Source organism: Streptomyces sp. NPDC051677, from assembly GCF_044453465.1.
In the GTDB taxonomy this organism is placed as follows: Bacteria; Actinomycetota; Actinomycetes; order Streptomycetales; family Streptomycetaceae; genus Streptomyces.
The window spans coordinates 111,245-221,553 of the sequence record NZ_JBITCT010000012.1 but is presented as its reverse complement, the minus strand read 5'-3'; the positions used below and the strand labels follow the sequence as shown (position 1 = coordinate 221,553).

At 71.3% G+C, this 110,309-nt stretch carries 106 protein-coding genes and 3 pseudogenes (2 of these 109 running past the window's edge); 56 read left to right on the top strand and 53 right to left on the bottom strand.

The window, feature by feature from the left end; genetic code table 11:
- The 4 genes from ACIBAF_RS17040 to ACIBAF_RS17025 all read right to left on the bottom strand — a co-directional run.
- Positions 1–1,834, bottom strand: the 5' portion of a protein-coding gene (locus ACIBAF_RS17040; protein ID WP_399464008.1) for a molybdopterin oxidoreductase family protein. 626 nt of this gene lie to the left of the window's left edge; only the first 1,834 of its 2,460 coding nucleotides appear in the window; its start codon is at positions 1,832–1,834; the stop codon falls past the left edge of the window.
- 13 nt (positions 1,835–1,847) lie between these two features.
- Entirely contained in the window at positions 1,848–2,174 is a 327-nt protein-coding gene (locus ACIBAF_RS17035) for a plasmid stabilization protein (RefSeq protein ID WP_399464007.1), read from the bottom strand.
- A gap of 48 nt (positions 2,175–2,222) precedes the next feature.
- Positions 2,223–2,414, bottom strand: coding sequence for a hypothetical protein (locus ACIBAF_RS17030; RefSeq protein WP_399464006.1), 192 nt, complete (start codon positions 2,412–2,414; stop codon positions 2,223–2,225).
- 91 nt (positions 2,415–2,505) lie between these two features.
- Positions 2,506–3,033 carry a hypothetical protein gene (locus tag ACIBAF_RS17025; protein WP_399464005.1) on the bottom strand — a complete coding sequence of 176 codons (528 nt, stop codon included), beginning with the start codon at positions 3,031–3,033 and terminating at the stop codon, positions 2,506–2,508.
- A gap of 51 nt (positions 3,034–3,084) precedes the next feature.
- Between ACIBAF_RS17025 and ACIBAF_RS17020 the strand changes: the two genes are divergently transcribed.
- Complete coding sequence (locus ACIBAF_RS17020) at positions 3,085–3,813, top strand: hypothetical protein (protein WP_399464004.1); 729 nt, start codon at positions 3,085–3,087, stop codon at positions 3,811–3,813.
- Here the strand turns inward: ACIBAF_RS17020 and lexA are convergent.
- From lexA to ACIBAF_RS17000, 4 genes are all read right to left on the bottom strand, one after another.
- The gene (gene lexA, locus ACIBAF_RS17015; protein ID WP_399464003.1) at positions 3,747–4,433 is read right to left on the bottom strand and encodes a transcriptional repressor LexA; all 687 of its coding nucleotides are present in this window, start codon (positions 4,431–4,433) and stop codon (positions 3,747–3,749) included. The genes ACIBAF_RS17020 and lexA overlap by 67 nt on opposite strands.
- A gap of 316 nt (positions 4,434–4,749) precedes the next feature.
- A complete protein-coding gene (locus tag ACIBAF_RS17010) occupies positions 4,750–5,739 on the bottom strand; it encodes a hypothetical protein (protein WP_399464002.1) in 990 nt (329 codons plus the stop codon).
- A gap of 526 nt (positions 5,740–6,265) precedes the next feature.
- Complete coding sequence (locus ACIBAF_RS17005; RefSeq protein ID WP_399464001.1) at positions 6,266–6,688, bottom strand: hypothetical protein; 423 nt, start codon at positions 6,686–6,688, stop codon at positions 6,266–6,268.
- Between the two features lie 50 nt (positions 6,689–6,738).
- The gene (locus tag ACIBAF_RS17000) at positions 6,739–7,332 is read right to left on the bottom strand and encodes a TIGR03086 family metal-binding protein (protein ID WP_399464000.1); all 594 of its coding nucleotides are present in this window, start codon (positions 7,330–7,332) and stop codon (positions 6,739–6,741) included.
- Positions 7,333–7,470: 138 nt separating this feature from the next.
- On the opposite strand from ACIBAF_RS17000, the gene ACIBAF_RS16995 reads away from it, so the two are divergent.
- Positions 7,471–8,934: a PLP-dependent aminotransferase family protein gene (locus ACIBAF_RS16995; protein ID WP_399464039.1), complete on the top strand. Its 1,464-nt coding sequence runs from the start codon at positions 7,471–7,473 to the stop codon at positions 8,932–8,934.
- A 108-nt stretch (positions 8,935–9,042) separates the two neighbouring features.
- On the opposite strand, the gene ACIBAF_RS16990 is transcribed toward ACIBAF_RS16995, so the two are convergent.
- Complete coding sequence (locus tag ACIBAF_RS16990) at positions 9,043–9,597, bottom strand: hypothetical protein (RefSeq protein WP_399463999.1); 555 nt, start codon at positions 9,595–9,597, stop codon at positions 9,043–9,045.
- A 618-nt stretch (positions 9,598–10,215) separates the two neighbouring features.
- Between ACIBAF_RS16990 and ACIBAF_RS16985 the strand changes: the two genes are divergently transcribed.
- Entirely contained in the window at positions 10,216–10,830 is a 615-nt protein-coding gene (locus ACIBAF_RS16985) for a DUF1326 domain-containing protein (RefSeq protein WP_399463998.1), read from the top strand.
- Between the two features lie 26 nt (positions 10,831–10,856).
- Positions 10,857–11,582, top strand: coding sequence for a DUF2182 domain-containing protein (locus tag ACIBAF_RS16980; protein WP_399463997.1), 726 nt, complete (start codon positions 10,857–10,859; stop codon positions 11,580–11,582).
- 329 nt (positions 11,583–11,911) lie between these two features.
- Here ACIBAF_RS16980 and ACIBAF_RS16975 read toward each other — a convergent pair whose 3' ends face one another.
- From ACIBAF_RS16975 to ACIBAF_RS16965, 3 genes are all read right to left on the bottom strand, one after another.
- Positions 11,912–13,117, bottom strand: coding sequence for a permease (locus ACIBAF_RS16975; protein WP_399463996.1), 1,206 nt, complete (start codon positions 13,115–13,117; stop codon positions 11,912–11,914).
- Between the two features lie 120 nt (positions 13,118–13,237).
- Positions 13,238–14,164: a hypothetical protein gene (locus ACIBAF_RS16970; RefSeq protein WP_399463995.1), complete on the bottom strand. Its 927-nt coding sequence runs from the start codon at positions 14,162–14,164 to the stop codon at positions 13,238–13,240.
- 105 nt (positions 14,165–14,269) lie between these two features.
- Positions 14,270–14,710: a hypothetical protein gene (locus tag ACIBAF_RS16965; protein ID WP_399463994.1), complete on the bottom strand. Its 441-nt coding sequence runs from the start codon at positions 14,708–14,710 to the stop codon at positions 14,270–14,272.
- 308 nt (positions 14,711–15,018) lie between these two features.
- On the opposite strand from ACIBAF_RS16965, the gene ACIBAF_RS16960 reads away from it, so the two are divergent.
- Both ACIBAF_RS16960 and ACIBAF_RS16955 read left to right on the top strand, forming a co-directional pair.
- Positions 15,019–15,285 (top strand): heavy-metal-associated domain-containing protein, encoded by a 267-nt coding sequence (locus ACIBAF_RS16960; protein WP_399463993.1) that lies wholly within the window; start codon positions 15,019–15,021, stop codon positions 15,283–15,285.
- Positions 15,286–15,414: 129 nt separating this feature from the next.
- The gene (locus ACIBAF_RS16955) at positions 15,415–17,718 is read left to right on the top strand and encodes a heavy metal translocating P-type ATPase (protein ID WP_399463992.1); all 2,304 of its coding nucleotides are present in this window, start codon (positions 15,415–15,417) and stop codon (positions 17,716–17,718) included.
- A gap of 69 nt (positions 17,719–17,787) precedes the next feature.
- On the opposite strand, the gene ACIBAF_RS16950 is transcribed toward ACIBAF_RS16955, so the two are convergent.
- From ACIBAF_RS16950 to ACIBAF_RS16940, 3 genes are read right to left on the bottom strand one after another with little or no spacing between them, the layout of a single operon-like run.
- Positions 17,788–17,913 carry a hypothetical protein gene (locus ACIBAF_RS16950; protein ID WP_399463991.1) on the bottom strand — a complete coding sequence of 42 codons (126 nt, stop codon included), beginning with the start codon at positions 17,911–17,913 and terminating at the stop codon, positions 17,788–17,790.
- Positions 17,914–17,946: 33 nt separating this feature from the next.
- Entirely contained in the window at positions 17,947–18,483 is a 537-nt protein-coding gene (locus tag ACIBAF_RS16945; RefSeq protein WP_399463990.1) for an SRPBCC family protein, read from the bottom strand.
- A complete protein-coding gene (locus tag ACIBAF_RS16940) occupies positions 18,467–18,829 on the bottom strand; it encodes an ArsR/SmtB family transcription factor (RefSeq protein WP_399463989.1) in 363 nt (120 codons plus the stop codon). Before ACIBAF_RS16940 ends, ACIBAF_RS16945 begins: the two co-directional genes overlap by 17 nt.
- Positions 18,830–18,873: 44 nt before the next feature.
- Here ACIBAF_RS16940 and ACIBAF_RS16935 point away from each other — a divergent pair, with 44 nt between their 5' ends.
- On the top strand, positions 18,874–19,056 hold the full coding sequence (locus ACIBAF_RS16935; protein ID WP_399463988.1) for a hypothetical protein: 183 nt from the start codon (positions 18,874–18,876) through the stop codon (positions 19,054–19,056).
- Positions 19,057–19,481: 425 nt separating this feature from the next.
- Complete coding sequence (locus ACIBAF_RS16930; RefSeq protein WP_399463987.1) at positions 19,482–19,832, top strand: VOC family protein; 351 nt, start codon at positions 19,482–19,484, stop codon at positions 19,830–19,832.
- A 112-nt stretch (positions 19,833–19,944) separates the two neighbouring features.
- Here ACIBAF_RS16930 and ACIBAF_RS16925 read toward each other — a convergent pair whose 3' ends face one another.
- Positions 19,945–20,511 (bottom strand): TetR family transcriptional regulator, encoded by a 567-nt coding sequence (locus ACIBAF_RS16925; RefSeq protein ID WP_399463986.1) that lies wholly within the window; start codon positions 20,509–20,511, stop codon positions 19,945–19,947.
- Positions 20,512–20,606: 95 nt separating this feature from the next.
- Between ACIBAF_RS16925 and ACIBAF_RS16920 the strand changes: the two genes are divergently transcribed.
- The gene (locus tag ACIBAF_RS16920; RefSeq protein WP_399463985.1) at positions 20,607–21,854 is read left to right on the top strand and encodes an MFS transporter; all 1,248 of its coding nucleotides are present in this window, start codon (positions 20,607–20,609) and stop codon (positions 21,852–21,854) included.
- A 211-nt stretch (positions 21,855–22,065) separates the two neighbouring features.
- Here ACIBAF_RS16920 and ACIBAF_RS16915 read toward each other — a convergent pair whose 3' ends face one another.
- The 7 genes from ACIBAF_RS16915 to ACIBAF_RS16885 all read right to left on the bottom strand — a co-directional run bounded on the left by ACIBAF_RS16915 (position 22,066) and on the right by ACIBAF_RS16885 (position 28,670).
- Positions 22,066–22,875, bottom strand: a complete 810-nt coding sequence (locus ACIBAF_RS16915; protein WP_399463984.1) for a carboxymuconolactone decarboxylase family protein — start codon at positions 22,873–22,875, stop codon at positions 22,066–22,068.
- Positions 22,868–24,343, bottom strand: a complete 1,476-nt coding sequence (locus tag ACIBAF_RS16910; RefSeq protein WP_399463983.1) for an aldehyde dehydrogenase family protein — start codon at positions 24,341–24,343, stop codon at positions 22,868–22,870. Before ACIBAF_RS16910 ends, ACIBAF_RS16915 begins: the two co-directional genes overlap by 8 nt.
- A gap of 369 nt (positions 24,344–24,712) precedes the next feature.
- Entirely contained in the window at positions 24,713–25,492 is a 780-nt protein-coding gene (locus ACIBAF_RS16905) for an SDR family oxidoreductase (protein ID WP_399463982.1), read from the bottom strand.
- Positions 25,489–26,274, bottom strand: a complete 786-nt coding sequence (locus ACIBAF_RS16900) for an SDR family oxidoreductase (protein WP_399463981.1) — start codon at positions 26,272–26,274, stop codon at positions 25,489–25,491. Before ACIBAF_RS16900 ends, ACIBAF_RS16905 begins: the two co-directional genes overlap by 4 nt.
- 88 nt (positions 26,275–26,362) lie before the next feature.
- On the bottom strand, positions 26,363–26,620 hold the full coding sequence (locus ACIBAF_RS16895) for a ferredoxin (protein ID WP_399463980.1): 258 nt from the start codon (positions 26,618–26,620) through the stop codon (positions 26,363–26,365).
- Positions 26,617–27,813 carry a cytochrome P450 gene (locus tag ACIBAF_RS16890; RefSeq protein WP_399463979.1) on the bottom strand — a complete coding sequence of 399 codons (1,197 nt, stop codon included), beginning with the start codon at positions 27,811–27,813 and terminating at the stop codon, positions 26,617–26,619. Before ACIBAF_RS16890 ends, ACIBAF_RS16895 begins: the two co-directional genes overlap by 4 nt.
- A 20-nt stretch (positions 27,814–27,833) precedes the next feature.
- The gene (locus tag ACIBAF_RS16885; protein ID WP_399463978.1) at positions 27,834–28,670 is read right to left on the bottom strand and encodes a mycofactocin-coupled SDR family oxidoreductase; all 837 of its coding nucleotides are present in this window, start codon (positions 28,668–28,670) and stop codon (positions 27,834–27,836) included.
- A 312-nt stretch (positions 28,671–28,982) separates the two neighbouring features.
- Between ACIBAF_RS16885 and ACIBAF_RS16880 the strand changes: the two genes are divergently transcribed.
- Complete coding sequence (locus tag ACIBAF_RS16880; RefSeq protein WP_399463977.1) at positions 28,983–29,576, top strand: TetR/AcrR family transcriptional regulator; 594 nt, start codon at positions 28,983–28,985, stop codon at positions 29,574–29,576.
- Positions 29,577–29,920: 344 nt separating this feature from the next.
- On the opposite strand, the gene ACIBAF_RS16875 is transcribed toward ACIBAF_RS16880, so the two are convergent.
- A complete protein-coding gene (locus ACIBAF_RS16875) occupies positions 29,921–30,802 on the bottom strand; it encodes a LysR substrate-binding domain-containing protein (protein ID WP_399463976.1) in 882 nt (293 codons plus the stop codon).
- A 71-nt stretch (positions 30,803–30,873) separates the two neighbouring features.
- Here ACIBAF_RS16875 and ACIBAF_RS16870 point away from each other — a divergent pair, with 71 nt between their 5' ends.
- From ACIBAF_RS16870 to ACIBAF_RS16855, 4 genes are all read left to right on the top strand, one after another.
- Positions 30,874–32,079: a thiolase family protein gene (locus ACIBAF_RS16870; RefSeq protein ID WP_399463975.1), complete on the top strand. Its 1,206-nt coding sequence runs from the start codon at positions 30,874–30,876 to the stop codon at positions 32,077–32,079.
- Positions 32,076–32,771, top strand: a complete 696-nt coding sequence (locus ACIBAF_RS16865) for a 3-oxoacid CoA-transferase subunit A (protein WP_399463974.1) — start codon at positions 32,076–32,078, stop codon at positions 32,769–32,771. The genes ACIBAF_RS16870 and ACIBAF_RS16865 overlap by 4 nt, the downstream gene beginning before the upstream one ends.
- Complete coding sequence (locus tag ACIBAF_RS16860; RefSeq protein ID WP_399463973.1) at positions 32,768–33,421, top strand: 3-oxoacid CoA-transferase subunit B; 654 nt, start codon at positions 32,768–32,770, stop codon at positions 33,419–33,421. The genes ACIBAF_RS16865 and ACIBAF_RS16860 overlap by 4 nt, the downstream gene beginning before the upstream one ends.
- A 354-nt stretch (positions 33,422–33,775) precedes the next feature.
- A complete protein-coding gene (locus ACIBAF_RS16855) occupies positions 33,776–34,219 on the top strand; it encodes a hypothetical protein (RefSeq protein ID WP_399463972.1) in 444 nt (147 codons plus the stop codon).
- Between the two features lie 180 nt (positions 34,220–34,399).
- Here ACIBAF_RS16855 and ACIBAF_RS16850 read toward each other — a convergent pair whose 3' ends face one another.
- Complete coding sequence (locus ACIBAF_RS16850) at positions 34,400–35,137, bottom strand: SDR family oxidoreductase (RefSeq protein ID WP_399463971.1); 738 nt, start codon at positions 35,135–35,137, stop codon at positions 34,400–34,402.
- Between the two features lie 345 nt (positions 35,138–35,482).
- Complete coding sequence (locus ACIBAF_RS16845; protein ID WP_399463970.1) at positions 35,483–36,253, bottom strand: SDR family oxidoreductase; 771 nt, start codon at positions 36,251–36,253, stop codon at positions 35,483–35,485.
- A 101-nt stretch (positions 36,254–36,354) separates the two neighbouring features.
- Between ACIBAF_RS16845 and ACIBAF_RS16840 the strand changes: the two genes are divergently transcribed.
- Together ACIBAF_RS16840 and ACIBAF_RS16835 are read left to right on the top strand one after the other, a co-directional pair.
- On the top strand, positions 36,355–37,185 hold the full coding sequence (locus tag ACIBAF_RS16840; RefSeq protein WP_399463969.1) for a helix-turn-helix domain-containing protein: 831 nt from the start codon (positions 36,355–36,357) through the stop codon (positions 37,183–37,185).
- A gap of 180 nt (positions 37,186–37,365) precedes the next feature.
- Positions 37,366–37,689: a hypothetical protein gene (locus ACIBAF_RS16835; protein ID WP_399463968.1), complete on the top strand. Its 324-nt coding sequence runs from the start codon at positions 37,366–37,368 to the stop codon at positions 37,687–37,689.
- A gap of 306 nt (positions 37,690–37,995) precedes the next feature.
- Here ACIBAF_RS16835 and ACIBAF_RS16830 read toward each other — a convergent pair whose 3' ends face one another.
- Both ACIBAF_RS16830 and ACIBAF_RS16825 read right to left on the bottom strand, forming a co-directional pair.
- Complete coding sequence (locus tag ACIBAF_RS16830) at positions 37,996–38,349, bottom strand: antibiotic biosynthesis monooxygenase family protein (RefSeq protein WP_399463967.1); 354 nt, start codon at positions 38,347–38,349, stop codon at positions 37,996–37,998.
- Between the two features lie 93 nt (positions 38,350–38,442).
- Positions 38,443–38,835: a RidA family protein gene (locus ACIBAF_RS16825; protein WP_399463966.1), complete on the bottom strand. Its 393-nt coding sequence runs from the start codon at positions 38,833–38,835 to the stop codon at positions 38,443–38,445.
- 72 nt (positions 38,836–38,907) lie between these two features.
- Between ACIBAF_RS16825 and ACIBAF_RS16820 the strand changes: the two genes are divergently transcribed.
- Positions 38,908–39,816 (top strand): LysR family transcriptional regulator, encoded by a 909-nt coding sequence (locus tag ACIBAF_RS16820; protein WP_399463965.1) that lies wholly within the window; start codon positions 38,908–38,910, stop codon positions 39,814–39,816.
- A gap of 231 nt (positions 39,817–40,047) precedes the next feature.
- Here the strand turns inward: ACIBAF_RS16820 and ACIBAF_RS16815 are convergent, their stop codons facing one another.
- Positions 40,048–40,488, bottom strand: a complete 441-nt coding sequence (locus ACIBAF_RS16815) for a MarR family winged helix-turn-helix transcriptional regulator (protein WP_399463964.1) — start codon at positions 40,486–40,488, stop codon at positions 40,048–40,050.
- A 70-nt stretch (positions 40,489–40,558) separates the two neighbouring features.
- Here ACIBAF_RS16815 and ACIBAF_RS16810 point away from each other — a divergent pair, with 70 nt between their 5' ends.
- From ACIBAF_RS16810 to ACIBAF_RS16790, 5 genes and pseudogenes are all read left to right on the top strand, one after another.
- Entirely contained in the window at positions 40,559–40,933 is a 375-nt protein-coding gene (locus ACIBAF_RS16810) for a cupin domain-containing protein (RefSeq protein ID WP_399463963.1), read from the top strand.
- A gap of 298 nt (positions 40,934–41,231) precedes the next feature.
- Positions 41,232–41,789: a Chromate resistance protein ChrB gene (locus tag ACIBAF_RS16805; RefSeq protein WP_399464038.1), complete on the top strand. Its 558-nt coding sequence runs from the start codon at positions 41,232–41,234 to the stop codon at positions 41,787–41,789.
- A 26-nt stretch (positions 41,790–41,815) separates the two neighbouring features.
- Positions 41,816–42,976, top strand: a complete 1,161-nt coding sequence (locus ACIBAF_RS16800; RefSeq protein WP_399464037.1) for an MFS transporter — start codon at positions 41,816–41,818, stop codon at positions 42,974–42,976.
- A gap of 872 nt (positions 42,977–43,848) precedes the next feature.
- Complete coding sequence (locus ACIBAF_RS16795; RefSeq protein ID WP_399463962.1) at positions 43,849–45,675, top strand: DUF4157 domain-containing protein; 1,827 nt, start codon at positions 43,849–43,851, stop codon at positions 45,673–45,675.
- A gap of 83 nt (positions 45,676–45,758) precedes the next feature.
- A pseudogene (locus ACIBAF_RS16790) lies at positions 45,759–46,130 on the top strand (3-beta hydroxysteroid dehydrogenase); the annotation flags it as partial.
- A gap of 54 nt (positions 46,131–46,184) precedes the next feature.
- On the opposite strand, the gene ACIBAF_RS16785 reads toward ACIBAF_RS16790, so the two are convergent.
- A complete protein-coding gene (locus tag ACIBAF_RS16785; protein WP_399463961.1) occupies positions 46,185–47,702 on the bottom strand; it encodes a carboxylesterase/lipase family protein in 1,518 nt (505 codons plus the stop codon).
- Positions 47,703–48,396: 694 nt separating this feature from the next.
- On the opposite strand from ACIBAF_RS16785, the gene ACIBAF_RS16780 reads away from it, so the two are divergent.
- Positions 48,397–49,743: a sensor histidine kinase gene (locus ACIBAF_RS16780; protein WP_399463960.1), complete on the top strand. Its 1,347-nt coding sequence runs from the start codon at positions 48,397–48,399 to the stop codon at positions 49,741–49,743.
- A complete protein-coding gene (locus ACIBAF_RS16775; protein ID WP_399463959.1) occupies positions 49,740–50,396 on the top strand; it encodes a response regulator in 657 nt (218 codons plus the stop codon). The genes ACIBAF_RS16780 and ACIBAF_RS16775 overlap by 4 nt, the downstream gene beginning before the upstream one ends.
- A gap of 223 nt (positions 50,397–50,619) precedes the next feature.
- Here the strand turns inward: ACIBAF_RS16775 and ACIBAF_RS16770 are convergent, their stop codons facing one another.
- A complete protein-coding gene (locus ACIBAF_RS16770; protein ID WP_399464036.1) occupies positions 50,620–51,543 on the bottom strand; it encodes an alpha/beta hydrolase in 924 nt (307 codons plus the stop codon).
- A 213-nt stretch (positions 51,544–51,756) separates the two neighbouring features.
- On the opposite strand from ACIBAF_RS16770, the gene ACIBAF_RS16765 reads away from it, so the two are divergent.
- Together ACIBAF_RS16765 and ACIBAF_RS16760 are read left to right on the top strand one after the other, a co-directional pair.
- A complete protein-coding gene (locus ACIBAF_RS16765; protein WP_399463958.1) occupies positions 51,757–52,575 on the top strand; it encodes an SDR family oxidoreductase in 819 nt (272 codons plus the stop codon).
- 128 nt (positions 52,576–52,703) lie between these two features.
- On the top strand, positions 52,704–53,570 hold the full coding sequence (locus ACIBAF_RS16760) for a GyrI-like domain-containing protein (protein ID WP_399463957.1): 867 nt from the start codon (positions 52,704–52,706) through the stop codon (positions 53,568–53,570).
- 213 nt (positions 53,571–53,783) lie between these two features.
- Here the strand turns inward: ACIBAF_RS16760 and ACIBAF_RS16755 are convergent, their stop codons facing one another.
- From ACIBAF_RS16755 to ACIBAF_RS16745, 3 genes are all read right to left on the bottom strand, one after another.
- A complete protein-coding gene (locus ACIBAF_RS16755; protein ID WP_399463956.1) occupies positions 53,784–54,875 on the bottom strand; it encodes an FAD-dependent oxidoreductase in 1,092 nt (363 codons plus the stop codon).
- Between the two features lie 255 nt (positions 54,876–55,130).
- Positions 55,131–56,567, bottom strand: coding sequence for a purine-cytosine permease family protein (locus tag ACIBAF_RS16750; protein WP_399463955.1), 1,437 nt, complete (start codon positions 56,565–56,567; stop codon positions 55,131–55,133).
- A 25-nt stretch (positions 56,568–56,592) separates the two neighbouring features.
- Positions 56,593–57,528 carry a flavin reductase gene (locus tag ACIBAF_RS16745; protein ID WP_399463954.1) on the bottom strand — a complete coding sequence of 312 codons (936 nt, stop codon included), beginning with the start codon at positions 57,526–57,528 and terminating at the stop codon, positions 56,593–56,595.
- Between the two features lie 180 nt (positions 57,529–57,708).
- Between ACIBAF_RS16745 and ACIBAF_RS16740 the strand changes: the two genes are divergently transcribed.
- From ACIBAF_RS16740 to ACIBAF_RS16705, 8 genes are all read left to right on the top strand, one after another.
- The gene (locus tag ACIBAF_RS16740) at positions 57,709–58,863 is read left to right on the top strand and encodes an LLM class flavin-dependent oxidoreductase (RefSeq protein ID WP_399463953.1); all 1,155 of its coding nucleotides are present in this window, start codon (positions 57,709–57,711) and stop codon (positions 58,861–58,863) included.
- Positions 58,860–59,474, top strand: a complete 615-nt coding sequence (locus ACIBAF_RS16735; RefSeq protein ID WP_399463952.1) for an amino acid synthesis family protein — start codon at positions 58,860–58,862, stop codon at positions 59,472–59,474. The genes ACIBAF_RS16740 and ACIBAF_RS16735 overlap by 4 nt, the downstream gene beginning before the upstream one ends.
- Positions 59,471–60,022: an amino acid synthesis family protein gene (locus ACIBAF_RS16730; RefSeq protein ID WP_399463951.1), complete on the top strand. Its 552-nt coding sequence runs from the start codon at positions 59,471–59,473 to the stop codon at positions 60,020–60,022. Before ACIBAF_RS16735 ends, ACIBAF_RS16730 begins: the two co-directional genes overlap by 4 nt.
- Complete coding sequence (locus ACIBAF_RS16725; RefSeq protein WP_399463950.1) at positions 60,019–60,813, top strand: alpha/beta fold hydrolase; 795 nt, start codon at positions 60,019–60,021, stop codon at positions 60,811–60,813. Before ACIBAF_RS16730 ends, ACIBAF_RS16725 begins: the two co-directional genes overlap by 4 nt.
- Positions 60,814–60,895: 82 nt before the next feature.
- Complete coding sequence (locus tag ACIBAF_RS16720) at positions 60,896–62,383, top strand: aldehyde dehydrogenase (protein ID WP_399463949.1); 1,488 nt, start codon at positions 60,896–60,898, stop codon at positions 62,381–62,383.
- A gap of 79 nt (positions 62,384–62,462) precedes the next feature.
- The gene (locus tag ACIBAF_RS16715) at positions 62,463–63,158 is read left to right on the top strand and encodes a GntR family transcriptional regulator (protein WP_399463948.1); all 696 of its coding nucleotides are present in this window, start codon (positions 62,463–62,465) and stop codon (positions 63,156–63,158) included.
- A 69-nt stretch (positions 63,159–63,227) separates the two neighbouring features.
- Complete coding sequence (locus tag ACIBAF_RS16710) at positions 63,228–63,704, top strand: DUF6174 domain-containing protein (RefSeq protein WP_399463947.1); 477 nt, start codon at positions 63,228–63,230, stop codon at positions 63,702–63,704.
- A gap of 118 nt (positions 63,705–63,822) precedes the next feature.
- Complete coding sequence (locus ACIBAF_RS16705; RefSeq protein WP_399463946.1) at positions 63,823–64,398, top strand: dihydrofolate reductase family protein; 576 nt, start codon at positions 63,823–63,825, stop codon at positions 64,396–64,398.
- Here ACIBAF_RS16705 and ACIBAF_RS16700 read toward each other — a convergent pair.
- Positions 64,398–65,483: pseudogene (locus tag ACIBAF_RS16700) on the bottom strand (chitinase); the annotation flags it as partial. The gene ACIBAF_RS16705 and the pseudogene ACIBAF_RS16700 sit on opposite strands and share 1 nt — an antisense overlap.
- Before the next feature lie 124 nt (positions 65,484–65,607).
- The gene (locus ACIBAF_RS16695) at positions 65,608–66,321 is read right to left on the bottom strand and encodes a TioE family transcriptional regulator (RefSeq protein WP_399463945.1); all 714 of its coding nucleotides are present in this window, start codon (positions 66,319–66,321) and stop codon (positions 65,608–65,610) included.
- Between the two features lie 58 nt (positions 66,322–66,379).
- On the opposite strand from ACIBAF_RS16695, the gene ACIBAF_RS16690 reads away from it, so the two are divergent.
- The 5 genes from ACIBAF_RS16690 to ACIBAF_RS16670 all read left to right on the top strand — a co-directional run bounded on the left by ACIBAF_RS16690 (position 66,380) and on the right by ACIBAF_RS16670 (position 71,020).
- Positions 66,380–67,597, top strand: coding sequence for an erythromycin esterase family protein (locus ACIBAF_RS16690; RefSeq protein WP_399463944.1), 1,218 nt, complete (start codon positions 66,380–66,382; stop codon positions 67,595–67,597).
- A gap of 180 nt (positions 67,598–67,777) precedes the next feature.
- Positions 67,778–69,763, top strand: coding sequence for a SpoIIE family protein phosphatase (locus ACIBAF_RS16685; protein WP_399463943.1), 1,986 nt, complete (start codon positions 67,778–67,780; stop codon positions 69,761–69,763).
- A gap of 58 nt (positions 69,764–69,821) precedes the next feature.
- Positions 69,822–70,178, top strand: a complete 357-nt coding sequence (locus ACIBAF_RS16680) for a PRC-barrel domain-containing protein (RefSeq protein WP_399463942.1) — start codon at positions 69,822–69,824, stop codon at positions 70,176–70,178.
- 25 nt (positions 70,179–70,203) lie between these two features.
- Complete coding sequence (locus ACIBAF_RS16675) at positions 70,204–70,377, top strand: hypothetical protein (RefSeq protein ID WP_399463941.1); 174 nt, start codon at positions 70,204–70,206, stop codon at positions 70,375–70,377.
- Between the two features lie 112 nt (positions 70,378–70,489).
- Positions 70,490–71,020, top strand: a complete 531-nt coding sequence (locus ACIBAF_RS16670) for a hypothetical protein (RefSeq protein ID WP_399463940.1) — start codon at positions 70,490–70,492, stop codon at positions 71,018–71,020.
- 45 nt (positions 71,021–71,065) lie between these two features.
- Here the strand turns inward: ACIBAF_RS16670 and ACIBAF_RS16665 are convergent, their stop codons facing one another.
- The 3 genes and pseudogenes from ACIBAF_RS16665 to ACIBAF_RS16655 form a co-directional block, all read right to left on the bottom strand.
- Complete coding sequence (locus ACIBAF_RS16665) at positions 71,066–72,127, bottom strand: threonine aldolase family protein (protein ID WP_399463939.1); 1,062 nt, start codon at positions 72,125–72,127, stop codon at positions 71,066–71,068.
- Between the two features lie 41 nt (positions 72,128–72,168).
- The gene (locus ACIBAF_RS16660; protein WP_399464035.1) at positions 72,169–72,858 is read right to left on the bottom strand and encodes a M24 family metallopeptidase; all 690 of its coding nucleotides are present in this window, start codon (positions 72,856–72,858) and stop codon (positions 72,169–72,171) included.
- Positions 72,859–72,885: 27 nt separating this feature from the next.
- Positions 72,886–73,143: pseudogene (locus ACIBAF_RS16655) on the bottom strand (hypothetical protein); the annotation flags it as partial.
- Positions 73,144–73,297: 154 nt separating this feature from the next.
- Between ACIBAF_RS16655 and pepN the strand changes: the two are divergent.
- Positions 73,298–75,739 (top strand): aminopeptidase N, encoded by a 2,442-nt coding sequence (gene pepN / locus ACIBAF_RS16650; RefSeq protein WP_399463938.1) that lies wholly within the window; start codon positions 73,298–73,300, stop codon positions 75,737–75,739.
- 50 nt (positions 75,740–75,789) lie between these two features.
- On the opposite strand, the gene ACIBAF_RS16645 is transcribed toward pepN, so the two are convergent.
- The 7 genes from ACIBAF_RS16645 to ACIBAF_RS16615 all read right to left on the bottom strand — a co-directional run bounded on the left by ACIBAF_RS16645 (position 75,790) and on the right by ACIBAF_RS16615 (position 84,608).
- On the bottom strand, positions 75,790–76,992 hold the full coding sequence (locus ACIBAF_RS16645; RefSeq protein WP_399463937.1) for an SGNH/GDSL hydrolase family protein: 1,203 nt from the start codon (positions 76,990–76,992) through the stop codon (positions 75,790–75,792).
- On the bottom strand, positions 76,989–79,355 hold the full coding sequence (locus ACIBAF_RS16640; protein ID WP_399463936.1) for a glycosyl hydrolase family 95 catalytic domain-containing protein: 2,367 nt from the start codon (positions 79,353–79,355) through the stop codon (positions 76,989–76,991). The genes ACIBAF_RS16645 and ACIBAF_RS16640 overlap by 4 nt, the downstream gene beginning before the upstream one ends.
- A gap of 58 nt (positions 79,356–79,413) precedes the next feature.
- Positions 79,414–81,231 (bottom strand): alpha-galactosidase D, encoded by a 1,818-nt coding sequence (locus ACIBAF_RS16635; RefSeq protein WP_399463935.1) that lies wholly within the window; start codon positions 81,229–81,231, stop codon positions 79,414–79,416.
- Between the two features lie 48 nt (positions 81,232–81,279).
- Complete coding sequence (locus tag ACIBAF_RS16630; protein WP_399463934.1) at positions 81,280–82,470, bottom strand: ROK family protein; 1,191 nt, start codon at positions 82,468–82,470, stop codon at positions 81,280–81,282.
- A gap of 144 nt (positions 82,471–82,614) precedes the next feature.
- The gene (locus ACIBAF_RS16625) at positions 82,615–82,956 is read right to left on the bottom strand and encodes a hypothetical protein (protein ID WP_399463933.1); all 342 of its coding nucleotides are present in this window, start codon (positions 82,954–82,956) and stop codon (positions 82,615–82,617) included.
- A 189-nt stretch (positions 82,957–83,145) separates the two neighbouring features.
- Complete coding sequence (locus ACIBAF_RS16620) at positions 83,146–84,417, bottom strand: aminotransferase class V-fold PLP-dependent enzyme (RefSeq protein WP_399463932.1); 1,272 nt, start codon at positions 84,415–84,417, stop codon at positions 83,146–83,148.
- A 14-nt stretch (positions 84,418–84,431) separates the two neighbouring features.
- Positions 84,432–84,608, bottom strand: a complete 177-nt coding sequence (locus ACIBAF_RS16615; protein WP_173877633.1) for a hypothetical protein — start codon at positions 84,606–84,608, stop codon at positions 84,432–84,434.
- Between the two features lie 291 nt (positions 84,609–84,899).
- Here ACIBAF_RS16615 and ACIBAF_RS16610 point away from each other — a divergent pair, with 291 nt between their 5' ends.
- Positions 84,900–87,026: an FUSC family protein gene (locus tag ACIBAF_RS16610; RefSeq protein ID WP_399463931.1), complete on the top strand. Its 2,127-nt coding sequence runs from the start codon at positions 84,900–84,902 to the stop codon at positions 87,024–87,026.
- A 24-nt stretch (positions 87,027–87,050) separates the two neighbouring features.
- Here the strand turns inward: ACIBAF_RS16610 and gap are convergent, their stop codons facing one another.
- Positions 87,051–88,046, bottom strand: coding sequence for a type I glyceraldehyde-3-phosphate dehydrogenase (gap, locus tag ACIBAF_RS16605; protein WP_399463930.1), 996 nt, complete (start codon positions 88,044–88,046; stop codon positions 87,051–87,053).
- Positions 88,047–88,168: 122 nt separating this feature from the next.
- On the bottom strand, positions 88,169–89,125 hold the full coding sequence (locus ACIBAF_RS16600; RefSeq protein WP_399463929.1) for a GlxA family transcriptional regulator: 957 nt from the start codon (positions 89,123–89,125) through the stop codon (positions 88,169–88,171).
- 18 nt (positions 89,126–89,143) lie between these two features.
- Here ACIBAF_RS16600 and ACIBAF_RS16595 point away from each other — a divergent pair, with 18 nt between their 5' ends.
- The 8 genes from ACIBAF_RS16595 to ACIBAF_RS16560 all read left to right on the top strand — a co-directional run bounded on the left by ACIBAF_RS16595 (position 89,144) and on the right by ACIBAF_RS16560 (position 97,815).
- Positions 89,144–89,266, top strand: coding sequence for a hypothetical protein (locus tag ACIBAF_RS16595; RefSeq protein ID WP_399463928.1), 123 nt, complete (start codon positions 89,144–89,146; stop codon positions 89,264–89,266).
- An 82-nt stretch (positions 89,267–89,348) separates the two neighbouring features.
- The gene (locus ACIBAF_RS16590; RefSeq protein ID WP_399463927.1) at positions 89,349–90,524 is read left to right on the top strand and encodes a S1 family peptidase; all 1,176 of its coding nucleotides are present in this window, start codon (positions 89,349–89,351) and stop codon (positions 90,522–90,524) included.
- A 281-nt stretch (positions 90,525–90,805) separates the two neighbouring features.
- Positions 90,806–91,720: an SGNH/GDSL hydrolase family protein gene (locus ACIBAF_RS16585; RefSeq protein WP_399463926.1), complete on the top strand. Its 915-nt coding sequence runs from the start codon at positions 90,806–90,808 to the stop codon at positions 91,718–91,720.
- A 121-nt stretch (positions 91,721–91,841) separates the two neighbouring features.
- A complete protein-coding gene (locus tag ACIBAF_RS16580; protein ID WP_399463925.1) occupies positions 91,842–93,962 on the top strand; it encodes a DUF4157 domain-containing protein in 2,121 nt (706 codons plus the stop codon).
- 117 nt (positions 93,963–94,079) lie between these two features.
- Positions 94,080–94,376: a DUF1778 domain-containing protein gene (locus ACIBAF_RS16575; RefSeq protein WP_399463924.1), complete on the top strand. Its 297-nt coding sequence runs from the start codon at positions 94,080–94,082 to the stop codon at positions 94,374–94,376.
- Positions 94,373–94,753: a fic family toxin-antitoxin system, toxin component gene (locus ACIBAF_RS16570; RefSeq protein WP_399463923.1), complete on the top strand. Its 381-nt coding sequence runs from the start codon at positions 94,373–94,375 to the stop codon at positions 94,751–94,753. The genes ACIBAF_RS16575 and ACIBAF_RS16570 overlap by 4 nt, the downstream gene beginning before the upstream one ends.
- Positions 94,754–94,827: 74 nt before the next feature.
- Complete coding sequence (locus ACIBAF_RS16565) at positions 94,828–96,018, top strand: MFS transporter (RefSeq protein WP_399463922.1); 1,191 nt, start codon at positions 94,828–94,830, stop codon at positions 96,016–96,018.
- A gap of 405 nt (positions 96,019–96,423) precedes the next feature.
- Positions 96,424–97,815 carry a HEAT repeat domain-containing protein gene (locus ACIBAF_RS16560; RefSeq protein WP_399463921.1) on the top strand — a complete coding sequence of 464 codons (1,392 nt, stop codon included), beginning with the start codon at positions 96,424–96,426 and terminating at the stop codon, positions 97,813–97,815.
- Positions 97,816–97,896: 81 nt separating this feature from the next.
- On the opposite strand, the gene ACIBAF_RS16555 is transcribed toward ACIBAF_RS16560, so the two are convergent.
- Entirely contained in the window at positions 97,897–98,313 is a 417-nt protein-coding gene (locus ACIBAF_RS16555; RefSeq protein ID WP_399463920.1) for a hypothetical protein, read from the bottom strand.
- 313 nt (positions 98,314–98,626) lie between these two features.
- Here ACIBAF_RS16555 and ACIBAF_RS16550 point away from each other — a divergent pair, with 313 nt between their 5' ends.
- Positions 98,627–99,013 carry a peptidoglycan-binding protein gene (locus ACIBAF_RS16550; RefSeq protein ID WP_399463919.1) on the top strand — a complete coding sequence of 129 codons (387 nt, stop codon included), beginning with the start codon at positions 98,627–98,629 and terminating at the stop codon, positions 99,011–99,013.
- A 20-nt stretch (positions 99,014–99,033) separates the two neighbouring features.
- Here ACIBAF_RS16550 and ACIBAF_RS16545 read toward each other — a convergent pair whose 3' ends face one another.
- The gene (locus ACIBAF_RS16545; protein WP_399463918.1) at positions 99,034–100,155 is read right to left on the bottom strand and encodes a helix-turn-helix domain-containing protein; all 1,122 of its coding nucleotides are present in this window, start codon (positions 100,153–100,155) and stop codon (positions 99,034–99,036) included.
- Positions 100,156–100,502: 347 nt separating this feature from the next.
- Here ACIBAF_RS16545 and ACIBAF_RS16540 point away from each other — a divergent pair, with 347 nt between their 5' ends.
- The 6 genes from ACIBAF_RS16540 (at position 100,503) to ACIBAF_RS16515 (ending at position 106,486) form a co-directional block, all read left to right on the top strand.
- A complete protein-coding gene (locus tag ACIBAF_RS16540; RefSeq protein ID WP_399463917.1) occupies positions 100,503–101,852 on the top strand; it encodes a GH25 family lysozyme in 1,350 nt (449 codons plus the stop codon).
- A 92-nt stretch (positions 101,853–101,944) separates the two neighbouring features.
- On the top strand, positions 101,945–102,901 hold the full coding sequence (locus tag ACIBAF_RS16535; RefSeq protein ID WP_399463916.1) for a hypothetical protein: 957 nt from the start codon (positions 101,945–101,947) through the stop codon (positions 102,899–102,901).
- 124 nt (positions 102,902–103,025) lie between these two features.
- Entirely contained in the window at positions 103,026–104,504 is a 1,479-nt protein-coding gene (locus ACIBAF_RS16530) for a glutamate--cysteine ligase (protein WP_399463915.1), read from the top strand.
- A gap of 72 nt (positions 104,505–104,576) precedes the next feature.
- Entirely contained in the window at positions 104,577–105,074 is a 498-nt protein-coding gene (locus tag ACIBAF_RS16525) for a peptidylprolyl isomerase (RefSeq protein ID WP_399463914.1), read from the top strand.
- A gap of 126 nt (positions 105,075–105,200) precedes the next feature.
- A complete protein-coding gene (locus ACIBAF_RS16520; protein WP_399463913.1) occupies positions 105,201–105,863 on the top strand; it encodes a maleylpyruvate isomerase N-terminal domain-containing protein in 663 nt (220 codons plus the stop codon).
- Positions 105,864–105,937: 74 nt separating this feature from the next.
- The gene (locus tag ACIBAF_RS16515) at positions 105,938–106,486 is read left to right on the top strand and encodes a YciI family protein (RefSeq protein ID WP_399463912.1); all 549 of its coding nucleotides are present in this window, start codon (positions 105,938–105,940) and stop codon (positions 106,484–106,486) included.
- Positions 106,487–106,535: 49 nt separating this feature from the next.
- On the opposite strand, the gene ligA is transcribed toward ACIBAF_RS16515, so the two are convergent.
- From ligA to ACIBAF_RS16500, 3 genes are all read right to left on the bottom strand, one after another.
- Positions 106,536–108,647 carry an NAD-dependent DNA ligase LigA gene (gene ligA, locus ACIBAF_RS16510; protein WP_399463911.1) on the bottom strand — a complete coding sequence of 704 codons (2,112 nt, stop codon included), beginning with the start codon at positions 108,645–108,647 and terminating at the stop codon, positions 106,536–106,538.
- Between the two features lie 79 nt (positions 108,648–108,726).
- Entirely contained in the window at positions 108,727–109,185 is a 459-nt protein-coding gene (locus ACIBAF_RS16505; RefSeq protein WP_399463910.1) for a hypothetical protein, read from the bottom strand.
- Positions 109,185–110,309, bottom strand: the 3' portion of a protein-coding gene (locus tag ACIBAF_RS16500; RefSeq protein ID WP_399463909.1) for a molybdopterin-dependent oxidoreductase. The gene runs 105 nt beyond the window's last position; the window shows 1,125 of its 1,230 coding nt (coding positions 106–1,230); its start codon lies beyond the right edge, outside the window — the gene reads right to left on this strand; the stop codon is at positions 109,185–109,187. Before ACIBAF_RS16500 ends, ACIBAF_RS16505 begins: the two co-directional genes overlap by 1 nt.

Genomic DNA, 110,309 nt, shown 5'->3' with positions numbered 1-110,309 from the left:
GGTCTTTGCCGTAGGTCTCGCAGTCGTCGGGCGCGGCCCACCGGATGCCCTCGGTGTAGAGGCGTTCGATGCCGTCCGGGGCGTCCTGTGCGCAGGGCCACTGGATGCCGCCGGCGTCGCGTAGCCGCTCGTACGTCATGCCGGTGTAGTCACAGGCCCTCCCACGGCTGCATTCTTTCCACGCTTCGAAGGCCGACTCGGCGTCGTGCCAGCCGACGAGCGGGTGGCCGTCCTTGTCGCAGAGGTCCATCCGGCTGGCGTAGTCGAGGAGGATGTCCAGGTCCGGTCGAGCCTGGCCCGGCGGGTCGACGGCCTTCTCGCAGAGGTGGACGGTGCGGTCGGCGTTGGTGAGGGTGCCGGTCTTTTCCGCCCAGGTCGCCGCAGGCAGGACGACGTCCGCGAGCTGGGCCGTCTCGGTCAGATAGAGGTCCTGGACGACCGTGAAGAGCCGTTCCTGGCCGAGGATGTCCCGGATGCGGTGGAGGTCGGGGAGGGAGACCAGCGGGTTGGTGCCGGTGATCCACAGCATGCGGATCGAGCCCTGTTCGGCGTAGCGGAAGATCTGCAGGGCGGGCGTGGGCGGGGCGTAGTGCGGGATGCGGGAGGGGTCGACGTTCCAGATCCTCGCGAGGTCCTTGACATGGGCGTCGTTCTCCCAGTTGCGGAAGCCCGGCAGGTCGCCGTTCGCCCCGCACTCGCGGGTGTTCTCGGCGCTGGGCTGGCCGTTCATCTGCAGCACCCCGCAGCCGGGCCGGCCGAGCATGCCGCGGATCAGCTGGAGGTTGTTGACCTGGCAAGCGGCCGCGGTCGCCTGATGGGACTGGTAGACGCCCTGCAGGACCGTGGACAGCAGCCGCTCGGCACCGCCGATGATCTCCGCGGCCTCGACGATTTTCCCGGCCGGTATGTCACAGATGTCGGCGGCCCAGGCGGGTGTGCAGTCGGAGAGGCGCTCGGTGAGTTCGTGGAAGCCCACGGTGTGCGCTTCCACGAAGTCGCGGTCGATCCGGCCGGTGCGGATGATCTCGTGCAGCAGGGCGTCGAGCAGGGCCACGTTGGTACCCGCGCGGGGTGCGAGGTGGACGGCCGCACGACGGGCGACCGGGGTGAGGCGCGGGTCGACGCACACGAGACGGGGCGGATCGGGGCCCTCCAGGCGGTCCAGGACGCGCATCCACAGGACGGGCTGGGTCTCGGCCATGTTGTGCCCGAACAGGGCGACGACGTCGGCGTGGTCGATGTCCGAGTAGGAGGCGGGCTGGCCGTCGCAACCGAAGGTCTCCTTCAGCGCCTCGGCCGCGGTGGCGGTGCACAGGCGGGTGTTGCCGTCGAGGTGGTTGGTGCCGATGCCAGCGCGGGCGATCACCGTCAGGGTGTAGTAGTCCTCCAGGAACAGCTGGCCGCTGGTGTAGAAGCCGATGGAGCCGGGGCCGCTCTCGTCCAACAGTTCCCGGGTCCGGGCGGCGATCCGGTCCATGGCGGTGTCCCAGCCGCAGGGCACCAGGCGCCCGCCGTCACGGACCAGGGGAGTGGTCAGCCGGTCCTCGGCCTGGTTGGCCTGCCAGCCGAACAGGTCCTTCGGTCCGAGCCGGCCGCGGTTGACCCTGTCGCCGGGCCGCCCGCGGACCCCGACGATCCGGCCGTGGGCGACGGCGACGTCCATCGCATCACCGTTGGAGTGCAGCAGCGACGCGGCGGGGACCCATCGCTCCACGGCGTCTGCCGTGGCGCCGGGTTCGAGGTACGAGTCGACGCGCAGCGGCCAGGTTTCACCGCGACCGTAGGGGGTGCGGTCGCCCCAGGGCTGTGCGATCCGGTCCACCTCGGGCCGCATCCGCCTCACCTCCTCAACGGCCGAGGGCGTTCTGCAACTGCTTCTTGGTCATCGAGGAGCGGCCGTCGATGTTGCGCTTCTTCGCCTCCTCGTACAGCTGGTCCTTGGTCGGTCCCTGCGCACCGCTGTGCGAGCGCTGCCCGCCCCGCTGGGACGCGGACTTGGGGTCACGGGTCGAGGTCTTGCTCGCGGTCTTCGACTCGCCCGACCTCGCCCGCTCCTTGTTGACCGTCCGCGCGGCGATCTCCTCGGCCCGCCCGGCGGACTCGCCCCGGTCCTGGGCGCTCTTCTTGATGTGCTCGTACTGACGTTCCCGCTTGGAACTCGATCCGGCAGGCATGGCGGCTCCTCCTCGTGTCCTCTCAGATGGTCAGGTGGTCCCGGCGGTTCAGGGGTGGTCGGGCTGCTGGTCCGGCGACACACCGCCGCCTTCTCCACCGCCCTTCTTTCCCTTGTCCGTGCCATGGGCGCGGCCCTCGCCCGTCTCCTCGACCTGACGCGCCTTGAGCTCGCCACTGTCCTGCGGTGTGGCTCCGCCCTTACGGCTGCGCCGCTGCTGGGGCTGCTGAGGGTTGGACATGTTCGATCCTGTCCCTCTCTATTTTCGGGTTGAGGTCAACGTTCGAGTTCCCTGGAGCTGTCGTCCCACCCGTCGGTCTTCCCGCTCGGCGTCAGCCGGTGAGCAGGACGTCCCGGACCGCCCTGACGCGCAGCTCCTCCAGCGTGTTCATCTGCCGCTCGGCCCGTGCGATCAGTCCGTCGAGCTCGTGCTCGTCGAGGCGGCCGTCCGCCTCGGCCAGGGCGCGCAGGGTGCGCCAGCCGAGTTCCTTGCCCTTCACTCCCAGCCGGAGGAACTCAAGTTCGATCACCAGCGTCAGAGGTGAACGCCCGTAGAGGCGCCCATTGCTCTTGAGACGGCCCACTCGCTCGGCCGCACCGGATGCCGCGACCTTGTAACGCCGCCTCGGCACGCCCAGGCTCTGCATGATGCGCAGCAGGCTTGCCCGGTCCTCGGCGATCTCGCTCGCGAGGCGGCGCAGCAGCTCCGCGAACGGTTGGTCGCGATGCGATCGGGCCGCGAACCGGGAGCGTCCCGCTCCGGCCGTGGCACCTGCCAGATGGTCATTGAGGTAGATCCCGAGCAGGTCCGTGCGGACCCCACGGGTCTGCGGGCGGGTGCCCGGCATCGGTGTCGTCATGGCTCGTGGCCTCGCTTCGTATCGGCGACGTTGCACGAGTACCCGTCCAGCATGGTCCTGCTGTACATCCTGGCGTTCCTGCTGGGTATCGGCGAGGCGGCCTACGACAACGCCGCCCAGTCCCTCGTCCTGAGCATCGTCGCCGACGAGAGACTGGAAAGGGCCGACAGCACCCTGATCACGGCCGTCCGCCCCGGCCAGGACCTGGCCGGCCCGGCCCACGGCGACGTCCTCTTCATCCTGTTTCCCGTTGGCGGCGCGATTTCCGTCTGCCCGACACGTCGGCTGCTGGGGACGAACGGCCACGGAGAAGCCCACATGCGCCCCGATCAGACCCTGGTCGCCCGCCAACGTGAGGGCACACGCATCACTGCGCGCACCAGCGGACCCTTCAGCCAGGAAGCCGGTGCCGTGCAAGTCCTTGGCCGGCCGGGACGTCGCGGTGATCGCACATTAGCTGCCGCCGGTCTTGGCGCCTTGCCAGGTGGAAGCGAACGGGTACTCGTCGCACTGCTTGCCGGCCGGCCGCGGCGGGCACGAGGTGTTCCGGTTCTCGGTGAGCTTGGTCTTGTTGGTCAGCCGGGTGAGATAGCGCGTGGTGCCGTGCTTGCTCGGCAGGTTGTCGGTGGTCTGCGCGTCCTGGATGTGCGGGGCGAGTTCGGGGCACTCGCCGCTTCTGGCGTAGACCAGTTCCGGGATGCGGGCCGGGCTGTTCAGAGAAGGCGCAGGACGCCGACGACCTTGCCGAGAATCTGCACGTCGTCTCCGGGAATCGGCTGATAGGCGGGGTTGCGGGGCATCAGCCACACCTGACCGTCCTGCCGGCGCAGCACCTTGACGGTGGCCTCGTCGTCCAGGAGCGCGGCGACGATGTCGCCGTGGTCTGCACTGTCCATCTTGCGCACGGTGACGATGTCGCCGTCACAGATCGCCGCGTCGATCATGGAGTCGCCGACCACGGTCAGGGCGAACAGGTCGCCGTCGCCTACGACTTGACGGGGCATCGAGTAGACGTCCTCGACCATCTCGTCGGCGAGCAGTGGCGAGCCGGCGGCGATCCGTCCGACGAGCGGTACGTCGACCGGTGCCGCGCTCCTGTCTCCCAGGTCGGGTGCCCACGACGACCTCACCCGGTAGGCGCGGGGAGTGTGCGGGTCACGGTAGAGGATGCCCTTGCGCTCAAGGGCCAAAAGCTGATGGGCGACCGAGGACGTACTGGCGAGGTGCACGGCCTGGCCGATCTCCCGCATCGACGGCGGGTAGCCCTGTCGGTCGACCGTCTGCGTGATGTAGCTGACGATCGCGGCCTGGCGGCTCGTCAGCTCCCCCTCGGCGGCCCGACGGCCCGGGGGGCGGCCCCGGCGGACGGGCGCGGCGTCCTCCATCCCAAACACCTCCATACAAGATCGTTCGGAATGACCCTAACCCGCCCCCCTCCATAAATGGAACACTCTGTCGAATGCCCGCGGGTGCTCCCGCATGAGCCTGTCGTCATGTGCGGTAGCGCCTCCCCCGGGCGTGTGCGCACGTCCGGCGGCTACCCGGACGCCCCGGGCAGCCCAAACCGAAATCCGATGAAGAAGGCAGCGAGTGCGCCCAGTTGTTCACCGACAAGATGAGCGGTCGTCGGCTGACGATGTGTGCATCCTGAACACCCGGCAAGTGGGAGCAGGAAGGGGCCGGCCCGCAGCGCTGGCCGCCCCTTCTCCTGTGTGGTCACCCGGTCAGAGGCTGCCACCGGTCTTCCTGGGCGGGGTCGATACCGCTGAGCCATACCAGTGCTCCACCGATCAGCCCGGGCTTGTCCCGGGTGGCCAGGGCCGGGGCTTCGAGCATGTCCGCAGCCTCCTCCAGATAGGTGACCAGTGTGTCGAGCTCTTCGCCGGGGTCCTCGTTGTAGCGGGACCAGCGGCCCAGGTAGCCGGTTGCGGCGTCCAGGTACAGCCCCGAGGTGCTGTCAGCCGGGCTCAAGACGGCAACGGGAATCCGCGTTGCCTTCCACAGGGTGATCCGCTCGTCTTCGGGGCGGTCGGTGTTGAGGGTGTCCTGGCGGATCTGGGAGTCCGTCTTCAGCCGGTAGGCGGCGGCTACGGCGTCCAGGGGCATGAGTGCCATATTGCCCGGAAGGCATCCCCAGCCGTTGCACCCGTCGTCGCCCGCGGTCAGCAGCCACAGGACGCGCAGCTCGATGGGTATCCGGATGCCCAGGTCCTCTTCCAGGGCGGCGAGGGCGGCGGGGCCGGCACCCGCTCGGAGCGCAGCGTAGGAATCGGGGGCGTTGTTCTGCAGCCAGCCGGTGATGCGCCTCCAGGCATCGGCGATCTCCCGTACGGTGACCGCAGCGGTGACAGGATCGGCATACCGGTCCGAGTCCGCGTCCGGGTCGGCGTCCGGGTCCGCGTCCGGGTCTCGGCCCTGCTCCCGCTCCTGGTCTGCGACTTCGGCAGACGGCTCGGCGGGGGAAGCCGGTTTTACGAATCGGATCTGGATCCGGTCCGGCTCACGGATGTATCCGACGAACAGGTCAGGGCAGTCCTCGAAAAGATCGCCGTCGACCGTCACGGTGAGGACGCCGTGCAGACCCGAGGGCACGCCCATGTCCGGATCCTCGGCCAACTGACCGGCCACGACCTTCAGCGCATAGGGGACACCGGCCCCGAACTGTGCCGCAGTGTCGCGTAGAAACGGTTCGACCTCGACATTCACAGTCTGCTGCTCCTCGCTGATCGGACAAGAGGCGTACGGGCCCTCATACAGTAGGACTCCCGCCCTCGCCGCCGGATGCAAGTCGAGGGCCCAGTGCACGAGGAGGGCGACGACGTCACGGCGTGCAGGGCCTCATGCCGTACGGGCGCGGCGGCGGGTGTCAGCCTCGCGCGTGCAGGCGGTGAACCGTGCGAGGTTCTCCGGCGCGTGCACCACGTCGCGGTGTCCGTCGTCCGGCCCTCCATCAGCTCCGGCATTGCGGCCTGCGGACCGGCGACGCCAGTCCATGACGGGCGGCGTGCTGGCCGGGCAGCCGCCCGTGGTCGCGGATGTATGCGTCGATGCTTTCCTCCAAAGCCGTCTCGATCTGCATCACCGGGTGTAGGCCCGGCGTCACCTCCCGGGGCAGGGTTCTCGTCTGTTCCGGCCTTCATCGGCGCCCCGGGCCGGGGCCGCAGGTGGGTCTCACTCGTGGGCCGGTCCGATGCTGTCTCATGGTCCTGGCTCCTGAGCTGAGAAGCCGTCGTCAGCCGCTCTGCCGTGGCGCTCCTCGCGCGACGCGGAGGCGGTCGTCCGACAGCAGCCATGCCTCCGCGTCCTGCCTGATCCGCGCCGCGTCGAAGCTCTCGTACTCGCGGATCACCGACCTGATCGTGCCTCGCTCGCGGTACTCGTCCATGATCGCGACATGCTCCGGCAGGCGTACGAACTCCGCCAGGGCCCGCCGCCCGGTCCACACCGAAACCGATCCGCAGCGCCGGTCCAAGGGCGCGACCCACAGCCACATGCCGACCGCTCCGTCGAGATGGGGCCAGCGGCGCCGCAGAGTGAAGCCGCGACGCACGATGCCGGGCAGATCGCGGTACGCGTCGCTGGTGAAGTCGGTGACGCTGACGATCAGCGGGCCGCTGCGGCGATCACGCATGCCGCTGTCGACGGCGTCCGCCACGGCGCGGTCACCAAGGGGATCCCCGGCCGGGCCCGGGCACCAGCGGCTCCTCAGCATGACCCCGCCGTCCAGGACGGGTCGCGGCCGAGCAGGGCGAGCAACCGGTCGCCCGGCGGGGCGTCGTCGGGGACTACGGTCCGCCGGCGGAACGCGGCACCCGCCCCGCGGCCCTCGTCCGGGACCAGAGCGGCGACGCGCAGCGCGGCGGCGGTGAGCTCGGCCGGGGGCTCCCACAGGGCGCCGATCGTCACCGCGACGTCCCAGGCGTGTGTCACGTAGTCGAGCATGTGGAAGCCGATCGCTGTCCGCCCGGGGACGGCGAAGCCCGCGCCCACCTCCGGCAGCGCGAACCGCCGCTCCAGTACCTCGTCGTCCGCGAACGCCGCTGTGACCTCGTCCACCGAGGCCTCGTACGCTTCGGCCGGGTCGTCGCCGAGGTCGCCGTCGCGCCATACGGCCCACGGCTCGCCCACGCCGCGGGCGGAGGCGGCGAACCCTTCGTTCTGGCTGACCAGATGGCGGAGCAGTCCGTACAGGGTCCAGTCCGCGCACGGCGTCGCCAGCCTCAAGTGGTCGGGCTTCACCTGGGAGACCACCTCCCCGGTCAGCGACAGCGCCAGGCGGTCCAGTCGTCGTATGTCCATGGCCAGAGCGTAAATTCGCACAGCGGTTCAGCTCCAGAGCCAATAAGCTGCCAAGTGATTGAGCCAATTACCAGGCTGACAGCGGGAGTTGAAAAGCCCGACAAAAGTCGAGCCGAGAACGGAAAACCGAGATTGGACGTGCACGTCAGGCTCGACGGGCAGCGCGACCTGTCCGGCCAGATCTACCGCCAGTTGCGCACCGCGATCCACGACGGGCTGCTACGGCCCGGCGATCCGCTGCCCCCGACCCGTGAGTTGAGCCGCCGACTCGCGGTGGCCCGCAACACCGTCGGCGTCGCCTACGAACGGCTCGTCGCCGAGGGCTATGCGGACAGCAGAGTCGGCTCCGGGACCTATGTGCGTACGACGGGCCTGCCCACGCGCGAGGCCGCGACCGCCACCGAGACCGCGGGCTCGGGCCTGCGCCCGCGCGCCATGTGGGCCGGCCTGTCCCCCTGGGCGGCCCCGGAGACCACGGGACCGACCACAGCGGCCCACGACTTCCGGGTCGGCCTGCCGGACGCCCGGCTCTTCCCGTACGACGCCTGGCGTCCCCTGATCGCCCGGGAACTGCGGCTCTCTGCGGCCGGGGGGGTCGGATACGGCGATCCGGCCGGGCACGCCGGGCTGCGGGCCGCACTCGCCCGGCACATCGGCCTCTCCCGCGGCGTGCGGACCGGTCCGGATGACCTGCTGGTGACCACCGGCACGCAGCAGGCGCTGGACCTCATCGGGCGGGTGCTGCTCGAACCGGGCGACCGGGTGGCCGTCGAAGAGCCCGGCTACCCACCGGCCCGGCTGCCGTTTCTGGCGCACGGCGCCGAGGTCACGGGCGTACCGGTGGACGCCGAGGGCCTGCTGGTGGACGCGATCCCGCCGGACACCCGCGCCGTGTACGTCACCCCAGCCCACCAGTTCCCGCTCGGCATGCCGATGTCCCTGCGGCGCAGAACAGCGCTGCTGCGGTGGGCGCGGGGGCACGGCGCGGCGGTGATCGAGGACGACTACGACAGTGAATTCCGGTTCGGCGGGCGGCCGGTCGAGACCCTGCAGAGTCTGGACCGAGACGGACATGTCATCTACGTGGGGTCGTTCTCCAAGGTGATGCTGCCCTCCCTGCGCGTCGGATTCCTGGTGGCGCCCGCTCCCCTGCGCACAGCACTGCGCACCGCCAAGTACACCGCCGACTGGCACACGGCGGTCCCCACACAGGCGGCACTCGCCCGCTTCGTCGACGACGGACTGCTCGCCCGGCACATCCGCCGGATGCAGCACACGTACGCGACCCGGCACCAAGCCCTCACCCGCGCGCTCACCGACCGCTTCGCGGACCTCGCCGAGCTGGTGCCGTCCACGGCGGGCCTGCACGTGACCACCTTCACCCGAGGCCGACTCGCCGACCCCGACGCCCTCGCGGACCGGGCCGGACGGGCCCGTGCATCCGGCGTGGCGGTCTACACCTTGGCTGAGGTCGCCGCGAACCGCTCGGTCCGCCCGGGCTTCGTTTTCGGCTACGGCTCGATCGACGCCCCGGACATCGAGCCGGGCCTGCACCGCGTACTCGGCCCGTCGCCGGTGGCGTCGCCGAGCAGCACCGGGTGACCGACCGCGCTTGAAGATCCCGAGAAAGATGCTCACATGCCGACTGTTCGGCCGGGCCCGCTTCCGACTCCTCCGCGGCAAGCCCCCTCCCCCGGACCCGTCTCCGTGCTACCCGGCCTGTTCCCTCCGCCACTCCACTTCCTCGGCAGTCATCGGGGCATGGACGCTGTACACGTCGCCGACCCGCAGGTTGTCCGGCGTGCTGTACTCGCCGTAGGTGCCGATGACGGAGACGGCCACATGGGAATAGGGCTGCCAGAACGTGCGGAAATACGGGGCGTGCGCGGGGATTTCCGGGATCTCCATCAAGGGGACGCCGCGCCGCACCAGTAGACGTTGCAGCTTTTCGAACCGCAGCCGGGGAGTGAACCGCCCGTACCGGGCACGAAGCGTGTCGTTGACGAGGGTGCGGTCCCGGTATGCGAGCCGGTGCACCTGCAGGGTGAAGTGGTGGCCCGACCAGGGGTGGTCGACGGAAGCCCGGTCCCAGTAGAACTCGGCGAGGCCGTAGTCACGGCACATGCTGTGGTCGCCGAAGGCGTCCTCGGCGATGGCCGGCCCAAGGGCCTTGGTGACATGGTCGGGAGAATCCGCAGGGCCCACGCCGAGCACGGTGCCGGTGGTGACGACGTCCACATAGAACGCCAGGGAATGCGGAGTCAAAGGCTGATCCTCGATGCGGTGTGGTCCGACATGATGTGAGGGACGTCCCCACCGGGGTGTCCACCACCCGTGACCACGTCCATGGGAACCGCCGGGGCCCTGTCGACCCGGCGAAGACCTTACTCCACCTGGGCCGCTTGCTGGTTTTCGGATGCGCGACGCTCGAGGTAGAAGAGGTGGTTCTTGGGGCCTGTTCGGCGGGCCCGCCACGCCCTGCCGCACCATCGCCCCCGCCGCCCAACTCACCGACGTGGCCTGCTTTCTGGGCGGACGTTCCGGAGCTCATCTGTGCACATGGGTGGGTTGCCGCGACCAGAAGTTGCGGCGAAGGCGATGGACTGGGCGACCAGCCGCCGGGCACCGGGGCACCAGCCCAGGGCGGTGGGGCGCATGCCAGACTCGGAGATCGAACGGGCCATGAAGATGACGTCGTCGATGACGCATCCGAGGTCGCGGGCGCCCACGGACTCGGTGCCAGGCCGGTGAGCTGCGCTGACAGCGGATCTGCGCGATGAGGGTCGTCGGGAATAGCCTGGAGAAGAGCGGCACCGGGGCGGAGCGGACCCTCTCGATGCATCCCCTTGCCCCTGGGCGGCCGCACAACAGGGAGGAAGGGTCATGCCCTGGAATCTGAACGGCACGTACCTGGAGAGCTGTAACTGTGACGTGGTGTGCCCCTGCACGACCTCGGGCCTCACCGCACCGGCCGACCACGAGCGCTGCCAGGTGACCTTCGCGTTCCATGTGGACAGCGGGAACGTGGACGACGTCGACGTCTCCGACCGCAGCGTGGCCATCTTCGTCGACGGGCCGCAGGTGCTGGCCGAGGGAGGCTGGCAGGTGGCGCTGTACGTCGACGCTTCAGCCGACGACGGCCAGGCGGAGGCGCTGGGCAAGGTCTTCTCGGGCCAGGCGGGCGGGCCGATGGCGGGGCTCGCTCCGCTCATCGGCGAGGTCCTCGGCGTGGAGCGCGTTCCCATCGACTACCGCGACGACGGTCGCCACCACGCCGTGCGGGTGGGTGATGCCATCGACATCGAGATCGAGGACCAGGTCGCCCCGCAGTTCGGCGAGGACGGTCCGGTGATGGGCCTGACGGGAATTTTCCACCCGGTGAACAGCACACTGACGATCTCCCGGTCCACCCGGGCGACGGGCGACGGCGTGTACGGCCGGTCCTGGGACTTCACGGGCGGCAACGGACACTCGGCGCCCTTCACGTGGTCCGGATGACCGGTGGGCCGGTTACCGTCCGCCGGGTGGCCCCCGCCGGGCTGCTGCTGGTCGTGGCGGCCGCCGCCTGGGTCTGGATGGCGACGCGCTGGGGCGGCATGTCGGCGATGCCCGGCACCATGGGCCTGGGCCCAGCCGCTTTCGTGGCCGTGTGGACGCTGATGATGACTGCGATGATGCTGCCCGCCACGGCGCCCGTCGCCGCCTTGTACGCACGCACCATCACCGTGCACCGGGCATCGCGCATGGTCGTTTTCACGGTCGCCTACCTGCTCGTCTGGGCCGCGGCCGGGCTGCCGGCGTATGCGCTGGCTGTCGGCCTCGGCCGGGCGGCGAGCCTCCCCCAAGCGGCGGGGACAGCAGTGGCCGCGGCCGTGTTCGCGGTCAGCGGCGTCTACCAGCTCACGCCTCTCAAAGACCGTTGTCTGGCGAGGTGCCGTTCGCCGATCGGCCTGATGCTGCGCTACGCCTCGTACCCGGGGGCCTCGCGCGATCTGCGTGCCGGAGCCCACCACGGGGCCTTCTGCCTGGGCTGCTGCTGGTCGCTGATGGTGCTGCTGGCGGCGTTCGGTGTGATGAACCTGTGGGCCATGGTGGTCCTGGCCGCCGTGATCACCGCCGAGAAACTCGCTCCGGCCGGTCGCCTGGTGGCCCGGGCCGTGGGGATCGCCTCGATCGTCCTGGCCGTCGCCGTCTTCTGGGTCCCGGCGCTGGCTCCTGGCCTCACCGGCGGTGGTATGGCCGGGATGTAGACCGGCTCAGGCCTTGAGTGAGGTGACCAATCGGCGATGGCCGATCGAGGGAAGACCACCGGGCACAACGTGACGAGCAGAAACGCACCGCCCACCGTCAGCAACGGGGAAGACAGTCCGACCGAATCCACGAGGAAGCCCACAGCCAGTCCGCCCAGCGGAGTGACCAACCGCACCGACGCCGTTGCCGTTGCCGCGCTGAGCATGCGGCCGCGCAGTTCTTCCGGCACCGTCGCATATGGGAACGTCGGCCACCGCCGAAAGCGGCTGCTCACCGCCCGGGCCCGTGGGCGGAACCGGCCCTCCGCCCACGAGTGGAGGGCCACGCTTCAGTGGTGGTGCCCGTCGTGCGTTTCCCCTGCTGGGCGCCCGTGCTGCGGGTGGCCGGTGTGATCGTGGCCGGTGTCGGGTGAGCCGCCCATCATGCGGAGCATGGACAGCCCGCCGGTACGGCAGAAGCGCACCAGGAGCACCGCCGCCAGGAGCAGGAAGACGATGTTGAGCCAGGTGGTGTAGTTCCAGCTCACGCCCTCCATCGGGATCTTCGCGTCGGCCTGGTCGGGGATCAGGCCGAGCCCCCCGAAGGCGAGTTCGACGATGTACCCGGCGATGACCATCGCGAGATAGAACGTGCCGAGCAGGAAGGCGGCCGTCCTGGCGCCGTAGTACTTCCGGTAGATGTTGAGGATCGGCAGGATCAGCAGGTCGGCGAAGATGAACGCCACCACGCCGCCGAAGCTGATGCCGCCCTTCCACAGCACCACCGCCAGCGGCACGTTGCCGATGGAGCACACGAACGACGCGATCGCCACCAGCGGGCCGACGATCGGGCCCCACAGCTTGGCGGCGAGGGGGTGGCCGTCGAAGAAGAAGGCACGCCAGAAGGAATCGGGAACCCAGGCGGCGATGGCGCCGGCGATGAGCAGACCGACGACCAGGTCGCGCAGGATCGCCGCCCACTCCATGACGAAGACGTGGCTGGTGGCGGTGAAGCCCTCTCGGCTGAAGAGCCGACTGGTGAAGGAGCCGTCGCGCGATACGGACATGTCCATCGCCGCATGGCCCTCCATCGACCCGGCCAGCCCTTTTTCCGTCTGTTCGCGGGCCTGACGCAGAAGCCGCTCGCGCAGGAACAGGCGGAACAGGACAGCCAGCACAACGATCATGACGGGTCCGCCGACGAACTCTGCGGCGGTGAACTGCCAGCCCATGAGCAGGGCGAGGATCACGCCGAGCTCGACGACCAGGTTGGTGGAGGCGATCTCGAAGGCCATCGCGGCGGTGAAGTTCGCGCCCTTGCGGAACAGCGAGCGGGCCAGCGCGACCGCCGCGTACGAGCAGGATGACGACGCCGCGCCCAGGCCGGCGGCGACGGCGAGGGTCCGGGGCCGGTCATCGCCCAGGAGCGAGATCACGGTGGACTTGCGGACCACGGCCTGGACGACAGCGGACAGGGCGAAGCCGAGGATCAGGGCCCAGGTGATCTCCCAGGTCATCGACCCGGCAATCGACAGTGCGTGCAGTACGGCGTGCATCTGTGAAGTCTTCCTCCGTCAGGGTGCGGCATGCCGCCCACGGACAGGCTCTCTCTGGGTGGGCGTCCGTCGGGCCGGGGGGTGCGGGGCGCCGCCGCGTGGGTGGCGCCCCGCCGGGGTTCAGCCGACGCGCAGGGTCAGGGCGGCGGTGTGCAGCTTGCCGCCGGTCTGGAACTGCAGGAACAGCCGCCAGTTGCCGGAGGAGGGCAGTTCGGCGTGGAAGTTCAGGTCGGGGCCGCCGTGGTCGCCGGTCACCTCGGTGGTGGGGTGGAGGTGGGCGAACGCGGCGTCGCCTTCGTGGAAGGCGGTCAGGTGGGCGTAGGTGTCCAGGTAGGGCTCAAGGTCGGTGACGGGCTTGCCGTCCTTGGCGACGGAGACGGTCAGCGGGTGCGCCATGCCGGCCATGGGCTCGCCCTTGACGGTGACGGTGAACCCGTCGGCCTGTGTGCTGGCGGCGGGCGCGGGCAGCGGGGTCTTGGTGGCGCTTCCGGGCGCGGTGACGGTGCGCGAGAGCACGAAGTCCTTGCCCTTGCCAGGCCCGCCGTCGGGGGTGAAGGAGGCGAACAGGCGCCAAGCGCCCGGGGCGAGGGAGGCCAGGCCGGCGGTCCAGGTGCCGTCGGCGGCCATGGTGGGGTGGATGTGCTGGAAGCCGGTCAGGTCGGAGCGGATGGCGTAGAAGTGCATCCGCTTGGTCTGGTCGAGGGCGAAGCCGGTGACCGGCTTGCCGTCCGGGCCTGTGACCGTGAACCGATAGGCCGTCTGCTTGCCGGACGGCAGGGTCGCGTCCTTGGAGGTGAGGCGGTAGCCGTCCTGGGTGTCGGCCAGGCCGTTGCCGGAGGCCATGTGGCCCATGCCGGGCATGTCGCCCATCGCCTGCGCCGTGCTGGGCGAGGCGGACGCGGAGGACTTGCTGCCGTGGTCCATGCCGGGCATGGACGAGGAGTCGCTGGAGGAGCCGCAGGCGGCCAGCGTCAGCGCGAGAGCGGCTGCGGCGCCGGTCGCTGCGAGGCTGCGGCGGCGTGCGGTGAAACGGTGCGAGGTGACCATCGAAGTGGAGTCTTCCGGGGTGGGCGCACCACACCGGTGGTGCGCGGAAACGAGCAGGACAACGGTGCCGGTTTCCGGCCTGGGGCCGGGTCCGGCGCGCACCTGTCACGTCCGCGCGATGCACTCCTGAAGCAGTAGATCTCGTCCGCCATCCGGTGGCCCGCGCCGCCCCCTCCCGCCGGCCGCTGCCCGCAGTCGGGTCAGCGTCCACAGGGCGAGCACGGCGGTTCCTGCCACGGCGAGCAGGCCGGGCGCAGGCAGGGGGGTCCGCTCGTGGGCGGGCGTCGACACGCACAGCGCTCCGGGCATCCCGGAGACGTCGGCGGCCCGGGCGGCGGAACCGGGAGTGTGCCCGGCCGGCACGTGGGCCGCGGGCAGGGCAGCGGTGTCGTGGCCACTGGTCATCGGCGAGGCCGCGGTCATGGCGCCGTGGCAGCCGTCCGCGGCCGTGGCCGGGGCTCCGTGCATGAGGAAAAGCCCGAACAGCACCGCGCACACTGCCAGCAGCCGGACGACGCCCCGTGTGCCTGCCTGTGCGCTGTCCACGGCCAAGTCCCTTCCTTCTCGTCCAGTCCACGCCGTACGACCATACCCCGGCAGGGTATCGACGGCGAGCTGCAAACTCAGCCGATAGGGGGGCCGCCCGGGCAAGGGCGGGCTCTGCGCCCGCAGGACCTGGACAGGAACCGGTGATGCGATCGCGCGGCTGGCGCACTCCTGGCGCCTGCGGCCTCGGAGTGGCGCTCGACGGACTTCGACGGGCTTGACTAGATACCCCCTGGGGGTATCTATTGGGAACGGCCGGGCAGTCATCAGTCCGTTCGGCTGACACGTCCAACCAGGAGGCTTCCGTCATGGCTACGACCACGTCCAACCCCCCGTCCGTCTACACCGTTACGGGTATGACCTGCGCACACTGCGTCAGCGCGGTCACCGAGGAGATCACCCAGGTGCCCGGTGTCACGGGTGTCGAGGTCGATCTGGCCGCCGGGACGGTGTCCGTCAGCTCCCAGGGCCCGCTCGACGACGCCGCGGTGGCCGCCGCGGTCGAGGAGGCCGGCTACGAGGTGACCGCAACCCCGCAGCAGTGCTCGGACGGCTGCTGCGGAACCTGCCACTGACGGCCCTGCGCCGGGGCGAGGCGCCCACGCCCGCCCCGGCGGGGCCCGGCCCCCGCCAGCATGACCATGCTCTTCCAGCCGGCGATCTCTTCCAGCGATCCCTTACCTCCCCTTGTCGAAGGAACCGTGATGAGTGCGAGCACCCACACCAAGGCCCAGGCCGCCTCCCCGGCCCACAACCGTGAAGTGACCGGCCGGGTCGAGCTGGCGATCGGCGGCATGACCTGCGCCTCGTGCGCCGCCCGCATCGAGAAGAAGCTCAACCGCATGGACGGCGTCGAGGCCACCGTCAACTACGCCACCGAGAAGGCCAAGGTCACCTTCCGCGAGGACATAACCGTCACCGACCTGATCGCCGCCGTGGAGGCCACCGGCTACAGCGCGCACCAGCCGCAGCCCACCAGGACCGAGCCGGAACCCGGCAGCGGCCCGGCGGACGAGGAGCGGGAGGAACTGACACCGCTGCGGCAGCGGCTGACCACCGCGGTGGTGCTGGCCGTGCCGGTGATCGCGATGGCGATGGTTCCGGCGCTGCAGTTCCAGTACTGGCAGTGGCTTTCGCTGACCCTGGCGGCACCCGTGGTGACCTACGCCGCCTGGCCCTTCCACAAGGCTGCCTGGAGCAACGCCCGACACGGCGCCGCCACCATGGACACGCTGATCTCCGTCGGTGTGTCGGCGGCGTTCTTGTGGTCGCTGTGGGCGCTGTTCTTCGGCACGGCCGGCATGCCCGGCATGACCCACCCCTTCGAGCTGACCATCGCCCGCAGCGACGGCGCCGGGAACATCTACCTGGAGGCCGCGGCCGGCGTCACTGCCTTCATCCTGGCCGGCCGGTTCTTCGAAGCCCGCTCCAAACGCAAGGCGGGTGCCGCGCTCAAGGCCCTGCTGGAGCTCGGCGCGAAGGAGGTCACGGTGCTGCGCGATGGCGGTGAAGCGCGCATCGCCGTCGCCGCGTTGAAGGTCGGAGACCGTTTCCTGGTCCGCCCCGGCGAGAAGATCGCCACCGACGGCACGGTCGTCGAGGGCTCCTCCGCCGTGGACGCCTCCATGCTCACCGGCGAGTCCGTCCCGGTCGAGGTGGGCGCCGGGGACTTCGTCACCGGCGCCACCCTGAACGCCGGCGGACGTCTGGTCGTCGAGGCCACCCGGGTCGGCGCCGACACCCAGCTCGCCCGCATGGCCAAACTGGTGGAGGACGCGCAGAACGGCAAGGCCGCCGCTCAGCGCCTCGCCGACAAGATCTCCGCAGTCTTCGTCCCGGTCGTGATCGCCCTGGCCCTGGGCACCCTGGCGTTCTGGCTCGGCACCGGCGCGGGACTGAGCGCCGCGTTCACCGCAGCGGTCGCCGTCCTGATCATCGCCTGCCCCTGCGCCCTCGGTCTGGCCACCCCGACCGCGCTGATGGTCGGCACCGGGCGCGGCGCGCAGCTCGGCATCCTCATCAAGGGGCCCGAAGTGCTGGAGAGCACGCGCAGGGTCGACACCATCGTCCTGGACAAGACCGGCACCGTCACCACCGGCCGTATGACCCTGCTGGCCGTGCACAGCGCCGAAGGCACCGAGGAGAACGACGTCCTGCGGCTGGCCGGCGCCCTGGAGCACGCCTCCGAGCACCCCGTCGCCCGGGCCGTCGCCGCCGGAGCCGTCGACCGCGTCGGCGCCCTCCCCGCGCCTGAGGACTTCGCCAACGTCCCCGGTCTCGGCGTCCAGGGCATCGTGGACGGGCACGCCGTGCTCGTCGGCCGCGAGCAGCTGCTCGCCGAATGGGCCATGGCCCTGCCGGCCGGCCTGAAGCGAGCCAAGGACGCGGCCGAGGCGGCCGGACGTACGGCCATCGCGGTCGCCTGGGACGGCGAGGCCCGCGCGGTCCTCGAAGTCGCCGACGCCGTCAAGGAAACCAGCCCCGAAGCGATCCGCCGCCTGCGCGCCCTCGGCCTGACGCCCATCCTCCTCACCGGTGACAACCGGGCCGTCGCCGCAGCAGTGGCCGCCGAGGTGGACATCGCGCCCGAGCATGTGATCGCCGAAGTCCTGCCGCAGGACAAGGTCGACGTCGTCAAGCGGCTGCAGAGCCAGGGGCGCTCGGTCGCCATGGTCGGCGACGGCGTCAACGACGCTGCAGCCCTGGCCCAGGCCGACCTCGGCCTCGCGATGGGCACCGGCACGGACGCCGCCATCGAGGCCGGCGACCTGACCCTCGTACGCGGCGACCTCCGAGTCGCCGCCGACGCGATACGCCTCGCCCGCAAGACGCTGGGCACCATCAGGTCCAACCTGTTCTGGGCGTTCGCCTACAACGTCGCCGCCCTGCCGCTCGCCGCGGCCGGGCTGCTCAACCCGATGATCGCGGGAGCGGCCATGGCCTTCTCCTCGGTCTTCGTCGTCGGCAACAGCCTGCGGCTGCGTCGCTTCCGTGCCGCCGACCAGTAAGCGGTCGACCGTGCAGGTCGCCGGGGGTGCCCGTACTCGGGTGGGGCGGTGGCTGGCGTCGTGCGCCGGCTACCGCTTCCCGACGGTGTAGGTCAGGTGGGTCACCCGGGACGATGCGGCCGTGCGGGTCTGGTCGAGGGCGAGGCGGTCGGGGTCCACGCGGTCGAACAGGCGGATGCCTGTGCCGAGCAGCACGGGCGCGAGGGTGATCGAGAACTCGTCCGGCCATCAGCCCTCCGCTGCCTTCGGCGTGGTCTCGTTCCGGGTGGTCTCGTTCCGGGCGAGTTCGGCGACGTAGGCCGCCAGGTGGCGCAGCGTCTGCTCGCCGCCCTCGATCGCGTGGTACTTCTCCACCGCCTCGTCGCGCAGTTCCTTGGTGGGGAACACCGTGCGCATCACGATCCGGGTCTCGTCGTCGGCCGCCTCGAAGGTCAGGACCGACTCGAAGGCGTTGGGGTCGTCGCGGGACTCGCCGTGCACCAGCGCGATCCGCTCCGGCGGAACGATCTCGGTCCAGGTGATCCACTCCTGGTAGTCGGTCCCGTCCGGCCCGTGCATCACGAAGGCCCAGGCCCCGCCCGCGCGGAACTCGAAGGACCGCGTCGTGGTGGTGAACCCTTCCGGTCCCCACCACCGCGACAGGTGCCGGACCTGCGTGAACGCCTCGAACACCAGCTCCCGTGGGGCGCCGATGGCCCGGGAGATCACGATCTCGCGGTCCGCGATCGTGTGGTCGGGCTCGCCGCCGCTACTGGTCGTCGTCATCCGGTGGTTCCTCCTGCCTTGCCTGTTTCAGATCTCGCACGTACTCGTCCAGCCGGTCGAAGGTCTCGTTCCAGAACCGTTCGAAGCCGCCCACCCACTCGTGGACCGGCCGCAGCCCGCGGGCGTCCAGGCTGTACAGCCGCTGCTTGCCCGCCCCGCGGACCTGCACCAGCCCGACCTCACGGAGCACCCGCAGGTGCTTGGACGCCTGCGGCTGGCTCATTCCCAGGTCCCGCGCCAGTTCGGTCACGGGCCGCTCGCCGCCCTGCAGCAGCACCAGGATCTCCCGCCGCTGCGGCTCGGCGATCGCGTTGAACGTGTCCGAGGTCGTCGCCGCTCGTGCCATGGACCCATCGTATGTCTATATCGGAATGCGTCAAAGGTTGGTGGGTGACCAACGACCGGCTCGGGCTGGTCCGTCTTGCCCACCTGACCGTGACGAAGGTGCGGCTACGCGAGGCTCGTAAGCGGCTGGGCCACTGGGCCACCGCCCTCGGGCCGACGACCGGCACCGGGCAGAGCGGTGCGGCCTGGGGCGTCGGGTGCACTGCGGCGGCGATCATGTTTCATTAAGCCGAAGTCGGTGTGGAGCGAGTTGCCCCGGCCCGTGGGCACTCGCGCCGAACCGGTCGGGCACGTCCGCCTCGGCTGCGCCCGCGCCCCCCGCCCGGCAATCCCTGGACGCCCGAAGCGGGCTCGGCTGCCGGGGTCAAGACGCCGTTGATCATCACCGTGTATGCGCGGTCCACGCGGTGCTGTCCGCGGTGGCGCCGGCCGTCGAGCAGTCCCCCACCGGCGAGGTCTGCTACGTGGTGCCCGTCGAGGACCTGCCCCCGGCCGGGCGTCCACCAGCGACGACCGGCTCATCGCCCTCACCGAGCCCGACGACACGGGCGAGTCGTCGTGTCGTCGCATGCAGTCGACGGCGTTCTCGCATCTCAGCGTGCCAGGATGCCCGGGGATACGACCGCCAGTACGTCGACGGGCAGGAGCCAGCCATGATCAGCGGTGCACATGTCGTCCTCTACAGCCAGGACGCCGAGGCGGACCGTGCCTTCATCCGAGACGTCCTCGACTTTCCCGCCGTCGACGCGGGCGGCGGCTGGCTCATCTTCAAGCTGCCCCCGGCCGAGGTGGCCGTGCACCCGGCCGACGGCCCGCCCCAGCACGAGTTCTTCTTGATGTGCGATGACCTTGATTCCCAGCTCAGCGAGTTCCGCGCGCAGGGCGTCGAGATCACCCGTCCGGTCAGCGAACAGCGCTGGGGCAAACTGACGGCGATCCGGCTCCCCAGCGGCGCCGAGCTCCCGCTGTACGAACCACGCCACCCCACCGCCCACAGCCTGTGACCTCAAGGCATATCTACGGCGGGTGGGAGCTGCGTACCGCCTGCCGAGAACAGGGCCTGGGCTACGTCGTGCGACTCCGCCTGGTGTCACTGGTGTACCGCCCGGCAGGGCGTTACGCGCGATCCTCAGCAGCTACCGACAGGGCTTGTACGGCCTGGGCGACATCCGTACGGAGGTCGTCGAGGCTGTGGTCGGGGCCGAGGACCATGCGCCGCAGCTGCGGCATGGCAATGCTCCAGCCGGCCAGGGCGAGGGTGAAGAACACCCGGGAGCGGGCGTCACCGCCCCGGCCGCCCGACGCCGCCGCGTCGATCTTGTCCTGGTAGTGGGCCGTCCGGGCCTCCTCCGCCGGGACCGGCTGGTCGCCGATCTCGAGGGCCTCCCACATGACCAGCCGCAGAGCTTCCGGGTGGGCGCGGTGGTAGTCGAAGAGACGCCCGGCGTAGACGGGGAGGTCCTCGCTGGGCGGTACGGCGTCGGCGAGTTCGGCCAGGGCGCGTTCCAGGACGACGGCGAAGAGCTTGTTCTTGTCGCCGAAGTAGTCGTAGATGGCGCGCTTGTTGGCCTTGGCCTCGGCGGCGATACGGTCCACCCGGGCGCCGGCGACGCCGTGCGCGGCGAACTCCGCCGTCGCCGCCGCGAGGATGCGTCCCTTGGTCGCCGTGGAGTCGTATGCCATGCGCCCATCGTAACGAACTGGTTCGTTTGACGAATCGAAGACGGTCATGCCAGCCTCGCATTCGAACCATCCAGTTCGTTCGGTTGGAGAGTACGATGTCCCGGAACGATCCGCCCGCCCCCGCGGCCACGGGCACGGGGCGCAGGCTTCCGCTTCTCATGGCGTTGGCCTGCGGTGTCAGCGTCGCGAACGTGTACTTCCCGCAGGCCCTCACCCCGCTCATAGCCCGCGGCTTCGACATCGCTCCGGCCGCGGCGGCGGTCGTGGCCACGGTGACCCAGCTCGGCTACGCGGCCGGGCTGTTCCTGCTGGTCCCGCTCGGCGACCGGCTGCCACGCCGGCCGCTGATCACCGGTCTGCTCGCCGTGACCGGCCTCGCGCTCCTGGCTGCCGGTCTCGCCCCGGCGTCCGGTCTGCTGCTCGCGGCCGGCACCGTGGTGGGCGTGGCGACCGTGGTCCCGCAGCTCCTGCTGCCCATGGCCGCGGGGCTGGTCGAGCCGGACCGTCGCGGCAGTGTCATCGGCACCCTGCAAGCCGGGCTGATCGGCGGCATCCTGCTGGCCCGCACCTTCGGCGGCGTCCTGGGCGAGCACCTGGGCTGGCGCGCGCCCTACCTGGTGGCCGCCGCCCTGACCGTACTTCTCGCCGTAGTCCTCGGTCTCGCCCTGCCCGCTGCCGCCCCGGCCGTACAGGACCGTTACCCGAGGCTGTTGGCCGACACCCTGCGCCTGCTCCGCGACGAGCGGCAGCTGCGGCGTTCCGTGTTCTTCCAGGTCACCCTCTTCGGCGGATTCAGCGCGGCCTGGACGGCACTGGCCCTGTTGATCACCGGCCCCCGGTACGACCTGGGCACCCAAGCCGTGGGCCTGCTGGCCCTGATCGGCGCGGGCAGCATGTTCTGCGCGCCGGCCGCCGGCCGCTGGGTCGACCGGCTCGGCGCCGACCGGGTGAACCTGTGGTGCATCCTGGCCGCCCTCGCGGCGGCGGCCCTGCTCACCGCGGGCCTGCTGGGCGGAGCGACGGGGGTCGTGGGGCTGGCCGTCGGGCTGCTGTTGCTCGACGTGGCCGTGCAGTGCGGACAGGTCGCCAACCAGGCCCGCATCTTCGCCCTCCGGCCCGAGGCCCGCAGCCGTCTCAACACCGGCTACATGACCTGTGCGTTCCTCGGCGGCAGCGCCGGGTCGTGGCTCGGCACCCGCGCCTACGCCGCACTGGGCTGGGGCGCCGTGTGCGCACTGATCGCCGTCGCCGGGCTCGTCGCGCTCGCGGCGTACGCGGGCGGCCGGCCGGGGCGGTACGGCGACCAGGGCGACCGGACCCAGCGAGTTGCCGCCTCCCGCTGAGCACCGCCGAGGGCTTCCTCGGCAGCCGAGTCGGTTCGGTCAGTCCCCGCGTTCGCCTCGGCGGGACCCACCGGTGAGAAGTACTGGTCGGGAGCGCAGCAAATCGGCGGGCGTCAACCACAGGACGACCCGGTGGCGATGGCGGAATCGAAGGGCACTCCCACACGGTTCTCTCGTACGGGACTTCGGCGATACCGACGCCGGGTTCGGTTCAGTCGGGCTTGGACGCCCACGCCGTCTCGACCGTGTCGGCCAGTGCCTCCCCCTTGGCGAAGCCGTAGTACGCGGCGAACTGGAGCACGATCTCGTCCATCTCCTCCTTGGTGACGTCGCCGGAGTGGAGCGCGGCGGTGACATGGGAGTGCAGGGGGACGGGTGAGTCGTCGAGGGCGACGCAGGCGACGGTGATGATCCGCCGTTCTCTGCGGGTCAGCCCGGGGCGCTGCCACACGTGGCCGAAGACGAAGTTGAGGATGCCGGCCTGCCGGTACGGCGAGTTCGTGGGCGGTGCGGGGACGAGGTTGACGTCGACGAACTCTTCGGCGCCGCGCTTGAGCCGCTCCTCCCAAGCGCCGGGACCGAGCGTGTCATTGTCCAACTGCGGCCAGGGGGGCGTCTGTTCGCCTCGTTCGCGGTGGATGCGGTCCCACTGCCGGGCGATGGCCCCCTCCAGGTGGGAGGCCTTCGGCCAGCCGCAGTACACCGCGAAGTGCAGGACGAACTCCAGCATGGCCTCCAGGTCGATGTCGCCGGACGCGAGCGCCGCGTGCACGTGGTCCTCGATGGGCTGGGGCGCGTCGGCGGCGGCCACGCAGGTCAGGGTGACCCAGCGGCGGTCACGGCGGCTCAGTCCGGGGCGCGACCAGACCTCGCCGTAGAGGAAATCGCGTGAGGCGCGGCCGAACGGCGTGCTCGCCGCGGGTTGTTCGTGGGCGGGCAGCACTTCGGTGAGCGTCCGTGGCATGGAGCTGTCGTCCATCTCGGTCTCCTGGAAGGGGAGTTCGGGCGTGTCGTCACGCACGGATGAAGACGTTCTTGGTCTGGAGGAACTCGTAGAGGCCCTCCTTGCCGCCTTCACGGCCGTAGCCGCTCTGCTTGTAGCCGCCGAACGGAGCGCCCGGTGGCTGGCCCGAGGCGCCGTTGACGAGGACGGTGCCCGACTGGAGGAGCGGGACGATCCGCTGGACGCGGGACACGTCGCGGGTGTGGACGGCGGTACCGAGGCCGTAAGGGGTGGAGTTGGCGAGTTCGACCGCCTCGTCCTCGGTCGTGAAGGGGATGAGGGACAGCACCGGGCCGAAGACCTCGTGCTGGCCGATCTCGCTGTGCGGGTCGACGTCGGCGAGGATCGTCGGGTCGATGAAGTAGCCGTCGCGGTTGTCCGGCGGCAGTGTCGACGGGTCGGTGGCGTGGCCGCCGAGAACCAGCCGGCTGTCCTTGGCCGCCCGGTCGATCATGCCGAGGATGCGCTCGTGGGCCGCCTCCCCGATGACCGGGCCGAGGGCCGTCGTCGGGTCGAAGGGGTCGCCGACGCGCAGGGCGGCGACCGCCTCGCCGGTGGCGGCGACCACTCGGTCGTACACCTCGCGGTGCACCAGCATCCGGGTGGTGAGGTTGCAGCCCTGGCCGGAGAGGGTGAAGCAGGAGCGGACGGTCTCGGCGACGGCCTCGTCGAGGTCGGCGTCGGGGAAGACCATGTCGGCCGTCTTGCCGCCGAGTTCGAGCAGGACGGGCTTGAGGGTGTGGCGGGCCGCGTCGAGGATCTTCTTCGCGGTCGGTATGCCGCCGGTGAAGGTGATCTTCGCGACGTCGGGGTGGCGGACCAGCCGCTCGCCGGCCTCCGGGCCGCCGGGCAGGACGTGCAGCACCCCCGGGGGCAGCCCGGCTTCCAGGGCGATCTCGGCGAACCGGGCCACGGTGAAGGGGGCCAGGTCGGGAGCCTTGACGACGACGCAGTTGCCGGCCGCCAGCGCGGGGGCGATCTTCATGCCGACCGACATGATCGGGCCGTTCCAGGTGAGGATGACGCCGATGACGCCGTACGGCTCGGGGACGGTGTAGTCGAGGCCGGGCGCCGTCCGCGGGCTGGGCGGGATGGTGACGCCCTCGAGTTTGTCGGCCCAGCCGGCGTAATAGCCGAACCAGCCCGCGCTCAGGTGCGCCAGCGCCGCCGACACGCGGAAGGGGGCGCCCAGTTCGAGGGTGTTCAGACGGCCGAGCTCCGGTACCCGCTCCAGCATCAGCTCCTCGACTCGCTGGAGGATGCGGCGGCGTTGGTCGGGGGACATCGCCCGCCACTTGGGGAAGGCCTGTTTCGCCGCCGCGACGGCCGCGTCGATCTCCTGCGGTCCGCTGAGGAGGACGGTGCCGTTGGCCCGGGCGGTGGCCGGGTTGATGTGGTCCTGCTCGCCGACGGAAGTCGTCTGGAGCCAAGCGCCGTCGACGAGGGGGCCGGTGGTGCCGAGGTCGCGGGAAAGGGACGTGGTCATGTCGGTGCCGCCTTGAGGTCGTCCGGACGGGGCGTGATCAGGGCGCAGGACACTGGCCCAGCGTCGACACGGTGTGCGCGGTGAGGTCCGGGAGGGTCAGGGGCCGCGGGGCCCGGCCGTGTCGGCGGCGTCGAGCAGGATGCCGACGCCGCTGCGCAGCAGCGGCACGGCCTGGCTCAGTCCGGTGGTGTCGAGGCCGGAGGCTGTGCTGCGCGGCTGCTCCTCCTCCGCCGCTGACCGGTGCGTCCACCGCGGCGATCTCGCGCCCCGCGACCTGGTCGGCGACGCGTCGCGGCAGGTGTGGGGATGGAGGGTGGAGGCTGCCCGGTCCGATGAGGCCGACCCGGGTCGGGGCTGTCGCGATGGCGGTCACAGGCGGGTGACCCAGCCGCCGTCGACGTTGATGGTCTGGCCGTTGATCCAGGCGCCTGCCGGGGAGACGAGCAGGAGGAGCGTGCCGAGGAGGTCTTCAGCGGGGGCGGACTTCTTGCCCGGGATGGCGGCCGTGAGGGCGGCGCGTGCGGGGTGGTCGGCGGGCAGGCTGCGCAGGCCGGGCTCGTTCTCGACCAGGCCGGGGGCGACGGCGTTGACGTTGATGCCAAGGGGGCCCAGCGAGCGGGCGAGGCCGGCGGTGACACTGACCAGGGCGAGTTTGCTGACGCCGTAGATGCCGCCGCCCATGAAGGCGCCGGCGGAGACCTGGTTGACGATCCGCCCACCGCCGCGTTCGACCATCGAGGCCTTGACCGCGCCCGCGCAGATGACGGCGCCGAGGACGTTGACGCGCATGACCTGGTCGAACCAGTCCGTGGGCAGGTCCAGGATGTCGACCTGGGGGATCTCGGCCATGAGGGCCGCGTTGTTGACCAGGATGTCGATGCCGCCGAAGGCGGCGGTGGTCCTGGCGGCCATGTCGGCCGCGGAGGCGCGGTCGGTGATGTCGACGCGCACGCCGAGGGCGTGCAGTCCGTCGGAGACCAGGGACTTGGCGGCCTGTTCGGCGCCGTCGCCGTTCAGATCGGCGAGCACGACACAGGCGCCGGCCTCGGCCAGGGCGCGGCCGTAGACCTGGCCGATGGCGCCGGCGCCGCCGGTGACGACGGCGACCTTGCCGTCCAGCCGGAGCCGGTCGATGGTGCTGCTGCTCATGGGGCGTCCTTCGTCAGACGGGACAGGTAGGCGTCGACATCGGCGCCGTGCTCGCGCAGTTCGTCGGCGGCTTCGGGTGCGGTGAGGAGGAGGAAGCGGTCGTGGGTGACGCCGTCGGCGACGAGTTCGCCGACCGTGTCGGCGTCCAGGACGGGGAAGTCGGGGCCGCGGGGCGGTGCCGGTTTCCCGTAGAAGCTGATCTGTTCGACGATGTTGGTGGCGACGCCGGCCGGGCACAGGCAGGAGACGCCGATACCGCGCGGGCGCAGGTAGAGCGCGAGCGCTTCGGACAGTCCGACGACGGCGTGTTTGGTCGCGGTGTACGGCAGACGGTCGAATCCGTAGGGCAGCAGGCCCGCCGTGGAGGCGGTGTTGACGACGTGGCCCGAGCCCTGCTCCAACAGGTGGGGGAGGAAGACGAGGTTGCTGCGTACGACGCCCAGCAGATTGACGTCGACGACGCGTTGCCAGGCGGCCAACGGGATGTCCTGGACCGGGCCGACCGCCAGCACGCCGACGTTGTTCATGACCAGGTCGATGCGGCCGAAGCGGTCGAGGGCCACGTCGCGGACCGCTTCCAGGTCGTCGAGGCTGGTCACGTCGCAGACCGCCGCGACGCCCCGGTCGCCGAGTTCGCCGGCGACGGTGTGCGCCCGCCCGCCGACGAGGTCGGTGACGACCACGCGTGCCCCGCGCCGGGCGAAGGCGTGAGCGGTGGCGCGGCCGATCCCGCTGCCGGCGCCGGTGACGATCGCCACGGCGTTGCGCAGATCGATGCTCATCGGATCGTCGTTCCTCCGCTCGCGGGTGGGAGGCTGATGGCTCAGGGGCGCAGCAGCGGCACCGTCCGGCAGTCACCCTGCTTGGCAGTCAGTCAATGGAAGGAGACGGCGGGGCGGCCAAAGGGGGGAACACCCGCTCGCCGCTGTGGGCGTCGGTGATCCCGATGGCCTCGATCGGGCAGGACTCGGCCACCTCCAGCACCTCTTCGGAGGCCGGCAGGGTCTCGGCCCGTGAGCGGCCCTGTCCGTCCTCGTCGAGCTGGAAGTCCTCGGGCGCGGAGGCCGCGCACAGGCCCGTGCGGACGCACACCCGCTTGTCGACCCTCACCGTCCAGCGTTGCGTCATCGCCGGGCTCCTTCGACGACCAGCGGCAGGGTCTTCCAGCCGCGCACGGTCGAGGTCTGGGCCAGTTCCGCGTGGTCCCAGTCGACGTCCCAGCCGGGGAAGCGCTGCAGGATCTCCTCGGCCGCGATCCTGCCCTCCAGCCTGGCCAGTGCCGCACCCAGGCAGTAGTGGGCGCCGACGCCGAAGCTCATGTGCTGGGTGACCCGGTGGATGTCGAAGCGGTCCGGGTCGTCGAAGCGCCGGGGATCGCGGTTGGCGGCGGCCTGGACGAACAGGATGGCGCTGCCCGCCGGCACCGTACGCTCGTACAGCTCGACGTCCTTCGTGACGTAGCGCGCGGTGAACGGGCCGGTCGGCTCGAAGCGCAGGATCTCCTCGATCGCGTTCGGGATGAGGGAGGGGTCGGCCGCCAACTCCCGCCGTGCTTCGGGGTATCGGGCCATCAGCGCGCCGAACCAGCCGATGAGCCGGCCCGTCGTCTCGTTGCCCGCGCCGGCGACCACCGTGCAGTAGGTGAGGACCTCGTCGTCGGTGAGCGTGCGGGTGACGCCGTGTTCGTCCTCGAACTCGGCGGTCATCAGCTCGGTCATGAGGTCGTCCGAGGGGTGCCTCTTGCGCCACTCGATGTAGTCCTTGAAGGCATCCGTGCTCAGGATGTCCTCGTGGTCGATCTTTCCGCCGTCCTGGGTGCCCAGCGTGGCGTCGGTGTGGTCGCGGATGGCGGGCTGGTCGGCCTCCGGGATGCCCAGGAGCATGCCGATGACGCGCATCGGCATCTCGGCGCCGACGGCCTCCACGAGGTCGAACCGCTCGGCGCCGGTGACCGGTTCGAGGGCCCGGCGGCAGAACGTGCGGACCTGCGGTTCCAGGGTGGCGATCCGGCGGGGTGTGAACACCCGGGCGAGCAGGCGGCGGTGGATGTCGTGGACGGGCGGGTCCTCGAAGATGAGGGTGCCGGGCGGGAGTTCGATGTCCGCCTGGATGATCTCGAGGATGTCGCCGCGGGAGGAGGAGTAGGTCTGCCAGTCGGCGAGGCCGCGCTGGACGTCGGAGTGGCGGCTGACGGCGTAGAAGTCGTGCTGCTCGTTGTAGTAGAGCGGCTCCTCCTCACGAAGGCGCGCGTAGAGGGGGTAGGGGTCGCGGGCGAGGGCGGGGTCGTAGGGGTCCCAGTGGACGGTGTCGGCGGTGGTCACGAACGCGTCTCCTCCTTCGGCTACTTGAGCAGGGCGCCTGCGTCGATCGGCAGCGTCACGCCGGTGATGAAACGGGCCTCGTCCGAGGCGAGGAAGAGGACGGCGTTGCTGACGTCCATCGACTCCACCCAGGGAGTGGGGAGCAGGTGCATGCCCTGCGAGGCGGCCGCGAAGTCGTCGATGGAGGGGTTCTCCAGGTCCGGGCGGAACATACGGTAGGTGGCCTCGTGCATCACCATCGGCGTGTTGACCTGGGTCGAGTGCAGGCTGTTGACCCGGATGCCGTGTGCGCCCAACTCCCCCGCCAGCGTGCGCATCAGCCCCACCACGCCGTGCTTGGCGGCGATGTAGTGGCCGATGTTGGGGTAGCCCTTGAGGCCGCCGACGGAACTCGTCAGGAGGACCGAGCCGCCCCGGCCGCCGGCCACGATGTGCGGGGTCGACACCTTGGTGGACAGCCAGACGCCGGTCAGGTTGACGTCGATCATGTCGCGCCAGGTCTTCTCGTCCATCGCGTCGAGCGTGCCGCCGTCGCTGCCGAGGCCCGCGTTGGCCACGACGATGTCCAGGCGCCCGAACTCGGCCACGCCGTCGTCCACCGCGGCCTTCAGCGCGTCGTGGTCGCGCACGTCCGCCTGCGCGGCGTGGATACGGCGGCCGAGTTTCTGCACCTGGTTGACGGTCTCCTCCAGGTCCTCGGGCGTGGACATGGAGAAGGTGACGCCGTCGAGCTGCTTGCACACGTCCACGGCGATGATGTCGGCGCCTTCCTCCGCCAGCCGTACGGCATGGCTTCGGCCTTGGCCGCGGGCGGCTCCGGTGATGAAGGCGACCTTGCCTTCGACTCGTCCGGGCATGGCTGACCTCGTTTCGTGGGTGAGTCGGCGTGCGGTGAAGTGGCGTGGGGCGGGGTGACCGAGGGCGGGGAGGCCGGGTCACCGGGTGTCGCGTCGGCGTCCGTGCGGACGGACCCGAGGTGGAGCGGTGCGGCGAGTGCGGTGGCCGGTGCGGCGACGCGTTTGAGGGCGTCGCCGGCCAGAGACAGGGTGCGGGTGCCCGTAGAGCGAGCCATCGACCTGACCCGCCGTCCGTGCTGAACGACTGTTTAACACGAGCGCTGAACAACTGTTTAACAGCGGTTTCGGAGGGCGTCAAGGACAATGACCGCCATGACTGCGCCTCGCCGTATGGGCACCGAGAGTTCCAAGACGCGCCGGTTGCTGCTCGACGTCACCGAGCGGCTGATGCTCGAGGAGGGGTACGCCGCCGTGGGCGTGCGCCGGGTGGCGCGCGAGGCCGAGGTGGCGCCGGCACTGGTGCTGTACTACTTCCGCACGCTCGACGACCTGTTCCTCGCCGTGCTGCGCCGGCGCGGCGACGAGGAGCTGGAGCGGCAGATCCGCCTGCTGGACGGGCCGCAACCGCTGCGCACCCTGTGGCGCCTCAACAGCCATCCGGGCAACGCGCTGACCACGGAGTTCACCGCGCTGGCCAATCACCGTAAGGCGATCCGGACCGAACTCGCCGCTCGTGCCGCCCACTATCGCGAGGCACAACTGGAGGCGCTCACCCGTCGCCTCGCGGAGACGGGCGTCGAACTGCCGCCCGAGGTGTCGCCGGCCGTGCTGCTCATGCTGACGAACGCCCTCGGCCGGATCATCATGATGGAGAACACGATGGGCATGACGACCCGTCACACGGAGGCCATCGCCTTCGTGGAACAGTTCCTCCAGCGCTACGAGAGCACCGCCGCGGACACCTGAGGGCGCCGGCGAAGCGCGTTCCCATCAGTGGCAGATCTTCCAGTTCGTGGGGCCGGTCACCGACTTCGTACGGCCGCTCTTCGACGGGGACGACACCGCGGACGCCCGCTGAATTTCGAACGCGAGTGCGGTGAACATCTCCCGCACGGAGTGTCCGCGTCGCCGACGCGGCAGTACGGCGCCCCTCGGCCGGCCCCCCGACGGGACGGAAGCCCGCCGTAAACATAACGCTCAGGTTACGAAACCGTCCCGCGGCCTTCCCTCCCCCCTGATCCCGGTCTACGTTCCAGCGAAAACCAACCATATGGCAAGTGTTGGCGCTCCCCGGCCGCCCGAGCGATCTCTCACATCGTCGTCCGGATGATCCCGACCGTGCGCGCCAGATGCGGCTCGGAGCGGTCGGCGCGATGGGCGACGGCCAGCTCCACACGGGCGTCGCCCCCGGCCAGCGGGCGGTAGGCGACACCGTCGAGCGCCAACGCGGTCACGGGCTCGGGCACGACGGCGACGCCGAGGCCGCCGGCCACAAGGGTGACCAGCGTCGAGGTCTCGCCGACCTCGTGGCGGATGCGCGACTCCACGCCGGCGTCGCGCAGCAGGCCCAGGACGACGTCGTACATCACCGACCGGCGGTCGGCGGAGTGCACGATCAGGTCGACGCCGGCGAGGTCCGCGGCACGCAACCGTTTCCGGCGGGCCAGCGGGTGGTCGACCGGTACGGCGACGACGAGCCGGTCCCGGCGCAGGGTGTGCACGGTGAGGGAGAGGTCGGCCGCCACAGGGCGCAGCAGCGCGACGTCGATCGCGCCCGTGCGCAGCGCCTCGACCTGGTCGGGTGCGAGCATCTCGCCGCGGAAGGAGAAGTCGACGCCGGGAAGCTCCTCGGTGAGCCGGCGCGAGAGCGTGGGCAACAGGCTGTACGTCGCCGAGCCCACGCACCCGATCGCGAGGTGGCCCACCGAGCCGGCGGCGACGAGCCGTGCGTGGTGCGCGGCCTCGTCGACGTCGGCGAGGATCGCGCGCGCCCGCTCCAGGTAGGCCCGGCCGGCCTCGGTGAGGTCGACGCGACGCGTGGTGCGATGCAGCAGCTCGACGCCGAGCTCGGCCTCCAGCTGGCGGATCTGCTGGGAGAGCGGGGGCTGGGCCATGTGGAGCCGCTCGGCGGCTCGGCCGAAATGGCGTTCCTCGGCGACCGCCACGAAGTACCGGAGATGGCGCAGATCCATATGTCGTCCATATCAATCGGCTTCGATATGCGTACTTCAGGATATCGCGGTCAGGGGTTAGCGTCACTGTCATGAGTGCTTTCATATACGCCGCGACGCGGACGCCGTTCGGCCGCTTCAACGGCGCGCTGGCCGGCGTCCGCCCGGACGACCTCGCCGCCGCCGCGATCACCTCGACGCTCGCGAACGTGCCCGGCCTCGATCCCGCCGCCATCGACGACGTGGTGTGGGGCAACGCCAACGGCGCCGGGGAGGAGAACCGCAACGTCGGCCGCATGGCGGCGCTGCTCGCAGGCCTCCCGGTGAGCGTGCCCGGCACCACGGTCAACCGGCTGTGCGGATCGAGCCTCGACGCGGCGATGATCGCCAGCCGGACCATCGACTCCGGCGACGCCGAGGTGGTGCTGACCGGAGGCGTCGAGTCGATGACCCGTGCGCCGTGGGTGCTGCCCAAGTCGGCGAAGCCGTTCCCGGTCGGCGACGTCACCGCCGTCTCGACCACGCTCGGCTGGCGGCTGATCAACCCGCGGATGCCGAAGGAGTGGACGGTCAGCCTCGGCGAGTCCAACGAGCAGCTCCGGGAGCGCTTCGACATCTCCCGCGAGCGCCAGGACGAGTTCGCCGCCCGCTCCCACCAACTCGCCCACCAGGCCTGGGAGTCGGGCTTCTACGACGACCTCGTGGCACCGGTCGAAGGCGTCGACCTGACCCGCGACGAGGGCATCCGCGCCGGATCCACACCTCAGGTGCTGGCCGGACTCAAGCCGGTCTTCCGCACACCGGAGCAGGGCGGCACCATCACCGCGGGCAACGCCAGCCCGCTCAACGACGGCGCCTCAGCCGTGCTGTTGGGCAGCGAGAGGGCCGCGGCCACGATCGGCACCGACCCGATCGCCCGGATCGCCGGCCGTGGCGTGATGGCGCTGGAGCCGCAGGCCTTCGGCTACGCCCCGGTCGAGGCCGCGAACCGTGCGCTGGCCCGGGCCGGGATCGGCTGGGACCAGGTGGGCGCGGTCGAGCTCAACGAGGCGTTCGCCGTGCAGTCGCTCGCCTGCCTCGACGCGTGGAAGATCGACCCCGCCCTCGTCAACCAGAAGGGCGGGGCGATCGCGATCGGGCACCCGCTGGGCGCCTCGGGCGGCCGCATCCTCGCCACGCTGGCCAAGGTGCTGCGCGAGACGAGGCAGCGCTACGGCGTCGCCGCGATCTGCATCGGGGTCGGTCAGGGCCTGGCCGTAGTACTGGAGAACTGCGACGCGACGGGAGCGGACCGGTGAGCCGGGCGGAGATAGTCGAGAGCACGGATGCGGCGGTCGCCGGCATCGAGGACGGGGCGACCATTCTGGTCGGCGGGTTCGGCCTGGCCGGGATGCCGTTCGATCTGATCGACGCGCTCATCCGGCAGGGCGCGAAGGACCTCACCATCGTGTCCAACAACGCCGGCAACGGCGACGTCGGACTGGCCGCGCTGCTGGCCGCCGGACGGGTGCGCAAGGTGCTCTGCTCCTTCCCGCGCCAGGCCGACTCCTGGGTCTTCGACGGCCTCTACCGGGCGGGAAAGATCGAGCTGGAGGTGGTGCCGCAGGGCAACCTGGCCGAGCGGATGCGCGCGGCCGGCGCGGGCATCGGCGCGTTCTACTGCCCGACCGCGGTCGGCACGCCGCTGGCCGAGGGCAAGGAGGAGCGGGAGATCGACGGCCGGAGGTATCTGCTGGAGTACCCGATCAAGGGCGACTACGCGCTGATCGGCGCCCATGTCGCGGACACGATGGGCAACCTCGTCTACCGCAGAACCGCCCGCAACTTCGGACCGGTCATGGCCACGGCCGCGACGACGACCATCGTCCAGGTCGACCAGGTCGTCGAGCCCGGGAAGCTCGACCCCGAGGCCGTCGTCACCCCGTCCATCTACGTCGACCGGGTCGTCCAGGTGGCGGCCCGTCACTACACCGTGCAGGGGGCACGATGACCACCACGTCCACCGACCACCGTCTCTCGATGGACGAACTGGCCGCCGTCATCGCACGCGACATCCCGGCCGGCTCCTTCGTCAATCTCGGCATCGGGCAGCCCACCAAGATCGCCGACCATCTGCCGGCCGACTCCGGCGTGGTGCTGCACACCGAGAACGGCATGCTCAACATGGGCCCGAAGGCCGAGGGCGACGCGATCGACCCCGACCTGACCAACGCCGGCAAGGTCCCGGTGACCGAACTGCCGGGAGCGGCGTACTTCCACCACGCCGACTCCTTCGCGATGATGCGCGGCGGGCACCTCGACGTCTGCGTCCTCGGCGCCTACCAGGTCGCCTTCGACGGCGACCTCGCCAACTGGACCACGGGCAAGCCCGACGACATCCCCGCCGTCGGCGGCGCCATGGACCTCGCCATCGGCGCCAAGGACGTCTACGTGATGATGACCCTCTTCACCCGCTCCGGCGAGCCCAAGCTCGTACCGCAGTGCACCTACCCGCTCACCGGAGTCGGCTGCGTCAGCCGCGTCTACACCGACCACGGCGTCTTCGACGTCGGCCCCGACGGTGTACGCATCCGGGAGACCTACGGCATCGGCGCCGACGAGCTCGCGGAGCGGCTCGGCATCACGCCGCGTCGGCGCTGACGCGCACCGAAGCGCATGGCCCCTGACGGACACCGCCGTCCGCGCAGGCCGGTGAGCAGCGCGCTCCTGCAGATCGAAGGCGATGTGCGGACGAACGGCTGATCCACTCTCCCCCAGAGGGGGCGCCCCAGCAGCCGCGTTGTCGGGGTCGCCCCGATACAACCAGTATCGGGGCGACCCTCCGCTGAGGTCTGGGACGAACCGAGGCGCAGTGCGACCTCGCGGCCTCCACGGACTTCCCCCTCCGGAGGGGGTGAGAGCCGCGCGGAACCACAGCGTGAAGACGCAGGCAGGCCAGGGCTGTCGGGCGAAAACGGTCTGCGGCCCGACGCGACGTGATGCTCTACTTGCCCCGTGGGCAGCTCATACATGGACTACCGAGGGCAGGGCTTCTGGGCCCGTGATTTCCAGGCCGAGGTGTGGCTCTACCTCCTGTCCGAAGAAACCGCTTCTGTCACCGAGCGTCCGGCCTGGCTCAACGCGGCACGGGACGACTGGCACGTTCAAGCGACAGCAGGCTGCATGGGCTGCGTGTCCGCATGCCTGGACGAACACCTCGGAACCGCTCCGGACAGAGTTGCCACCGTCGTCGCGTTGTCCGAACGGCTCCGCGAGCAGCTACTGCGATGGGCCCCAGCGATCCCCAGGGACCTCGTCAACGGGTTCGGAACCGGCGGCCAGAGCCAGTCCTTCGGCCAAGACCTGGACACGGGAATCCTGCTGAAGTTCGCTGACGCCTTCATAGCCTTGCTGCGCGGCGAGATCACAGGTGAACCAGGCACGGTCAAGGCGTACTGACACGGCACCCGCAGAGGCGGCCCTGCGGCCCTGGCGATCGTTTTCAAGCGGGTCGAGTCCGCCCAGGCACGCCGACGGGCGATCGCCGGCGCCTCCCTTGTTGCCTGGTCCGCTCCGGTGCCGGGTTCGAGAACGGCGTCCTGGTCGAACGCGAGGAGGCCGCGTAGTCAGGTCGGCCGATCAGCCGGCGAAGCCACCGTTGCTCTTCAGCAGCTGCCCGTTGATCCACTGGCCCTGCGGTGAGCACAGGAACTCCACGAGATGAGCGGTGTCCTGTGGGCTGCCCAGACGTCCCAGCGGCGTCTGACGCAGTACGTGCTCCCGGATGTCGTCGGACATCCAACCCGTGTCCACCGGTCCCGGGTTGATCACGTTGGCGGTGATCCCGAGGTGGGAGAGTTCGTAGGCGGCTGCCAGGGTGATGCGGTCGAGTGCACCTTTGCTTGCTCCGTAGGGCAGGTTGCCGACGGTGTGGTCGCTGGTGAGGCTGATGACGCGTCCGGTTCCCGGAGTCCCGTGGAAGCGACGGCCATACTCGCGGATCAGCAGCCAGGTGGCTCGCGCATTGACCGCGAAGTGGCGGTCGAAGCTCTCGAGCGTGGTGTCGAGCAGGCCGGAGTCGACCGGCTCGCAGTGGCACATCACCAAGGCGGTGATGCCGCCGAGGCGACGCTCGGCTTCATCGAAGACACGCTCGGCCGCCTCCGGGTCGGCGAGGTCCGCCTCCACCGCCACCGCGTGGGCGCCCCGTTCGGCCAACGCCTCGGCGATGGAGTCCGCGGCGCCGGCCTCGGCGCCCCAGGCCATGCGAGCGTCGTACGGCGGCCAGTACGTGAAGGCGACGTTCCAGCCCGCCTCGGCCAGCCGGTGCGCGGTGCCCGCGCCGATGCCGACGGACCGGCCGACGCCGGTCACCAACGCGACCGGCCTGACGGTCCAGCCGGTGCGCGGTGCCCGCGCCGATGCCGACGGACCGGCCGACGCCGGTCACCAACGCGACCGGCCTGACGGCATCACAGGGCGGCTTCTCTCCAGTAGCAGTCACAAGGCGCAATCGTTCGGCCTGCGATGGGGGCACGGCAACCCAATTCCTTCGGCTCCTTCGGCCCGATCCAAAGATGGCGTGCACGAGTGCGCCGCCCCACGTCGGTTCCTGACGCCCGACCAGGACGAGGAGGAAGGCGGACACCTTCTTGTGCGCGAGGTGGCCCCCTCGCAGAGAGGGGCCTGCGCACGGTCCGCCGCGTCCGCGCGGTGGGAGGTTCAGCGCTGGCGGACGGGGCGTACGACGATCTCGTTGACATCGACGTCGGGTGGCTGCGCGAGGGCGTAGGAAACCGCGCCGGCGATCGCGTCGGATCCGATCGCGTGGGCGCGGTAGGCGCGCATGGCCTCGGCGGCGCCGGCCTCGGTGATGGTGTCGGCGAGTTCGGAGTCGACCACGCCGGGCGAGATGGTCGTGACCCGGATCGAGGGGTCGGACTCCTGGCGCAGGCCCTCGGTGATCGCCCAGGCCGCGTACTTCGTGCCGCAGTAGACGGCGCCGGTGGGCACGACTTGGTGGGCGCCGATGCTCGCGACCGTGACGAAGTGGCCCGAGGCCTGCGCAGTGAATATGGGCAGCGTCGCGGCGATGCCGTGCAGCAGGCCGCGGACGTTCACGTCGATCATCCGGTCCCACTCGTCGACGAGCAGGGAGTCCATCCGCGACAGGGGCATGACCCCGGCGTTGCTGACGAGGACGTCGACCCGGCCGTGGCGGTCGCGTGCGGCCTGGACGAAGGCCGCGACGTCCGAGCGGTCCGTCACGTCCAGCCGTTCCGGCTGCAGGGCGCCGCCGGAGCGGGCGGCGGCCTCGGCCGTGTGCTTCGCCAGAGCCCGCAGGCGGTCGGTGCGGCGCGCACCGGCCACCACCTGGTGTCCCTCTGCTACGAGTCGTGCGGCGACGGCCGCGCCGATGCCGCTACTGGCGCCGGTGACGAGAACGACCTTACGGCCGGCCGGCTCGGCGCGTTCGGGTTGCTGTGTGGTCATGGCCTCGAGGCTGGCCCGGCCAGCCCGCCCGCGGAAGGGCGGAATCCTCCTGGGTGCAGCGCACCCAGGAAGTGCGGCGGGCCCGGACCTAGCATGGCGGCATGGCACGTTCAGAGCTCGGCGCCTACCTCACCGCCCGGCGCGCCCGCGTCACCCCGGCCGAGGTGAACCTCCCCGCCACCGGGCACCGCCGGGTGCCGGGGCTGCGGCGCGAGGAAGTCGCCCTGCTCGCCGGGGTCAGCGCCGACTACTACGTACGCCTGGAGCAGGGGCGGGAGCGCACGCCCTCCGCGCAGGTGCTCGACGCGTTGGCCGCCGCCCTGCGGCTGGACGAGGACGGCCGTCGGCACCTGTTCCGGCTCGTCGGCCTCGGCCCACGCTCCCGGGCCGCCGCCGTGGCCGACCGGGTCGAGCCGAGCCTTCTGGCGCTCATGGACGCCTGGCCGCACAACCCCGCCATCGTCTACAACCGCGCGTACGACGTCCTGGCGTCCAACGCCATCGCCGACTCGCTCTTCCACGGCTGGACACACTCGCGCAATCTCATGCACGTCGTGTTCACCGACCCGGCCGCCCGCGTCTTCTACCGCGACTGGCACGACGTCGCGCGCAACTCCGTGGCCGGCTTCCGGCTCGGCCATGGCGCGGCGCCGGACGACCCGCGGGTGCGGCAGGTACTCAGCGAACTCCTGGAGCGGAGCCCGGAGTTCGCCGAGCAATGGGATCGTCACGATGCCCGCGGCAAGGCGCTGGAGCACAAGCGTTTCGAGCACCGCGACGTCGGGCCGCTGACGCTGACCATGCAGACCTTCGACGTCCGCTCGGCCCCGGGCCAGGAACTCGTCGTCTACCACGCGGAGCCGGCCTCGCCCAGCAGCGAGGCGCTCGTACTCCTCGGCTCGCTGGCCGCGACCTCGCGCCAGGAGTACTGAGCCGGCGCGGGCGCACGCCCAGCGGACCGCGCCGCCCTGAAGTCAGTGCTCGTGAGGCTTGTGCGACGGCGTGTGGGCCATCGGCGCTGGAATTCAGGGCGATTACGGTGCGCTTGACGCGATCAGGGATCATTTGCTGCAAATATCCCGGCACGAGCATGCAGGAGAAGAGGAGGAGTTATGTCTGTGATCATGACGGTGAAGGTCGCTGGCGATCCGAAGGGGGTGGAGCAGTACGCATCAGCCAACACGGAGAAGATGCAGGCTGTGCTCGAAGCGGCGAAGCGTCATGGCCTCATTGCGCACCGCTTCTACGGCTCCGACGACGGCAGCAGCTTGCTGGTGCTCGACGAGTGGCCCGACCGGCAGAGCTTCGAGTCGTTCTTCCAGGAGCAGGGGTCCGAGATCAGGCCGATGTTCGAAGCCGCAGGAGTATCGGCGCAAATCGAGCCTATGTTCTGGCGGGAGCTCACGACACACGACGCCTACGGTTGGGGCGCCTGATCTCGGAAGTACCACGCACGGCCAGAGCTCTGATCGGCGGCGGCGCGTCCAGGCGGTCATCCATGATCGTCTGGCCGACGACCGCGAGCCGCAGATCGCGGTCTTCAACGCCGCCTCGGACAGCGACGGCTGACGCAACAAGCCGAGTTGCCGACGGGAGACGCTGGCGCAGTACTGGTGATTGCGGTTACCCGTAGCTGCGGAGCCGGCTGCCGGGTGGACGATCTCAGGTCGCCTTCGTGTTCAGTCCACCGCGTGGTGCGCCCGCGTGACCTTCGGATGGTCAGCCTGCCGGCCCTACGGGAGCTACGCTCGCGTGAACCCGTGGCTCCGCTCCACTTTCGCGACATGCAGCGTGTAGCTCTGGTACCACTCGGCTCGCCCGCGCTTTTGCGCTGCGCGGTGCTCGGCGTTGGTCCGCCATTGCGTGAGGGCGTCGGCGTCGCGGAAGTAGCTGACGGTGATGCCCAGGCCGCCGGGAGTCTGAGCGTGGTCCATCCCCAGGTACCCGGGGAGGTCCTTCACCAGGTCTTCCAAGCGTGCGTCGGTCTCGCTGTAGTCGCTCTGGTTCGGGGTTCGCACCGTGGTGAAGACAGCCACGTAGTAGGGGGGTTCATATGCTTCGACGGGCGTGACAGGCACTTCGGAGTGACTGCTCACGGCAGCACTGTGAGGACGGATGCGCACGACGATCCGGTGTCCTTTCCTGAACGGGATACGTAGGGGATCTCCCAGAGCCGATTGCACGGACGGTCACGCGGGAGGCCGTCGGCGTGCGTACGCTTCGATCTCGATCTTCATGCGGGGATCGGCGAGGTCGCACATGAGCATCGTGGCGGCCGGTCGGACCTGGCCGAAGGCGCGACGCAGTACTGGCCAGCAGGGCTCGAAGTCGGCCCGGTCGGGCAGCAGACAGCGCACCCGCACCACGTCGGCGAAGGTGCACTTCGCCTCGGCCGGCGCAGCCTCGACGTTGCGCAGACACTGCTCCGCCTGCTCCACCACGTCCTCGGAGATCGTCATGGTCGGGTAGTCGAACCCGGTCGTCCCGGACACATGAACCCAGTCACCGTCGACGACGGCGCGGGCATAGCCGATCCGCTCTTCGAACGTCGAGCCGCTGAGGATGGAACGTCGCTCCGTCATGCGCCGAACGCTAGGTGAGCAGCACCGATACGTCTAATACAGCTTTGGGTATGGAGTGATACCTCTGAGCGTATGGAACGCCCTGAACTTCCTCTTCAGCAGCTGCACGCCTTCGTCGTGCTCGCCGAGGAACTCCACTTCGGCCGCGCCGCCACCCGCCTCGGCATCGCCCAGCCGCCACTGAGCCAGCAGATCCGGCGCCTGGAGGGCACGGTCGGCCACGCCCTGTTCAGCCGCGAACCAGGACGTATCGCCCTCACCCCGGCGGGCCGAGAACTCCTTCCTGCCGCTCGGCACGCCCTCAACGGCCTCGCGGACGGCCTGGCCGCAGCCCGAGACGTCGGCAGCGGCAGGGTCGGCCGGCTGAGGATCGGCTTCGCCGCCTCCCTCGCCCTGACCGTCCTGCCCGGCCTGCTGCGAACCTTCCGGGAACGGTTTCCCGCCGTGGAGCTGGACATCCAGGAAATGACCACCACGCCGCAACTGGCTGCCCTACGCGAGAGGACGATCGACATCGGCCTGCTGCGCGAACCGCCGGCCGGCGACGCGGAACTCGGATTCGGGATCGTGCTGACCGAGCCGTTTGTGGCTGTCCTGCCGTCCGCGCACCCCCTCGCGGCGCAACGCGCTGTCCGCATCGAGCAGTTGGCGGACTGCCCCTTCGTGCTTCTGCCTCGCGCAGTAGGCCCGCCGCTGTACGACCAGATCACCAGCCTGTGCATCGCGGCAGGCTTCACGCCCCGGGTGGCGCAGCACGCCGTGGAATGGCAGACCGTCTGCGCCCTGGTAGAAACTGGGCTAGGCGTGTCACTGGCCCCGGAGAGCATCCGCCGCATCCGCCTCAAAGGCGTTGCCTTCCGCAGGATCGAACCCAGCACCACGCGCACACGAGTCGCCGTCGCCTGGCGTAAGAACGACCCGAATCCCCTGGTCCCATGTCTCCTGGCCGCTCTCGACCAAGATCCGCCGAACAAGTCCTAAGACCACGCCACCGGGGGCGCAGCCGTTTCCGTGATGGCAGGCGCTCAGTTCCGCCATCCGCGCTTCGAGCGGCGGCTGAGTTCGGAGGCGTACTGCGCGCGGGGGCTGCCAGAGGCGGCGGCCCAGCTGCGCCGGGCACCGGAGGCAGAGGCGCAGGACAGAGGGAGCAGCAACGCGATGGCGATCTCCCGCTTGCACGGCCGGCTGGCTCCAGGGCGGTGGGCCATCGGCTCACCAGGCAGGGCGGATGGGTCCCGGCGGTGCAATCAGCGTCAGGTCGGCGACGAGTTCGCTGAAGCGCGCCTCGCCCAGTGCTTCTCGCCACGGTGCGACGGCAGCCCGGGCGGCCTGGTCGGCAGCACGCGTGGCGGCCCAGCCGGTCTCGGTCAGTCCCAGGAGGCGGGCGCGCGCATCGTGCGGGTGTGGATGCCGCTCCACGTACCCCTTTCGGACCAGTTCCTCGACCAGCTGGGCGGCGGCCTGCTTGGTCACCCCCAGATGCACGGCCAGGTCGGCCGTGGTGGCGCCGCCTGCCGAGATGCGGACGAAGGCGAAGCCGTGTGCAGGTCGTAGGTCCTCGAACCCCTGCCGGGACACGCCGGCGTGGATCTCCTGCACCAGTTGTCCGGAAAGGGCCAGCACGAGTGCGGAGAAAACCAGGGCGTCGTCCATGGGCTTGACTATAACTCGTCAAGCTGCTTGTCTATCTAGACAAGCAGGTTGTCTAGATGGGGGCTGGAGCATGTCGTTCATCCGCAGTGACGAGGCCGTCGCGCACGAGATTCACGGTGGCCGTTTCGTTTCCTACGTCCGCCCGGACACCGGCAGCCGGGACCTCGCCGCCTGGCGTGTCGAGATCCCGCCCGCAATGGTGGGGCCGACCCACACGATCAGCGACGAGGAGACGTTCTACGTCCTCTCCGGTCGCCTCCGACTCACCATCGACGCCGAGAGCGCCGAACTCCGCGCAGGTGACGCGGCAGTGGCACCCGCAGGCTCCGAACTGTCGGTCGCCAACACCACCGACCAGCCCGCCCACATGTGGGTCACCACCCGTGTCGGACTCACCGCCGAACTGGCTGACGGCAGCACCATCACACCGCCCTGGGCTCACTAGGGCTCGGGTTCGCCCACGAGGCGTAGGCCAGGGTGAAGATTCGGGGCGCCGTCGGGCCGGGCGACGCGGATCGGACGTCACCCCGCATGCAACGCCACAACCGCCACAACCGCCACGACCGCCAACCCGGCCCCGTCGAGGGCAATGAACATGACGGAACAGCACGGCGCCGGCTACAGGGGCTTCGCCGATGCTCGCAGACTGAGGCGCATGACCAGTCCGAGGGCGGCCACCGCTCTACGAATCACCGGGCACAGCTACGGATGTAACGGCTGCTACATTCGTCGCCGTGTCGAACATGGAACCGGGGAGCCGCTGGCTCGTCCTCGTGATCAGACTGCCTGCGGAGCCGTCCCGGCACCGGGTCGCGGTCTGGCGGGAGTTGCGCAAGGCCGGGGCGCTCTCCCTCGGGCAGGGGGTCTGGGCCGTTCCGGACGTGCCCGTCTTCGCCACCGGCATCGGCCGGGCGGTGACGCTCACTGAGCAGGCCGGCGGGCAGGCCGTGTCCCTCACCGCCGCCGGGCGCAGCACCGAGGACGCCGCCCGCTTCCAGGCGATGTTCACTGCCGCCCGGTCCGCGGACTGGGCGGAGTTCCTGGCCGACTGCGGCAAATTCGAGCAGGAGCTGGCCAAGGAGATCCGGATCGCCAAGTTCACCCTGGCCGAGTTGGAGGAAGAGGAGCAGTCGCTGGAACGACTGCGGCGCTGGCATCGCGACCTGACCGCGCGGGACGTCTTCGGCGCTCCGGAGGCCGCTGAGGCCGACCGGCGGCTCAAGCAGTGCTCCGCCGCCTGCGAGGACTACGCCGAGCAAGTCTTCGCCGCCCTCCACCAGCCTCCGGAGGCGGACCAGTGACCGCGCGGTCCGCCCCGGCCCGTCAGATGTGGCCGCTGTACGCGGCCGGGTTCACTACCGCCTTCGGCGCGCACGGCATCGCCGCCAACCTCGGCGGCCACACCGAGGACGCGGTCACGTCCCTGCTGGTCCTCGGCGGGCTGCTCGCCCTCTACGACGGCGCCGAGGTGCTCCTCAAGCCGCTCTTCGGCACCCTCGCCGACCGCGTCGGCGCCCGCCCCGTGCTGCTCGGCGGCCTGGTGGCCTTCGCCGCCGCCTCCGCGTTGTACGTCGTCGCCGACAGCCCCGGCTGGCTCTGGGCCGCGCGCCTCGGGCAGGGAGCCGCGGCCTCCGCGTTCTCACCCGCCGCATCCGCACTGGTCGCCCGACTGAACCCGGGGACCAAGCACGGGCGGGCCTTCGGCAGCTACGGCTTCTACAAGTCCATCGGCTACACCCTCGGTCCACTCCTCGGCGGCGTCCTGGTGTGGGCCGGCGGGCTGCGCCTGCTGTTCACCGTCCTCGCGGCACTCGGCGCGGCGGTCGCCGTCTGGGCCGTGCTCGCCGTTCCCGTCGTCCCCCCGCTGCCCAAGGCCCGGCAGACGGTCCTCAACCTGGCCCGGCGGCTGGCCGACCCGGTCTTCCTCACCCCGACGGCCGCGCTCGCGGCGGCGACCGCCGCCCTGTCGGTCGGGGTCGGCTTCCTGCCGGTCTCCGGGCGCGCCGCCGGACTGGGCACCGTAGCGACCGGAGCGGCGGTGTCGGTGCTCGCCGGCTGCGCGGCCGTCGTCCAGCCGCGAGCCGGGCGCGCTCTGGACGACGGGCGCCTCACCGCGCGGACCGGTCTGGCCGCAGGGCTGTCGCTCACGGCTGCGGGTCTGGCCTGCGCGATGCTGCCGGGGCTGACCGGCATCCTCGTCGGAGCGGGCCTGATCGGTGCCGGCACGGGGCTGATCACCCCGCTCGGCTTCGCCGCACTGGCCGCGAGCACGCCTGCGGAGCGTCTCGGGCAGACCATGGGCGCCGCCGAACTGGGCCGCGAACTGGGCGACGCGGGCGGCCCGCTGCTCGTCGCCGCCGTCGCCTCGTTCGCCACGCTCACCTACGGGTTCGGGGCGCTGGCCGCGCTGACCGCGACCATGGCGGTGGCGATGTTCGTTCATCGTCCCCCGGTGTCATCCGTACCCCAGCCGAAGACGGAGAGGTGAACCGCCTTACGTACTGCGTCAGTTCTGATGTCTGCGGTGCAGCCGACGCCGGCCGGCGAACGCGGCGAGCGCCCCAGCCGGCGGGCAATGGTCTCCGGACCAACACGACATGCGAACCCCGGCGTCATCCGCGCCATGCCACCGATGCCACCGATGCCACCGATGCCACCGATGCCACCGATGCCACCGATGCCACCGATGCCACCGATGATCCTGGCCGCAGACGTGGGCGCGATCCGTACCAGACCAGCAGTGTTTCGCTGCCGGGTCCACGCGTGCCGGTCGCGTCCGAGTCGGAGGCGCGGACGTGGTGCGGTCAGGGGTTTCCTCAGCGCTCAGCGGCCTCTTCAGCGGTGGCGCATTTCCTCTGCACAGCTGCGGAGCTGGTCTTCGAGGGCCAGGTCGTCGCTGCGGGCCACGGTCTGGGGCAGTTGGGCGCAGACGGTCGCTTCGGCGGCGAGGCCGACGGGCTACTCAGGAGCGGGACGACGGTGCGACGCGGGCGGCGGTGTCCGGCTGGAGCGGTGTGGAGGCGTGGAGGGCGGCGGCGTCGAACCCCTCCGGCGCGCGGCTCAGGGCGTACTCGTTTTTAACGGTGACCGAGCGTCAAACTGCGGCCTCCGCTCCGCCCGAACGGAAGCGGCTGTAGGCTTCCGGCCACCCGTCCGAATTCGGCGGTCTCGACTGTCGGCGGCCATCGCGACAGCTGATCGCCTGCCTGGCCGGACTCGGCCTGATGGCCTGGCGCGCCATGGTCACGCGCCCATACGGCCCACGCACGTTGCCCCTGCTCTGCCCTCGCGTACATGGCCCGACCGCCCGCGTCTTAGGTATCCAGAGGGAAGTCGTCTGCTCGCCGAGGAAGAGGTCGCATGCACGCCGAAGAACGGGCCCGGTCTGCCGAGGTACGGAAGGGCAGGGCGCCTGCCCGCCAGCCCCAGGCCTCGAGCCCGACGCCGCCCCCGGGGCTCCTCGCGTTGCAGAGCACCTTCGGCAACGCAGCAGTCGTCCAGATGCTCCGCCGGGCCGGACACCCAGAGGCCCAGGAGCGACACCGGCACGGCGCCGACTGCAACCACCAACAGACCCAGCACCCCGTACAGCGCTCCACCGTCCATGACGTCCTGCGCACCCCGGGCAACCCCCTCGACGACGCCACCCGCACCGACATGGAAGCTCGCCTCGGCGCCGACTTCTCCGACGTACGGATCCATACCGACCAGGCGGCCCGCGCCTCCGCCGCCGAGGTCGGCGCCCGCGCCTACACCTCCGGCAACCACGTCGTCATCGGCGAGGGCGGCGGCGACGGGCACACCCTCGCCCACGAGCTGACCCACGTCATCCAGCAGCGGCAGGGACCGGTCGCCGGCACCGACCATGGGACGGGGCTGCGTGTCTCGGACCCGTCGGACCGCTTCGAGCGGGAGGCGGAGGCCAACGCCACGAGGGCCTTGAGCGGACCGGTGCCCGGCCAGGCGACGCACGGCCAGGCGACGCACGGTCAGACGACGCACGGCCAGACGACGCACGGCCAGACGACGCACGGCCAGGCCGAACGGGCCGGCGGCGGCCCGCAGTCCGTCCAGCGCTCCGTCCACCCCTACCCGACGTCCGGCAAGGCCCCCAGCGAAGAGGTCGGGAAGGACCTGGTGGGCTTCGGCGTGAAGCTCGACGAGGCCGTCCAGACCGCCTGGCTCCAGGCCACCCAGAATCCGACCGACGCCAACCTCGCACGCACGGACGGATATCTGGGCCGGTGGGCGGAGCAGTGGCAGGAATACCTCCAGGCAACCTCGTCGAAGAAGGCCGAGATAGCCGCGCTGGTCCCCGCCATGGCCGGCTACGCCATCGAGTCCCTCGCCACCAAGGTGTTCCTCACGGAACGGAAGACCTGGACCGGTCCGGCGTCCGGCCTCACGTTCTCCGTGGCCATGCAGGTCACGCACGGCAACACCCGTCCCGATGTGGTCCTTCAGCTCAACGGGAGCGACGTCGCCTGGTACGACATCACGTCCGACAAAAGCCTGGGGCACATCTTGAAGAAGGACGGCTCCGGGTGGTCGACCAAGCCGTACATCGCCGAGATCGCCTATCCGCAGGTGACGGCACAGACGGTCGAGTCGAACGCGGCCAAGTGGCAGAGCGCGGGCAGCCCCGCCATCACGAACGACCCCAAGATCTTCGCGAACTACTGGATGGAGCGGGCGCGGTTCGAGGTGTCCATGAACTTCATGCGCAAGGACATCCTCCAGACCTCCCCCTCCCTCTTCGACCATGCCCGGAACGCGGCCGACGGCGTCACGGGCAACATGAACGCGGCACGCCGCCAGGAGTACATGAGGGCCTGCCTGGCGCTCTACAAGGCCGGGGTGCTCGGAGGCGCCTCCAGCGAATCCGACGTGGCCACCGCGATCGCGGGCAGGGCTCAGATGGCTGGCGTCACGGCACTCGAACCGCTTCCCAAGGAGACCGCCGCCGTCATCCAGTGGCTCACCGGCAACCACAAGAAGTACGGCTTCCAGAACAGCGACGGTAAGAGCAGCTTCGCCAGTCTGAGCATTCAGCCCGGAGTCGTCTGGCTCCAGGAGTGCGCCGCACACAAGCAGCTCACCGTCTCGGACGCCGATGCCGTGACTTACATCAGCACGACATATCCGGAGGGATTGACCGCGCTCCGCGGCGCAGGGCTGGTCACGTGACACACACCGCCATCCAAGGGTCAGCCGACCAGCGCTGACCGACGTCACCCACGCCTCACCGTACCCGGGGGGTCCGCCGTGGCGCCCTCGCCCGCGCCAAGGGCGTCTCCGGCAATGGCGACGGCGCCAACCGCTGGCCCGCCGTCCATCGTTTCGACGCGGCCCGGCTGTTCCGGCTGGCGGTGGAGCGGGCCCCGGCCGGAACCGTACTGCACGGCGTCGCCGACGAGGGCGTCGAGATCCGCGCCGTGGCGGAGGTGATAGGCCGTCACCTGGACGTCCCTACGGCCCCGGTCACCCCCGAGCACGCCCCGGCCCACTTCACGTGGCTGGCCGGCCTCATCGGCCAGGACCTCCCCGCGTCCAGCGCCCTCACCCGCGAGCTCCTCGACTGGCGGCCACTGCGGCCGGGACTCCTTGAGGACCTGGAGAAGGGGCACTACTTCCGCACGTGAGCACATGGGCCCGTGCGCCGTGAGCCCGTGCGCCCGTCATGCCACTGGGCGTCGTCACGGGGCCAGGGTCAGCGAAGTGAACGTGTGCCGTTCCCAGATCCGGCGGGACGCCTCCTCGGGGTAGGCCGCAACCGCCGGTTCGGCGTCAAGGAGTTGGACGAGACGCTGTTCCGTGTCGTAGGCGGGCCAGCCCGGGTCGCCGGTGGCGGCGAAGGCGGTCCACGCGGAGCGGAAGCGGGCGGAGAGGGCCTCGGTCTCGGGTGCGGGGGTGGGGCCGATCAGCATGGCGCCGAGGCCGTCGTACACGCCGAAGGTCAGGGGTACGTCCAGGCCGTGGCAGGCGCCCAGGGCGCCGCCGTTCGCCGGGGCGGGCCAGGTGAGTTCGTACAGGTGGGCCCGGCCGCCGCCCGCCGCGTGCGCCTGGGCGAGGTGCAGCGACGGCATGCGGAACAGCCAGTCGGACTGGACGAGTTCGAAGAGCTGCTCGGCGGAGGCGTCCGGGAAAGCGGCCCGGTAGGCCCGCTCGGCGTCCGGGGTCGGGCCGAACAGGCCCAGCGCCGTCGACGCGAGGCCGTCGTCCACCTGGCCGAGCAGCCCTGCCAGCAGGAGGAAGAGCCGGTACTCGTCCCGGTTGTGTCCGACGATCAGCTCGATGTCCCGGGCCGCCCCGCTCGCCAGCGCCTCCCACGGCGTGGCGGTCAGGACCTCGCCGTCGACGACGGGCGAGAACGGCGTCGGGGTGAGCGCGACCGGCCCCCATCGGTGCGCGTACTCGCGCATCCGGGCGCTCACCGCGGCCCCCGCGTGGGGCAGCTTGCGCGGATCGACGCCGGAGAGGTCGGCCACCGTCGGGCGCAGCCCGAGCTCGCCCGCGATCGTTTCGGCGATGTCGGCGGCCAGCGCGTCGGAGAAGAAGGTGCCCGGCACGCTCTGGGCGATGGCCCGCCCGAACAGGCCCCGGGCCGACGGCATGGCCAGCAGCGCGGCGATGGAACCCGCTCCGGCCGACTCGCCGAAGACGGTGACCCGGTCGGGGTCGCCGCCGAACGCGGTGATGTTGTCCCGCACCCACTCCAGGGCCGCGACCTGGTCGAGCAGACCGCGGTTGGCGGGGGCGCCCTCGATGCGAGCGAACCCCTCCATTCCCACACGGTAGTTGAGGGTGACGACGACCAGCTCGCCGTCGCTGGAGAGGCGGCTGCCGTCGTAGGCGGGGTCGTCGGAGGAGCCGAACTTGTAGGCGCCGCCGTAGATCCACACCATCACCGGCCGGCGGGCCGCCGCATCAGCGTCCGGCGTCCAGAGGTTCACCGTCAGCCAGTCGTCGTCGACCGCGAGGCCGCCGGGCGGCGCGGCGTCGGGGCCGAGCGGCTCCTGCGGGGGCGGCGGACCGAACACGACCGCCTCGCGCACACCGTCCCAGCGCCGCACCGGACGCGGCGCCGCGAAGCGCGCCTCGCCCACCGGTGGCTGCGCGTACGGGATCCCGCGGAAGACCGTGAGGCCCGCCTCCCGACGGCCGCGCACCGCGCCCGCCGTGGTCATGACCTCCGGAAACTCGGCACCGCTCATGATGGCTCCTCCGGTCGGGCGGGCGAGGCCGCCCGTGTCAGCGCTGCCATCCTGCCCCGATGTCCTTGAAGTATCAATCAGCTGCCGCAAGATCGCCGAGACCCACGGCCGGCTCGCACACGGGCGCACCGGGGTCTGAGGGCCGTTAGTACTGCGGTACTAACGGACACGGTCGGATTGCGTCCCTCAGGGGGCAGGGAGCGGGGAAACCCGCTCCTAGCTTGAGATCACGGGCCGAACCGGGCCCCAGCTCACGCAATGAGCTCTTCTCCTGGTGGGAGTAATCCTTGGCCGCCTTCCTCTACCGGCTCGGCCGGCTGGCGTTCCGGCGACGACGCCTGGTCCAACACATACACGTACTCGGACACAGCGGCCACCACGTCGGCGCCTGCCCGGCACCACCACGGCAGGCCACTGGTGGAAGTCACGGCGGGATACAAGGACTCGCCGAGCTCAAGCAGCGTCTGGCACGCTCCAGCGAATCCGCCGCGCCGAACGATCCCACCCCATCGAAGACGACAGCGGTGAGCAAGATAGGGAAGAGCTGAACCGCAAGCGCTGACCGCGACGAGCCGCGGCGACAGCTGCGGGCCGTCCCCCGATCGCCGACGGATCGCCCCGCTCCCACCGGCCCCGCCCGCCGGTCATACTCCCCCGGGACCGGCGGGCGGCCCCCGACCCGCGAAGGACCCCCGTGACCGCACCGAGCGCACCCGCTGCTCAGGCCACCGACCCGGACGAGCGCCGGCTCCTGGAGACCCTGACCAGCGATTCCGAGCAGCGCGTGATCGTCTCGGTCATCGCCCGGCTGGCCCGGATCCGGCGGGCCGACCGGGCCCATCCCCGGATCCGGCACTGGGGGGCTCCGGCCTTCTGCGCCGCGCTCGGCGTCAACTCCTACCTCAACCCCTACAACACCGGCGACGTCGCGGCGCAGGTGGCTCTGCTCCTCGCCTTCACCGTGCCCCTGCTCTGGCGGGAGCGCCGGCCCATGCTGGTCTTCGCCCTCACCACCGCCGTCTCCGTGACGGCCCTCCCCCTGGGGGTGCTGACCGGCGCCGATTCCGCCCGCGTCGTGGCCCTGTTCAACGTCGGCCGCCACTGCACCCCGCGCCAACTGGCCCTCGCCGTCGGCGTCACCCTCGGGCAGCTCGTCGCCTGGGCAGCCGTCTTCTGGACGGGTGGCCAGCTGGAGCACGCCACGCGACCGGAGGTCGTGACTCTCATGGCGATGGTCGCCATGGCGGCGTTCGCCGCCCTCGGCCTGCTCAGCCGGCTCGCCGACGCCTACATCGACGCGCTGAAGAAGGAGCGCGACCAGCAGGCCCGGCTCGCCACCGCGCAGGAACGCGCCCGCGTCTCCCGGGAGATGCACGACATCCTGGGCCACACCCTGGCCGTCATCGTCGGCCTCGCCGACGGCGCCGCCGCGCTCTCCTCGACCAAACCGGAACGCGGCGCCCAGACACTGCGCATCATCAGTGCCAGCGGCCGCGACGCCCTGGCCGAACTACGCCGTCTGCTCGCCGTCATCGGCGACGAGGGCGACCAGGGCGACCTCCAGGACCGGCCCCCGGGTGCTCCGCTCGCCCCGCAGCCCGGCCTTGCCGACCTCGACGCCCTGCTCGGCCGCGTCCGTGCCGCCGGGCCCGACGTCACCCTGGACACCGCCGGCAACCTCACCGGCCTGGCCGCGGGACTCCAGCTCGCCGTCTACCGCATCATCCAGGAGGCCCTGACCAACACCGTCAAGTACGCCGCCTCCGACACCTCGGTCCGGGTGTCCCTCTCGGCCGGCCAGAACGCCGTCCATGTCACCGTCGAGGACGCCGGCCCCTCCCGTTCCCCGAAAACCCGCAGCTCGCTGACCGGCGGCGGCCATGGCCTGGTGGGCATGCGTGAACGCGCCGCCCTCTACCAGGGCGACGTCACCGCCGGCCCCAACGCCCACGGCGGCTGGACCGTCCGCGCCCGCCTCCTCCCCAGCCCGACCCCCGACTCCCCCGACTCCTTCGACTCCCCGGAGAAGCACCCCTCATGACCACCGTCCTCATCGTCGACGACCAGGCCCTGCAGCGCATGGGCTTCAGCATGCTCCTGGAAGCCGAGTCCGACATGAACGTCGTCGGCGAGGCCGCCAACGGCAGCGAAGCGGTCCGGGCGACCGCCGAACTCAGACCCGACGTCGTCCTGATGGACGTACGCATGCCCGGCATGGACGGGATCGAGGCGACGCGGCGCATCGTGGAGTCCGGCGGCCGCTCCCGCATCCTGGTCCTGACCACCTTCGACCTCGACGAGTACGCCTACGACGCCCTGCGCGCCGGCGCCAGCGGCTTCCTCCTCAAGGACGCCCAGCCCGAGGAACTCGTCGCCGGCGTCCGGGCGGTGGCCGCCGGCGACGCCGTCATCTCACCCGGCCTCACCCGCAAACTCCTCGACACCTTCGGCGACCGCCTCCCCGGCCACACCCCGCAGCAGCAGCGCCGCCTCGACGATCTCACCGAGCGCGAGCGCGAGGTCCTCACCGCCATCGCCGGCGGCTGGACCAACGCCGAGATCGCCGAGCGCCTCCATCTCGCCGAGTCCACGGTCAAGTCCCACATCGGACGCATCCTCGCCAAGATCGACGCCCGCGACCGCGTCCAGGCCGTGATCTTCGCCTACGACACCGGACTCGTACGCCCCGCATGAACCGACCCACCCCGCTCACCGAGCCCCTCTGACGGCCAGGCCGACTCCCCGCGTCCCCGACCCGTGTACCCCGACACGTCCCCGAAGCCGACCACTTCGGCACCGCTCAGGGCGTCACCCGCACCGCCTCGCGGGCCCCGCCCGCACCTCAGTTGAGCCCCCGCACGCAAGGGCCACACCCCTACCGGTTCGTGCCAACGGTCCAGTGGCAGCTCCCGCACTGTCACCGTTGCAAGGCGTGGAGCAGTTGCGGCAAGGAGCGGTGCAGCTCGCGCTCCCAGTACGGCCAATCGTGGGTGCCGGGGCCGTAGAAGTCGGTGGTGAGGTGCGCTCCCTTGGCCTTGAGGCGGTCGGCGAGGGCGTGGTTCATCTGGTTGAGCACGGCCTCGAGGTCGTCGTACGTGCCGGGCGGGTCGAAGGGGCCGGCGGTGCCGTCGCCGCTGGAGAGGAAGACGGGGATGGAGCGCAACCCGTTGACGAGGTAGTACGGGTCGTGAGCCGCCCAGAGGGCGCGTTGGGCCACGGGGTCGCCCCACAGGGCGAGGGGATCCTCGCCGTACTCCTTCAACACGCTCATCAGCCCCGACGGGAAGTCGCCGTACAGGGGGTGCGCCACGCCGCTGAAGCTGGCCACCGCCCGGAACATGCCGGGGTGGTGCGCGGCGTAGAGGAGGGATCCCAGGCCGCCCATCGACAGCCCGGCGACGACCCGCCGGGTTCCGGCGCCGTAGCTGTGCTCCAGGAGCGGGCGCAGCTCGCCGAGGTGGAATGTCTCCCAGGCGGGCGGGCCGCCGTTGCCGTGGTTCCACCAGTCGCTGTACCAGCCGACCGGGCCGCCTTCCGGCATGACGATCAGCACGTTGCGCAGTTGCGCGAGGTTCTCGACGTCGGTTGCGCGGGTCCAGCTGTCATAGGTGTCGCAGCAGCCGTGGAGCAGGTACAGCACCGGCCATCGCCGGCTCTTGCCGCGCTCGTTCCAGCCATCCGGGGTGAGCAGCCGCACCTTGGCGGTACGGCCCAACGCGGGCGACGCGACGGTCAGGTCGATCTGGCGAGGGCCGACCCTCTCCTCTGCCACGACCCGGGCACCGCCCTCCTTGCCCCTGCCGCCGACGGCGGCGGTCGCGGTCCCGGGCAGGACTGCCATGACCAGCGCTACCAGAATCGTCCAGATCAACAGGCGGGCACGGCCAGGGTGCACGGCGGGCCTCCACTCCCAGCGAAACCTGTCGGCTACGGATCGGTGACACCCGGGAGCGTACGGACCGCCGCGGTGTCGGTCACTACGTCAGATTGCTGAGGTTGGCGGAAGGCGACGTTCCAGAGGTAGTTGACTTCGCGTTCGCTACCGTGTCGGTCCATGACAGTCCTGATCATCGGGGGCAGTGGTTTCCTGGGCGCCGAACTGATCCGGCAGGCCACCGCGGCGGGGCTCGAGACGTCCGCGACGTTCGCGTCCCGGCCCGGCGGAGCCTCGGGGGTGGCCTGGCATCCGCTCGACGTCCGCGACGCCGCGAGCGTCGCCACGGTCATCGCCGACGTGGCCCCGTCGGTCGTGGTCAACGCGTCGAGCGGCGGGGCCGACTGGGCGGTCACCGCCGACGGCGCCGTCCGCGTGGCGCTGGCCGCCGCGGAGCGGGGCTGCCGTCTGGTCCATGTCTCCAGCGACGCGGTGTTCTCCGGCGTGCGCGTCCGTTACGACGAGAACTGCCTGCCCGATCCGCTCACCCCGTACGGGGCCGCGAAGGCCGCCGCGGAGACGGCGGTGCGGCTGCTGATGCCGGCCGCCGCCGTCGCCCGGACTTCGCTGATCGTCGGACACGGGCGGTCCGTGCACGAGCGCGCGGTGCACGCTCTGGCGGGCGGCGCCCGCGAGGGGGTCCTGTTCACCGACGACGTCCGCTGCCCGGTCCACGTCGAGGACCTGGCCGCCGCGTTGTGGGAGATCGCACTGTCCGACGCCGCTGGGATGTTCCATCTCGCCGGGCCGGACGCCCTGAGCCGCCACGATCTCGGCGTGCTGATCGCCCGGCGCGACGGCCTTGACGCCAGGCGGCTGCCCGCCGGGCGCCGAGCCGACACCTCATTGCCCGGGCCCCTCGACGTACGCCTCGACTGCTGCGCCACACAGCAGCGGCTGCGGACCCGGCTCCGCGGCGCCCGCGCATTCCTTCGCTGAGGCCGCGGTCGCCGACGCGTTCGTCCGGGGGGACCGCCTCTACCCGACGGGATCGGGCACAGAATGTCGGGTCCGGCCCGATGCCTGCCGCCTAGCGTGGTGATCACAAGCAAGGAAGGAGACCGGACGTGCTGGAGCGGCTCAACAAGGCCATGGAACACATCGAGCGTGATCTCGATCAGGCCGTCGACGTGGCGGGGCTGGCGCGGATCGCGGCCACCTCGGAGTACCACCTGCGCCGGATGTTCTCCGCGCTCGCCGGCATGCCGTTGTCGGAGTACATACGGCGTCGGCGGCTCACCGTCGCGGGCGCCGAGGTGCTCGCAGGGCGTGAGTCGCTGTTGGAGATCGCGCTGCGTTACGGCTACGGCTCGGGCGAAGCCTTCGCCCGGGCGTTTCGCGCCATGCACGGTGTCGGGCCGGGCGAGGCCCGGCGCACCGGCGCAGCGCTCGTCTCCCAGCCCCGGTTGACCTTCCGCCTCACCGTCGAAGGGAGCAGCAGCATGCGTTATCGCGTAGTGGACCGGCCGGACTTCACCGTCGTCGGCCTCAAGGCCCGGATACCCCTGGTGCACACGGGACCGAACCAGGCGATCATCGACCTGGTCCGCGGGATCGACCCGCAGGTCCTGGAGCGTCTGGAGAAGCTGTCGGACCAGGAGCCGCAGGGCATCGTGGCGGTCTGCGACGACCTGGACCCCAGCCGCGCCGAAGGCACCGAGCTCGACTACTACCACGCAGTGATCACGTCCGCGGCCGTGCCGGAGGGCATGACCGCCCTCGCCGTCCCGGCCGGAAGCTGGGCGGTCTTCACCACTTCCGGGCCGGCCCCGCAGGCCATCCAGGAACTGTGGCGGGACGTGTTCACGCAGTGGTTCCCGTCCAACCCGTACCGCAGCCGCCCCGGCCCGGAGATCCTGAGCACCCGCCTGTCGCCCGACAAGAGCGAGGCCGACGCCGAACTGTGGCTTCCGGTGGAGCGGGAACAGGGCTGAGCAGCGCGCCGAATGCGGGGACGAGGACCGCCTCGCGTTCGTCGTCCATTGCGCGGAACGAGGCCGTGACGGGACGTCCAGACCCCGGGCGAGCCGGGAGAGCGCGGTGCGACCGCACGCGGTCCGGTCGTTCTCGACCTTCGACAGCGTGGCCTTGGAGATGCCGACCCCGGAGGCCGCTGCCGGGGTGGGGTGCTCGGTCACCGGCGCTTCCTAGTGCGCGCGGTCCAGGCGGAAGCGGGGGTGAGGTTCGGCGCGGCCGGTGGCGAGGTCGGCCGCCATCGCGCCGATCAGCGGGGCGAATTTCGCGCCGTGGCCGGAGCACGGGGAGGCGATGACGAACGCGCCGTGGCGGTCGACGACGAAGTCCTCGTCGACGGTGGTGGTGTAGAGGCAGCTCGCCTCGGCCACCGGGTCGGGCTCGAGGCCCGGGAGGCGGTCGCGTACGAAACCACTCACCCGGGTCCGCGAGGACGGGTCGACGACGCCGGTGCGGGTGCGGGCGGTGGTGGGGGTGCCGCGGTCGTGTTCGGCGACCTTGACGGTGGGGAGCGGGCCGCCGTCGCTGCCCGACGGAAGGCCGTACAGGTGCAGGTCGCCGTCCCAGATCAGGGTCGGCCACCGCACGGACTGGTCTCGCTGCCGGAAGTGGAAGACCTGCTGCTGGGTCACCTCCAACTGCGGGAGGGCAAAGGGGAGTTCGAGTTCGGGCAGCCAGGGTCCGGCCGCGATCACCACCGTTTCGGCGACGATCTCACGGCCGTCCTCGGTGTGCAGGAGCACCTTCTCCGGGGCGCCCTGGACGTCTATGCCCGTGACGCGGGTGCCGGTGATCGCCTGCGCCCCGTGCTCGATCGCCCGCCGTACGCAGACCGCGACGGTCTGGTCGGCGTCGACGACGCCCGCGTCCGGGTGGTACAGGACCGGGCCCGTGACGCGGATGTACGGCCAGCGCTCCGAGGCCTCTTCCGGGCCGAGGAGTTCGTGGGGCACGTCGGCTGCGGCGAGGAGTTCCGCGATCGCCCCCGGGTCGCCGCCCTCACCCATGTCGAGGCCACCGGTCGTGCGCAGCAAGGGAGTTGAGGCGTCGTCCGCCAGTTCCCGCCACTGCTCGTGCGCCTGACCGGTGAGCCGTACGTAGAAGGGGTCTGCGTACGCTCGTCGGAAGATCCGTGAGCTGCCGTGCGAACTGCCGTGTCTGTGGCCGATGTCGTACGCCTCGATCAGTGTGACCTCATGGCCCCGCCGGGCCAGTTGCCAGGCGGTGGCCGCGCCCGTCAGCCCGGCGCCTACGACGGCGATCACAGCCCCTCCTCGGGGATCCGGTTCGTGCCCGCGCGGGGGACGCGGGCCATGGCAGCGGACTCGATCTTGACGTGCTCCCTGGCCCGAAGTCCAGGGATTCCGGCCTGGGTCGTCTGGCCCTTGCGGCGTCGGTCTGAAGCCGAGGGAGGATGTCCGGCTCGGTTCGTGCGGGCGGCGCCCAGGTCCCGCAGGGCCTGTTGCCGAAGGGCCGGGCGCCGCCCATGAGGAGGCGGAACCCGGCCCGGACGTTCCCGGTCAGGACACGACGGCGGACGGTTCACCTGACGTCAGCTCGGAGGAACCCCCGGAACCCCCGGAGGGGCCCCGCACCCACAGCGGCTTCAGCCGGTACGTCAGCAGGTACAGCACCGCGCCCGCTCCGGCCGCGACGAACATGCTCAGGTCGCCGGCCCCGGGATACGCCGCCGAGAACGGCCCGGTGTAGAAGCTGGACTGCCAGAACGGCACCGAGGCGGCCACGCCTCCCGCCCAGGCGACGAAGCCCCAGCCCAGCACCCGGCGCCGGTCGTAGAGCTCGGCGACGCGGGACGGGTCGGAGCGGCCGCCCAGGTAGAAGTCGAGCAGCAGGACGGCCGCGAAGGGGGCGATGAAGTACGCGGTCAGGTTGAGGAACACCTTGAACTTGTCCTCCGTGCCCGACTCGCCCCACAGGCTGATCGCGTAGGCCAGCAGACAGATGCCGGTGACCGCCTGGGAGCGGCTGACCGGGATCTTCAGCGTCTGGACGGAGATCGCGCCGCCGTAGACGTTGAGGAAGTTCTGCGCGAGTGCGGACAGGCCGACGGCGAGCAGGGCGGGCACGGCGAACGGGCCGGCCAGCTCGTGCAGCGCGGTGATGGAGTCCGAGCTGCTGGCGCTGCCGCCGACGACCACGCCCAGGATGCCCAGCCAGCAGATGGTGACGAAGTTGCCGAGGCCGGTGTACCAGGCGGTGCGGGTGACGACCTCGGGCGTGTCCGGCAGATAGCGGGAGTAGTCCGAGGCGAAGGGCGCCCAGGCCACCAGGAAGGACAGGAACCAGCCGCCGAAGGTGACCCAGCCGCCGGTGGAGCCGATGTATCCGGACGCCTTCGGGTCGGCGTGGAAGAGGCTGCCGCCGCGTACCACCGCGACCACGGTGATGAGCAGGAAGAGCGGGGTCAGGACGTACGTCAGGACCTTCTGGAGGTAGTTGATCATGTTGTAGCCGTAGATCGACACCACCAGTTCGATCGCCGTGAGCACCGCGGCGCACAGCCAGTAGGGCAGATGGGTCAGCTCGGCGAACGCCTTGCCGCCCAGGATGACCGTGACCGCCGCCCAGCCGACGCCGGCGAAGACGTTGATGTATGCCACGGGCAGGAAGTTGCCGAAGAAGCCGAGCGGGCCGCGGGCCTGGATCTGCTGCGGCACGCCGAGCCGTACGCCCATGCGGGACATGACGGCCATCAGCAGGGACCCGAGCGCCGCCCCGACGACGATGGCCGTGACGGCGGCGCCGAAGCTCAGCCCGAACCAGGCCGCGCTGAAGCCGAGCAGGATGATCGGGAAGTTGAGACCGGCCGCGAACCAGACGAAGAACTGCGAGCTGGGCTTGCCGTGCCGCTCGTTGTCGGGGATGTGGTCGACGCCGAAGGGCTCGACCTTGGTGACCGCGCTGCCGTAGACCGGCGCCGGTGTTCCTTCTGTCATGCGGTGCTCCTGGGGACGGGGAGGGTCACCACGGCAACGGCGCCGTGTGCGAGATGTCGAAGAAACCGCCGCCGCTGTAGACCAGCGGGGCGAGGTCGTCGTGGCGGGCGGAGACCACCCGGCCGGTGAACACGGTGTGGCTGCCGGCCTCGAGCCGCTCCCCGATCTCGACCTCCAGCTGCGCGCAGGAACCGTCGATCAACGGGGCGCCGAACGCGCCCGGCGTCCAGGAGACGTGGGCGAACTTGTCGTCGCCCTTGGAGGCGAAGGTCTTCGCCACGTCGAGCTGGTCGGCGGCCAGGATGCTGATGCCGAGATGGCTCGCCCGGTGCAGCGCGGGATGGGTGCTGGAGCTGTGCTGGACGCAGACCAGGACCATCGGCGGGTCGAGCGAGATGCTGGAGAAGGCGTTGACCGCGAGGCCGCGGGGCGTGCCGTCGTCGTCCGTGGTCACCACGGTGACGCCGGTGATGAACTTGCGGTGCACCCCGCGCACCAGATCGGCGTCGACCGCCGCCTGATGGCCGGTGGTGATGATCCCGAGCGCCTCCAGGAGCTGCCGGGAGTCGAAGGTCACCCACTCCTCGGCGACCGAGGGGCCCTCGAAGCGGGCGAAGGTCGCGCCGGACACCTCGACCGGTTTCCCGGTGGGCGGGACGCCGAGGAAGGCGCCGGTGTGCCGGCCGGTGCTGCGCCAGCGGATCGCCAGCCGGTCCCCGTCCTCGACGATGTCCTCGATCTCGGTGCGCAGATCGGGGAAGGCCTCGCGCATGGCGCGGATGGAGTCCTTGAGCTGGTCGCGGTCCTGCGCGGCGGAGGCGGGTCCGCGACGGCGGACGTAGGTGGGGCTGAGCAGCTCGTCCAGGGCCTCGACGTGCCCCTGGTCCCAGGCGGCCCGCCAGGCGGAGCGGATGCGGGAGGTGCGATCGGCGGCGGCAGGGCGGTCAAGAGTGTGGGTCATGGTGGGTCCCTCAGTCAGCTCTTGTATGGCAGAGGACCGTAGGGAGGGGGTGGTTCGGTGTCAACACCTCGTTCAGAAAAGCCTGGAGATTGCCGAGGTGACGATCAAAAACACAGGTCAGACTTGTTTCGTCGTAGTTGACCCTTGACGGTCCCGATTCGGGCTCCTAGCCTCGCTGCCATGGCACAGCGAGAGAGGGAAGGTCACGGGATGCGGTTCTCGATATTCCACAACCTCGGAGCGCCCGGACGGCTCGGCGAGTACGCCCAAGTCATGGACGAGGCCCGGGAGTTCGCGATCGCCGCGGAACAGGCCGGCTTCTGGTCCACCTGGTACACCGAGCACCACTTCGGGCACGAGGCGATCGAGATCACGCCGAACCCGGTCCTCATGGGCGCCGACATCGCGGCCCGTACATCGCGCATCCGCATCGGCCAGGCGGCCTCCATCGCCACGTTCTGGCACCCGCTGCGGCTCGCCGAGGACATCGCGATGCTCGACCAGCTCTCCGGCGGCCGCGTGGAGGTCGGCCTCGGCCGCGGCCTGTACGGCCGCGAGGCGCTCAACCTCAACGCCCTGGCCGACCCCCGCGACCAGGAGCAGAACCGGGCGCTGTACGACGAGACGGTCGAGATCCTGCGCAAGGCGTGGAGCGGCGAGTTCTTCTCCCACCAGGGCCGCTTCTACGAGTTCCCGTCCCCCGGCGTGAAGTGGAACCACCCGCTCTCCCCCGCCACGGACGACTACACGGACGCCGGCGTCATCACGAAGATGCAGGTCACGCCCTTCCCGGCGCAGCGTCCGCACCCGCCGCTCTGGCAGGTCATCGACAGTCCCCGGTCCATCCAGGCGGCCGCGGCCGACGGCGTCCAGGGCATGTTCTGGCTGCCGCCGGTGTCCGCCCTGAAGGACCGTTTCGAGCTGTACCGCGCCACGGCGAGCGAGGCCTCCGGCCGCGCGTACGCGCTCGGCGAGGGCATCGGCCTGGTGCGGGACGTCTACGTCGCCGACACCATGGAGCAGGCCCGCGCCGACTTCGAGGAGGCGCTGATGACGACGTACCGCTGGATCATGCACTGGCGGGGTCTGAGCAACCTCATGGAGGCGGGCGAGGAGCTCACCGACGCGCACGAGCTGTCCTTCGACTTCCTCCAGGACAGGAACCTGCTGGTCGGCACGCCCGAGTACGTCGCCGAGAAGGTGGCCGAGCTGCGTGACGAGGTCGGCCTGGAGCATCTGCTGCTGTGGACGACCCATCCGGGGCTGCCCCACCGCAAGGCGATGCGCAGCCTGGAGCTGTTCGCGGAGAAGGTCATGCCGGAGTTCGCCGTATGAGCCGCGGCGCCTGCGACATCCGCAAGGTCGTGACCGTCGTCGACGAGGTGCTGCTGGAGCTCGGCCGCCCGGTGGCGACTCAGGTACGGCGGGTCGCGGTGGCCGCGGTGCTCCGCAACCCTTGGGCGGGGCGCGGTTTCGTCGCCGACCTGCAGCCCGAAGTGGAGGCGGTGGCACCGGAGTTGGCGCAGCTGCTGACCGGGAAGCTGATCGACGCGTTGGGCGGGGTCGACCGCGTCGAAGCCTTCGGCAAGGCGGCCGTCGTGGGCCTGGACGGGGAGATCGAGCACGGCGGCGCGCTGATCCACACGCCGTACTTCGGCAACGTCCTGCGGGAGTTGACCGAGGGCACGTCGATCATCGTGTTCAGCGACGATCGGCTGCCGGCCGGTGAGCCGCTCACCGTGCCGCTGTGGCACAAGACGGCGGCGGCGACCCGCTCGCACTACCAGACCGTCCAGATCCGGGTCCCGGACGCGCCCCGGCCCGACGAGCTCGTCGTGGTGGCCGCAGCCGCGTCCGGCCCGCGTCCCAACGCCCGTATCGGAGACCGCCGTACGGATCCCGCCGTCCGTCTCGCCGACCTGGAGAAGCTGGAGAGCGCCCGATGAACGTTCGCAAGATCATCACTTTCACCGAGGACATCCACACCGAGGGCGGCCGCCCGGTCGACCCGCCGGCCCGTACGGCGGTGGTGCTCGCCGTGATCGAGAACCCGTGGGCCGGGCAGGGCTTCGTCGCCGACCTGCTGCCTGGCATCGACGAAGTCGCCCCGAAACTGGGCGAGTTGCTGGCACCGCGGGTGGTGGAGGCGCTCGGGGCGCCCGTGGAGGCGTACGGCAAGGCGGCGATCGTGGGCCTGGACGGGGAGATCGAGCACGGCTCGGCGCTGATCCACACGCTCAAGTTCGGCGACCACTTCCGCAAGGCGGCCCAGGCGACGACGTTGCTGCCGGCGGTCGAGAAGCGGGCGGCGGCCGGGACGGTCTTCGACATCCCCCTGAAGCACATCACGGACGCGACGATCCGCTCCCACCACCAGACGATCGAGGTCCGCGTGCCGGACGGGCCCCGCGCCGACGAGATCGTCATCGGCCTGGCGGCCGCGTCGCAGGGGCGTCCACAGGCTCGCTTGGCGCCGTTGTCAACGGAACGATGACCGCGATGGGTGCGATGGGCGGGTCGGTGGCGCTGAGCCACGAGGGGCACGGCGCCGGTCCCGATCTCGTGCTGCTGCACGGGGTGGGTCTCGACCGCACCATGTGGCAGCGCTGCCTGCCCGCGCTGGCCGAACGGCACCGCGTGACCGTGGTCGACCTGCGCGGGCACGGCGCGTCTCCTCCCGCCGTTCCCGGCGTGTCCCTGCAGGAGCTGGCGGCCGACGTCGCGGCACTGCTGACCGGCCCCGCGCACCTCGTGGGGTTCTCCCTCGGCGCCCTGATCGCCCAGCAACTGGCTGCTGTGAGGCCTGAGTTGACGGCCTCGCTCACCCTGGTCAGCTCGGTCGCCGGGCGGTCACGGGAGGCGAGGGCGGCGGTGGCACGGCGTCGGGAGCGGGCCCTGGAGGACTTCGAGGCGTCGGCGCACGCGGCGGTGGAGCGCTGGTTCTCGCCCGAGTGGCGGACCCGGGAGCCGGAGCTGGCCCGGTCGGTCCTCACCATCCTGCTGAAGAACGACCGCACGTCGTACCTGGCCTGCTACGACGTCTTCGCCACCGCGGACGCAGGGCTGTGGCCCCGCCTGCCCGACATCACGGCGCCGACCCTCGCGGTGACGGGCTCGGACGACCCCGGTTCGACGCCGGCGATGTCCAGACTGCTGGCCGACCGGATCCCGGGCGCCCACGCCCTGGTCGTGCCGGAGACACGCCACCTCCTTCCCCTGGAACGCCCGGAGGAGCTGACCGAGGCGGTGCTGACGCACACGGGCTCGGCAAGAGCGCCCCTGTGAGGGCGCGGGGCTGTGCCCAGGTGCGGCTCCGCCGCGCGAGCGCGAGCAACCACACACAACCCGCAGCCGAGGAGCAGCCCTCATGACCCCACTCCCCCGCCACCAGCACTACATCGCCGGCGCATGGACCGCTCCCGCGTCCGGCGCGTACTTCGAGAGCGTCAACCCGACCACCGGCCAGGCATGGTACGAGGCCGCCGACGGCACAGCCCCTGACGTCGAACGGGCTGTCACCGCCGCCCGAACCGCCTTCGAAGACCCCCGCTGGCGCGACCTCAGCCAGACCAGGCGAGGCGGCCTGCTGCGCAGGCTCGCAGAGCTCATCGGCGAGAACGCGGCGGAGCTGGCCCGCACGGAGACCCTCGACAACGGCAAGCTCCTGCGTGAGATGCAAGCCCAACTCGCAGGCCTCCCCGAGTACTTCCACTACTACGCCGGCCTCGCCGACAAGATCCACGGTGAGGTCGTCCCGGGCGCGAGCCGCGACCTCCTCAACTACACCCTGCGCGAACCGGTCGGCGTGGTGGGCGCGATCACCCCCTGGAACTCCCCCCTCCTGCTCACCGCCACCAAACTCGCCCCCGCCCTGGCCGCGGGCAACACGGTCGTGGTCAAACCGTCGGAACACACCTCGGCCTCCCTCCTCGCCCTCGCCCCCCTCTTCGAGCAGGCCGGCTTCCCTCCCGGCGTGGTCAACGTCGTCACCGGCTTCGGCGCCACCGCGGGAGCGCCCCTCACCGAGCACCCCGCCGTGGCCAAGGTGACCTTCACCGGCTCCACGGAGACCGGCCGCCGTATCGCCCGCACGTGCGCCGACCGCTTCGTACGCTGCACCCTCGAACTCGGCGGGAAGTCCCCGAACATCGTCTTCCCGGACGCCGACCTCGCCTCCGCCTCCATGGGAGTGATCGCCGGGATCTTCGCGGCCGCGGGTCAGACCTGCGTGGCGGGCAGCCGCGTGCTCGTCCACGAGGACGTCTACGACGAGGTCCTGGAGCGAGTGACGGCACGCGCCGCGACCATCCGCATCGGGGACCCGTTGGAGGAGGCCACCGAGCTGGGCCCGCTGGCCCTGGCGGACCAGCTGACGAAGGTCGAGTCCTACGTGGACCTGGGGCTGGCCGAGGGCGGCAAGGTGGTGGTGGGCGGCGCGCGCCCGGACACCGGGCTCGGCGGCTGGTTCTACTCCCCCACGGTGTTCACCGGCACGGACAACTCCATGCGCATCTGCCAGGAGGAGATCTTCGGACCGGTGGCCACGGTCATGCCGTTCGCGTCCGAGGAGGAGGCCCTCGCCATCGCCAACGACTCGGTGTACGGCCTGGCCGCGGGCGTGTGGACCCGGGACGTCAACCGCGTCCACCGCATGGCGGCGCGCCTGGAGGCCGGCACCGTGTGGGCCAACACCTACCGGTCGATGTCGCCGATGTCGCCGCGCTCTGGCTTCAGGAGCAGCGGCACGGGCGTCGAACACGGCACGGAGGTCATTCGGGAGTACACCCGGCTGAAGAGCGTGTGGATCAACACGAGTGAGGAACCTGTCGGTGACCCGTTCGTCCTGCGGTCATAAGCCGTCTTGCATGGCAGACGACGGTGGCGCTTCCAGGACGGTTGACGCCACACGCCTCCCCACATTACGTTCACGTACCATGCAACAACCCAGTGGGCGAGGACGCAAACCGCTGCAGCAGACCAGCATGCAGGCCAGGGTCGCCGAAGAGCTGCGCCAGATGATCATCAGTGGGGAGCTCCCGCCGCGTTCGAGCCTGTCCGAGATGGCGCTGTCGGAGACGTTCGGCGTCAGCCGCACCCCCATCCGCGAGGCCCTCAAGCAGTTGCAGATCGAGGGCCTGGTGGAGGTGCGGCCGCGGGTGGGCACGTTCGTCGCCGTGCCGTCGCGGCGCGAGATCACCGAGCTGTTCCAGATGAAGGAGCTGCTGGAGGGCGCCGCGGCCCGGCTGCTGGCGTTCCGCGGCAACGTTCCCGAAGTGGCCCGCATCGAGGAGAACATGCGGGAGGCCGACGAGGCCGTCCGCGCGGGCGACGCAGGGCGGTACGCGCAACTGGTCCACGAGTTCCACGACCTGCTCGTCATCGGCGCGGACAACTCCAAACTGGAGGCGCACTACCGCACGCTCATGAACCAGCTGGCGTACGCGCGCCTGGTCCGTACCTCCCTCGCCCAGCCGGGCCGCCTCAGCGAGTCCGACCACGAGCACCACCGGGTCCTCGACCTCATCCGCGCCAAGGACGGCGACGGCGCGGAACGCGTGATGCGCGAACACGTCCGGCGCAGTCACCAGGCCCTCATGGCGGGCATGGACGAACGGCAGCAGCAGAGCTGAGGGACTGCCGCCGTGAACGTTCTCGGGTCGTCCGGCGTCTCAGCGGTAACCGACCCCGAGGGAGTCACCATGACCGCCGGACGTTCCCGTGCTCGAATCGTGGCCACGGCCGCGCTGCTCGGGGCTCTGCCGCTTGCGACCACAGCCTGCGGCTCCTCGACCGCTACGACCTCCGCCGACGCCAAGGAGCCGCAGAGCGGTTGGGAGGAGCCTGCCCAGTACTCCTACACGCTGACGTCGAGCACCCAGGTCCTGGCGGGGACGTTCCGGGTGAAGGTCCGCAACGGCCAAGTGGCGGAGGTGGTCGGGCTCGACGAGGACAGCCGGCGGCAGGCGCGGGATCTGCCGGGCGAAGTGCCCACCCTCGGCAAGCTGTTGAACACGCTGCACCGGGCCCGCAGCGAGGACGCGGACACGGCGGAGGCGGAGTACGCCGCCGACGGGCACCCCGTGCGGATCTCCCTGGACTGGGACGAGAACTCCATCGACGACGAAGCCCTGTACGCCGTCAGCTCCTACGAACCGGGCCCAGGCCAGGACCGATGAGTTTCTGCGTGATCCGCAGTCAGAGTTCACGGTTGGTGCGCCGCTGTCGAGAGCGTCGTCGAAGCGGGCGCCGACCGAGTCAGCTGAGAACCGGACCCGAGACAGCGAGGAACCTCCGATGCGCACCCTGATCAGCACCGCTTTCATCTCGCTCGACGGCGTCGTGGAGGCCCCGGGCGGCGAGCCCGGGTACCGCAACGCCGGCTGGACCTTCAAGGACGTCGAGTTCCTCCCCGAGGCGTACGAGATCAAGGGCCGGGAGCAGAAGGAGGCCGCCGCGATGCTGATGGGCCGGGCCAGCTACGAGGCGTTCAGCCCGGTGTGGCCCGGCATGGAGGACTTCGCCGACTACAAGGCGATGCCGAAGTACGTCGTCTCCACCACCCTCACCGAGGACGACCTGGTGTCGAACTGGGGGGAGACGACGATCCTTCGCTCGCTGGACGCCGTCGCCGCACTCAAGGAGACCGAAGGCGGCCCGATCATCGTCCACGGCAGCGCCGCCCTGAACCAGGCCCTCTCGGACGCGGGCCTGATCGACCGCTACCACCTGCTCGTCTTCCCGCTCCTGCTCGGGGCGGGCAAGCGACTCTTCAGCGCCACGGACAGGGACGCCCAGAAGCTGAAGCTCGTCGAGCACGAGGTCTACGCCAACGGTCTGCAGAAGAACGTCTTCGACGTCCTGCACCCCTAGGGGCGCGGGTCACCGCTTGTGAACGGTTCGAAGGAATGGCTGAAGTGCCAGGTGTCCTGTGCGATGCCGGAGCACGAATCCGAGCCGCCGGTGCCCGGGCAGCCGCCGTTGTCGCGCTGGAGCGCCCAGAACGAGAGCGTGTTGATCTTCTTCGCCTCGGCCCACTCCTCCACCGTGACCGCGTCCTTGGCGGTGAAGGTCTCCTCGGGGCCGTAGTCGTCGATGCCGGGCATCTCGATGACGCCGATCATGCTCCACAGCCTCGCGGAGCTCTTCTTCGGGTAGAGCGCGGCCAGTTGGTCGTGCAGGCCGGCGGCGGCTGTCTCGGTGTCGGCCGCCATGTCGTGGGTGGCGCCGTCGTAGTAGTCGAACGTCATGAGGTTGACGACGTCCACCCGCGCGCCGTTGTCGACGGCGTTCTGCAACAGGGCCAGGCCGTTGGCTGCGAGGCCGGTGGTGGAGGTGGGCAGGGTGTAGGAGAACTGGACGCTGCGGCCGGTGCGGTCGGCCCAGCGCTGGACCTCGGCGATCGCCTTGTTGCGGCGGTCGATTCCGGCGGCGTTGTCGATGGAGTCGCCCTCGACGTCGAGGTCGATCCGGGTGATGCCGTACGTCGTGACGAGACTCTCGTACACCTTGGCGATGGCGGCGACGCTGGTGCAGCTGTCCGCCAGTTCGGTGCCGGTGGTGTCGGCGGTCCAGCCGCCGAAGGACGGGATGGCATTGCCGCCGCGTGCCTGGATCGTGGCGATGTCGCGGCCGAACGTGGTGCGGGCGATCGGCTGGTCGGCCTCGCCGTTCCAGTACGCGGTGCACGAGCCCGCCGTGGCCGTCTGAAGGAAGGCCAGCGTGAGGTACTTGTTGCCCGAGGCGGCGGCGAGTTGGGCCGGGCTTTCGCCGGTCCACGCCTCGAAGTAGGGCGCCGCCACCTGGGGCGGCATGGGCTTGCCGTGGGCCGGGAGGGTGTCCGGCACGGCAAGCGCACCCCCTCCTCCTAGTGCGACAAGCCCGGCGGACACAGCGGTCACGCTCAGGCAGGACAGCAACGTACGAAGGGGACCAGGTCGTCTCACTGACGCTCCCATGGGAAAAGGGCAGGCGGGGACAGCGGAAGGACAGAACCGCGGGCCGAACAGTGACCCATGATTGGACTAGACCAGATAACTGTCAAGGTTCTTTACAGTTAACTGACCGAGCTCCTGGAGCCCCTCAGCCGCGCCGGCGGAGGTACGCCTCCAGCTCTGCGGCCCCGGCCAGCATCGCCCGCCCGCGGGCGGACAACCGACCGTGCCAGTCGCGCAGCGCCGCCTCCAGCGGCTCCAGCCCGCCGGCCGCCCGCACCTGGGCGATCAGCGGGGCGATCTGCTCCAGCAGATAGCCGCCCCGCCTGAGTTGGCCGGCCAGCCGGGCGTCCCGGACGTCGGCTTCGTCGTAGACGCGGTACCCGGTCCGCGGGTCGCGGCGCGGGCGCACCAGACCGGCGCGCTCCCATTTACGCAGCGTCGCGGGCCGGATTCCGAGCCTGCCTGCCAGTGGCCCGATGAACGTGCCGCCGGGCTCGGGCGGCGTGGTGGGCTCCAGGTCGCCGAGGGCGCTCTCCACCGCCTGGAGGGTTCGCCGGTCGTCGAGGAGCTGGGCGTGGCTTTCGTCGATGAGGCGGAACGCCTCATCGACCGCGCCCTGGTTCACGGCCCGCATGATCGACGTCGCCGTCTGGTGGCCGTGGCCGGGCGCCAGGGCGAGGAACGCGCGCAGAGCGCCCGCGTGCAGCGAGGTATAGGTGCGGTAGCCGTGGGGTGTGCGAGCGGCGGCCGGGAGGATGCCGGCCTCCTCGTAGTTCCTGATCGCCTGCGTGGACAGACCGTGCCCGCGCGCCAGATCAACCGGCCTGAGCCGCTCACCGCTTTGAAGGTTTCGCCCCATGGAAGCGACGTTATCGCGGAAAAGTCTCAACCGAAGGTTCAACGATACCGTTGACGGCATGGCTACTGACATCAAGGACGCCGCCCATGCCGTCGAGGCTGCCGCCGTCATGAAGCTGCTCCCGGCCCGGCCTCGCCTGCTCGCCCTCGGCGAGCCCACCCACGGCGAGGACACTCTGCTCGACCTGCGCAACGAGCTCTTCCGGCAACTCGTCGAGGAGGAGGGCTACCTGACGATCGCGATCGAGAGCGACTGCCTGAGGGGCCTGATCGTGGACGACTACGTCTTCTCGGGCACGGGCGCCCTCGACGAGGTCATGGAGCAGGGATTCAGCCACGGCTGGGGCGCCTTCGCGGGCAACCGCGAGCTCGTGCGCTGGATGCGCGCCCACAACGACGGCCAGCCCGCGTCCGAGCGGCTCCGCTTCGCCGGCTTCGACGGGCCGCTGGAGATCACCGGCGCCGCGAGCCCCCGGCAGGCCCTCACCGCACTCCACGGCTACCTCTCACCCCGGGTGGACGCGGACCTGCTCCCCTGTACCGAGCAGACACTGGACCGCCTCCTCGGCGCCGACGACCGATGGACCGACCCCGCCGCGATGAGGGACCCGTCCCGGTCCGTGGGGCGGTCGGCCGAAGCCGGTCGGCTACGGCTGCTCGCCGACGATCTGGTGGCCCTGCTCGACCTGCAGAGGCCGCACCTGCTCACCACGACCTCGCGGGACGACTGGGACCGGGCGCGGCTTCACGGGCGCACCGCGACCGGACTGCTGCGCTACCACTACTGGATGGCCGACACCTCACCGGCACGCATGACCTGGCTGGTGGGCGTGCGGGACCAGATGATGGCCCACAACCTCCTCGCCGTCGCCGCTCGGCGCCCGGCTCTGGTCCACGCCCACAACGGCCATCTCCAGCGGGAGAAGAGCACGATGCGGATGGGCGGGAGGACGGTGGAGTGGTGGAGCGCCGGCGCGCTGGTGAGCGCCCGGCTCGGCGAGGGGTACGCCTTCGTGGCCACCGCCCTCGGAACGATCCGGCACCAGGGAGTGGACACGCCGCCGCCGGACACCGTCGAGGGGCTCCTGTACGCGCTCCCGGCGGACCGCTGCGTCGTCGACGCCCGGCGACTGGCCACCGCGCTCGGCGACGCACGGCCCGCGCCCCGCGTGTCCCCCTGGTTCGGCTACTCCCCGCTCGACCCGGCCCACCTGGCCGACAGCGACGGCATCGTGTTCGTCAAGGACGCCCTGCAGAGCCGGCGCCGGCCTCAGTAGTCCGCTCAGGCCCCCACCGCCACCGCTGCCTCGGGCACGGGTGGAGTCCGCTCTTCCGGATCTTTCCGGATATGGTTTTTCCTATGAAATATCACCTCATGGGGAGGTAGCACGGTGAATGCCCCTCAGAGGTCGGGACAGGCGCCCGCACGGCCTTCGGGGGTTGTCGGATACGCGGGTGTGCTGCGCGAGCTGCTTCCGATCGCACTGTGGCGTGAGGACGCGGACGGCCGCATCGTCGAGTGGTCGCTCGCCGCCCAGGATCTGCTCGGGTTCCAGCCGCAGGACGTACTCGACCGGCCTGCGTCGGCCCTGCTGGTCCCCGACGGCAACCGTGAGCTGGCCGACCAGCTCACCCATCGCGTCCAGGGCGGGGAGACCGTCGTCGGCACTCTGTCGGTGCGCCACCGCGACGGCCATGAGGTCACGATGGAGATGTGGATCGTACCGGCCTCCGACGCGCGGGGACGGCCCGGAGCACTGCTGATCGCCGTGGAGACGTCCCAGGTCCTGCGCATGCGGGATTCCCTGGCGGCCCTGGAGAGCCTGTTCCGTCAGTCCCCCATCGGTCTGGCCACCCTCGGCACCGATCTGCGCTTCCTACGGGTCAACGACGCGCTCGCCCGGATGAACGGCGTCTCCGCCGCCGAGCATGTCGGACGGCGGCTGACGGAGGTCGTGCCCGGCGTCAACGCGGTGGCCCTGGAGTCGATGATGCGGGAGGTGCTGGCCCGGGGGACGGCCGTCGTCGACGTCCGCCGTTCCGGGCGGACTCCGGCGGACCCCCAGCGTGAACGGACCTGGTCGTGCTCCTACGCCCCACTGCTCGACGGCGCCGGCCGGACCCTGGGCCTGATCGCCTCCCTCATCGACATCACGGAGAGCCAGCAGGCCGAACGCGACGCCGAACGCGCCCGCCGCCGTTTCGCGCTGCTGGCGGAGGCCGGCACCCGGATCGGCACCACCTTGGACCTGCGGCAGACCTCCGAGGAGATCGTGCAGATGCTGGTGCCCCAGCTCGCGGACTCCGCCGACGTGCAGCTCCTCGAAGAGGTCATCGCGCCCGACGAGTCCACCGCCGCCACGCACGGCGTCGTCCGACGGATGGCCGCTGTCTTCCCCGATCCCTCCGCCCCCACGGCGAAGCTGCTCCCGGGCATGACGTCCCGCATCGCACACGGCTCCCTCTACGAACGCGTCATCGCCGACGGCCGTCCCACCAACCTCTACCGGGCCGACGTCCCGGCGCTGATCACCGATCCCCGGGCCGGCGAGCTGCGCGCCTATCTCATGAGCCTGGGCTCCGCGAGGCTGGTCCCGCTGGTCGCCCGGGGCAAGGTGCTCGGCGCGATCGTGGTGACGCGGCTGCGCAGCCGCGAGCCCTTCGACGAGCAGGACTGCGTGCTCGTCGACGAGCTGGCGGCGCGCGCCGCCCTGAACATCGACAACGCGCTCATGTACACCCGGCAGCGCGCGGCGGCCCTCACCCTGCAGCGCAGTCTGACCAACAGCGCGCTGCCCGCCGTCCCCGGTCTGGAGCTCACGGGACGGTACCTGCCCGCCAGCGAACACGACGTCGGCGGCGACTGGTTCGACGTCATCGCGCTGCCCGCGGACCGGACCGGACTCGTCATCGGGGACGTCATGGGGCACGGCATCCGCGCCGCTGCCGTCATGGGCCAGCTCCGTGCGGCGGTGCGTACGCTCGCCCGGCACGGCATCGAGCCGGCCCACATGCTCCGTTCGCTGGACGCCGTCGTCGCCGACATGGGCGAGGACCAGATGGCGACCTGCGTGTACGCCGTCCACGATCCCGCCACCGGCGGGTGCCTCGTCGCGCGGGCCGGCCACCCCCCGCCGGCGGTGGTGGCGCCCGGCGGGGCGATCACCTTCCTCGACGGCTCCCCGGGGACGCCGCTGGGAACGGGAGGGCAGCAGTTCGGGACCGAGGTCGTCCCGCTGCCCGCGGGCAGTCTGCTCGTGCTGTACACCGACGGGCTCATCGAAGCCCGCGGCAGGGACCTCGATCAGGGACTCGACCGGCTCGCGCGGGCTCTGCGGCGCCCCGGTCGGCCACTCGCCGCACTCTGCGACGGCGTCCTCGAGCAGATGCTGCCGCACCCGGCCCAGGACGACGTCGCGGTGCTGATGGCCCGACCGCAGTGAGACGGACCGACGTGGCTGTCGAGCCGATTCGGGGTACCCGCCCTTACGGAGGTACCTCATGTTCGAGGCCGGCGATATCCGTGAATGGCGCGGTCACCGCGTGGTCGACCCACAGGGGCACAGGATCGGCGTCCTGGAGTCGGTCTATGTGGACACCGGGACCGACAGGCCTAGCTTCGCCACGGTGACCGTGGGTCTTCCCACCCGCCGTCGCCTGGTGTTCGTGCCGCTCAGCGGGGCGACAGTCGGTCCGGGCTATCTGAAGGTCGCCCACAACAAGAACGCCGTGAAGAAGGCCCCGGCGATCGACGTCGACGGCCAGCTGCGCGCCCAGGACGAACCGAAGGTGTTCGCCCACTACGAACTGGACTATGCGCCGGGCGCCGGCGGCGAGCGACGCCTTGCCCGCCGCTGAGGCGTCGTGGCCCTCGGGAGTACCCATGAGCCTGTTTCTGTTTCTGATCCTCGTGGCCCTCGTCCTGGGCATCATCGGGTTCGCGGCCCACGGGATGTTCTACCTGCTGATCATCGGCGCCCTCGTTCTCCTCGCCGATCTCATCTACGCCGCGATGCGTTTCCGCCGGGGCGGAAGAAAGCACCGCCTGACCCGTTGACGGGGCTTTGTCCCCGCCCGCCGACCGTCGACCCCACCGCAGCCGTCACCCATGCCGGTGATCACCGGCGAAGCAGCCCCGTGTCACACGGCCCCACCGCCACCCTGTGGGCATGCGCCGTACCCTCGCCCTCGCCACCGTCCTGGCCGCCGTCCTCCTCGCCGGCGGCTGCGTCTCCCTCCCTTCCGGCGCGCCGCCGCCCCCGCACATGGCCCCGGCCGCCGCCCGCACGCCCTCCCCCGTCCCCTCTCCGGGCCAGGTCCCCGGCCAGGCCTCAGCCCGCACCGCCCTCGTCACCACCGCCCCCACCCGGGCGCCGGAGCAGCACACCCGGGGCCGCCGGGTCGCGGAGCGCCGTTCCTCGAACACCGAGGGACACCGGCCCCCGCGGGCCCAGGCGTCGGCGCGCTCGCACACGGGCACGGCGGCACGTCCCGCTCCTCCCGCACCTCCCACGCCCGCCGCCACGCCACCGCGGGCCCGTCACCAGCCGGCGCCCCCTGTCGTGCCGCGCCGCCAGACGCCTCGCCCGCACACCACCCAGCCCCGGCCCACGTACGACATGCGCACCGTGTGCGCGTGGTCGCACCAGTCACCCGTGCCGCCTGCCGTCGGCGGTCTCTGCGACGCCTACGTCCACTGAGCGACTCGCCTCGCCGTGCGCGAGGACGGCGCCCGCAGCCGGTGCTCAGCGGGTGTGGCGGCGGATCGCTTCGAGGAAGCGGTCGATGTCGTCCGGGGTGTGGGAGTAGGCGGTGACGAGCCGGACGACTCCGGGGCCCCAGCGGCCGTGGTGGAAGGTGTAGCCCTCTGCGAGGAGTCCTTCGACGGTCTGCTGGGGCAGGCTGCAGAAGACGATGTTCGCCTGTGGGGTGGCCGCCAGGCCGATGCCGGGGGCGGCCTTGAGGCCGTCGCTCAGCCGCAGGGCCATGGCGTTGGCCTGGCGGGCGTTGCGCAGCCACAGCTCGTCGGTGAGGTAGGCGTCGAACTGGGCGGCGTGGAAGCGCATCTTGGAGGCCAGTTGCCCGGCGCGCTTGGCGCGGAAGGCGAGTTCGCCGGCCAGTGCGGGGTCGAAGGAGACGATGGCTTCGACGGTCATCGCGCCGTTCTTGGTGGCTCCGAAGGAGAGCACGTCCACGCCGGCCTTCCAGGTCATCTCGGCCGGGGAGGCGCCGAGGCAGTCCAGGGCGTTGGCGAAGCGTGCGCCGTCCATGTGGACGCGCAGGCCGGCGTCCTTGGCGATGCCGGACAGGCGGCGGATCTCGTCGAGGGTGTGGACGCTGCCGCTTTCGGTGGCCTGGCTGATGCTCAGGACGGACGGCTGCACGCTGTGCACATCCCCTACCCGGTGGCGCACCGCCTCATGGAGAGCATCGGGGTCGACCTTGGTGTCGTGGCCGGCCACGGCGACGATCTTGGCGCCGTCGGTGAAGAACTCGGGGGCTCCGCATTCACTGGTGTTGATGTGGCTGGCGGGGTGGGCCAGGACGCTTCCCCAGGGCCGGGTCAGGGCCGCCAGGCTCAGGGCGTTGGCGACGGAGCCGGTGGAGACCAGCAGGACGGCGGTGTCCCGCTCGAAGATCTCGTCCAGCTTGCGTCGGACCTTGTCGGTGAACGGGTCGCCGCCGTACGGCAGGACCTGTCCCGCGGCTGCGTCCACGACGGCCTGGACGATCTCCGGGGACGCCCCGGCCATGTTGTCGCTGAGGAATGCGCGACTTGAGGGGATGGAGCCGATGCTGGTGTCCATGGGCGGGCTTCCTTGAGTCCGGTGCGTGCGCTCACCGTCGGTCAGAGGGTGAGGAGCTCCTCGTGGAAGCCGCCGAACTCCCGCTCCCGGTCGATGAGATGGATCTCCAGGATCCAGTGGCAGCGGCGTCCGGCCTTGTCGGTGCGCCGCAGCGGGGTGTCGTTGGCCGGGGTGATGTACGACTCCGTGTCCGCGCCGTCGATCCACTCGTGCGGGAACTCGCCGACCAGGTGCCCGGCGTGCCAGCCGCCCAGTTCCCAGCCGGCGTCGGCGGCCAGCCGCTCGACCTCGGCGTACAGCTGCTTGCCGGTGATGTCCGGGGCGCTCTCGAAGATGCCCTTGCCGGCGGCGAAGATCTTCGGCAGGTCGTCCCGCAGGCGTCGCTTGACCGGGTCGTCGCCGAGGACGAAGGTCCGGCCGAAGTCGGCCTCGTACTCCTCGAAGATGGGCCCGAAGTCGGCGAAGACGATGTCGTCCGCGCCGATCACCCGGTCCGGCGGGTTCTCCCGGTACGGCGCGAGCGTGTTCGGGCCCGAGCGCACGATCCGCTTGTGCCAGTGCCGGGTCGTGCCGAACAGCTCGTTCGCCAGATCCCGGACACGGTCGCTGACGGCTCGCTCGCCTTCGCCCGGCGCGACGAGACCGCGCCTCTCGATCTCCGCGAAGAGCCGTTCGGCCTTGGCCTGCGCGTCCAACAGTCGTGCCGCGCGCGTGGGTTCGTCGTCCGCCATGGGGCCGACCGTAGTGATCCGGATCGCTTCCGGCAACGGGATTCCGCTGGCCGGCGGGCGGTTCGGGGCGGCGTCGATGGTGACTGCGAGCAGCACGGGGGCGCGGCCGAAGAAGGGGTCGAGCTCCGCCGAGGACAGCAGCGCGTGGTGGCCGTCGGCGCCGGACACCGCGATCAGGAAGCGCAGGCGGTCCTTGCGGCGGGCGGGGTCGAAGCCGGGCCCTGCGGCCGTGAGGACGTCGTGCAGCAGAGGTCCGGTGAAGCAGTGGTGCCGGACGCCGCTGATGGCGCACTCGAAGCTGACGTCGGTCTGGCGCTGCCACCGGGCCGGCGGCTGTGCCGGCGAGTGCGAGGCACTGGCTGCGGCGCGAGAAAAACCCCTGCGTCCGCCGCTGTCCTCCGTCATACGCTGACGCCCGCTGTCTGCTGAGGGAGGACTTATGGAAATCCGGAGCCTGACCCGTACGGAAGCCGAGCGCCGGGGTGCGTTGTTGACGGTCGAGCGGTACGACGTCGACATCGACCTCACCGGTCTGACCGACGGGCCGGAGGTCCGGTGCGTCTCCACCGTCACCTTCGGCTGTCGGGAGCCGGGCGCGGAGACCTTCGTGGACTGCGTGGCGCAGGTCCGCAGCGCCACGCTGAACGGCAGCCCGCTCACCCCCACCGGGGACGGCCGGATCCCCCTGCACGGCCTCGCCGAGCACAACGTCCTGCGGGTGGAGAGCGTCCAGGCCGACACGGCCACGGGCGCGGGCGTGCACAAGGCGACCGACCCCGCGGACGGCGAGGTCTATGTGTGGACGAGCTTCGAACCGGACGAGGCCCGTTTCGTCTGGGCGTGCTTCGACCAGCCCGATCTGAAGGCCCCGCACGCCTTCACCGTCACGGCCCCGACGGCATGGACCGTCACCAGCAACGCGCAGGATCCGCGCGTCGAGGAGCTGGCCGGCGCCCGCCGCTGGACGTTCCCGGACACCCCGCCCCTGTCCGTGTACAACACGGTCGTCAATGCGGGACCGTTCCACGAGGTCCGCCGCGAGGCCGACGGCTACGACCTCGGCCTCTACGCCCGTCGCTCCCTCGCCGCGGTCCTCGACCGCGACGCCGACGAGATCTTCACCCTCACCCGTCAGGGCCTCGCCTTCTTCGGCGAGGCCTTCGCCATGCCGTTCCCGCAAGCCAAGTACGACCAGGTGTTCATGCCGGAGTTCGGCGGAGCGATGGAGAACTACGGCTGTGTGACCTGGTCGGACGGCTTCCTGCGGCGGGCCACGCCGACGCCCGCCGAGAGCGAGCTGCTGGCGAAGGTGCTGCTGCACGAGATGGCACACATGTGGTTCGGCAACATCGTCACCATGCGCTGGTGGGACGACCTGTGGCTCAACGAGGCGTTCGCGGAGTTCGCCTGCCACTGGGCCGCCGAGCGCGCCACCCGGTACACCGACGCCTGGGCGGGCCATCTGGCGGGCGACAAGCTGAGGGCGTACCTCTCCGACCAGGGGCCCGTGTCGCATCCGATCCATCAGCCCATCCACGACGTCGCCCAGGCCGCCTCGATCTTCGACAACATCACCTATCCCAAGGGCGCGTCCGTTCTGCAGCAGCTCATGACGTATGTCGGCGAGGAGCGTTTCAGGGCCGGCATGACGTCCTACTTCGCCCGCCACGCGTGGGGCAGCGCCACGCTCCAGGACCTCATCGACGCGCTGTCCGAGGCGAGCGGGCGCGACCTGGACACGTGGCGCACGGCGTGGCTCGGCACGGCGGGCCCGGACCGTTTCACCGTGGAACGCGACGGCGACACCGTGACGCTGGAGGCCGCCGGCGCACCGCGTCCGCAGGTGCTGGCCGTGGGCGCGTATCGCAGGAACGGCGAAGCCCTCGAACGCGCGGCGCTGGTACGCGTGGAGGTGACACAGGCCCGCACGGCGCTCACCGGTCTGCCGCCCGAAGCGGACACCGACCTCCTGCTGATCAACGACGACGATCTGACCTTCGCCACCACCCGCCCGGACCCCGCGACGAGGGACGCCCTGTTCCGCTCCGCGGCGCAGCTGCCCACGGCCATCTCCCGGGGTGCGGCCGTGGCGACCGTGTGGGACATGCTCACCACCGGCGAGGCCACGGCGGCGGAAGCCGGACGGTGCATCACCGCCGTCCTCGCGGCCGAGACGTCCGACGCCGTGATCGAGCCCTATCTGACGCTCGCCGCGAACATCGCCGAACTGTGGGCGCCGCACGACGAGCGCGCCGGACTGACGGCGGCGGTGGCTGCGGCCTGTCGGCGCCTCGCGGCGGACTCCGGTCGCCGCCAGGTCGCCCTGCGCGGCCTGGCCCGCACCGCGACGGCCCCGGAGGACCTGGCGTGGCTGCGTGAACAGGCGGGCGACGACGTGGACCTGCGCTGGCGCGCGCTGGTCCGCGAGGCGGAACTGGGCGGGGACGTGTCGGCCGAGGCCGCCGTGCTCCTGGCCGACGACCCGGATCCCGACGCCTGGGTCCGCGCCCTCACCGTGCGGGCCGCCCTGCCGGACCCCGCCGCCAAGGCGGAGGTCTGGCAGAGGGTGGCGGTGGACCGCGCGGTTCCCGTCAACTCGGTCGGCCAGGTGGCGGCGGCGTTCTGGCGCCCCGGCCAGGACGCCCTGTTGGCGCCGTACGCCCAGAGCTACCTGGAATCCGTCCCGCAGCTGCACCGGGGCGGGATGATCCCGGCGATGGTCTACGCAAGCCACCTGTTCCCGCCGCACGCCATCGACGCTGCGTACGTCGAGAAGGCCCAGCAGGCGTCCCACGAGGCGGCCCCGGTGGTCCGCAACACGCTCCTGGAGCGCTCGGACGCGGTGCGGCGGATGCTCCGCTCCCGAACCCGCACGGCCTGACCGCGGGCCGGCCGGTTCGCAGGTGACGGGCTTGCAGGTGATGGGCGCCGTCAGGTGCAGTCGAGGGTCGTGAGGTCCACGGCGTCGGCCATCGCCTGCATGCCCTTGTCGTTGGGGTGGACGTGGTCGCCGCCGTCGAAGAACGGCAGGAGCCGTTGGGGGGTGTAGGGGCTGCGCAGGATGCGGTCGAAGTCGGCGACGGCGTCGAACGCGTCGCTGGTTCTGATGAACGCGTTGACGTCCTGGCGTACGGATTCGGCGGCCGGGTCCCATTCCGGCCAGCCCTCGAAGGGCGCGACGGTCGCCCCGACCACGCACAGGCCCGCGGCGTGCGCGCGGCGGGCGATCTCGCGGTAGCCGGCGATCATGTCCTGGGCGGTCACGCCGGTGTGGGCCTTGATGTCGTTCACGCCCTCGAAGAGGAACACGGTGCGCACGCCCGGGTGGGACAGCACGTCCCGCTGGAGCCGGTTCAGCGCGCTCGGGCCGGCTCCGTCCGCCAGCACCTTGTTGCCGGAGATCCCCGCATTGGCCACGCCCTTGACCGCGGTGTCCGCGCGTTGCAGCCGACGGGCGAGGTAGTCGGGCCAGCGGCGGTTGACGTCGGAGGTGGACTGCCAGCCGTCCGTCAGGGAGTCGCCGAAGGCGACCACCGCGCCCGTCGACGCGGTCGCGCGGACGGAGACGGCGTCGAGGTAGAACCATGAGCCGGTCGTCCCGCTCCAGTGCTCGGCGCTTTCCTCGGCGGTGTGGTCGCCCTGGGTGAGGTACGACGTCTGCATGGCCATCCCGTGGCCGCTCGCCGGGCCTGCCGCGTCCGGCGAGTGCAGGCTGACGACCAGGTCGGTCGCGGCGGGCAGGCGGCCGGGCAGCGCGTCGCTCAGCGCGGCGCCGCCCGCGGGAATCGTGACGGAGTCCGCGCCGCCGAAGCTCAGTCGCCGGTTGCTGCCGCGTACCAGTGCCGCGCCCTGCTGCCGGACGCCGGCGTAGACGCTGTCGAAGGTCACCGGTCGGTCGCCGAAGGCGTTGGTCAGCCGGATCCGCAGATCGCTGCCGCCGACGCTGGTGCGGACGACAAGACGGTAGCCGCGGTCCGCGACGCCCTCCCCGACCCGGTCGGCGGAGGCCGCCCAGGTGACGACGTCGTGCCGGGTGTCCGCCGCGTGGGCGGCCGCTGCCGGCGCGGTGGGGAGCAGAGCGGCGGCAAGCAGGGCGGCGAAGAGGCGGCGCAACCGGGGCCGACGGGCGGTCATCGGGTGAAGCCCTTCAGCGTGACGGTCTCCCCCGGTCGCAGGTCCACCGTCCGGGACGTCTGCGCGTACGCCACCGTCGTGGTCCGGCCGCCGACGCTGCGCAGCCGTACCGAGGTGGGGGCGCCGTTGCGCCATCGCAGGTCGACGACGAAGCCTCCGCGCGCGGGCAGTCCGGTGACGTGCCCGGAGGCGGCCCAGGCGGCGGGGAGGGCCGGCAGGAGTTCGAGGCGCCCGGGGCGTGAGTAGAGGAGCATCTCGGTCATCGCGGCGGGCGTGCCGAAGTTGGCGTCGATCTGGAAGATGCCCCGGCCCTGTTCGACCTCGTAGACGTCGAACAGGTTGAAGGCGGTGCCGTTGCCGCCGCCGGTCGACGGGCGCAGGTTCCTCACGACCAGTTCGTACGCGTTCTCCGCGTTCTTCAGGCGGGCCCAGCACAGGGCGCGCCAGGCGTTCGCCCAGCCGAAGCTGTTCATGCCGCGCGCGGTGAGGAGGGCGGTGGCGCCGTCGAGGGTCTCCTTGGTGGTGGAGCCGTCGGGGCGGATGCGGTCGCCGGGGAAGAGACCGACGAGCGGGGAAAGATGCCGGTGGGTGGTCTCGCCGAGGTTGTCGGGTGACATCCATTCCTCCAGCCAGCCCGTCTTCGGGCTCACCTGCGGCAGGTGGAGCCGCTTGCGCAGGGCCGCGATCCTGTCCGCGTAGGCGGCGTCCTGGTCCAGTTCCCCCGCGGCGGTTTCGTAGTGGCCGAACAGAGCCCACACCAGTTCCTGGGCGTAGGTGATGCCTTGGGCGTCGAGCGGGCCGTGTTCGGGCGACCAGTCGCTGTCGGCGACGAGGACCTCCCGGTCCGTGCCGGGGAGGGTCGTGGGCAGCAGTCGTGCCTCCCAGAACTGGCAGGCGCCCTTCAGCAGGGGGTAGATGCGCTCCAGGTGGGGGCGGGAGCGGGTGAACTCGTAGTGCTCCCACAGGGTGTTGGCGAGCCAGGCGTTGCCCGCGGGGTGCCACCACCAGCCCATGCCGCCGTGCGGGTTGGTGGAGATCGCGACGGTCCAGCCGGCGTTCTCGCCGGTGGAGTTGCGGTAGCGGTTGCGCGGATCGTTGAACAGGGTCCGGGTGAGGGCGGTCCAGGAGGGCAGTTGGGCGAGGCAGTAGTCGGTGAGGGCGTCGAAGCACGGGGACAGGCCTGCGCGGTCGGCCATCCAGTAGTTCATCTGGACGTTGATGTCGGTGTGGTAGTCGGCCATCCAGTCCGGGTCGTTGCCGTCGAGCCACAGCCCCTGCAGGTTGAGGGGGAGGCTGCCGCGTGAGCCGGAGATCATCAGGTAGCGGCCGAACTGGAGGTAGGCGGCCTCGAGTTCGGGGTCCGGTGTCATGTCGTGGGCGCGGGCGCTGAGGCGTTGCCAGGTGTCCAGGGAGCGCTGTTCGGCGGTCGACGTGCCGAGTGAGACGTCCAGTTGGCCGTAGAGGGCACGGTGGTCGACTACATGGGTGTTCAGGAGGGCGGCGACCGAGTGGGCGGCGGCCGAGCGTACCTTCGTACGGGCCAGTTTCTCGGGGTCCAGGGACGGGTCGCGGTAGTGGGTGCGCGCGTCGGGTGCGTAGTCGGTGCCGCCGCTGACGATCACCGTGAGATCGGTGCAGTTCGAGAAGTCGATCCGGGCGCCGTTCACCCGGACCCGGCCGCCGGTGCCCTGGGCCGTGACGGCGGCGCCGTAGCGCAGGCCGTTGGGGAGAGCGGCGCCGAAGGACTCGGCTGCCGTGCGGGGCTCGCCGTGCGTGCCGTCCAGGGTCACGGAGCCCGTGTGGCGGCCGCCGCCGCTCTGGGTGAAGTGCAGGACGAGCACGTCGTCGGGGCGGCTGGCGAAGAGCTGCCGCCGGTAGGTCACTCCGGAGCGGACGTATGTCGTCGTGAGCAGGGCCTGGGCGAGGTCGAGGGTGCGCCGGTAGTCGTGGACGGCGGACAGGTCGTGGCCGGGCAGGTCGACGGTGAGCCGGGCGAGGAGCGTGAACGAGCCGAAGTCGTCGCGGCCGTAGGGGAACTGACCGTCGGCGTCCAGCCGGTCGTTGAGGCCGCCGGTCCACATCGTGGCGTCGGTGATCAGCAGGAGTTCCCGGCCGGGGTCGTTGCTCGCGAGGGCGCCGAGGCGGCCGTTGCCGACGGGCAGCCCCTGCTCGATCATGGAGTGCTCGTCGGCCGGGGCCTGCCACCACAGAACGTGGCGTGAGGCGTCGGCGGGCGGCGGGGTCCGCGTCGGCCGTCGCGGTGCGGCGGAGGCGGTGAAGGCGGGCAGGCCGGCGAGGGCCGCGGCGGTGAGACCCGCGGCGAGGAGGGTGCGTCTGTCGGGGTCTGTCGGGCGGGGGTTCATGGCGGCTCCGGAGGTCTGAGGGGCCCGGGCACACGGCGGGGCCGGGCCCCAGGTGTCGTCAGGAGGACGGGGGCACGTCGATCCGGTCGATGTCCGGCGCGTAGCCCGAACCGCTGTCGAAGGTGATCGTGTTGGCGCCCGCCTTCAGCGTCACCGGCACGTGGACGCTGTCGACGGCGCCCCAGTCGCCGGTGGCGGGGAACTTGTGGCGGGCAGCGCCGCCGCCGTTGGCCGACACATCGGCCGAGCGGGCGTCACCGCTGATGTAGGCGACCTTGATCTGGTAGGTGCCGGGCTTGTCGACGACGATGCCGGTGAAGGTGAGCTTGCCGCCGAGGTAGAGGTTGCCGACCTTGCGACCGCCGGAGCAGGCGGAGCAGTCGGCGGCGGAGGCGTTGCCGGCGAGGACGTTGGCCGGGGCCTCGGCCTCGTGGGCGATCCGTTCGAGGGTGCTGCCGTGCGGGGTGACGGTGAACAGGCGGGAACCGTGGGCGGGCAGCGCCTGGGTGATCCGGTTCTGGTACGTGCCGAGGTTCTCGTGGTTCCACAGGTCGCGGACGGCCGCCTTGCCGGTGAATCCGAGCGTCGCCCAGTCGGCGCTCACCGAGGCCGGGGCGTCCGCCAGGTTGAACAGGGCGACGGTGTAGGCGCCGTCGGGGTTGCGCGCGGCCCAGACCTGCTGGGGGTCGGACGGGGTGATGGGGTGGGCGGGCGGCGCCTCGCCCTGGTTGACGGCGATGACCTCGCGGTTGGTCAGCAGGGACAGGCCGTAGGAGTCCAGGCGGGTGAGGTCGTCGCCGGTGTAGAGGGGGGACTTGGCGATGGCCCACAGGGTGGCGTGGGTCTGCCGCTCGGCCTTGGTCAGGCCGTCCATCTCGCCGTTGCCGACGTCGAGGGAGTCGAGGTCGTTCCAGCCGCCGGGGCCGGCGTGCCGGGTCCAGGCCGGGAGGTCGTCGAAGCGGTCGTCGACGGAGTTCTCCCAGGAGACCAGGGTGTTGCAGTAGCACTCGACGTCGGTGTCGATGCGCCAGCCGTTGGAGTGCTTCTTCCAGTCGGCGGCGTGTGCGATGTCGAGGGACCAGGACACCTCCAGGTGGATCGGGCGTCCGGTGGCGGCGATCGCCTTCTGCCAGGCGGCCACGTCGGCGACGTTGTCGTAGTTCTCGCCGCTCTTGAACGAGCCCGGGCCGACGCCGTCGAGCTTGAGGAAGTCGTAGCCCCAGTCCGCGAACAGCCGGGCCTGGGAGTCGATGTACTTCTGTGCGCAGGGGTCCGAGAAGTCGATCTTGTAGGCGCTGTCCCAGCCGTTGGTGGTGCGCAGGTCGTCGTAGACGACGTCGGCCGTGGTACAGCCGTCGGCGTTCCAGATCGGGGCGTCGCCGCCTGCGTACGCCTCTTTCTCCAGGCCGACCGGCAGGTAGATGCCGGCTTTGAGGCCCTTGGCGTGCACGTGGTCGGCGACAGCCTTCATGCCGCGGGGGAAGCGCTGCGGGTCGGCCTTCTGACGGGCGTACGGGTCGAACGCCGGCTTCCAGGCCTGGTCGCGCCACCAGCCGGCGTCGATGTTGACGTACGTGTAGCCGTACTTCTTCAGCTTCGCGGCCAGGGCGTCGGTCTGCTTCAGGACGTTCGCCTCGGTGAGGTAGCTGTAGTCGCCGTCGGGGTTGAGGCCCGGATACTTCGACGACTGCATGCTCCAGCTCGACCAGCCCATGTAGGGCTTCCCGGCGAGTCCGGGCGCGGTGGTCTCGGCGTGGGCGGCGGGGGCGGGGGCGAGGGTGGCGGGGGCGAGGGTGGCGGTGCCCGCGGCGAGCGCCAGGACGAGTACGGCTCTCAGGGCGCGTGCGGGCAGGACGGAGTGCGAGGGTGACCGCATGGGCCGTACCTCCTGGTGGGGGTGGTGTGGGTGGTGTGGGTGGTGGGGTCAGTTCGGGTCTGTGATGAAGGACTGGATGGCGGTGGCCGCGGCGCCGCGCGCCCATTCCTCGAAGGGCAGGGGGCGGGTCTGCAGGTCGCACTGCGCGGCCGAGCCGAACGCGGCCGCCGCGAAGGCGTTGCGGATCTGTTCGGCGAACAGGTCGTAGGCGGCCAGGCCCTCGCCGGAGATGACCACGCGCTGCGGGCCGAGCAGGTTGGCCACGGTGGCGATGCCGCGGCCGATCGCCTCCCCCGCGCTCGCGTACGCCGCGCGCGCCTCGGCGTCGCCGCCGTGGGCGAGGGCGACGGCCTCGCCGGTGTCGGTGACCTCGATCCCGGTCCGTTCACGGATCCGGGCGCGGATCGCGGGGTCCGCGGCGATCGCCTCGACGCAGCCGCGGTTGCCGCAGTGACACAGCGGACCGTTCGGATCGACGGTGACATGGCCGATCTCGCCGGCCACGCCGTGCGCCCCGGCGACCACCCGGCCGTGCACGACGAGGCCGCAGCCGACGCCGGCGCCGACGGTGACCACGGCGAAGTCCGACAGGCCCACTCCGGCGCCGAACCACTGCTCGGCGACGGTGAGCGCCCGTACGTCGTTGTCGACGGTGACCGGCAAGCCCGTGACGGTCGAGGCGAGTTCGGCGAGCGGAACGTCGCGCCACTCCAGGAACGGCGAGTAGCGCACCACGCCCTCGGCGCGGTCCACGTCGCCGGCGGTCGCGATGCCGAGACCCATGACGGTCACCCCGTATCCGTCCGCCTCGGTCAGCAGCTCCCTCACGAGCTCCGCGGTCGACGCCAGGACCGCTTGGGGGGCACGGTCGGTCAGCGGTACGTGCCGGGCGAGCAGGATCCGGCAGCACAGGTCCGTGAGCACCCCGATGATCTCGCCGCCGGTGAGTTTGAGCCCCAGGAACAGTGCGCGGCCGCCCTCGACCCGCACCAGGTTCGCGGGCCGCCCGAGCACCGGGCGGGCCTCCGTGTCGGCGTCCTCCACCAGATAGCCCGACTCGATCAGGGGCCGGACCGCCTTCGTGACGGCCGCCGCGGACAGACCGGCCCGCCGGGCCAACTCCAGTCGGGTGAGCGGGCCCTGGGAGAGGACGGTGGTGAAGATCTGCGAAGCGGCCGGCGTTCCGGCGGGGAACCTCTCGGCCGGATGCGCGGACGAGGGCGAGGACGGCGAGGACATGGCCGGGAACCTAGAGGCCTTATTTTCCACTGTCAATGAAAGAAGCAGGAATTGCCTGAAGACCGGCTGTGAGCCCTGGCCCCCTTCCGATTGCTCTCACGTCATGGGACATTGACGCAGAATCAGAGACGGTGGCGCCCGGGCTCATGCGGCGCGTCTTCTCGCCTCCGTCGCCCGTACCGGGACGGCCGTGGGGCGGGCGGCTGCGGCCGGAGTGCGGGCGAGGCGGGCCCGGTAGGTCGTCTTCGTCGGGTCTTTGACGGGCTCGCCGAGCGTGATCCGTCCCGCCGCGTACAGCTCGTCGCACTCGGCGGTCGACAGGGCGACGTAGCAGCCTCCCCGTCCGCCGTCGGCGTCCAACGGCCGCCAGTAGCCGTACACGCGGCGTCCGCCGGCGTACTCGGTCACGAACACGGGCGTGCGCGGATCGGAGACGATGCGCAGAACGTCGCGGACGTGCGGCCGGGCGGCGGTGGACGGCATCATGAAAAACCTTTCCTGGGCGGGGACATGAGACCGCCTACCCCGCGAAGCGGAAGTTGATCTCACGTGGGGCATCCTTCATCACACCACTGACAACGGGCTGCTCCCGGCCCCGGTCCACCTGCGGTCCACCTGCGGCGACGGCCCGATTCCAGGGCGGCGACGCACGAGTACGGCCAGCCGGGGCCCACGCTATCCAGTGCAACCGGGTTGAAGAACGAGCTGAGCGCCGGCCGGTGATCGCCCTGCCTCACGGGCCCACTTCTCGACGACGGGCACGCAGGCCTCGGCGAAGTGGTCGTAGTCCTCGGGGGTGTTGTAGACGTGGGCGGACAGCCGGAGATAGCCGAGCCCGTCGAAGCTGGTGAACGCGGCTTCCACGCCCAGCTCGGCGGTCGCGCGGTCGCGCAGGGCGTCCGCCGCGATCCGGCTCGTGCCCAGTCCCTCGGGCAGGCGGACCAGGCGCATGCCGGGGACGGGCATCCCGACGTCGACGGGGTCCGCCGGGGTCCCGTTCCGGCCGAAGGCGGCCGCGACGACGTGGGCGCCGTACTGCGCCAGCTCGTCCATGTACCGGCGGGCGGTGTCCCAGCCCCAGGTGTCGTCGATGAAGTCCAGCGCTGCCGGCGCGGCCAGGCAGCCCGTGGCGTCGAGCGTGCCCTGATGGTCGAAGCGGTCCGGGAAGGGTTCGGCGGCGCCCCAGGAGTCGATCAGCGGGTGCAGGTCGCCGCGCAGCGGGCCGCGGGCGACGAGCGCCGCCGTGCCGCGCGGGGCGCACCCCCACTTGTGGAGGTTGCCGACCCAGGCGTCGCAGACCAGACCGTCCAGCGGCGCGGCGAGCAGTCCGGGGGCGTGCGCGCCGTCGACGAGCAGGGTGACCCCGCGCCGTGCGGCTTCTGCGCCGACGCGTTCGACCGGCATCAGCCGTGCCGTCGCGGAGGTGATCTGGTCCAGGACGATGAGGGCGACGTCGTCGTCCACTTCCGCCATCACCGCCTGGTACGCCTGCTCGGCGTCGGCCGCCAGGGGGACCCGGGCGGTGCGCACGCTCCTCCCCCAGCGGTCTGCCAGCCGTTGTGCTCCCAGGGTGACGGCGCCGTAGCCGTGGTCGGTGACCACGATGTCCCCGCCGGGGCGGCCGGCCAGGGCGGCGAAGACGACGCTGGCCCCGGCACTGGCGTTCGGCACGACGGCCAGGTCCGTGACGTCGGTCTGCAGGTGACCGGCGAGGGCGGCGCGGGTGGCGGCGACCCGGCCGGGCAGCGACGGGAACCACACGACCGGGGCGCGTTCCATCTCGGCCCGCAGTGCGTTCTGCCGCTCCTGCGCCGCTCGCGGGACGGCGCCGAACGAGCCGTGGTTGAGATGCCGCAGCCGGGGGTCGAGCGTCCAGGCCGCCATCGCGGGCCGCCCGTCGGGCAGCGTCAACGGCCGGGGGACGGTGCCGACTTCGCCCTCGTTCATGGGACTCCGCGTGCTCAGGAGAAGAACGACCGCTGCGCGGGCAGGCCGGGGGTGAAGGAGGACGGGGCGCTCATGACCCGGTCCAGGTCTCTCTTGATGCGTTCGGCCTCGCCACGCACCTGGGCGGGCACGTCACCGCGTTCGGTGACGAGGCGATGGTAGATCGGAGTGTCGTCGAAGACGGGGATCACCGGGGCGCTCTGCTTTCATGGACGGTCGCTTCCGAGGCGTCGCCCGACGGCCGGAACAGCAGAACCGTTGACGGCGACAACGTCGTATTGTCCCCCATGAGTTCGGCGCGGTTGACCAGGGGACCCCGCTGACGCGCGAACGGTGACCGTGGACCGGCGATTCCCGTGCGTGTCGGGCCGTCGTATGCGAGCGCCGGCGTGGACTGCGTCGGCGCTCCTCTGCGTGAGCACCGGACCCGCGCGACACTGAAGCTGCGGATGATCCTCGGGGGCGCGCGGAGAGGAGCGCTGATGGTCAGGCGGCCGTCCCTCGCCGAATCCGTCGGGGCCGGCCGGCGTGCGGCGCGGGTCACGGTCGCCGCGGCGGCCGGGTTCTATCCGGCGGCGTACCTGCTGGACCAGTCGGTGACCGCGCTGTACGCCCTGTTCACACCGATCGCGTTCGGCGTCCTCTCACCGCTGCCGAGATCCGGGCGCCGGCGCGCCCTGACGGTGCTGTGCGCGCTGCCGGCCGCCGCGGTCCTGACCACTGTCGGCACCGTCCTCGCCGTGGAGACCTGGTCGGCCGTGGTCGGCACGCTGCTGGTCGGATTCGTGCTGGCCTTCGGCGCGGTGTGCGGCCCGCGGGCGGCCGGCGCCGCCCCGGGGCTGCAGTTGTTCTACATCCTCGCCTGCTTCCCGCCCTTCGCTCCGCAGAGCCTGCCGCAGCGGTTGACCGGGGTCGCCGTCGGCGGGGCGCTGCTCGTCCTGTGCGAGCTGGTGGTGCTCGCGGATCAGCCGGACCCGTCGTACCGGGACCGGATCGCCGAGGCTCTCGATCTCGCGGCCCGGTCCGCCCGCTCCCTGATCCGTACCGGGGCCCCGGAGCCCGGCCTGGCCGGGCGGCTGAGGGCGGCCGGCCGGGGTCTGCGTCTCTCGCACCAGCCGGCCGGCGCCCGACCGACCGGAGCGGGCCGGACGGACCGGGCGCTGGCCCAGGCGGGTTCCGCCACCCGGCGCCTCGTCGAGCAGCTGGCAGCTCTCACGGAGATGCCTCCCGCGCCCGCGGACCTGGCCTCGCAGGACCTGTTGCGCGGCATCGCGGCGGCGTGCGCGGAGACGGCCGGCGCGCTGCGCCGGACCCGCCGGGCGGCGGGGCCCGAGCTGATCGAGGAGATGATCGCCCAGTTCCAGGCCGGGCGCGACGCCACTGCGGCCGGGCGCACGCCCATGCCGCACCAGGTGCTGCTGCGGCAGTCGACGGTGCTGACGGTCGCGGTCTCGGCGGTGACGGTGCGCACGGCCGTCGCCCTGGCGTTCGGCGGCCGACGGCCGGTGCACGGCCTGCCCCGGGAGCAGTTCTGGTACGCCCGGACCCCGACGCTCCGGCTCTTCGCCATCCGCCTCGCGGGCAATCTCACGCCTCGCTCGGTCGTCTTCCAGAACGCGATGCGTTGCGCCCTCGGTCTGGCACTCGCCCGCCTGGTGGCGGGCTCGCTGGACCTGTCGCACGGCTTCTGGGTGCTGCTGGCGGTGCTGACCCTGGGGCGTACCACGGCGGGCGCCACCTGGTCCGCCGTCCGCGCGGCCGCCGTGGGCACCCTGGCCGGTGCGTTCGCCGCCGGGCTGCTCCTCATCGGAGCGGGCGGCGCCACCGTGGTGTACGCGTCCCTGCTGGTACCGGTGATGCTGCTCGCCTTCACCGTGGGGCCGTTGGAGGGGCCGGCCTGGGCGCAAGGGCTGTTCACCCTGGTCGTGTCCATGGCGTTCGCGCAGATCGCCCCCGTGACCTGGCGGCTGGCGGAGATGCGGGTCGTCGACGTGTTCACCGGGAGCGCGGTCGGGTTGCTGTGCGGCGTTCTCGCCTGGCCTTCCGGGGCCCGCGCCGAGACGCGGCGCAGTATGGCGGCCCTGCTGCGGGCGGCGGCGCCCGTGGTGCGGGCCACCACCAGCGTCGCCGCGTCCGGCGTCGAGCACACGGACGGCGCCGAAGACGCCGAGCAGGCGCTCCGGCTGACCCGGCACCGGCTTCGGATCGCGGAGGGCGCGTACGCGCAGTACCGCACGGAGCCGTCCGGCCCGGCGCCGGAGGCCGAACCCGACTACCTGGCCGTCCTCAACTTCGCCTCCCGGGTGCTGGTCGGCGCCCACTGGCTGCCCCGGACGGCCCGGACGCACGAGCTGCCTCCCGAGGCGCTGCGCTGGGTCCGCGACATCACCGAAGAAGTGGCGGCGGCCACGGTCCGTGCGGCCGGCTTCCCGCCGGGCGGCGTCCGTGCCGGGGTGACTCCGCTGCCGTCCCTCGCGTCGCGGTCCGCGCCACGGGTCCTGCCGCTCCTGGCCGACATGGAGGTGTGGCTCACCGCGCTGGCGGCAGACCTGCGCACCGGCACCAGCACCGGCACCGGCCACCGGACGACCCGGCCGGCCCCGGCTTGAGCAGCGGGGCCGGCCGGGGTCGGATCAGCGGGCGAGGAGTTCGAGGGTGTCGACCACGCGGTGGGAGAAGCCCCACTCGTTGTCGTACCAGGCGACGACCTTGACGCGGCGGCCGTCGACGCGGGTGAGCTCCGAGTCGAAGATCGACGAGGCCGGGTTGCCGACGATGTCGGACGACACCAGCGCGTCCTCGGAGTACTCCAGGATCCCGGCCAGCGAGCCCTCGGCGGCCGTGCGGTAGGCCGCCAGGACCTCCTCGCGGGTCACGTCACGCGCGACGCTCGTGTTGAGCTCGACGATCGAGCCCACCGGGATCGGCACCCGCAGCGAGTCGCCCGACAGCTTGCCGTCGAGGTTGGGCAGCACCCGGCCGATCGCCTTGGCCGCGCCGGTCGTGGTCGGCGCGATGTTGACGGCCGCGGCACGGGCCCGGCGGGCGTCGCGGTGCGGCCCGTCCTGCAGGTTCTGCTCCTGCGTGTAGGCGTGCACCGTGGTCATGAACCCGTGCTCGATGCCGGCCAGGTCGTCCAGGACGGCCGCCAGCGGGGCCAGCGCGTTGGTCGTGCACGAGGCGTTGGAGACGATCGTGTGCAGCTCGGGGTCGTAGGCATCGGTGTTGACGCCGTAGGCCAGGGTGACGTCGGCGCCGTCGGAGGGCGCGCTGACCAGCACCTTGCGCGCCCCGGCGTCGAGGTGGGCGCGGGCGGCCTTTGCGGAGGTGAAGCGGCCCGTGGCCTCCAGCACGAGGTTGACGCCGAGTTCGGCCCACGGCAGCTGCCCCGGTTCGCGCTCGGCGAGGACCTTGATGCGCCGGCCGTCCACGACGAGGGTGTCGCCGTCGACGGTGACCGGACGGCCCAGCCGGCCGGCCGTCGAGTCGAAGGCGAGCAGTCGCGCGAGCGCCGCGGGCTCCGTGAGGTCGTTGACGGCGACGATCTCCAGGGCGCTGTCGCGCTCCAGGAGGGCACGCAGCACATTGCGTCCGATACGACCGAAACCGTTGATGGCGATACGAGTCATGAATGGTGTCCCTTCGGTTCGGCACCAGCCTCGCGCGCGAGGGCCCGCCCACGACCGGGGCGTGAGCGCCAGGGTTCGCAAGGATCTCGCCAGGCGAAGCAGCCGGCCCGGTGCGCTTCCGGCTACTCGCCTCGGGTGAAGGTGCTCCGGTACTCGCTCGGCGTGGTGCCGAGGATCTGCTGGAAGTGCGCCCGCAGGTTCGCCCCCGTGCCGAGGCCGACGTCGTTCGCGATCTGCTCGACGCTGCGCTCGGAGCGTTCCAGCAGCTCGCGGGCCATGTCGATGCGGGCGCGCATCACCCACTGCATCGGCGTGTATCCGGTGTCCTCGACGAAGCGCCGCGAGAAGGTGCGCTCCGAGACCGCCGCGTGCCGGGCCAGCGTCTCCAGTGTGAGGGGTTCGCCGAGCCGGTGCAGCGCCCACTCGCGGGTGGCGGCGAACCGTTCGCCCAGCGGTTCGGGCACGCTGCGCGGCACGTACTGCGCCTGGCCGCCGCTGCGGTAGGGGGCGGCGACCAGGCGGCGGGCCGCATGGTTGGAGGCGGCCACCCCGAGGTCGCGGCGCAGGATGTGCAGACACAGGTCGATGCCGGAGGCGGCGCCGGCCGATGTCAGCACACTGCCCTCGTCGACGAACAGGACGTTCTCGTCGACCTTCACCTGCGGGTGCTTCGCCGCCAGCGCCCGCGTGTAGTGCCAGTGCGTCGTGGCCCGTCGGCCGTCGAGCAAGCCGGTGGCGGCGAGCGCGAAGGCCCCCGTCGAGATGGCGGCCAGCCGCGCGCCCCGGGCGTGGGCGGCGAGCAGCGCGCCGACGACGGCCTGCGGCGGGTCGTCGCGATCGGGCAGCCGATAGCCGGGGATGAAGACGACGTCGGCCCAGTCGAGCGCGTCCAGACCGTGGGCCACGTGGTACGACAGGCCGTCTCCGCCCGTCACCAGGCCGGGCGCCGCGCCGCACACCCGCACCTCGTAGGGCATGCTCGCGCGGGTCGTGAACACCTGCGCGGGGATGCCGACATCGAGGGGTTTGGCGCCGGCCAGCACCAGGACGGCGACGCGTTGGAGGCGGGAGGACGACATCCGGAACAGGGTACGGGGGTGCGAACCGCGACCGACACACCGTCCCGCACGGGCAAGGGCACGGACATCGGTATGGGCACCGGTATGGGCACGGACATCGACACAGCCATTGGTATGGACCTGACACCCTGGGCGGGCTAGGCTCTGCCGCGCCACACCTGAGAGCGCTCTCACCCATCCGCTGTTCCACCCCCACGCACTGGAACGTCGAAGGGCAACTCCCATGAGACGCACAAGGCTCAAGCACGTCTGCCTGGCCGCATTACTGACGCTCGCCGGCCTCGGCGGCGCGGGCACGCTCCCCGCCGCGGCGAGCGGCAGCGAGGCCACAGCCACCCCCGCTTCCGCTGCACGTACCGCCCCCGCCGCCGCGCTGCTCGACGCCATGCAGCAGGACTTCGGACTGACCGAGGAACAGGCCGCCGCACGGCTGGACGCCGAGCGGGCCGCCACCGCACTCGAACCGAAGGCCCGCCGCACGGCGGGCGCCGCGTACGCGGGGTCCTGGTTCGAGGCCGCCGACGGTCGTCTGACGGTCGCCGTCACCTCGCAGGCCTCGCAGTCGACCCGCGCGACGCTGCGCGCCGAGGGGGCCGGTGTCCGCGTCGTCGAGCACAGCGCACGGGCCCTGGACACGGCGAAGTCACGCATCGACCGGCTCTTTGCCCCCTCCGGGGTGGGGAGTTGGCACGTCGACCCGGTGGCGAACGCCGTCGTGGTCACCGTCGTCGGCGACAGGCGCTCCGACGACGATGTCCAGCGGTTCCTGGCGCAGGCCCGCACCGCCGGTCCCGTCACCGTCGAGACGGTCCCCTCGGCCCCGCGCACGTTCGCGGCGGGCACGGTGGGAGGCGACCCCTACTACACGGGCAACGTGCGCTGTTCCATCGGCTTCTCGGTGTACGGCGGGTTCGTCACCGCCGGCCACTGCGGCCGGGCCGGCGCGGGCGTCTCGGGCTGGGACGGCTCCTATGTCGGCGCCTTCCAGGGCTCCTCGTTCCCCGACAACGACTACGCCTGGGTGAGCGTGGGCAGCGGCTGGTGGACCGTTCCGGTCGTGCTCGGCTGGGGCACGGTCTCCGACCAGCTGGTGCGCGGCTCGGCCGAGGCCCCCGTGGGCGCCTCCGTCTGCCGGTCCGGGTCGACCACGCACTGGCACTGCGGGACCGTGCTGGCGACGAACGAGACGGTCAACTACAGCGAGGGCGCGGTGCACCAGATGACGAAGACGAACGTCTGCGCCGAAGGGGGCGACTCCGGCGGCTCGTTCATCAGCGGCGACCAGGCGCAGGGCGTCACCTCCGGCGGCTGGGGCAACTGCTCCTCCGGCGGCGAGACCTGGTTCCAGCCGGTGAACGAGATCCTCAACCGCTACGGGCTCACCCTGCACACGTACTGAGCGTCTTCCCTCGCGTGAGGGTGGCCCTCTGTCAGGGAGGGCCACCCTCGCCTTCGTCGGCGCCGCGGGGACGTCCAGTGAGGAGAGACGGAGACGGTCGATTCGGGAACGCGACCGGACGGCACGTGCACGCCGTCGCCGAACACGTTGGCTCCCGGCTCTGGCCCCCGCGACCAACCCGGCGGTATACAAGCTCAGTTGAACGGAACGACGACCGACGGAACGACGGCCGGACGGGACGGCGTCATCGGTGGGCGTGGGCTTCAAGGGGGAGGAACGCGATGCAGCGCGACATACGCACGGGGAGACAGGCCGGTCGTCGCCGAAAGAAGGTCACTTTCCTGGCCGCGCTGGGGGGTTGTGCCCTGGTCGCCGCCTCGACCGCGCCCGCCGCGGCACACGGCGGCGGAAGCGGCGGAAGCCGGTACGTGGCGCTCGGCGACTCCTACACCTCCGGCCCCTTCATCCCTCGGCAGGTCGACGCCAACTGCGCCCGCTCGGACCACAACTACCCGTCGCTCGTGGCCGGACAACTGCGGGCGAGCCTGTTCAAGGACGTCAGCTGCGGCGGTGCGACGACCGAGAACATGTGGAAGCCGCAGGGGACCAACGGCCCCCAGCTCGACGCGCTGAGCCGGAACAGCAGCCTCGTGACCGTCCAGATCGGCGGCAACGACTTCGGCTTCGGCTCCATCATCGGCACCTGCGCCCGACTGGCCCCGCAGGATCCGATCGGCAATCCGTGCCAGCGCCACTACGGCGCCTCGGGCGTCGACCAGCTCACGATCGAGATCGCCAGGACCGCGCCCAAGGTCGCACGGGTGCTCGAAGCCGTACACGACAGGGCCCCCCGCGCCCGGGTCCTCTTCGTCGGCTACCCCGACCTCCTGCCCGACGACGGCAGCGGCTGTGCGCCTTCCGTGCCGTTCGCGACACGGGACTTTCCCTACCTCCGGGACACCGCCAAGCGCCTCAACCTGATGCTGCGTCTGGTGGCCCGCTGGAACCACGCCGAGTACGTCGACACCTACGGTCCGACCATCGGCCACGACATGTGCAAGCCCCCGGCCGAACGGTGGATCGAGCCGTTGCAGCCCGCCTCGCAGGCCGCTCCGGCCCACCCCAACGCCAAGGGCGAGGAAGCGATGGCACGTGCGGTGCTGGCGCGTCTGACGCCCGGTCGGCACGGCCGCTGACCCCGGCCTCCTCGGCAGGTGGGCCTTCGGACGGGCGACCGTGCACCTGGAGGTGCCCGTTCGGTCCTTCCCCGGTCGGCCCCCGCCTCGGTAGAGAAGGAGGACCGAGGAAAGGTCCGCCATGCGTGCGAAGGAACAGCCCGAGAAGGACGTCGGCCCACGGCGCGTGCCGAACCCGCCGGGACAGGCAGCCGCGGTGGTGCAGCCCGCCGCCGCACCCATGTCCCCGGCGGCGCTCGCGTCCTTGCAACGCACCGCCGGGAACGCGGTGGCGGCACGGATGGTCGAGGAGCGACGGGGCGACGCCGGCGCGGACGCCGGGCACGAGCAGGCTGTGCAACGGTCCGCGGTGCACGACGTGCTGCGCTCGGCCGGCCGGCCGCTGGACGAGCCGCTGCGCGCCGAGATGGAAGCGCGGCTGGGCAGCGACTTCTCCGACGTACGCCTGCACACCGGTGCCGCCGCGCAGCGTTCCGCGGCCTCGGTGGGCGCCCGCGCCTTCACCTCCGGCAACCATGTGGTCATCGGCGACGGCGGGAGCGACAAGCACACCCTGGCGCATGAGCTGACCCATGTCATCCAACAGCGGCAGGGCCCGGTCGCGGGGACGGACGACGGCACTGGGTTGAGCATCTCGGACCCGTCGGACCGCTTCGAGCGCGAGGCGGAGGCCCGTGCGACCGAAGTCATGCGCGCGGAAGTCGCGGACACCGCGCACACTCCTGCCTCCGCGCCTGCCTCCGCGCCGGGAGGAGCCGCGGGCGGGACGCCGTTCGCGCCGGTCCAGCGCATGCGGTCGGCCACCCAGGCGCATCTCAATCTCCCTTTCCACAACGCCGAGTTGGAGGAGACGGGGCAGCACCGGATGGGCGTGCACGGCCGTTTCCTCACGCCCACGCCCGAACTGACGGAGGAACAGCAGCAGGACGGGCGGCCGCGCCGGAAGATCACCCAGGATCAGGCGAAGCAGTACAAGCGGATACAGCAGGACGTGATCGCGAAGGAGGAGGAACACGGTGGCGACCACTACCCGTTCTTCCACGCCCAGGACCCCCGCATCCGGGTGGCCCAGGACGTCTACAAGCGGGTCTACTCCCGTCATCACCGCGAGGAAGTGCCGGACGACTTCCACTTCCTGAGGTACCCGGGGCCGAAGGACACCGACTATTCGCAGTACGAGAACATCTCGCAGTTCTTCGACGCGGACATGAAACAGAACGGGTTGATCGACGACAACATCACCCCCACCAAGTCCAACATCATTTCTGCCAACCTGTCCCTGCACGGCGGCCTGAACCACCCGGGCGAGGAAACCTTCCACTACTTCCAGATCGGCAAGGGGCAGACCGAAATCCCCGTGGCAGCGTTCATCAAGGACTTCCTGACCAAGTTCGGCCTGGACACCGGCGGAGTGGAGGAACTCTACGAAGAGGCCGAGAAACTCAACGACACGGCGGAAGGCAGCCTCTTCCAGATCCTCGTGCCCAAGAACCTGGCCGACGACGTGGCCTACCTCGCCCATCCGCACGGTCTGCCGCATGACGACGACCTGCTCGACGACCTCCACACACTGGGCCCCATCCGCTACAACAAGCCTACGGCCGCCTCACTGGAGCAGCCCGAGAGCGAGAGGTCCAGGCTTCCCGTCGCCAATGAGCGCGAGAAGATGAACGACGAGATCACCAGAAACCTCGACGCCGTCCGCGCGGTGTGGAACACCGACGTCCAGGAACCGTCACCGGTTCCGGGCAGCGGCGTCCTCCCGCCCGGCCCCGGCATCACCGCGGAACAGGTGAAGGCCGCTCGTCCGCACCTCGATGCGCGTGCGGAGCAGCAACAGCAGTGGCATCTCAAGCAGCAGGCCACCGCCCTCCACAACAGAACGCTTGAACGGTTCCACCAGGGCGCCTACGCACCGACCACTCACCTCGACGACTATGTCAACCATCCGGAGAAGCTGAGCCACCCGGAACTCGCGCGGCAGCGCGAGCTCGTCGAAAAGAACCCCGACCATTTCCAGGGGCAGGGAAAGAAGAGCCGCCACGAGATGATGCGGGTGGCGAACCGGCAGAACTTCATGCAGGCCCGCGTGCTCCTGTCGAAGAACTTCATGCTGAACCCCAAGAGCGGCATCAAGATCGTCCGGCACACCACCATGGACCCGGAGAACGCCAGGAAATACGAGACGCTTCTCGACAAGTACGTCGAGAAACTCTTCGCCGAGCAGGCCTCCAAGCAGTAGCCAGGGGGAACCGGACGAGGAGGTCGTACGGCCGGCCGGTTCCCCAGGCCCAGGCCCAGGCCTGGGCCTGGGCCTGGGCCTGGGCCAAGGCGTGGTACCACTGGTACCGTGGGCGGCATGTCGGAGCCCAAAGCGATGAATCTGCGTTTCCCGGACCCTGAGCAGCGGGCCGCCATTGCCGCCGCCGCGAAGCAGGAGGGGGTCAGTCTGCAGGAGTACATCCTCTCGGCCGCCTACGCCCGTGCGACCGCCGTCGAAGCGCGGTTCCTGGAGGGCTTCAAGGAGTCCATGGCCCACAGCGGTGCGGCGTTCGCGGCCGAAGCGGGCGCCGCGGCCCCCCGCGCAGAGGAGCGTGCGGCCGAGCGGGAAGCGCGGCGGGAGCTCGAGCAGCAGGAGCGAGGGCACGCGGCGTGACCCAGCAGGAACACCCGCTGGACGTCACGTTTCTGCTGCACGCCGCCGAGCTGCTCGACGGTGATCCGCAGGTCGACGACTACGGGCCGCTGTACGCCGCGGTCGCGCGGGTCACCGCCCGGGCGCTGGACCACGACATCTACGGCTCGCTGCACCTCAAGGCCGGCGCCCTGCTGCAGACCCTGGCGAAGCTGCCGTGCCTGGAGCACTCGAACGAAGCCTTCGCCTGGCACGCCACCGAGGCCTACCTGATCCTCAACGCGCGCAGCCTCGACTACCCGCCCAAGGCGGCCGTCGCGCTCGTGCGCGACGCCGCATCCGGAGCTCTCGGCGTCGCCCGGATCGCCCGCCAACTGCGGGACTGGTCCGTCGCCTGATCCCTCACGGAGCGACCCGCCGCGGGCACGTGGGGCCTCGCCCGGGTCGCGGGCGGAGGGTTACTGTCGCCGGCATGGACCGTGAGCACCGAGGATGGCTCCCCTGTCTGCTCGCCGGAGCCGTGTTCGCCGTGTGCATGGCGGGCACCACGCTGCCGACCCCTCTGTACGGCCTCTACCAGGACAAGTTCGGCTTCTCCGAACTGACGGTCACCGTGGTGTACGCGGTGTACGCCTTCGGTGTGATCGGCGTGCTGCTGGTGGCGGGCAACGCCTCGGACACCGTGGGCAGACGACCGGTGCTGCTGTGGGGCCTGGGATGCGCGGCGGCCAGCGCCGTCTGCTTCCTGGGCGCCACCGGGCTGGGCTGGCTGTACGCGGGACGGCTGCTGTCGGGACTGTCCGCCGGTCTGTTCACCGGAGCCGCCACGGCCTACGTGATGGACCTGGCTCCGGCCGGCGGCGCCTCCCGGGCCACGTTCGTGGCGACGGCCGCCAACATGGGCGGCCTGGGCTGCGGACCGCTGCTCGCCGGGGTCCTCGCGCAGTACGCGGCCTGGCCGCTGTACCTGCCGTTCGCCGTGCACCTCGCCCTGGTCGCCTGCTCGGCCGCGGTCGTGGCAGGGCTTCCGGAGACCGTGCGGGACCGGAGGCCGCCGAGCACCGTACGGCCCCAGCGGCCCGCCCTGCCCCCACAGGTGCGGGCGGTGTTCGGGCCGGCGGCGATCGCGTCGTTCGTGGGGTTCGCGCTGTTCGGGGTGTTCACCTCCGTCAGCCCCGCCTTCCTCGCGCGCTCCCTCGACGTGAGCAACCACGCCGTGAGCGGTCTGATCGTCGCGTTGGCCTTCTTCGCCTCGACCGCCGGGCAGTTGGCCGTGGGCCGGGTCGGGGTCGGACGATCGTTGCCTCTGGGGTGCGCCGCGCTCCTGGCCGGGCTGGCGCTGCTCGCGGGCGCGCTGCAATGGGAGGTGCTGTCGCTGGTGGTGCTGAGCGCGCTCGTCGGCGGGGCCGGGCAGGGGCTCGCCTTCCGCGGTGCGCTGTCGGCGGTGGCCGAGGCGTCTCCCGCGGACCGGCGCGCTGCGGTGATCTCGACGCTCTTCGTGGTGGCCTACGCGGGCATCTCGGCGCCGGTGATCGGTGTGGGCGTCCTGACGGGCCCGATCGGCCTGGAGGGTGCGGGGCTGGTGTTCATCGCGTGCATGGCCGTCCTCGTCTCGTCCGCGGCCGCCTATCTGCTCCGGCGGCCGGTGCCGGCGAGGACCTGACACATCTGGAGACCCGGCCGCCACACGCTTGGCTGCGGCCGTACGAGTGGGGGTCGATCCGACGGCGAAGCGACACGGGGCCGACCCGCGTTGTGCAGAGCTCATCCGTCTTCACCGGAAAGGTCCTTCCATGCGACGTACCGCCCTCTTCGCCGTCTGTGCCCTGGTCAGCGCGGCGGCCATGGGATTCTTCACCACCAGCGCCCTTCGCAGCCGCTGACTCACGGGGCCGGACGACGTCTCCCCGTCTCCCCTGCCCCTCACGAATGCCCCTCACGAACAACCCCGTCCGGGGCGGCGCCGTGGCCGTCCCGGACGGGCGAGGTGGAGGGGCCCGCTCCTCCCGCGCCGAGTCGGCTCCGCTGGCGCGACGGCGCTGTCAGTGGTCCCGGCTACGGTGGCGTCGTGGACAGAGAACAGCTGGTCGAAGCGCTCACCGGTGGCTGGGAAGACACCCGGGCGGCCCGCGACGCCCTCGTGGAGCGAGGCGCCGAGGTGGTGTTCCCGCTGCTGGAGGTGCTCTGCGACGAGCAGTCGCCCGTCAACTGGGATTCCCCCGGGGAGATGTTGAGCCGCATCGGCGAGCCCGCGCTCGTCCCGCTCGTCGACGCCGTCGCCTCGGCGGCTTCGCCCGAAGTGGAGCGCAGGGCCGGTTGGGCACTGGGGTCCCTTCAGGTCGAGGACATGACGGTCTTCCTGCCCTTGCTGGAGCATCCGCACCCCCGCGTCCGGGTGAGCGCGCTCTCCGCCTTTCAGACCCGGGCGGAGGCAGCGTTGCCGTTCACCGAGCGGCTGTTGCCGTCCCTGGGCGACCCTGTGGAGGAGGTCCGGCGGCGCGCCCTGGCTGTGTTCACGGCCCTGGGCGCCGACGCGGTCGCCACCCTGCGGCGGATACGCCGGGCGCCCGCGCGCGGGCCGTGGCTGCGGGCGGGGGCGTTGGAAGCACTCGCCGCCATCGGCGGGCCGGACGCCCTGGACTGCGAAGACCTGGACGCACTGCGCCGGTTGACGCGGATCAAGCAGCACGCGGAGGCGCCCGAGGGCATGCACGTGTGCGGATCCTGGTATGCGGTGCCGTGCGCCGATCCACAGGCGGTGTGGGACGCCTTCGATCTGGGCGACGCCCAGCCGGTCACCCTGCGCACCGGCGCGGCCGCCTGGAACCACGACCGCCACAACTGGCGCCGGGCCCACGGACACGAAGCCTGTGCCCGGGCGTTCGTCAGCCCGGTGCTGGACGGCTGGACCCTGGTCTTCGGCCAGCCCTCCCAGGACGCCCACCGCATCGAGGAGGCCGACGATGCCTGTCGCGACGAGGTCATGGCGGGTGTGGTGCGCGAGCGGTGTGCCGAACTCAGCGACCGGTTCGGGGCGGCCCAGTGGTACGGGATGAGCTGCGGGGACGGCTGGACCGCCTGGTGCATCGCCGAGGGCGGTGAAGTGCTGCGCTTCTACGATGCGTTCAGCGCCGAAGAAGTCGGCGACGAAGAAGGAGACCGGCAACCGGGACACCCCGCCGAAGCCGGGTACCTGCTGCCGCATCAGAGAGGCTCCTTCCCCGACGACCTCTTCGACGGGGTGGACCCTTCGGACGTCGAAGCGCTCGGCGCCAGATACCGCCAGGTGAAAGAGGAACTCGGCATCCCCGACACCTGTTACGCCGTCGACGTCGCCGCCCGGCTGTCGGTCGATCCCGGCTCCCTCGGCCCCGGGACGGCAGTCGCCGGGCACGGCGTACTCGCTCTCACCGCATGCGGCCGGGAACACGGCCACCCGGCCGGCGCACTGCCGATCTGACGCAGAGGCCAAGGACCTCCAGCGTGATCGAGGCGAGCGGGGTGACCCCAGCGCGACCGGGGTCACCCGCGCGCCCGCTCGTCACTCCGGCTGAGTCACCGTCAGCGCCCATCGGACGGACTCCGACGAAGCGTCCACGCCGATGGTGAAGGAGCCCGGTCGGACCACGCCGGCGGGCATGGTCGCCGAGCCCACTCCGGCGCTCCCCGCCGGGCAGTCGACCGAGAAGTCGGCAACCTCCGCCTCCTGCGACTGCATGGTGACACGCACGCTGCCGTCGCCCTCGCACGCCACCGTGAGGACGGTCGGCAGGCCGTCCCAGGCACCACCCGACGCGACGCCGCCGTCGCCCATCCGTTCCTCCACCCACACCAGGCCGTCCGGGCCGGGGTGGGGCAGCAGGGGGCCGTCGGCTGCGGCGGCGGGCCCCGCCCCGACGCCCGCCAACGCACAGGCGGCCAGCGCTGTCACGGTCAGCGTTCTGCTCGTTCGACTCACGTTCGCTCCTCGGTGATCCGTCATGGGCCCCCCGAGTCTGCCGGGTTGATCGCTCCCGCTGCTGAGTACGCGTACTCAGCGACGATCAGGTTGGCCGAAACCTGCACCCGCCGAACGGGCCGACCGGTCGGCAGTCCCAAGCACGCCTTGGTGAGCCCGTCCCACGCTCGTCCCAGCAGCCGGACGAAGCCGCAGGCCGAGCGGCTGACGCCGTCCCAGCGTCCCGCCGGCATCCGATTCCTTGCCGGTGGCCGGTGCGCCCTGCCAGCGTCAACTCGCGCTCCACAGAAGCCGATTCCAGAGAGGGACCACGATGACCGCACGAGCTCACCGCATGGCCTCAGGCCTCGCCACGGCGCTGCTGGTCGCCGCCGTCGGCCTGGCCGGGGCGCCTCCGACCGGCGCCGCGCCCCAGGCGGCCACAGCCCCCGCCGCGGCGTTCACCGAACCCGCCGCATGCCCGTGGTCGGGGGGCCACCCCGTCCTGCGACCGGGGACCTCCGATCCGGCGCTGCGGCACCTGCACTGCCTGCTCGGACTCCACGGCTACGTCCTTGCCCCCTACGACGGCGTCTACGGTCCCGCCTTCATCGCGACGGTGAAGAGGTTCCAGGCCGAGCACGAGCTGGCCGGGGGCGGGGTCGTCGACGCGGCGACCTGGGAGGCACTGCACACGTTCCCCTCGGAACTCTCCACGTGACAGACGTGACGTCGCGGAGGTCAGCGCGCCGCGGCGGAGGCCGACGCACTCGAGGTCGGATGCAGGGCCCGCTCGCAGTGGGCCCAGTCATGGAAGTCGTGTTTGCGGCTCCACAGGCGCAGCGCGGCCTGGATGTTCCACTCGGGGTCCAGCGCCTTGCGCGGTGTGCCCCCCAGCTCCCGCAGACGTCCGTCGGAGATCTGGAACAGCCCCCAGTTCCTGGTGCCGTTGGTGTTCGGCAGAACGTACAGCGGGTCCAGGAAGGACTGGCAGTCGGCTATGGCGAGGGCGTCGTTGGGCACCTCGTTGAACACCTCACGGACACGCTCGCGGATCTTCTCCGGCGACCAGACGTTCAGGCGCACCTTGGACTCGTAGAGCGCCTTCTTCGTGTCGGCCCCGACGACACCGTTCGCGGGGAGGCCGGCGAGCACCTGGAACGCCGTCACACGGCGCAGCGTCTGCGGCCCGAAGTCGCTGTCCACGTCGATGTCGGCCCCGCGCCACCGCAGCAGCCGTTGCACCTCGCGTACGCACGCGTCGTGCTGGCCCATGCCGACCACGGGTTGGCAGGAGGCCGAGAACAGCAGCCGCTGCTCGTCGGGTTCGGCGCTGCCCAGGGGCCAGGTGCCGAAGGACGCTCCGTACGCCGCGGCGACGAGCAGGACGGCCGCGACGGCTGCGACCACGACGAGCCGACGGTCCTTCAGCAGCCGTCTTCCCCCGCCTGCGGCCGGGGGTTCCGGCTGCGTCGGCGCGGCAGCCCGGTGCGGCGCCTCTGCCGGAGGAGGCTCCGGGGCAGCAGCCTCAAGGGCCGTCGTCGTGTCGTCCGGCCCGGTTTCCGCGCTCGTTTCCCGCGTGTTCTGCGGCGGCTCCGGCACGCTTCGCGGCGCCCGCTCCACGTCGGCCAGGGCCCACAGACGGTGCAGTTCACGCAGTTCCGCGGCCGTCGCCCCGCAGGCCGTGGCGACCCTGTGGGCCGCCCCGTAGTCCTGCGGAAGGGACAGGCCCGCGCAGTAGCGGTGCAGGCTCGAGCGGCTGATGCCGGACTTCAGCGCGAGTGCCTCGTAGCTGTGCCCGGCTCGCTCCTTCAGCATGCGCAACCGCGTGGCGAACCGCTCGAGTTCTGCGTATTCACTCATGATTCCCCCCTGTTCCGCGGCCCGCCGGTCGCCGTCCCCACGGCGTTCCAGCGGCTCGGTGCAGGCTTGGGCCGGAACAGGTCAGCGTCCCGGCATCTCGATGTGCTGCAGGCAGCTTGGCAGGTTCAGAGCAATTTCAGCAGCCATCTCCGGGGGCGCGTGCCGCACCCCGCGTCTGCGGCATGATCGGCCGGGCAGGCCCTGGGGTTCACGGCCGGCCCGGCCGGCGCCTTTCCGTCGGCCGCCCCGGGGCTGCGCGGGTGCAGTGACGCGAGCGCTCCAGGGGCGGGCGCCGCATGCCGACGGCAGCCGTCCGGCCCGTCGACCAATTTCTTCAGGAGGAACGGATGCGACCGAGGACGCTTCGCCGAGGTCTGGCCTTCGCGAGTGCCTTGATCATGCTCGGGTTCGGGTCGGCGGCGGCCGACGCGGCGGAGAGCGACGCCACGGCCGCGATCGCCGTCTGCGGCCACACCGCCGAACAGCCGCTACTGCGACAGGGATCCACCGGTCTGGCGACGCTCGAAGCGCAGTGCGAGCTCAACCTGGCCACCAAGCACGGCAGTTACTCGCCGATAGCGGTGGACGGGAGTTTCGGGCCCGGCACCGCGGAACGGGTCCAGACGTTTCAGCGGTGTGCGGGGCTGACCGCCGACGGTGAGATCGGCCCCCTCACCTGGGCCGCGCTGAACACCTGGTCAGCGCACCCGCGTTCATGCGCGCCCGCAGGGACGCCGGGCGTCGCGCAGGTGTCCGTGTGCGGGCACACGGACACCCGACCCACGCTACGCCGGGGCGCGAAAGGCGTCGAGGTCAAGGAGGTGCAGTGTCGTCTGAACCTGGCGATGGAGCCGGGTTACTACCCCCCGCTGTCCATCGACGGCGACTTCGGCGGCGGAACCGAGAACCGGGTCGTCGATTTCCAGCGGTGCGCCGGCCTGAGCGCCGACGGGGTCGTCGGGCCGAACACCTGGGCCAGACTTGCCGACTGGTCGAGCCGGAACCTGTACTGCACGCCGCCCCGCCCGGCCGGCTACCCGATCGACGGTCTGGACACCGCCAAGTACCAGCATCCGAACGGGGCGCCCATCGACTGGGCCGCGGTGCGGGCCTCCGGCGTCGAGTTCACCACCGTCAAGGCCACCCGGGGCCTCAACGTGACCGACGAATACCTCGCCGCCGACCTGGACGGCGCCAGGGCGGCGGGACTCGCCGTCGCGCCCTACCACTTCTACACGGCCTCCTCCCCCGACACCGGAACCGCCCAGGCCGACCGGTTCATCGCCGCGGTACGCGCGGTCGGCTACACCGGGCAGCGTCCCGGCGACCTGCCGCCGGTCTTCGACCTGGAGCGCGCGGACGACGGCAGTGAGGGCTGTCCCGCCTATGCCTCGGTCTCCGACGCCAAGGCCTGGCTCGACACGGTGGAAGCGGCGTTCGGCCGGAAGCCCGTCATCTACACCCAGAAGTCCTTCCTCGACGACTGCCTGGGCTCGACCACCGCCTTCGCCGCGTACCCCCTCCAGCTCGCGGACTACCGTCGGTCGATCACCGAGCCGCCGCTGCCGAACGGCTCCAGCACCTGGCTCATGTGGCAGTACACCGATGCCGCGCTCTTCGACGGCATCGCGGCCCCGGCCACCGCGGACGTCTTCAACGGCACCCAGGCCGACCTCGACCGCCTGGCCAACCGGTGAGCCGCTGAGCCGTTGACCGGTGAAGCCCCCCGGGCACGGCGGCGGAGCGGCCCGAGGTGCGCGCCGGTCCTGCCGGGGGGAAGCTGACGATCATGGCACGCAAGAGCGGGCGGCCCGGTGAGGGGCACGACGTGGAGACGGTTCTCGACGAGCTCTACGCCACGCCGCCGTCCGACTTCGTCTCCCGACGTGAGCAGCTGGCAGCCGAGGCGAAGGCGGCCGGCCGCGGGGAGGACGTCCGTCGGATCCGTGCCGCCCGCCGCCCCACGCTCGCCGCCTGGGCGGCCAACCTGCTGCTGCGCTCGCAGCCGCAGGAGAGTCAACGGTTCCTGGAGCTGGGGCGGGCGCTGCGCGAGGCGTACCGTGCCCTGGACGCCGACGGGATCAGGGAGCTGTCCGAGCAGCGCCGGACGGTCGTCGCCGCGTTGTCCCGGCAGGCGGCCGAGTTGGCTCGGGACGCCGGGCACGTCCTGTCGGGCACCGCCCGGCAGGACGTGGAAGCCACCCTGCGCGCCGTCCTCGCCGATCAGGACGCGGCAGACCGGTGGGCCGGCGGCCGCCTGGAGAGCACCCTCACCCCGCCGGCGGACTTTCCCTCGGGCCACGCCGAGGCAGCAGGACCGGCGCGCGCGCCGAGCCGGGCGGCGGCTGCGACGCCCTCCGCGCGATCGCGGGCGAAGGACGAACTCGCCGAGCGGCGCCGCCAGCGGCAGGAGCAGCTCGCTCCGGCCCGGCGGGCGGCCGAGGCGGCTGACCAGCGGCTCCGTGAGCTGCACGCCGAGCAGGCGGACGCCGAAGCGGTGCTGCAACGGGCCCGTGAGCGGCACGACCGGGTCGTTCAGCAGGAGTCCGCCGCCGAGCAGCGGCTGCGCCAGGCCCGCCAGGAGCTCCAGCGGGCCGACCAGGAACGGAGCGAGGCCGAGAAACGGCTTCAAGCGACCGTCGACGCCGTGTCCCGGGCCGGGCAGACGGCCCGGGACGCCGCACGGGAGGTGGCACGCCTGTCCGGCGCCCCCCGGCCGGGCCCCCCGCTGACATGCCCCCGGTGACCTGCGGACATTGCGCCGGCCGGGCGGGTCGCACCCCGGGGGACGTGCCGCCTGGTCAGGGGCGTCCGGTGGTGCGACGCTGGAGGCAGGAGGGCGTCCGACAAGGGACGAGCCGGGAGGGCCGATGGGACGTGACGTCCCGGCGCTGGTCTTCACCCGCGAGGACCGCCGCCGGTACCGGATCAAGATGCAGGAGTGCCTCGAGGTGTTCGCGCAGATGCTGCGCGAGTCGCGGTTCGAGTCCGAGCGGCCCCAGGTCGGTCTGGAGATCGAGCTGAACCTGGTCGACGACGAGGCCGAGCCGGCGATGCGCAACAGCGACGTCCTCGACGCGATCGCGGACCCCGCGTGGTCCACCGAGCTGGGCCGCTTCAACCTCGAGATCAACGTTCCGCCCCGCCGCCTGACGCAGGGCGGCCCCGACGCCTGGGAGTCCGAGATCCGCGCCGCGCTCAACCACGCCGAGCAGCGCGCCAGGTCGGTCGGCACCCATCTGATCATGGTCGGCATCCTGCCCACCCTGCGGCAGGAGGACGTCGGCGAGGGGGCGCTGTCGGAGAACGCCCGCTACCGGCTGCTCAACGACCAGGTGTTCGCGGCGCGGGGTGAGGATCTGCACATCGAGTTGGACGGCGTCGACCGGCTGCGGACCTACGCGGACACCATCACCCCGGAGGCCGCCTGCACCAGCACCCAGTTCCATCTTCAGGTCTCCCCCGACGAGTTCGCCGCCTACTGGAACGCGGCGCAGGCGATCGCCGGGATCCAGGTGGCGCTCGCGGCCAACTCGCCTTTCCTGTTCGAGAGGGAGTTGTGGCACGAGACCCGGATCCCGCTGTTCGAGCAGGCCACCGACACCCGCCCGCAGGAGATCAAGGTGCAGGGAGTACGGCCCCGGGTGTGGTTCGGAGAGCGGTGGATCACCAGCGTCTTCGACCTGTTCGAGGAGAACCTGCGGTACTTCCCGGCGCTGCTGCCGCTGTGCGACGAACAGGACCCGCGGGAGACGCTGGCGCGGGGAGACGTCCCCGAACTGGCGGAGCTGACGCTGCACAACGGCACGATCTACCGCTGGAACCGTCCGGTCTACGCCGTCGCCCACGACCAGCCGCACGTGCGCGTGGAGAACCGTTGTCTGCCGGCCGGTCCGACGGTCGCCGACACCCTCGCCAACGGCGCGTTCTACTACGGCCTCACCCGCGCTCTGGTGGAGGAGGAGCGGCCGGTGTGGTCACGGATGTCCTTCCAGGCCGCCGAGGACAATCTGCACACCGCCGCGCGGCACGGGATCGAGGCCCGGCTGTACTGGCCCGGGATGGGTGAGGCGCCGGTGCCCGAGCTCGTCCTGCGGCGTCTGCTGCCGCTGGCGCACCGGGGGCTGGAGCTCTCCGGCATGGACGCGGCCTGGCGGGAGCCGTTGCTCGGCATCATCGAGCAGCGCTGTGTCACGGGCCGCAACGGGGCCGTCTGGCAGAAGGAGACGTTCCACCGCGTCACCGCTTCCGCTCACGCCGGTCGCCACGAGGCGCTGCGGCGGATGACGCAGCTCTACATCGACTACATGCACCTCAACGCCCCCGCGCACACCTGGCCGGTCGACTGAGGGACCCCCGTCCGGGGGGCGAGACGGGACCCGCTGTGTGGCGGCACTCCCGGGACCGTGCAGGATAGGGGTATGACGAGCAAGGTCTACTTCGACATCACCATCGACGACAAGCCCGCTGGGCGCATCAACTTCAACCTGTACGACGACGTCGTCCCCAAGACGGCGGAGAACTTCCGTGCGCTGGCCACCGGCGAGAAGGGCTTCGGCTACGCCGGTTCTTCCTTCCACCGGGTCATCCCCGCCTTCATGCTCCAGGGCGGCGACTTCACCCGCGGCAACGGCACCGGCGGCAAGAGCATCTACGGCGAGAAGTTCGCCGACGAGAACTTCTCCCTCAAGCACGACCGGCCGGGGCTGCTGTCCATGGCCAACGCCGGCCCGAACTCCAACGGCTCGCAGTTCTTCATCACCACGGTCGTGACCGAATGGCTGGACGGCAAGCACGTGGTGTTCGGCGAGGTCGCCGACGACGAGAGCATGGCCCTCGTCAAGAAGATCGAGGCGCTCGGCTCGCGCAACGGCGCGACGTCGGCGAAGATCACCATCTCGGCGTCCGGTCAGCTCTGACCTCGCCCTGAACCGCCCACCTGCCGGCCGGGGGCCCGCCCCGGCCGGCTGCGAGGCGCCTGCGCTCCCGGTGCACGGGGGCGAAAGCGGTCGCCGTGGGGGGCGGCGCGCTGTTAGCTTGCGGGCGTGGATCTCTTCTCGCGTTCCTGGGCCGCGTTGCGTACGGCGGTCGCCGAACTTCCGGACGAGGATTTCGCACGGCCGTCCGGCTGCGCCGGCTGGCTGGTGCGGGACTTGGTGTGCCACCTGATCGTCGACGCCCAGGACGTCCTGATCACCCTCGTCACGCCCGCCGAAACGGAACCGACCCGGGACGCGGTGACCTACTGGAACCTCGTCGAAGCCCCGACCGGTGACGATCCGCTCGACGCGCTGACCGTCCGGCTGGCCGCCGCTTACGAAGAGCCGTGGCTGCTCAAGTTCCATCTGGACGACGTCGGTTCCGCCGCCGGTCGGGCCGCCGAGCTCGCGGATCCGTCGGTGCGGGTCGGCACCCGGGACGTGGTGCTGACCACGGGCGACTACCTCTTGGCGTACGTCCTGGAATGGACGCTGCACCACCTCGACCTGATCGCGCACCTCCCGAACGCGGTGGAACCGCCCGCCGAGGGGCTCGCCCGGTCCCGCGAGCTGCTGGAGAAAATCGCCGGCACCGCGTTTCCCCCGTCTTTCTCCGACACGGACGCCTTGCTGATCGGCACCGGTCGGCGTGTCCCGGACGAGGCGGAACAGACCGAGCTGGGTGAGCTGAGTCAGCTGGCCGCGAAGCTCCCCCTCGTCCTCGGTTGATCTGCGCCGAAAGCGGTCACCGCTGCCGGAAAGTCGGTTGATCGGCGGCCCCGCGTCGAAGAGGGTCTGTGGGCATGGAGTTCTTCTGTTACCACCGCGACCGGCCCGGCTCCGGCGCATTGCGCGACGAGCTGGTGGAAGAGCACTGGTCCTACATGGACCGGTTCACGGCGGAGTTGATCGCTCGCGGCCCGACCTTCACCGACGACGGCGACACCGCCACGGGCAGCGTGCACATCGTCGACCTGCCGGATCCCGCCGCCGCCCGCGCGTTCGCCTTCGACGAGCCCAACTACCAGGCAGGCGCCTACCGGGACGTGCTGGTGCGCCGGTGGCGCAATCTGCTGGGGCGCACCATGTGGGACTTCCCCGGTGGCCGAACCGGTGGCGACCGGTTCCTGGTGCTCGGCCTCGGCTCGGGAGAGGCCGCCGACCTCGCCGTACCGTCCGACCGGGACGACCTGATCGCGTACGGGCCGCTGCTGTCCGACGACGGCGTCGGCTGGCTGGGGACGGCGGTGCTGCTCCGGGCCGCGGACCCGGACTCGGCACGCGCCGTCCTGACCCCGGACCGTTATGCCGACATCGAGGTCCACCACTGGGAGTTCGGCGGGCGACGGTGACGGAAGAAGTCCGCGCCGATCTCAGCCGGGTCAGCGGCGGCCGGCCGTCTCATCCGGCATCGAGGTAGTCGGCGACGAGCGCTGCGAACTCGTCGGGGGTGGCGAGGCGGATGCCGAGGGTCTCGGCCTTGGCTCGTTTGGAGCCGGCGCCTTCTCCGGCGACGACCAGGGCAGTCTTCTTGGAGACGCTGGAGGAGGACCGGCCGCCCGCACGTTCGACGAGCTCGTTCATCTGGTTGCGGCTGAGTTTCTCCAGGACCCCGGTCATCGCGCCGGTGACCACCACCGCCATGCCGGCCAACGGCCCGCCCGTCGCATCCGTGCCCTCCGTGAGCTCCGCGGCCTCCCCGCCGTCGGCGGTGTCACCGGTCGTCCGGGCGGGCGGGGTCGCTCCGGGCTCCGTCATGTTCACGCCTGCCGCGACGAGTTTGTCGATGAGCGGGCCCAGTTCGGCGAGTTCGGCGACGATGGACGGGGCCTTCTCGGCGCCGATGCCCTCGACCTGCTGGATCGTCTCGGCGTCGGCGGCGCGGAGGTCGTCCATGGTGGCGAAGTACCGGGCGATGCGACGGGACATGGAACGCCCGGTGCCGCGCACGCCGAGCGCGCACAGCACTCTCGACAGCGGCTGCGCCTTGGCCGTGGCAAGGGCGGCGAGAAGGTTGTCGGTGCTGGTCTCCCCCATCCGCTCCAGCCCCAGCAACTGGTCGCGGGTGAGGGCGAACAGGTCGGCGAGGTCCGTGACGAGGCCCGCGTCGACCAGTTGGACGACCCGGGTGTGGCCGAGGCCTTCGATGTCGAGCTGGTCGCGTCCGGCGGCGTAGGAGAGGGCGGCGACGAGGTGGCAGTTGCGGCCGTTGGTGCAGCGCCAGCGCTGCTCACTGGTGTCGATGGCCGATCCGCACCGCGGGCAGGCCTCGGGGAAGACGATGGGCTGTTCCTCGCCGGTGCGCAGGTGGGCGACGGGGGCTTCGACGCGGGGGATGACGTCCCCGGCCCGGTGGACCATGACCGGGTCGCCGAGGCGCAGGTCGCGGCGGGTGGTGTCGGCCGGGTTGTGCAGGGTGGCGTAGGTGATGGTGGAGCCGTCGATCTCCACCGGCTCCAGGACGGCCCGGGGCGCGATGATGCCGGTGCGGCCCACGTTCCACTCCACCGCCAGCAGCCGGGTGATCTTCTCCACAGCCCGGAGTTTGAAGGCGATCGCCCAGCGTGGGGCCCGCGAACCCGATCCGGCGGTTCGCTGGTCCGCGGCCAGGTCGGCCTTGACGACGACCCCGTCGATCCCGAACGGCAGAGCGGGGCGCAGTGCGGCGATCTCGGCCACGCGGTCCAGGACGGCCTCCACGGAGTCGGCGGTGCTGCCGGGCACCGCGGTGCTCGCGGTGGTGTTCACCCCGTACGCGACGGCACGCTGCATGAGGTCGCTGTGCGCGCACTCCCCCAACTCCTCGGCCTGCGCCGGATCGGTGTCGGCGAGGGGCAGCAGGCCGTAGGCGAAGAACGTCATCGGCACCGTGTAGGCGCGCTCCCTGGCCCGCAGGGTGCCTGCCGCCGCGTTGCGCGGGTTCGCGAACGGCGCACCGCCGTGCGCGGCGCGGACCTCGCCTGCGTGCTCGAACTGGGCGGTCGTCATGAGGACTTCGCCGCGCACCTCCACGGTGACCGGCTCCGCCAGTTCGCCCGGCAGGCCCTCGATGGCGCCGATGGCGTGCGAGACGTCCTCCCCGGCCGTCCCGTCGCCCCGCGTGATCAGCCGCGTCAGACGGCCGCGGGTGTAGCGGGCCGCTATCGCCAGCCCGTCCAGCTTCGGCTCGACGCTGAACCGGGTCACGTCGTGGCCGAGACGCCGGGCGAGCGACGCGGTCCACGCGGTGAACTCCTCGGGCGAGAACACGTTGTCGAGGCTCAGCATCGCCACGGTGTGCGGAACATCGCCCTGCACCGCTCCGCCGGCCACCTTCCCGGTCGGGGAACCCGCCAGCACCTGCTCGGGGTGCTCGGCCTCAAATGCCGCGATGGCGCGCACCAGACGGTCATAGGCGTCGTCGTCCAGCACCGACGTGCCGGCCCCGTAGTAGGCGGCCGACGCCTGCACCGCATCCTCGACCGCCTGCGCATAGGCGACGGCATCCACGATCACTGCATCGCGTGTTGTCATACGTCACATCCTGCCTGCCACCACTGACAACGCCCGGACCCTCGACGGCTGCGACGCGTGGGTCGGCCCGGCGCAGGAGTCAGTGGGCGGCGGGCGGTCGCCGCTTCGTCGCCCTGCGCAGCCGCAGCGCCAGCAGCAGGGCCGAGCCGCCGAAGAGCACGGCGGTGATCAGCAGCCAGCGGGTGAGGAACACGTCCGGCGACAGTCCGGTGGCCGTTCGGTAGCGCTGGTCCACCCTGCCGCCGATCAGCGGGAACCACACGAGCAGCAGCAAGGCCGAGAGGGCCGCCGGGACACGGAGGTACATGGTCCGCTCCCGGTGGCCGGCCGCGCCGAGCCCCCGCGCGAGCGCCCGGTCGGCCGCCGCGTACAGCGGTACCAGGACGAGGTCGTGCAGCAGCGCCGCGCCCACGATCCACAGCGCGACACCGAACCAGTCGTCCGCGAGGAGGCGCACGCCCGCATAGGCGGCGAGCGCGAACGAACAGGCGAGCAGCAGCAGTTGGAAGGGGCTGCCCCACGGGATCGGGCGTCGCATCACAGGTCTCCGAATGTCATCCGGGCCACCCACTTGGTGTTCAGCACCCCGGGCGCGGCGGGCACGATCACCCGCGCCGGGTGGCCGTGGTCGGGTGAGAGCTCCTCGCCGTTGACGTACAGGGCGAGCAGGGACCGCGGGTCCGCGACCTGGTTGGCGCGCAGGGCGGCGTGCCGGAAGGCGCCGTGTCGCTGGAGGGACTCCACGAACAGGTCCGGCGGGTCGTCCTCGTACCCGACGAGCGCGGCGAGGTCGCGCAGCCGCACGCCGCGCCACCACTGGTCGGACGTCGACCAGCCCTCGACGCAGGCGATGGGCAACGCCGAGCTGTGCAGCGGCAGTTCGGCGAGCTGGGCGCGGCTGAGTCGGACGGCGCCCGTGCGTCCGGTGACCACGAGCCGCCAGGCGTCCGCGCTCGTCTCGGCCGGGTCGATGACGGCGTAAGCGGCGGTCTTGTTGATCTGGAAGCCGTTCGGGCCGCCGCCGGGTTCGGCTCCGCCGTGCGGGGCGAGGAGGGCCGTGCGGCGCAGGGCGTCGACGTTCTGCCCCACCGTCGTCAGGAACAGCAGCAGCGAGCCGCCCCCGACGAACCACAACGCGCCGCGCCGGGAGACGGTCGGCTCGCCGGGGCGCGGGGACACCAGGTCGTCCCGCTCCTCGCGCGGGCGCCGCAGGTTGCGCAGCGCCTTGGGCGTCTTCAGGACGGCGTGGGCGACGAACGCGGCGAAGAACACCCACGCGCCGTAGAAGTGCAGGGGGTAGAAGGAGCCGGGGAAGACGTAGTCGAGCTGGATGTTGAGGACGCCGGTCGTGAACTCGAACAGCCCGCCGCCGACCAGCAACAGCAGGGAGATCCGCTCCAGGGCGTGGGCGAGCGAGCGGGCCGGCGGCAGCGCGAACAGCTTCGGCGCCACCGACCACAGCTTGGCCAGCAGGACGGGGATCAGGGTGATGCCGAGGGTGACGTGCACACCCTGGTTCAGCCGGTACAGCCAGTGGGGGTTCGTCGGCCAGGCGAACAGATAGAAGCCGAGGAGCCCCTTCTCCGGGGTCTGGTCGTTCACCGGCGCGAGGTCCGGGTTGTAGGCGGCGTACGAGACCAGCCCCGTCACGAACAGCACGGT

What these genes read in the sequence shown, in the direction of transcription:
- ACIBAF_RS16690 (WP_399463944.1), top strand. Translation starts at nt 66,380, where the DNA reads ATGGCTACTGACATCAAGGACGCCGCCCATGCCGTCGAGGCTGCCGCC.
- ACIBAF_RS16695 (WP_399463945.1), bottom strand. Translation starts at nt 66,321, where the DNA reads ATGGGGCGAAACCTTCAAAGCGGTGAGCGGCTCAGGCCGGTTGATCTG.
- ACIBAF_RS16870 (WP_399463975.1), top strand. Translation starts at nt 30,874, where the DNA reads ATGAGTGCTTTCATATACGCCGCGACGCGGACGCCGTTCGGCCGCTTC.
- ACIBAF_RS16635 (WP_399463935.1), bottom strand. Translation starts at nt 81,231, where the DNA reads ATGCGGTCACCCTCGCACTCCGTCCTGCCCGCACGCGCCCTGAGAGCC.
- ACIBAF_RS16580 (WP_399463925.1), top strand. Translation starts at nt 91,842, where the DNA reads ATGCGTGCGAAGGAACAGCCCGAGAAGGACGTCGGCCCACGGCGCGTG.
- ACIBAF_RS17035 (WP_399464007.1), bottom strand. Translation starts at nt 2,174, where the DNA reads ATGCCTGCCGGATCGAGTTCCAAGCGGGAACGTCAGTACGAGCACATC.
- ACIBAF_RS16705 (WP_399463946.1), top strand. Translation starts at nt 63,823, where the DNA reads ATGCGCACCCTGATCAGCACCGCTTTCATCTCGCTCGACGGCGTCGTG.
- ACIBAF_RS16645 (WP_399463937.1), bottom strand. Translation starts at nt 76,992, where the DNA reads ATGACCGCCCGTCGGCCCCGGTTGCGCCGCCTCTTCGCCGCCCTGCTT.
- ACIBAF_RS16745 (WP_399463954.1), bottom strand. Translation starts at nt 57,528, where the DNA reads ATGACCCACACTCTTGACCGCCCTGCCGCCGCCGATCGCACCTCCCGC.
- ligA (WP_399463911.1), bottom strand. Translation starts at nt 108,647, where the DNA reads ATGACAACACGCGATGCAGTGATCGTGGATGCCGTCGCCTATGCGCAG.
- ACIBAF_RS16885 (WP_399463978.1), bottom strand. Translation starts at nt 28,670, where the DNA reads ATGCCCGGACGAGTCGAAGGCAAGGTCGCCTTCATCACCGGAGCCGCC.
- ACIBAF_RS16960 (WP_399463993.1), top strand. Translation starts at nt 15,019, where the DNA reads ATGGCTACGACCACGTCCAACCCCCCGTCCGTCTACACCGTTACGGGT.
- ACIBAF_RS16910 (WP_399463983.1), bottom strand. Translation starts at nt 24,343, where the DNA reads ATGACCACGTCCCTTTCCCGCGACCTCGGCACCACCGGCCCCCTCGTC.
- ACIBAF_RS16665 (WP_399463939.1), bottom strand. Translation starts at nt 72,127, where the DNA reads ATGGACACCAGCATCGGCTCCATCCCCTCAAGTCGCGCATTCCTCAGC.
- ACIBAF_RS16940 (WP_399463989.1), bottom strand. Translation starts at nt 18,829, where the DNA reads ATGGCACGAGCGGCGACGACCTCGGACACGTTCAACGCGATCGCCGAG.
- ACIBAF_RS16765 (WP_399463958.1), top strand. Translation starts at nt 51,757, where the DNA reads ATGACAGTCCTGATCATCGGGGGCAGTGGTTTCCTGGGCGCCGAACTG.
- ACIBAF_RS16975 (WP_399463996.1), bottom strand. Translation starts at nt 13,117, where the DNA reads ATGCACGCCGTACTGCACGCACTGTCGATTGCCGGGTCGATGACCTGG.
- ACIBAF_RS16715 (WP_399463948.1), top strand. Translation starts at nt 62,463, where the DNA reads ATGCAACAACCCAGTGGGCGAGGACGCAAACCGCTGCAGCAGACCAGC.
- ACIBAF_RS16675 (WP_399463941.1), top strand. Translation starts at nt 70,204, where the DNA reads ATGAGCCTGTTTCTGTTTCTGATCCTCGTGGCCCTCGTCCTGGGCATC.
- ACIBAF_RS16530 (WP_399463915.1), top strand. Translation starts at nt 103,026, where the DNA reads ATGGGACGTGACGTCCCGGCGCTGGTCTTCACCCGCGAGGACCGCCGC.
- ACIBAF_RS16835 (WP_399463968.1), top strand. Translation starts at nt 37,366, where the DNA reads ATGTCTGTGATCATGACGGTGAAGGTCGCTGGCGATCCGAAGGGGGTG.
- ACIBAF_RS16985 (WP_399463998.1), top strand. Translation starts at nt 10,216, where the DNA reads ATGCCCTGGAATCTGAACGGCACGTACCTGGAGAGCTGTAACTGTGAC.
- ACIBAF_RS16825 (WP_399463966.1), bottom strand. Translation starts at nt 38,835, where the DNA reads ATGACGGAGCGACGTTCCATCCTCAGCGGCTCGACGTTCGAAGAGCGG.
- ACIBAF_RS16545 (WP_399463918.1), bottom strand. Translation starts at nt 100,155, where the DNA reads ATGAGTGAATACGCAGAACTCGAGCGGTTCGCCACGCGGTTGCGCATG.
- ACIBAF_RS16680 (WP_399463942.1), top strand. Translation starts at nt 69,822, where the DNA reads ATGTTCGAGGCCGGCGATATCCGTGAATGGCGCGGTCACCGCGTGGTC.
- ACIBAF_RS16860 (WP_399463973.1), top strand. Translation starts at nt 32,768, where the DNA reads ATGACCACCACGTCCACCGACCACCGTCTCTCGATGGACGAACTGGCC.
- ACIBAF_RS16770 (WP_399464036.1), bottom strand. Translation starts at nt 51,543, where the DNA reads ATGGCAGTCCTGCCCGGGACCGCGACCGCCGCCGTCGGCGGCAGGGGC.
- ACIBAF_RS16805 (WP_399464038.1), top strand. Translation starts at nt 41,232, where the DNA reads ATGGAACCGGGGAGCCGCTGGCTCGTCCTCGTGATCAGACTGCCTGCG.
- ACIBAF_RS16625 (WP_399463933.1), bottom strand. Translation starts at nt 82,956, where the DNA reads ATGATGCCGTCCACCGCCGCCCGGCCGCACGTCCGCGACGTTCTGCGC.
- ACIBAF_RS16720 (WP_399463949.1), top strand. Translation starts at nt 60,896, where the DNA reads ATGACCCCACTCCCCCGCCACCAGCACTACATCGCCGGCGCATGGACC.
- ACIBAF_RS16785 (WP_399463961.1), bottom strand. Translation starts at nt 47,702, where the DNA reads ATGAGCGGTGCCGAGTTTCCGGAGGTCATGACCACGGCGGGCGCGGTG.
- ACIBAF_RS17000 (WP_399464000.1), bottom strand. Translation starts at nt 7,332, where the DNA reads ATGGACATACGACGACTGGACCGCCTGGCGCTGTCGCTGACCGGGGAG.
- ACIBAF_RS16775 (WP_399463959.1), top strand. Translation starts at nt 49,740, where the DNA reads ATGACCACCGTCCTCATCGTCGACGACCAGGCCCTGCAGCGCATGGGC.
- ACIBAF_RS16905 (WP_399463982.1), bottom strand. Translation starts at nt 25,492, where the DNA reads ATGAGCAGCAGCACCATCGACCGGCTCCGGCTGGACGGCAAGGTCGCC.
- ACIBAF_RS16840 (WP_399463969.1), top strand. Translation starts at nt 36,355, where the DNA reads ATGGCACGTTCAGAGCTCGGCGCCTACCTCACCGCCCGGCGCGCCCGC.
- ACIBAF_RS16945 (WP_399463990.1), bottom strand. Translation starts at nt 18,483, where the DNA reads ATGACGACGACCAGTAGCGGCGGCGAGCCCGACCACACGATCGCGGAC.
- ACIBAF_RS16600 (WP_399463929.1), bottom strand. Translation starts at nt 89,125, where the DNA reads ATGTCGTCCTCCCGCCTCCAACGCGTCGCCGTCCTGGTGCTGGCCGGC.
- ACIBAF_RS16800 (WP_399464037.1), top strand. Translation starts at nt 41,816, where the DNA reads ATGTGGCCGCTGTACGCGGCCGGGTTCACTACCGCCTTCGGCGCGCAC.
- ACIBAF_RS16670 (WP_399463940.1), top strand. Translation starts at nt 70,490, where the DNA reads ATGCGCCGTACCCTCGCCCTCGCCACCGTCCTGGCCGCCGTCCTCCTC.
- ACIBAF_RS16575 (WP_399463924.1), top strand. Translation starts at nt 94,080, where the DNA reads ATGTCGGAGCCCAAAGCGATGAATCTGCGTTTCCCGGACCCTGAGCAG.
- ACIBAF_RS16515 (WP_399463912.1), top strand. Translation starts at nt 105,938, where the DNA reads ATGGAGTTCTTCTGTTACCACCGCGACCGGCCCGGCTCCGGCGCATTG.
- ACIBAF_RS16875 (WP_399463976.1), bottom strand. Translation starts at nt 30,802, where the DNA reads ATGGATCTGCGCCATCTCCGGTACTTCGTGGCGGTCGCCGAGGAACGC.
- ACIBAF_RS16895 (WP_399463980.1), bottom strand. Translation starts at nt 26,620, where the DNA reads ATGACGCAACGCTGGACGGTGAGGGTCGACAAGCGGGTGTGCGTCCGC.
- ACIBAF_RS16660 (WP_399464035.1), bottom strand. Translation starts at nt 72,858, where the DNA reads ATGGCGGACGACGAACCCACGCGCGCGGCACGACTGTTGGACGCGCAG.
- ACIBAF_RS16525 (WP_399463914.1), top strand. Translation starts at nt 104,577, where the DNA reads ATGACGAGCAAGGTCTACTTCGACATCACCATCGACGACAAGCCCGCT.
- gap (WP_399463930.1), bottom strand. Translation starts at nt 88,046, where the DNA reads ATGACTCGTATCGCCATCAACGGTTTCGGTCGTATCGGACGCAATGTG.
- ACIBAF_RS16630 (WP_399463934.1), bottom strand. Translation starts at nt 82,470, where the DNA reads ATGTCCTCGCCGTCCTCGCCCTCGTCCGCGCATCCGGCCGAGAGGTTC.
- ACIBAF_RS16820 (WP_399463965.1), top strand. Translation starts at nt 38,908, where the DNA reads ATGGAACGCCCTGAACTTCCTCTTCAGCAGCTGCACGCCTTCGTCGTG.
- ACIBAF_RS16735 (WP_399463952.1), top strand. Translation starts at nt 58,860, where the DNA reads ATGAGCCGCGGCGCCTGCGACATCCGCAAGGTCGTGACCGTCGTCGAC.
- ACIBAF_RS16540 (WP_399463917.1), top strand. Translation starts at nt 100,503, where the DNA reads ATGCGACCGAGGACGCTTCGCCGAGGTCTGGCCTTCGCGAGTGCCTTG.
- ACIBAF_RS16815 (WP_399463964.1), bottom strand. Translation starts at nt 40,488, where the DNA reads ATGGACGACGCCCTGGTTTTCTCCGCACTCGTGCTGGCCCTTTCCGGA.
- ACIBAF_RS16750 (WP_399463955.1), bottom strand. Translation starts at nt 56,567, where the DNA reads ATGACAGAAGGAACACCGGCGCCGGTCTACGGCAGCGCGGTCACCAAG.
- ACIBAF_RS16620 (WP_399463932.1), bottom strand. Translation starts at nt 84,417, where the DNA reads ATGAACGAGGGCGAAGTCGGCACCGTCCCCCGGCCGTTGACGCTGCCC.
- ACIBAF_RS16880 (WP_399463977.1), top strand. Translation starts at nt 28,983, where the DNA reads ATGACTGCGCCTCGCCGTATGGGCACCGAGAGTTCCAAGACGCGCCGG.
- ACIBAF_RS16930 (WP_399463987.1), top strand. Translation starts at nt 19,482, where the DNA reads ATGATCAGCGGTGCACATGTCGTCCTCTACAGCCAGGACGCCGAGGCG.
- ACIBAF_RS16810 (WP_399463963.1), top strand. Translation starts at nt 40,559, where the DNA reads ATGTCGTTCATCCGCAGTGACGAGGCCGTCGCGCACGAGATTCACGGT.
- ACIBAF_RS16550 (WP_399463919.1), top strand. Translation starts at nt 98,627, where the DNA reads ATGACCGCACGAGCTCACCGCATGGCCTCAGGCCTCGCCACGGCGCTG.
- ACIBAF_RS16740 (WP_399463953.1), top strand. Translation starts at nt 57,709, where the DNA reads ATGGCACAGCGAGAGAGGGAAGGTCACGGGATGCGGTTCTCGATATTC.
- ACIBAF_RS16565 (WP_399463922.1), top strand. Translation starts at nt 94,828, where the DNA reads ATGGACCGTGAGCACCGAGGATGGCTCCCCTGTCTGCTCGCCGGAGCC.
- ACIBAF_RS17025 (WP_399464005.1), bottom strand. Translation starts at nt 3,033, where the DNA reads ATGACGACACCGATGCCGGGCACCCGCCCGCAGACCCGTGGGGTCCGC.
- ACIBAF_RS16710 (WP_399463947.1), top strand. Translation starts at nt 63,228, where the DNA reads ATGACCGCCGGACGTTCCCGTGCTCGAATCGTGGCCACGGCCGCGCTG.
- ACIBAF_RS16730 (WP_399463951.1), top strand. Translation starts at nt 59,471, where the DNA reads ATGAACGTTCGCAAGATCATCACTTTCACCGAGGACATCCACACCGAG.
- ACIBAF_RS16590 (WP_399463927.1), top strand. Translation starts at nt 89,349, where the DNA reads ATGAGACGCACAAGGCTCAAGCACGTCTGCCTGGCCGCATTACTGACG.
- ACIBAF_RS16585 (WP_399463926.1), top strand. Translation starts at nt 90,806, where the DNA reads ATGCAGCGCGACATACGCACGGGGAGACAGGCCGGTCGTCGCCGAAAG.
- ACIBAF_RS16640 (WP_399463936.1), bottom strand. Translation starts at nt 79,355, where the DNA reads ATGAACCCCCGCCCGACAGACCCCGACAGACGCACCCTCCTCGCCGCG.
- ACIBAF_RS16845 (WP_399463970.1), bottom strand. Translation starts at nt 36,253, where the DNA reads ATGACCACACAGCAACCCGAACGCGCCGAGCCGGCCGGCCGTAAGGTC.
- ACIBAF_RS16610 (WP_399463931.1), top strand. Translation starts at nt 84,900, where the DNA reads ATGGTCAGGCGGCCGTCCCTCGCCGAATCCGTCGGGGCCGGCCGGCGT.
- pepN (WP_399463938.1), top strand. Translation starts at nt 73,298, where the DNA reads ATGGAAATCCGGAGCCTGACCCGTACGGAAGCCGAGCGCCGGGGTGCG.
- ACIBAF_RS16925 (WP_399463986.1), bottom strand. Translation starts at nt 20,511, where the DNA reads ATGGCATACGACTCCACGGCGACCAAGGGACGCATCCTCGCGGCGGCG.
- ACIBAF_RS16920 (WP_399463985.1), top strand. Translation starts at nt 20,607, where the DNA reads ATGTCCCGGAACGATCCGCCCGCCCCCGCGGCCACGGGCACGGGGCGC.
- lexA (WP_399464003.1), bottom strand. Translation starts at nt 4,433, where the DNA reads ATGGAGGTGTTTGGGATGGAGGACGCCGCGCCCGTCCGCCGGGGCCGC.
- ACIBAF_RS16955 (WP_399463992.1), top strand. Translation starts at nt 15,415, where the DNA reads ATGAGTGCGAGCACCCACACCAAGGCCCAGGCCGCCTCCCCGGCCCAC.
- ACIBAF_RS16725 (WP_399463950.1), top strand. Translation starts at nt 60,019, where the DNA reads ATGACCGCGATGGGTGCGATGGGCGGGTCGGTGGCGCTGAGCCACGAG.
- ACIBAF_RS17020 (WP_399464004.1), top strand. Translation starts at nt 3,085, where the DNA reads ATGGTCCTGCTGTACATCCTGGCGTTCCTGCTGGGTATCGGCGAGGCG.
- ACIBAF_RS16505 (WP_399463910.1), bottom strand. Translation starts at nt 109,185, where the DNA reads ATGCGACGCCCGATCCCGTGGGGCAGCCCCTTCCAACTGCTGCTGCTC.
- ACIBAF_RS16535 (WP_399463916.1), top strand. Translation starts at nt 101,945, where the DNA reads ATGGCACGCAAGAGCGGGCGGCCCGGTGAGGGGCACGACGTGGAGACG.
- ACIBAF_RS16900 (WP_399463981.1), bottom strand. Translation starts at nt 26,274, where the DNA reads ATGAGCATCGATCTGCGCAACGCCGTGGCGATCGTCACCGGCGCCGGC.
- ACIBAF_RS16795 (WP_399463962.1), top strand. Translation starts at nt 43,849, where the DNA reads ATGCACGCCGAAGAACGGGCCCGGTCTGCCGAGGTACGGAAGGGCAGG.
- ACIBAF_RS17030 (WP_399464006.1), bottom strand. Translation starts at nt 2,414, where the DNA reads ATGTCCAACCCTCAGCAGCCCCAGCAGCGGCGCAGCCGTAAGGGCGGA.
- ACIBAF_RS16970 (WP_399463995.1), bottom strand. Translation starts at nt 14,164, where the DNA reads ATGGTCACCTCGCACCGTTTCACCGCACGCCGCCGCAGCCTCGCAGCG.